The sequence below is a fragment of the Streptomyces coeruleorubidus genome, from assembly GCF_008705135.1.
Taxonomy (GTDB): Bacteria; Actinomycetota; Actinomycetes; order Streptomycetales; family Streptomycetaceae; genus Streptomyces; species Streptomyces coeruleofuscus.
Genome location: NZ_CP023694.1, coordinates 5,583,658 through 5,695,145, shown reverse-complemented (window position 1 = coordinate 5,695,145; position 111,488 = coordinate 5,583,658). Strand labels below are relative to the sequence as shown.

Sequence of the window (111,488 nt, the reverse complement as noted above, 5' to 3'; positions counted from 1 at the left end):
AAGTCGGCCCGCGGCGCCCGTGTGCTGCTCCTGGGCGTCACCTACAAGCCCGACCTCGCCGACCTGCACGGCACGCCCGCCCAGGAGGTCGCCCTGCGCCTGATGGAACTGGGCGCCTCGGTCAGCTACCACGACCCGTACGTCCCCGCCTGGAGCGTCCTGGACCGCCCCGTCCCCCGCGTGGACTCCCTCTACGAGGCGGTCGCCGACGCGGACCTGACCATCCTCCTCCAGCAGCACCGCACGTACGACCTGCAAGGCCTGTCGGTGAAGGCACAGCTGCTGCTGGACACGCGAGGAGCAGCCCCTACGGGGGCGGCGCATCGGTTGTGAAGAGGGGCGCGTGGGGGCGCTGAGCCCCCTGGGCTGGTGGCGCTGGGCACCCCGCCGCCAGTACCTTGGGAGACGGCGGAGCCCACCGCAGGGGCTAATGCGGCAGGCTCCTGGATGGATCACGGAGTGTCCGCCCCTAGGTCTCGTGGGGGCGGACACTCACCATCCGAAGCAAGGTGGAGCCCACCGCAGTGGCCACTGCGGCAGGCTCCTGGATGGATCACGGAGTGTCCGCCCCTAGCTCTCGTGGGGGCGGCCGCTCACCATCCGAAAAGTCGCAAGATCCACCTCCTCCGGCACTGCACCATCCGAAGACGGAGTCGGTCCCATTGGGTGGGCTTGCGGTGGCGTCCCATGGGCGCCCCCTTCCACGACGCCACCCATTGGCCCGGTGGGCAGCACGTCGGAATCGGGCCGGGCCCCGGCCCTCGGTCGCGCCCCCCTACGGCAACACGCGCCCCGCCACGGCCAGTTGGGCACGCAAAAGGGCCCGGCCACTCACCCGAGTGACCAGGCCCTTCCTCGTCCTGGGGACTACCGACTACCGCCGGTGCTGCGAGTCCGCCACCGTCACCTCGACCCGCTGGAACTCCTTCAGCTCGCTGTACCCGGTCGTGGCCATAGCCCGCCGCAGCGCGCCGAAGAGGTTCATCGAGCCGTCGGGGGTGTGGGACGGACCCGTGAGGATCTCCTCGATCGTGCCGACCGTGCCGAGGTCGACCTTCTGGCCGCGCGGAAGCTCCTCGTTCACGGCCTCCATGCCCCAGTGGTGGCCCTTGCCCGGCCCGTCGGTCGCGCGGGCGAGCGGGGAGCCCATCATGACCGCGTCGGCGCCGCAGGCGATCGCCTTGGGCAGGTCGCCGGACCAGCCGACACCGCCGTCCGCGATCACGTGCACGTACCGGCCGCCGGACTCGTCCATGTAGTCGCGGCGGGCCGCCGCCACGTCGGCGACCGCGGTGGCCATCGGGACCTGGATGCCCAGCACGTTGCGCGTGGTGTGCGCGGCGCCGCCGCCGAAGCCGACCAGCACGCCCGCCGCGCCCGTGCGCATCAGGTGCAGGGCCGCGGTGTACGTGGCGCAGCCGCCGACGATCACCGGGACGTCCAGCTCGTAGATGAACTGCTTCAGGTTCAGCGGCTCGTGCGAACCGGAGACGTGCTCGGCGGAGACCGTCGTACCGCGGATGACGAAGATGTCCACGCCCGCGTCGACGACGGCCTTGGAGAACTGGGCCGTGCGCTGCGGGGAGAGCGCCGCGGCCGTGACCACGCCCGAGTCGCGCACCTCCTTGATCCGCGCGCCGATCAGCTCCTCCTTGATGGGCGCGGCGTAGATCTCCTGAAGGCGCCGGGTGGCCGCCTCGGCGGGCAGCTCGGCGATCTCGTCGAGCAGCGGCTGCGGGTCCTCGTAGCGCGTCCACAGGCCCTCGAGGTTCAGCACGCCGAGGCCGCCGAGCTCGCCGATGCGGATGGCGGTGGCCGGGGAGACGACCGAGTCCATGGGAGCGGCCAGGAACGGCAGCTCGAAGCGGTAGGCGTCGATCTGCCAGGCGATCGAGACCTCCTTCGGGTCCCGCGTACGGCGGCTGGGGACGACGGCGATGTCGTCGAAGGCGTACGCCCGGCGGCCGCGCTTGCCGCGCCCGATCTCGATCTCAGTCACGTTGGTGGCCTTTCCCTGTTGCGTTTCAGCGTCTTCCAGTATCGCCGACGGGCACGACGAGGGCGGCCCCGGATGCTCCGGGGCCGCCCTCGCTGTGCCTCACGCGCGCGTGGCCGTCACTTGCTACGGCTGTAGTTCGGCGCCTCGACCGTCATCTGGATGTCGTGCGGGTGGCTCTCCTTGAGGCCCGCCGAGGTGATCCGGACGAAGCGGCCCTTGCTCTCCATCTCCTCGATGGTGGCGGCGCCCACGTAGCCCATGGTCTGGCGCAGACCGCCGACGAGCTGGTGCAGCACGTTGGCCAGCGGGCCGCGGTAGGGCACCTGGCCCTCGATGCCCTCGGGCACGAGCTTGTCGTCGGAGGCCACCTCGGCCTGGAAGTAGCGGTCCTTCGAGTACGACCGGCCCTGGCCGCGGGACTGCATCGCGCCGAGGGAGCCCATGCCGCGGTAGGACTTGAACTGCTTGCCGTTGATGAACTGAAGCTCGCCGGGCGACTCCTCGCAGCCGGCGAGCAGGCTGCCCAGCATCACCGTGTCGGCGCCGGCGGCGAGGGCCTTGCCGATGTCGCCGGAGTACTGCAGGCCGCCGTCGCCGATCAGCGGGACGCCCGCCGCACGGGCCGCGAGGGACGCCTCGTAGATGGCGGTGACCTGCGGGACCCCGATGCCGGCGACCACGCGCGTGGTGCAGATCGAGCCGGGGCCGACGCCCACCTTGATGCCGTCGACGCCGGCGTCGATCAGCGCCTGGGCGCCGTCACGGGTGGCGACGTTGCCGCCGATCACGTCGACACCGACGCTCGACTTGATCTTCGACATCCAGCTCAGGGCGTTGCTGTTGTGGCCGTGCGAGGTGTCGACGACCAGGAAGTCCACCCCGGCCTCGGCCAGCGCCTGGGCCCGCTCGAGCGCCTCGGGGCTGGCGCCCACGGCGGCACCGACGATCAGACGCCCCTCGGCGTCCTTCGCGGCGTTGGGGTACTGCTCGGCCTTGACGAAGTCCTTGACCGTGATGAGGCCCTTGAGGATTCCCGCATCGTCGACCAGGGGAAGCTTCTCGATCTTGTGGCGGCGCAGCAGCTCCATGGCGTCGGCGCCGGAGATGCCGACCTTGCCGGTGACCAGCGGCATCGGGGTCATGACCTCGCGCACCTGACGGGAGCGGTCGGTCTCGAAGGCCATGTCACGGTTGGTGACGATGCCGAGCAGCTTGCCGGCCGGGTCGGTGACCGGGACGCCGCTGATGCGGAACTTGGCGCACAGGGCGTCGGCCTCGGCCAGCGTCGCGTCCGGGTGCACCGTGATGGGGTCGGTGACCATGCCGGACTCGGAGCGCTTGACCAGGTCGACCTGGTTGACCTGGTCCTCGACGGAGAGGTTGCGGTGCAGTACGCCGACGCCGCCCTGGCGGGCCATGGCGATCGCCATGCGGGACTCGGTGACCTTGTCCATCGCCGCGGACAGCAGCGGGATGTTCACCCGGACGTTGCGGGAGATGCGGGACGAGGTGTCGACCGCGTTGGGGAGCACCTCGGATGCACCCGGCAGCAGCAGCACGTCGTCGTAGGTCAGCCCGAGTGTCGCGAATTTCTCGGGCACGCCGTCGACGTTGGCAGTCATGACACCTTCCCCAAATGGCCTTGATCGGTGCGGATGTCCATGCTAACGGGAAGCAGAGAGCCCGAATTCCAGTGTTCCGCCTGACCGGGGGCTTCGTATCTTCGTACGGAACCGGCGCACCCCCTGTTCAACGAAGGCACTACTGCTCGGCGAGCGCCCTGAGCCTGCTCAGGGCACGGTGCTGGGCCACACGGACCGCGCCGGGTGACATTCCCAACATCTGGCCCGTCTCCTCCGCCGTCAACCCCACCGCGATCCGCAGCAGCAGCAGCTCCCGCTGGTTCTCGGGCAGATTGGCCAGGAGTTTCTTGGCCCATTCCGCGTCGCTGCTCAGCAGGGCGCGCTCCTCCGGGCCCAGGGAGTCGTCGGGCCGCTCGGGCATCTCGTCCGAGGGGACGGCCGTCGAGCCCGGGTGCCGCATCGCCGCGCGCTGGAGGTCGGCGACCTTGTGCGCGGCGATGGCGAAGACGAACGCCTCGAAGGGACGCCCGGTGTCCCGGTAGCGGGGCAGCGCGAGGAGCACCGCCACGCAGACCTCCTGGGCGAGGTCCTCCACGAAGTGCCGGGCGTCGCCCGGGAGGCGGGACAGACGGGTGCGGCAGTAGCGCAGGGCCAATGGGTGGACATGGGCGAGCAGGTCGTGCGTGGCCTGCTCGTCCCCGTCGACGGCGCGGTGGACGAGCGCGCCGATCGCCCCTTGGGCATTGACCGCCTCGTCGTCGCGCATCGGTCCATGGTGCCTTGCGGCCGCCTGGTCCGTGGCACCGCGCCCGTTGTTGTGCACCGAAGCGTTATGAGCAGGTGCGCCGGAACTCATACCCTGCGCCCTCCCCTTCCGCTCGACCGACTCGTCCCCGAGGAACTCCACACCCTCAAGGATGCGGCATCCGCGGCGAAACGAGCAGCGGGCAGCGGGCGAACCCCCGGCCCGCCCCCGCCGACCTGGCCTTCCGCGCCCCCATTGCGACCGCCGCCACACCCGCGATCGTCCCCCGGGCATGCCGTTCCGACCATCCCGGGGGCGTGGGTCCTCGTAAGCACCCTCCCGAGCTGTCGGCCTCGCTGGGGCAGGGCGGGACCCCCACCGGCGTTGCCGTCGGCCGTCGGCCCGCGCAGGCACTCGTGCGGCTCGCGCCGGATGCCGCGCATGGAAGCCGGCCCGATCCGGAGGACAGGCCGTGGGCGGTCACCGCGAAGCCCCGCCCGCCCTGCGACGGCCGGCACTTCCCCAAGCTCTTCGAGCAGGGGAGAACCCCACTCGCCGCACCGGGCGTACGCCGGTGTGCAACCAGTACGCGGGCGTCCGCCCGGCACGCCGAGAGCACGCACCGAACGCCGCAGCGCCCGCCCTCCGGGCGGACGCCGGGACTGTGCGGACACCCTCTAGCGCACCAGACCCCACCGGAAGCCGAGCGCCACGGCGTGGGCCCGGTCCGAGGCGCCGAGCTTCTTGAACAGGCGCCGGGCGTGCGTCTTGACGGTGTCCTCGGAGAGGAACAGCTCGCGGCCGATCTCGGCGTTCGAGCGGCCGTGGCTCATGCCTTCGAGGACCTGGATCTCACGTGCCGTGAGCGTCGGCGCGGCGCCCATCTCGGCCGAGCGCAGCCGGCGCGGGGCGAGCCGCCAGGTCGGGTCGGCCAGGGCCTGCGTCACCGTCGCGCGGAGCTCCGCGCGGGAGGCGTCCTTGTGCAGATAGCCGCGGGCACCGGCGGCGACCGCGAGAGCCACACCGTCCAGGTCCTCGGCGACGGTGAGCATGATGATGCGCGCACCGGGGTCGGCGGACAGCAGCCGCCGGACCGTCTCGACGCCGCCCAGTCCGGGCATGCGTACGTCCATCAGAATCAGGTCCGAGCGGTCGGCCCCCCAGCGGCGGAGGACTTCCTCGCCGTTGGCCGCCGTCGTCACGCGCTCTACGCCGGGCACGGTTGCGACCGCGCGACGGAGCGCCTCTCGGGCAAGCGGGGAGTCGTCGCAGACGAGGACGGAAGTCATGGCCGCCCTCCGCAGCTGATGCGCGTCACCTTGAGCCTCCAGGCTGGTACGAAATCGTCACCTGTGCGGTCGACCGTCTCGGACGCCCGTCCGAGCGCTTGTTCCTTCAACCGCCTCGCACTCTCAACGACGGTCACTCGAAAGAGTTACGGGGGTGGCTGACATCTTCGGCACTCTACGTGAGGGGCCGGACACGGTGCTGATATGCGCAACAGACCCTCGAACTTTCATCACAAGCTATGCCCCATTCAGACCCTTTTCTTCCGCTTTGCCGGTGTCTGGAGCTAGATTCGCAATGAGTCATATTTTCATCTCCTTAGATCGTAGTTGTACGGTCGTGGACACCGGATCCGCCCAGAACGGCTACAAGGGGTCACGTAATGGCAGATTTCTCCCGCCTTCCCGGACCGAACGCGGACCTGTGGGACTGGCAGCTGCTCGCTGCCTGTCGCGGGGTGGACAGCTCGCTCTTCTTCCATCCGGAGGGCGAGCGCGGTGCGGCTCGGAGCGCTCGCGAGAACTCGGCCAAAGAGGTCTGCATGAGGTGCCCGGTGCGTGCCGAGTGCGCCGCCCACGCGCTGGCGGTGCGTGAGCCGTACGGCGTGTGGGGCGGGCTGACCGAGGACGAACGCGAAGAGCTGATGGGGCGGGCGCGCAACCGGCTGGTGTCGGCGTCGACATCCGGCGGGCACGCCGCCTCGAACACCTGAAGGAACGTTTCTGCGAGACAGGCACGCGCACGCGTGCCGTTGGTTTTTGACGCGCTTCCACGGCGCCCGGACACCCGGGCCGGGCAGCACCGTGGTGGCTAGCGGCGGCCCGCCCGTGCCAGTTGGTCGAGCGTCGCCGCCACCGCCGGGACCTGTGCGAGGTCGGGCAGGGTGAGCGCGACGATCTCCCGGCGCACCGCCGGTTCCAGCGTCACGGCCCGCACCCCCCGGGGCCTTACGGACTCGACGGCGAGCTGGGGCAGCACCGCCACGCCCAGACCGGCGCCCACCAGGCCGGCGACCGCCGGGTAGTCGTCGGTCGCGAAGTCGATGCGCGGGGTGAAGCCGGCCGCCGCGCAGACCTCGACCAGCTGGCCGCGGCAGCGCGGGCAGCCGGCGATCCACGGCTCCCGCGCGAGCTCGCCGATCGCGACGGACTCCGCGCCCGCGAGCCGGTGCCGCTCCGGCACGAGTGCGACGAGCCGGTCCGTCAGCAGCGGCCGTACGACGAGGTCCTCCCACTCCTCGGCGCCCGCCGCGCCCTCGTAGCGGAAGGCGAGCGCCACGTCGCAGTCGCCCTCGCGCAGCATGCCGACGGACGCGGGCGGTTCGGCCTCCTCAAGGAAGACCCGGGTGCCGGGGTGCGCGTCACGCAGTGCGGCGAGGGCCGTCGGCACGAGGGTGGAGCTGCCGCTGGGGAAGGAGACGAGCCGGACGCGCCCGGCCCGCAGCCCGGCGATGGCGGCGACCTCCTCCTCCGCGGCCGTGAGCCCGGCGAGGATCCCGGCGGCGTGCCGCACCAGCGCCTCGCCGGCCTGGGTCAGGCGCATCTCGCGTCCCGTGCGGATCAGCAGAGGTGTGCCGACGGAGGTTTCCAGGGCCTTCATCTGCTGGCTGACGGCGGGCTGGGTGCAGCCCAGCTCGCGCCCCGCGGCGGAGAAGGAGCCGGTGGCCGCGACGGCGCGCAGTACGCGGAGATGGCGAGCTTCGATCACCCTTCGAGGATAAGCGACCCTTTGAAGCCGCTCCCGATAATGCGTCGACGCTTTGAGGGCGGGTCCCCTACCGTGCTGGCATGAGGCTTCTGTCAGTGAATCTGGGCCGTGCCAGGGCTGTGCCGTACACGGACAACCCGGAGGGTGTGACCGGAATCGACAAGCAACCGGTGGACGGGCCGGTGCGGGTGTCGGCGCCCGGGCCCAAGGGCGTCGGCGGGAGCGGGCTGGCCGGGGACGCGGTGTGCAAGCTGGAGCACCACGGCGGCGACGACCAGGCGGTCTACGCGATGGCCCGCGAGGACATGGACGCGTGGGAGCGCGAGCTGGGCCGGCCGCTGGCGCACGGGGCGTTCGGCGAGAACCTCACGACCGAGGGCCTCGACGTCTCCGGGGCGCGGATCGGCGAGCGCTGGCGCGTCGGGACCGAGGTGCTGCTGGAGGTCACCTGCGGGCGGATACCGTGCCGGACGTTCCAGGGCCATCTGGGCGAGAAGCAGTGGGTGAAGCGGTTCACGCGGCGAGGAGCGCCCGGGGCCTATCTGCGGGTGATCGAGCCCGGTGAGATCCGGGCGGGTGACCCGGTGGAGATCGCGCACCGGCCGGAGCACGACGTGACCGTGGCCCTCCAGTTCCGTGCGGTGACCACCGAGCGGACGCTGCTGCCGCGGTTGCTGGCGGCCGGCGAGGCCCTGCACCCCGAGTCGCTGAGGCTGGCGCGGGAGTATGCGGAGAAGCACGGGGCCTGACGCCGCTCACCGCGCGGGTCTCCACGGACCCTTCACCGTCGAGGTCCCGGCACGGAAGCGGACGCACATGGTCCAGGTCACTAACCTGCTGCCATGACAACGGCTCTGATTACGGGATCGACGGCAGGCATCGGGGCCGCGTTCGCGCGGCGACTGGCGGCGGACGGACACAACCTGGTGCTGGTGGCCCGCGACACCAAGCGGCTCCGGGAGCAGGCGACCGAGCTGCACGACCGGCACGGCATCGAGGCGGAGGTGCTGACGGCCGACCTCGCCGAGGACAAGGGCATCGAGTCGGTGGCCGACCGGCTGGGCGACCGGAAGAACCCCGTCGACCTGCTGATCAACAACGCCGGCTTCGGCAACAAGGGACGCTATCTCGACGTGTCCATGGCTGACGAGCTGCGGATGCTGAAGGTGCACTGCGAGGCGGTGCTGCGGCTGACGTCCGCGGCGACGGAGGCCATGCGGGAGCGCGGCCGCGGCGGCGTGGTGAACGTCGCGTCGGTGGCCGCGTTCGTCCCGCGGGGCACCTACGGCGCCTCCAAGGCCTGGGTCGTGCAGTTCTCCCAGGGCGCCGCACGCGACCTGGCCGGCAGCGGCGTACGGCTGATGGCGCTCTGCCCCGGTTTTGTCCGCACCGAGTTCCACGAGCGGGCCGGCATGGGCACGGACAACATCCCGAGCTGGATGTGGCTCGACGCGGACAAGCTGGTGGCGGCGGCACTGCACGACCTGGCCCGCGGCAAGACGCTGTCCATCCCGGACCCGCGCTACAAGGCGCTGATGGGGGCGGCGAAGCTGGTGCCGCGGGGGGTGCTCGGGGCCGTCTCGTCCAGGACGGGCCGGAAGTACGGGCCGCAGTAGGCGCGGGCCGGAAGGCGGCCCCGACAGGCACAGCGCGCCCCCGCCCAGGACAATGGAGCTGTTCAGCCGGACCCAGGGGGGCCGGAGGCGAGAGCATGACCTTCGTACAGCTCATCGAATGCAGGACCAGCCGGCTCGACGAGATGAACCGGCTGATGGACAGGTGGGTCGAGCAGACCAAGGGGAAACGGACCGCTACGCACAGTGTCGTGGCGAAGGACCGGGCCGACGCCTCGCACATCGTCGAGATCGTGGAGTTCCCGTCGTACGAGGAGGCGATGCGGAACTCCGGTCTTCCGGAGACCGACCGGATCTTCCAGGAGATGGTGGCGCTCTGTGACGAGACGCCGACGTTCACGGACCTGGACGTGGTGCGGGACGAGCAGCTGTACTCGGCCACCGCGCGCAGGTTCTTCGAGCTGGCGCCCGGGGAGGGCGCGGCGCCCGCGTTCAACGACGTGTTCATCGAGGACTACCACGATCACGATCCCGCCAGAGTGCAGGACGTCATCGGGCTGGACGCGATGCGGCGCGAGGTGGAGGTGTGGCGGGGCGGGTTCGACTTCTCGTTCACGATCGAGGACCAGATGGCCCAGGGCGACCGGGTGTGCACCCGGTGGACCTTCCGGGGCAGGCACAAGAGTGACTTCCTCGGGATCCCGCCGACGGGGCAGGACGTCACCATGACCGGCACGACCATCCACCGCTGCACGCCGGACGGGAAGATCGCCGAGGGCTGGTGGCAGTACGACCGGCTGGGGCTGATGCAGCAGCTCGGGGCGCTGGACCCGCTGGAGTTGTGAGCCGCGCAGGACCGGCCTACGGGAGAAGCCCCCGTTCCGCACGAGGCGGGACGGGGGCTTCTCTTACGAGGTCGGTACCTCAGTGGGAGTGGCCGTGGCTGTGGCCTCCGGCCGCCGGCTCCTCCTCTTCCTTCTTCTCGACGACCAGGGTCTCGGTCGTGAGCAGGAGGGAGGCGATGGAGGCGGCGTTCTCCAGGGCGGAGCGGGTGACCTTGACCGGGTCGATGACGCCGGCCTTGATCAGGTCGCCGTACTCGCCGGTGGCGGCGTTGAAGCCCTGGCCCTTGTCGAGCTCGGCGACCTTGGAGGTGATGACGTAGCCCTCCAGGCCGGCGTTCTCGGCGATCCAGCGCAGCGGCTCGACGACCGCGCGGCGGACGACCGCGACACCGGTGGCCTCGTCGCCGGTCTTGCCGAGGCTGCCCTCGAGGACCTTGGCGGCGTGGACCAGAGCGGAGCCACCACCGGAGACGATGCCCTCCTCGACCGCGGCGCGGGTCGCGGAGATGGCGTCCTCCAGACGGTGCTTGCGCTCCTTGAGCTCGACCTCGGTGGCGGCACCCACGCGGATGACGCACACGCCGCCGGCCAGCTTCGCGAGGCGCTCCTGGAGCTTCTCGCGGTCCCAGTCGGAGTCGGTGGTCTCGATCTCGGCCTTGATCTGGGCGACGCGGCCCTGCACGTCGTCCTTGTTGCCGGCACCGTCGACGACCGTGGTGTCGTCCTTGGTGACGGTGACGCGGCGGGCGGAGCCGAGGACGTCCAGACCGACCTGGTCGAGCTTGAGGCCGACCTCCTCGGAGACGACCGTGGCGCCGGTGAGGACCGCCAGGTCCTGGAGCATCGCCTTGCGGCGGTCGCCGAAGCCGGGGGCCTTCACGGCGACGGCGTTGAACGTGCCGCGGATCTTGTTCACGACCAGGGTCGACAGGGCCTCGCCCTCGACGTCCTCGGCGATGATCAGCAGCGGCTTGGAGGAGTTGGACTGGATGACCTTCTCCAGCAGCGGCAGGAGGTCCGCGATGGCGGAGATCTTGCCCTGCGTGATGAGGATGTACGGGTCGTCCAGGACGGCTTCCATGCGCTCCTGGTCCGTCACGAAGTACGGCGACAGGTAGCCCTTGTCGAAGGCCATGCCCTCGGTGAAGTCCAGCTCCAGACCGAAGGTGTTGGACTCCTCGACGGTGATGACACCGTCCTTGCCGACCTTGTCCATCGCCTCGGCGATGAGCTCGCCGACCTGCTGGTCCTGGGCGGACAGCCCGGCGACGGCGGCGATGTCGGACTTCTCGTCGATCGGGCGGGCCGAGGCGAGCAGGTCCTCGGAGATCGCGGCGACGGCGGCGTCGATGCCCTTCTTCAGGGCGGCCGGGGAGGCACCGGCGGCGACGTTCTTCAGGCCCTCGCGCACGAGCGCCTGGGCGAGCACGGTCGCGGTGGTCGTACCGTCACCCGCGATGTCGTTGGTCTTGGTCGCCACCTCCTTGACCAGCTGGGCACCGAGGTTCTCGTACGGGTCCTCGATCTCGACCTCGCGGGCGATCGTGACACCGTCGTTGGTGATGGTGGGAGCGCCGAACTTCTTGTCGATGACGACGTTGCGGCCCTTGGGGCCGATCGTCACCTTCACCGTGTCGGCAAGCTTGTTGACGCCGCGCTCGAGGGCGCGACGGGCGTCCTCGTCGAACTTCAGGATCTTCGCCATGGGAGCGTGAGCCCTCTTCCGGAATCAGGGTTAACGGCACTGCGCCCCGGGCGCCCGGCTTCTCATCGATCGCGGGGGGCCAGGGGCGCAGCTCAAAGCAATGTGCTTGGGGTGAATTACTTCTCGACGATCGCGAGCACGTCGCGGGCCGAGAGGACGAGGTACTCCTCGCCGTTGTACTTCACCTCGGTGCCGCCGTACTTGCTGTAGAGCACGACGTCGCCGACGGAGACGTCGAGCGGAAGACGGTTGCCGTCCTCGAAGCGGCCCGGGCCCACGGCCAGGACGACGCCCTCCTGGGGCTTCTCCTTGGCGGTGTCCGGGATGACCAGGCCAGAGGCGGTGGTCTGCTCGGCGTCGAGCGGCTGGACCACAATGCGGTCCTCGAGCGGCTTGATGGCAACCTTGGAGCTGGTGGTCGTCACGATCCGACCTCCCCCTTCGGAGATCTCACGGGGTTAACTGTCTGAGGTGGCGACCAGGTGGATCCGTCGTCGCGGGTGCCGGACCTGCCCGTCGCTGTGTTGGCACTCTCCAGTGGGGAGTGCCAGAGCCGAGACTATGACTGCGATTAGCACTCGGTCAAGCGGAGTGCCAATTGCCGGCGGCGCGTCGGCCGGTTCCGATGTCGCCGTACGTTTGCGCAGGTGCCCGGCGTCGGTGTCCTGGTCTTCCGGGGGCTGCCGCCCCCGGGCCCCCGATTCGGCCTGGACGGCCTCGTCCTCAAGCGCCGGACGGGCTGAACGAAACCGCCGGCCGAGACGTCAGAGGTAGTCCTCCAGCCGCCCCACCCGCAGCCCCTTGCCCTCGATCTCCCCCAGCAGGCGCCGAGTCCGTTCCGTGAGCGTCAGGGACGCACTCTCGCCCGACGGCACCGAGATGACGTCGCCGGGGCGCAGGCGGGGCTCGCCGCGGGTGTACGTCAGGGTGCCGTCGGGCCCCAGGGACGCCCTCCAGAGGACGACCGCCCGGATGCCGCAGTCGGCGGCGGCGCGCAGGGTCGTCGTGTCGTACACGCCGTAGGGCGGGCGGAAGAGGCGGGGGCGGATGCCGAAACGGGAGCGGAGTTTGTGCTGCTGTCCGCAGATCTCGGCACGCTGGCCTGCGTAGGGCAGGCCGCGCAGGGCGGGGTGGTCGAGGGTGTGGTTCTGGATGGACGCGCCGACCGCGCGCAGGCGGGCGAAGTGGCCGTAGCCGGGCCCCACGACGCTGTCCGTGAGGAACATGCTGACCGGGAGCCGCCGTTCGCGGACGAGGCCGACGAAGCGGGGGTCGCGCTCGGCGCCGTCGTCGTAGGTCAGGAAGACCACCCGGTCGCGGGTGCGGACGTGGTCCACGACGGGCGGAAGACCGCGTCGGTCACCTCGGTCGTCCCGGTCGTCCGGGTCCGGCCCGCGGACGCCGCTCGACGCGTGCGTCGGTGACTGGCCCCGGCCGTCCGCCGCCGTCCGCTCCCCCGCGGCCCCGGCGCAGCCGGCCAGCAGGATCACCCCCGCGCACACCACGGCGGCCGGCGACCGCCGCCTCACAGGTAGTCCTCCAGCCGGCCCACCGCGTAGCCCTCGGCCGTGACCTTGCTCAGGAAACGGCGGATCATGTCCGGCATCGTGCCCTGCCACTGGCCGCGACCGCGGAAGTGGGTGAGGACGATGTCGCCCGGGTGCAGTTTCCGGTCCCACTCGCGGTACTCCCAGCGGTCGGCGAAGACCTCCTGGTTCCAGAGGGGGACGTATTCGATTCCGCAGGCCTTGGCGGCGCGCAGGGTCGCCCTGTCGTAGCTGCCGAAGGGCGGGCGGAAGAGGGCCGGGCGCTTGCCGTAGCGCTTCCCGATGAGGCGCTGCATGCCGCAGATCTCGCGCTTCTGCGCCCGGTACGACAGGCCCGGCATGTAGCGGTGGCGGAGGGTGTGGTTGTTCAGGACCACACCCGCGTCCTGCATCTTCTCGAAGTAGCGGTAGTCGTCCTTGATCAGGTAGCCGCTGAGGAAGGCGCTGTACGGGATCTTCAGCTCGCTCATCATCCGCAGGAACGCCGGGTCCTTCTCGGCGCCGTCGTCGATGGTGAGGAAGACGACCTTGTCCCGGGTGGGGACCGTGGTGAAGACGGGCGGCAGGTTCCGTCTCCGGTGACCCTCCACCTCGAAGCCCTCGCGGGTCCTGATCCTCGGCTTCTTGACGGGGGCCGGCGGGGCGGTCAGGGGGACCCTTCTCAGCCCCCAGCGCTGCGCCGCGACGATCCGTGCGGCGTGCGCGGCGCGCAGCTTGGAGGCGTAGGAGTCGAGCGCGCGGGCCGGGGGCGCGTCGAGGGGCTGCTGGCCGCCGGCCGGGGGGATCCGGCCGCTGTCGCCCTGCGCGCAGCCCGAGGCGATGGCGGCGAGGGTGAGCAGCGCGAGGCCGATCCGCACACCGCCAGATGCCCGGCTTTTGTCATTTTGTACGACTGCTCGCATGATGCGGGATCCTCGCAGCCGGCCTTCCCGGATCGGCCCCGACACCGCGACCGGCGGCGCACCATCCACCGAGTGGCCCACACGCGGTTGGTCCGGCCCCGCGCGCAGGCGGACGGACCAGGCCGGTCCACCCGGGCCGGGGGCGGCCTTCGGGCGCGCACGCGGACGACCACGGACGACGGTCTGCGGGCCGCTGGCCAGTCCCCCGCGCAGGCCGGGCCGGGCCGGCCTGCGCGGCACGGCGGACCACCGGGACGGCCACCCAGTTCCGGCGGGGCCGCAGGATGCCGGAACCGGCGCGCCGCTCCCGGCGCAGCCGGGGCAGCGGGGGCAGGGGGGCCGCCGGGGCAGCGGACGCCCGCGGAGCAGGAGCTCGGCGCCCGGCCTGCGCGGGGGACTGGGCGCGGACCGACCGGCGTCCCTGGCCCGGACCGGTCCGCGTCTCTGGCCCGGACCAACCCGCGTCCCTGGCCCGGTCCGGTCCGCATCCCCGGCCCGAACCCGAACCGCAATCCCCGGCCCCGAACCCGAACCGCATCCCGGCCCGATCCCCGTCCCAGCCCGGATCGGTCCGTGTCCCGGGCCCGGACCGACCCGCACCCCGCAGTTGGACCGACGGCCACCCCAGCCCAGACCACCCCGCCGCCCAGACCACCCCCACCACTCCCACCACCCGTGGCCGACAATGATCCGGTGAACGACCTCGCCCTCCTCCTCAGCCCCGAAGGCCGCGCTCTCCTCGACGAGGTGCGGGACACCGATCCGGCTCGGGAGCTGGCCGTCGCGACCCGGTTGCGCCGCGAGCATCCGGCCGAGCTGGTGTCGGCGGCGCTGGGCCAGGCGCGGCTGCGGCAGCGGGCGGTGGTGAAGTTCGGGGCCGAGGACGCGGGGCGGATGTTCTTCACGCCGAACGGGGTCGAGCAGTCGACCCGGGCGAGCGTGGCGGCCTACCGGGCACGGCGGCTCGCGGAGGCGGGCGTGGCCTCGGTCGCCGACCTGTGCTGCGGCATCGGCGGTGACGCGATCGCGCTGGCCCGGGCCGGGATCCGGGTCCTGGCCGTCGACCGGGATCCGATGACGGCCGCGGCGGCACGGGCGAACGCCGAGGCCCTGGGCCTGTCCGGCCTGATCGAGGTGCGGGAGGCGGATGTCACCGAGGTGGACACGGCCGGGTACGACGCCGTGTTCGTCGACCCGGCCAGGCGCGGCGGCCGGGGCCGGATCTTCGACCCCGAGGCGTACTCGCCGCCGCTGTCCTGGGCGGTCTCCGCCGCCCGCCGCGCCCCTCGTGCCGCCGCGCTGAAGATCGCCCCCGGCATCCCGCACGAGGCGGTCCCCGAGGACGCCGAGGCCGAGTGGATCTCCGACGGCGGCGACGTGAAGGAGGCGGTGCTGTGGTTCGGCACCGCGCCCGGGGCCGTACGGGCCACCCTGCTGCCGGGCCCGCGCACGCTGCTCTCCCGCGGCCTGCCCGACCCGGCGGTCCGCCCGCCCGGCCGCTACCTCTACGAGCCCGACGGGGCCGTCATCCGGGCCCATCTGGTCGCCGAGGTGGCCGACGAGGTCGGCGGCGGACTGCTCGACGCGACCATCGCGTACGTCACGGCCGACGCACTGCACCCGACCCCGTACGCCACCGCCTACGAGATCACCGACCATCTCCCTTTCAACGTCAAGAAGCTGAAGGCCCTGCTGCGGGAGCGGGAGGTCGGCAACCTCACGGTGAAGAAGCGGGGCTCGGCGGTCGAGCCGGAGGAGCTCCGCAGGAAGGTGAAGCCTCAGGGCCGGCACTCGGCCACGGTGTTCCTGACGCGGGTGGCGGGAGCACCGGCGATGCTCATCGGGCACCCCGCGTAGGCGGGAGCCGGCACCCCGCGTGGGCAGGAGCCGTCAGGTCTGCTCCGCCGCCCGCCGCGACAGCAGTTCCCTTTCCCGCTCGTTGCGCGTCAGCGACGCCGCCCGTTCGAACTCCGCCCGGGCCTCCGCCGTGCGGCCCAGGCGGGACAGGAGGTCACCTCGCACGCTGGGCAGCAGGTGGTAGTCCCGCAGGGCGGGGTCGGCCAGCAGGGAGTCGACGATGGCCAGGGCGGGGGCCGGGCCCTCGGCCATCGAGACGGCCACCGCGCGGTTCAGTTCGACTACCGGCGACGGGGAGCGGGCGGCCAGGACGCCGTACAGAGTGGCGATGCGGGACCAGTCGGTCTCCTCGTAGGTGTACGCGTGCGCGTGGCAGGCGGCGATGGCGGCCTGGAGGAGGTACGGGCCCGGGGTGCCGGAGGAGGCGGCCTCGGCCCTGCCCAGCGCGGTGATGCCGCGGCCGATGAGCATGCGGTTCCAGCGGGCGCGGTTCTGGTCCTTGAGGAGGACGGGTTCGCCGGAGGGGCCCGTGCGGGCTGCCGTGCGGGACGCCTGGAACTCCAGGAGCGCGGTCAGGCCGTGCACCTCGGGTTCCTTCGGCATGAGGGCCGAGAGCACCCGGGCCAGGCGCAGGGCGTCCTCGCACAGGGACGGGCGGAGCCAGTCGTCGCCGGCCGTGGCGGCGTATCCCTCGTTGAAGACGAGGTAGATGACGTCGAGGACCGAGCCGAGGCGGGCCTCGCGGTCGGGGCCGTAGGGCACCTCGAAGGCGATGTTCCGCGTCGCCAGGGTGCGCTTGGCGCGGACGATGCGCTGGGCGACGGTCGGCTCGGGGACCAGGAACGCGCGGGCGATCTCGGCCGTGGTGAGGCCGCCGAGGAGGCGCAGCGTGAGGGCGGTGCGGGCCTCGGTGGACAGGACCGGGTGGCAGGCGGTGAAGACCAGGCGGAGCAGGTCGTCGTCGATGTCGTCCGGGTCGGCGGGCTCTTCCGGGGGAGACACCGTCGACAGGTCCCGGCCGATCTCCGCCAGCTTGCGGGCGTAGTTCTCGCGGCGGCGGACCAGGTCGACGGCGCGGTTGCGGGCGGTGGCCATGAGCCAGGCGCCCGGGTTGTCGGGCACCCCGTCCCGGGGCCACTGCTCCAGCGCGGCGACCAGCGCGTCCTGCGCGAGTTCCTCCGCGATGCCGACGTCCCGGACGACCCGGGCGACGCCGGCGATGATGCGGGGCGACTCGATGCGGAAGACTGTTTCGATGGCTGTGTGGGTGCGGCTCGGGTCGGTAGTGGTGCGGCTCGGGTCGGCCGTAGCGCCGCTCGGACCGGCCGTTGTGCGGCTCGGATCAGCCGCGGTGCCGCTCGGGCCGGCCGTAGCGCCGCTCGGACCGGCGGTGGTGCGGCTCGGATCGGCCGTGGTGCCGCTCGGGTCGGCGGTGGGCTGCGGGGTCACAGCCCACCATCAGACACCCGTGGCGCCTTCCGGCCAAGGAGGACCGGTCAGCCCTCGGCGATCTGCCGGACCTCCGCGGTGATCGTCCAGTAGTCCTCGTGCAGGGACAGGAACCGCTTGGTCCACTCGATCGCCTCGGCCTTGTCCTTGCACTGGCTGATCGAGTAGCCGCCGATGACCTCCTTGGACTCCGTGAACGGCCCGTCGGTGACGGACAGCTTCCCGTCCTCCCAGGTCACCCGGCTGCCGTCCGCGGTCGGGGTGAGCCCGGCCGTGTCGAGCATGACCCCGGCCTTGGTGATCTCCTCCAGGAGCTTGCCCATCCGCTCCTGGAGTTCGGGGCTCGGGCCCTCGGCGGGGGCGTTCTTCTCGTCGATGCGGATCAGGGTGAGAAAGCGCGGCATGGTGACTCCTCGGGGCTCTGCGGAGCGAGGCCTTTCCCCGCTCTCACCCCTGCGTCGATCGGGAGACGTCCGGATCGACACGCTCGCCGGACTTTTCTCCAAGAATTTTTCCGAGCGCGTTTGTACAGGTCAGCGCAGTGACTCCCACAGCTCCCGCGCCTCGGGCTCCTCGGCCACCACCCGGTTGGGATCCGACGGCGCCCGCACCACCGGCATCGTCACCGTCCGTACCGCGCTCGCCGACAGGTCCTTCAGGCTCTGCCCGAGCCGGGTCAGCTCGGCGAGGGAGTCCAGGCCGGTGTCGGTGGTGAGGCCGGCGGTCACGGCGTCCGCGACCCGGTACAGCTTCGCCGGGTCGGTGAGCAGGTCCCGCGCGGCGATCTGTTCCAGCAGCGCCTTCACCAGCTTCTGCTGGAGGCCTATGCGGCCCAGGTCGCTGCCGTCTCCTATGCCGTGCCGGGTGCGGGCCAGGGCGAGGGCCCGGGTGCCGTCCAGGTGGTGGGTGCCCGCCTTGAGACGCAGATGGCTGTCGTCGTCGGCGATGTCCTCGTCCGTGGTGACGGTGACGCCGCCGAGCGCGTCGACGAGCTTCGCGAAGCCGGAGAAGTCGATCTCGATGTAGTGGTCCATGCGGACGCCGGTGACCGCCTCGACCGTTTTGACCGCACAGACCGGACCGCCCACCGCGTAGGCGTTGTTGAACATGGAGTGGTGCGCGACGGCCGTCGACCCGCCGGACGGGCGCGGGCAGGAGGGGCGGGTGACCAGGGTGTCGCGCGGGATGCTCACCACCGTCGCGCCGGTGCGCCCGGCGTCGAGGTGGACGACCATCGCCGTGTCGGAGCGCGCACCGGAGCTGTCGCCGCCGCCGAGCCTGCGGTTCTCCTCGCCGCTGCGCGAGTCCGAGCCCAGGACCAGGATGTTGAGCGCCTCGCTGGGCAGGGCCGCTGCGGAGGAGGAGGGCGTGACCTCCGGCTTCGGCGGGCGGTTGTCGCCCAGCGCGTTGTCGATGTCGACGCTGGTGATGTTGTCGCTGAGATGCCGGTAGGCCCAGCCCGCCGCCCCGATGCCCAGCACCAGCGCACCCGCGAGGGAGAAGCCGGCGATCCGCAGCGCTCTGGACCGCCGGCCCACTGCTCTGCCCGCGTCCCCGCTCCCGTCGCGTCCTGTCACGGGCAGGAACGTAAGTCCGAATTATTACGAGCAGGACCCCCAGGGCGATTTTCTTCGGAAATTCTCAGACTTCTCCGTCCGGTCTCACCCCAGAGTCACCACGGGCACCGGGTTGCTCCCGCTCCATGAGCCGTTGAAGCCGAACGTGACCGAACCACCGTCCGGCACAGACCCGTTGTAGGAGGCGTTCACGCAACTCACCGCCGCACCCGACTGCGTGCAGCTCGCGTTCCAGGCCTGCGCGATCCGCTGCCCGGCGCCGAACGTCCAGTTCGCCTTCCACGACGACAGCGAGGCCCCCGAGCAGGCGATCCGCACCTGGCCCGTATAGCCCGTGCTCCACTGGCTGGTGACGCTGTACGTCGCCGAGCAGGCGCCCGTGGGCGGGGTCGTCGTCCCGCCGAGCGCCTCGGCGATGGCGTGGTACGCCGGTTTCGGCTGGTAGTTCTCGTCGTACGGCGTGGCCGCGCCCTGGCCGGGGAAGGTGTCCGGGATCCAGGAGTCGGAGTCGGTGAAGCCCCAGACGGTGACGCCGGAACAGCGCGCGACCGCCACGCAGGCGTTCATGACCGCCTTGTAGTCGGCGGCCTGCTGGGTCAGCTTCGCCTGCGTCGCCGGAAGCTGCATCCGGATGTCCAGCTCGGTGATCGCCACGTCGACGCCCAGGTCGGCGAAGCGCTGGATGTTCTGCTGCATCGTCGAGGGCACCTGGCCGACGATGAGATGGGCCTGGAGCCCGACTCCGTCGATCGGGACGCCGCGCTCCTTCAGCGACTTGACCAGGTTGTAGAGGGCCGTGCTCTTCGCGTTGACGCCCTCGACGTTGTAGTCGTTGATGTACAGCCTGGCGCCGGGGTCGGCGGCCCGGGCCCAGGTGAGGGCCTGCGCGATGTAGTCCTGGCCGAGGGTGTCGTGGAAGAGGGTCCGGCGGTAGGTGCCGTCCTCGTTGAAGGGCTCGTTCACCACGTCCCAGGCGGCCAGCCGGCCCTTGTAGCGGCCGACCTCGGTGGCGATGTGGTCCTGGACGATGGCGCTGAGCTGGTCCCGGGTCCAGCTTCCGTTCGTCAGCCAGCCCGGGTTCTGCTGGTGCCAGAGCAGGGTGTGGCCGCGCACCTGCTGGTCGTGGGCCTCGGCGAAGTCCACGATCTGGTCGGCCTCGGCCCAGTCGTAGCTGCCCCGGCTCGGCTCGACGGACCCCCACTTCATGGCGTTGCCGGGGGTGAGCCAGTTGAACTCGCGCCCGGCGATCTCGCCGTAGGTGCCGGTGAGTTTCGAGCCGGTGACCGCCGTGCCCATGACCTTGTCCTTGGCTTCGGCGAGGTCGCGCAGCGGGACGTCGGCGGCGTGCGACACGGGGGCCGCGAGCAGCAGGGAGCCGGCCGTGACGACTCCGGCCAGCAGGGATGCGAGTAAGCCCGATCTCAGCGATCTCATTGCGGGTGCCTCCGAAAGTTTCGGTGGTGCAACCGATTGGCTTCGGTGCAGTGTGGAGACGCTCGGAACACCCGTCAATACGGCAACAGCGGTCAGCGGTCAGCCGCCCGCTGGCGCCGCCGTACTGCTGCGCACCACCAGGCTCGTCGCCAGCTCCACCCGGGTGGCAGCCGGGGTGCCCGCCTCACGGCCGAGGTCGAGGACCAGCTTGGCCGCGGCCTCGGCCATCTCCGTCAGCGGCTGCCGTACGGTCGTCAGCGGCGGCCCGACCAGGGGCGCCACCGGCAGATCGTCGAACCCGACCACGCTCAGGTCCTCGGGGATGCGCAGCCCCAGCTCGCGCGCGGCCTCGTACAGCCCGAGCGCCTGGAGGTCGTTCCCGGCGAAGACGGCGGTCGGCCGGTCCGGGCGGCGCAGCAGCTCCAGACCCAGCCGGTAGCCGGCCTCGTGGTGGAAGTCGCCGTTCGCGATCAGCCCGGGGTCGACCGGCAGCCCGGCCGTCTCCAGCGCGGCCCGGTAGCCGTCGACCCGGGCGCGGCTGCACATCATCTGCGTCGGCCCGCTGATCGCGCCGATCCTGCGGTGCCCCAGCTCGACCAGATGCCGGGTGGCCGCGAGACCGCCCTGCCAGTTGGTCGCGCCGATGGACGGCACGTCGGCGCCCGGGTCGCCGGCCGGGTCCATCACCACGAACGGGATGGCGCGGCTGGTCAGCAGCGCCCGCTGCGACTCGTCGAGCCCGGACAGGACCAGGACCACGCCGTGCGGGCGGCGCGCGGCGACCTGGTCGGCCCAGGTCCGCCCGGGGGTGAGCCGCCCCGCGCTCTCCGACAGCACCACGCTGAGCCCCGCGTCCCGGGCCACGTTCTCCACACCCCGGATGACCTCCAGCGCCCAGGCGCTCTCCAGCTCGTGGAAGACCAGGTCGATCAGGGGTGAGCGGGTCGCCTCGGCCCGGCGGCGCCGGTAGCCGTGGGCCCGCAGCAGATCCTCGACACGGGCCCGGGTCGCGGGGGCGACGTCGGCGCGGCCGTTGAGGACCTTCGAAACAGTCGGCGCCGACACACCGGCCTCACGGGCGATCTCGGCGAGCGTCGCGGTCTGCGCGCTGCGCCCCTGCGTCCGGTTTTGCGTCCGGCTTTCCACCGGCTCCGGGGATGTCATGGCGGCGATCGTATCCCTGCGGGCCCCCTTGACGAAGTCCCCGGGGCGCCATAGGTTCCCGGAACATTCGACATACTTACCGAAACATTCGTGGAAGCGGGCGTGAGAGACGCTCGTGAGCACCGTTCGTGAGAGGGCCGTCCGTCCACCCGACAGGAGCTTCATGACCACCGCGCCCTGGCGTGACCCCGCCCTGCCCGCCGCCGCCCGCGTCGACGACCTGCTCTCCCGGATGACCCTGGAGGAGAAGACCGCCCAGCTGTACGGCGTGTGGGTGGGCGCTTCGACGGACGGCGACGGAGTCGCTCCGCACCAGCACGACATGACTGTGGACTACGAGTGGGACGAGCTGATCACCCGCGGCCTGGGCCAGCTCACGCGCTCCTTCGGCACCGCCCCCGTGGACCCGGCGCTGGGCGCGCAGGCACTGGCCCGCGCCCAGCGCCGCATCATCGAGGCCGGCCGCTTCGGCATCCCGGCGATCGCGCACGAGGAGTGCCTGGCCGGCTTCACCGCCTGGCAGGCCACGGCCTACCCGGTCCCGCTGGCCTGGGGAGCGACCTGGGATCCCCCGCTGGTCGAGGAGATGGCCCGCCGCATCGGCGACGACCTGCGCTCGGCCGGCGTGCACCAGGGCCTCGCGCCCGTCCTGGACGTCGTACGCGATCCGCGCTGGGGCCGCGTGGAGGAGACGATCGGCGAGGACCCGTACCTGGTCGGCACGGTCGGCGCGGCCTATGTGCGGGGCCTGGAGTCGGCCGGGGTCGTCGCCACGCTGAAGCATTTCGCCGGGTACGCCTCCTCGGCGGGCGCCCGCAACCTGGCACCCGTACGGGCCGGCATCCGCGAGTTCGCGGACGTCACACTCCCGCCCTTCGAGATGGCGCTGCGCGAGGGCGGGGCCCGTTCGGTGATGGCCGCGTACACGGAGCGGGACGGCGTGCCGGCCTCGGCGGACCCCGAGCTGCTGACCGGACTCCTGCGCGAGGAGTGGGGCTTCACCGGCACGGTCGTCGCGGACTACTTCGGCATCGGCTTCCTCCAGACCCTCCACCGGGTGGCCGGCACCCCGGCCGAGGCGGCCCACGCGGCCCTGGAGGCCGGCATCGACGTCGAACTGCCGAGCCTCAAGTGCTACGGCGATCCGCTGGTGGACGCGGTCCGCTCGGGCGAGATCCCCGAGGAGCTGGTGGACCGCGCGGCCCGCCGCGTCCTGCTCCAGAAGTGCGAACTGGGCCTGCTGGACGAGGACTGGGCCCCCGAGCCGGCCGCCCCGGTCGAGCTCGACTCGACGCGCAACCGCATCCTGGCCCGCCGCCTGGCCGAGGAGTCGGTCGTCCTGCTCGACAACCCCGACGGCCTGCTCCCGCTCGCCCCCGACACCCGGATCGCGGTGATCGGCCCCCGCGCGGCCGACGCCCTGGCCATGCTGGGCTGCTACTCCTTCCCGTCCCACGTCCTCACCCACCACCCGGGCGTCCCGACCGGCATCGAGATCCCGACGGTCCTCGACGCCCTGCGCACCGAACTCCCCGACGCCAAGGTGACGTTCGCGCCGGGCTGCGACGTGACGGACCCGGACACCTCCGGCTTCGAGGAGGCCGTCGCCCGCACCGCCGAGGCGGACGTGTGCGTGGCGGTCCTCGGCGACCGGGCGGGGCTGTTCGGCCGCGGCACCTCGGGCGAGGGCTGCGACGCGACGGACCTCGCCCTGCCGGGCGCCCAGGGCGAGCTGCTGGACGCGCTGGTCGCCACGGGCGTCCCCGTGGTGCTGGTGCTGCTGACCGGCCGTCCCTACGCTCTCGGCCGCTGGCACGGCCGCCTGGGCGCGGTCGTCCAGGCGTTCTTCCCGGGGGAGGAGGGCGGCCCGGCGGTGGCGGGAGTGCTGTCGGGCCGCGTGAACCCGTCGGGTCGCCTCCCCGTGAGCGTCCCGCAGGTCCCCGGCGGCCAGCCCTGGACGTACCTCCAGCCGCCCCTCGGCCTCGCGGGCGAGGTCAGCAACCTCGACCCGACCCCGCTGTACGCCTTCGGGCACGGTCGCTCGTACACGACGTTCGTCTGGGAGGACGGCACGGGCGGCGAGGAGCCGGCGGAGATCGGCACCGACGGGACGTACGACGTCTCGGTGACCGTCCGCAACACCGGCGACCGCGAAGGGGCGGAGGTCGTGCAGCTGTATCTGCACGATCCGGTGGCGTCGGTGACCCGGCCCGACGTACGGCTGATCGGCTACCAGCGCGTGGCGGCGGCCCCGGGCGAGGCGGTGCGGGTGACGTTCCGCTTCCACGCGGACCTGTCGGCGTTCACCGACCGCTCGGGCAGGCGCGTGGTCGAACCCGGCGCCCTGGAGCTGCGGCTGGCGGCGTCCAGCGCGGACGTACGCCACACCGCGCGCCTCACCCTCACGGGCCCGGTCCGGGTGCTCGGCGCCGACCGGCGGCTGCGCTGCGAGACGGAGGTCTCGGAGCTGCCGTGAGGCACGTGAGGCCGGTCAGACCCAAAGGCCGGTGACGGGCGCTCGCGGCGGGTCCTCCAGCAGCTCCTCCCAGGAGAACATCGGTGCCACGCCGAGGTCGTCCCGGAGCAGGTCGACGAGTTCGTTGAACCGCTGTCGTGCCGCGGCCCGGTGACGGCTGGCCAGCAGCGCGCTCAGCAGGGTGTGCCAGGCCCCCTCCCGCAACGGGTCGCACCGCACGACCTGTTCGGCACTGATCACGGCGGCACGCGCGTTGCCCCGGATCAGCTCCGCCTCGGCCAGCCCGTGCAGCACTTCCAGCCGCAGCCGCTGCCACTCCTGCCGGCAGGCGACCACCCAGTCCTCCTCGAACTCCCCGAGCACCTCGCTCTCGAGCTGGGCGCGGAAACGAGCCGGCAGATCGGCCGTGGCGACCTCGGTGAACCCGCGACGCAGCAGGCCCAGACAGCGTTCCCGGGCCTCCTGGTAGTCGACACGGACGCCGTCGGCGAGACCGAGGTCCGTGCGCGTGCCGCGCAGGAACCTTCCGTCCGTGCTGTTGTTCACCTGCCAGACCGCCTTGCGGAGCGCGGCGCGGGGGTCTGCCGCCCGCGACAGGCCGAGAAGGTCGACGAGCCTGTCCCGGCTGACGCGCTCCCCGCGATGGACCCCCAGAAAGGCCACCAGCCGGGCCGCGTGGGACGACGCGGGCAGGATGCTGACTCCGCCACGACTCGCCAGGGCCGGCGACCCCGACAGCAGTCTGATCTCCAAGTCCTCGCACGTCTGCACGTGAATCTCCCCCTGTTGCGCCGTGGATCACCGGGGAGTGGTCAGCTCCCCCGTCACGGCGAGTGTCGGTCGGACGGCCACGGCCGTCGACCGGGTGAGATCACGCCGGTTTCGGCCGCGAGTCAGCACCGTAGCGCTTTTTGACTTCCTGACAGACATGTGTCTTCTGCGAAGTCCCGACCGGCACAAAGGTAAAGAACGAGACAAGGACGCTCCTGGAACGGTTCAAGAACGGGTGTGCGCCACAGTGACGGCTCTCCGTCAGACCCCTGGCGGTGTGTTCGATGTCACAGAGAGGAAGCCAACATGGCTGTTGCGAAGGATCCGTTCGCCCTGGACGCCCGCGTCAGCGGTTCCGGTGGGGACGCCGTCGTCCAGGGGACGCCCACCATCACGGTCAGCATCGTGACCAAGGTCTCGGCCAAGAAGTGCACGAAGATCAAGACCTGCACCTGCAAGGGCTGCACCTTCAAGTGCTGAATCCGCGTGCACTGAGCCTTCACACGGCGCGCCATGACGTGGCCGGCCGGCACACGCCGACCGGTCGAGCGATGCCGCGGTGAAGGCGGGGGCTGTCGTGAGGCCAATTCACGACAGCCCCCACCCCGTCGCACCCTACCGGCGCCTACCGCCTCCGGGCCCGCCCTCTTCCGGCCTCCCGGGATCTCACCACCGTCCGTATTGTCCGCCTGCCCAGCGAGCCAGGGACCATGCCCACGCACACCCGTACCAGCCCCTCCGACCGGACCTCCGGACCCCACTGGGGCCGCGTCGCGCTGCCCGCCCCGCTCACCGCCCGGGCCCGGCAGGCCGCCGACCGGGTCGCCGACGCGCTCGCCGGACCCCACCTGCTGCCCGAACTGGCCGCACGGGCGGCGGCCCAGTCCGACGACGCCGTGTGGGACGGCAGTTCCCTCAGCCACGGGCACGCGGGACTGGCCCTGCTCCACCTGTACGCGGCCCGCGCCGGCGGTGGCAGGGCCGCGTACGACCGGGCCTTCGCCTTCCTCAGGGCGGCGTTCGAGCACACCGAGACCGAGCCCGTGCCCGAACCCGGGATGTTCGGCGGCACCAGCGGACTCGCGCTCGCCCTCGCCGACTTCGCGGCCGACGAGCCCCGCTTCCGGCCGAGCATGGACCGGCTGCACGAGCGTCTGGCCGACCAGGTCCTGGCCGTGGACCGGCCCTCGGGCGCCGTGGCCGACCACGACTACGACGCCATCAACGGCGCGGCCGGCGTGCTGGCCCACCAGTGCACGGTCGACTCGCCGAGCCCGCGGATGCGCGAGGCCACGGATCGGACACTGGACTTCCTGCTGCGGCTGAGCACCGGGGACGGTCCGCCGTACGCCCTGGCCGTCGCGCCCCGCTGGTACCCGCTCGACGAGTACCGCGCCGACTACCCGCACGGCTATCTGAACCTCGGCCTCTCCCACGGCGTCCCCGGCGTGGCCGGCGCGCTCGCCGCCGCTCTGCGCGCCGGGCACCGCGCCCCGGAGACCCGCACGGCACTGCGCGGCCTCGTGGACTGGCTGCTGGCCGTACGGCTGACCGACGCGCAGGGGCCGCTGTGGGCGCGCGGGGTGCCGCTCGACGCGAACGGCCGTACCGTTCCGAACGACGCGCTGCCCCACGCACACGACCAGCTGGCCTGGTGCTACGGCACCGCCGGTGTCGCCGTCGCACTGCTGCGGGCCGCCGAGGCGCTCGGCGACGACGCGGCCGGTTCCGCCGCCGCGGACGCGTTCGACGCCGTGCTGCGGCGCGGCCCGGGCCGCGGCACCGTCCTGTCCCCCACGCTGTGCCACGGCATGGCGGGACTGGTGGCCGTCTGCGCCGAGTTCGCCGCCTCCGGGCGCTCCCCGAACGCCGAGGCCGCGCTCCCCTCGCTGGTCGGCGAGCTCCTCGCGTACGCCGAGGACGACCGGCCGCTGCTCTTCGCCGACCAGGACGTACCCGGCAACTTCGTGGACGACCCCGGGCTGCTCACCGGCGCCGCCGGCGTCGCGCTCACCCTGTTCGCGGTCACGGGTCGCGACCGGCCCCGCTGGTTCACCGCGTTCTTCCTGTCCTGAGCGCCCGCCGGAGGATCCGCCAGCCGGGCCACCGCCCCTTCCCGCAGCACGTTCCCTTCCCAGCCGAGGTGGTTGAAGCCATGGCCGCACCCCCGTCCCCCTACCGGCACGCCGGGTTCTTCCTCCTGCGCACCCCGGCCCTGCCCGCGTCCACCTTCCACCGGCTCACCGACGACGCCGCCCTGAGCGCGCTGTCCGGCACCCCGCGCGTGCGCCGGGCACTGGAGGTCGCGAGCCCCAGCCTGGGTGCCGCGCTGCGGGAGGGGCACGAGCCCGGCGACGGCAAGCGGGGGCGCCGCATCCGCTCCGGCCTCCTGCGCTATCTGACCCGGATGAGCACCCGGCCGACCCCCTACGGCGCCTTCGCGGCTGTGACGATGGGCGAGTTCGGGCCGCGTACCACCGCCCGGCTCGGTGCCGGGGCCGTCGGACGGCAGCGGATACGGGCGGACATGGGCTGGCTGATGCTGTTCGTCCGGGAGGCACAGCAGCGCGTCGGCGCGGCCGACGGTCTCGCCCTGGTGTGGAACGCCCTGGCGCACCCGTCGGGCGAACGGATCGTGCTCCCCCAGGCGGACGCCTACGGGCAGGGCGAGGGCAAGGCGGCCCGGATCCTCGACACGGAGGCGGTACGCCTGGTGCGCGAGCGCACGCGCGGGCCCGTCCCCTGCCCGTACGGCGAAGTCGTCGCCGAACTCTCCGCCGCGTTCCCGGACGCCCCGGCCGAGCGGCTGAACGCGCTGATCGGGGAACTGCTCGACCTCGGGTTCCTGCTCTCCGACCTGCGTCCGCCGCTCACCCTGCCGCATCCCGAGCACCACGTGGCCGAGCGACTGGCGAAGACCGCCGGGACCACGGCCGCCGATCTGGCCCGGGAGCTGGACGGCGTGGCAGGCGCCGCCCGCCACGCCGAGACCTCGGACACCGCCGACGAACTGGTCGCCCTGCGCGCGGCGCAGCGCGCCCTCGTCCCCGCCCACCGGGGCGAGACGTTCCACCTGGACGCGGCGGCCGACCTGCGCGGCGGCGGGATGACCGCCGCCGTGGGTGAGGCCGCCGCCGACGCCGTGGGCGTCCTGGCCCGGCTCGCCGACGCCCTGCCCGGCCCGGACCGTCACCTGGCGGCCTACGCGGAGGCGTTCATGGAGCGCTACGGCACGGGAGCCCTCGTCCCGCTCACCGATGTGCTCAGCCCTCTCACCGGCCTCGACGCCCCTGCCGGCTACCTCCAGCCGCCGCCCGCCGCACCCCCCGAGCCGGGGCCCGAACCGGTCACCCGTGCCTACGAACGCGTACTGGCCGAGCAGCTCGGGGGCACACCGCCGGGCGGCGCCGTGGAACTGTCCGACGCCCTGGAGGACCGGCTGGTCCGGGCCGCGCTGCGCGACCGGGCCGAGGACCGGGCCGCTCACGGGCACGGACGGCACCAGGGGGCCGGGGCCGGCACCCCCGTGGCCGCCGTGGACGTCTATCTCCAGGTGCACGCCGCCGGCGCCGACGCGATCGACCGGGGTGAGTGGCGGCTGGTGCTCAACGACGACGGGCTCGCACCGGGCGGCTGCACCTTCGGCCGGTTCTTCGACCTGTTCGACGACGCACAGCGGGAGGGCCTGCGCCGGTACGCGCGGCACCGGCAGGAGCTCGCACCGCACGCGGTGGTCGCCGAACTGAGCTACGTGCCCGCGCACGGCCGCGGTGCGAACGTGGCCGTACGGCCGCTGCACCACGACTTCGAGATACCGGTGAACGTGCCGCCGACGGTCCCCGAGGAACGGGTGATCGCCCTCGACGACCTGTACGTCGCCGCCGACCACACGGGGCTGTTCCTGTGGTCGCGCCGGCTGGGACGTGAGGTGATCGTGGCCGAGGGGCACATGCTCACCCCGGCCGCCGCGCCCAACGTCTGCCGTTTCCTCACCGACGTCTCGCGGCTGCGGCGGCGCACGGTCGGCGGCTTCACCTGGGCGGGGCTGGAGGGCGGACCGTATCTGCCGCGCGTCGTGCGCGGCCGTGTCGTCCTGCGCGCGGCCGAGTGGACCCTCACCGCCGGGCAACTGGCCGCCGCCCGGCCCACCGACAGCGGTGCGCGGGCAGCGGAACCCGCGCCCGGCGCCACGGACACCCCCGAGACGCGGGACGCGCTGGCCCGCTGGCGCGCCCAGTGGCGGGTTCCCCGGTACGTGTACCTCGTCGAGCACGACAACCGGCTGCTGCTCGACCTCGACCGGCCCGGGTGCCGGACGGAACTCCTGCGTGAGCTGCGCACGTCCTCCGCCGTCCGGCTCCAGGAGATGCTGCCCGGCTTCGACGGGCTGTGGCTGCGTGACGAGAGCGGCGACGCGTACGTGAGCGAACTGGTCGTCCCGCTGCTGCCGGCCGGCCAGGCCGCACAACCGGCCGCTCCCGACCGGACCTCGCCGCGCCACGCCCCGGCCGCCGTCGCGCGTCCCCGGCACCTGCCCGGGGACCGGTGGTCGTGCCTGAAGCTCTACTCCTGCTTCGACCGGCACGACGAGATCCTGGCCGGCCCGCTGCGCGCCCTCGCCGACGCCCTGCGCCGCGACGGACGCGCCGACCGGTGGTTCTTCATCCGGTACGCCGATCCCCGCCCCCATCTGCGGATCCGTTTCCGCGCCCCCGGGCAGGCGACGCCGGCGGAGCACGGCGCGCTGCTCACCGAACTCCTCGCCTTCGGGCGGGACATGGTGCGGCGCGGGCTCGCCGGCGACCTCGAAATCGCCTCGTACGAACCGGAGGTCGTCCGCTACGGTGGCCCGCGCGTCCACGACGCGATCGAGCGGCTCTTCGAGGCGGGCAGTGACACCGCGCTCCAGGTCGTCGACCGGATGTGGGGCGGGGAGCTCGACATGAGGGCCGAGTTCGTCGCCGTCGCCGTGCTCGACGCCCTGTACGACCGCTGGGGCCTGGACGTGCGGGCCCGCTTCGCCGTGGCGCCCGGTGCGGCCGGCGCGGAGGAGACGGCGGCGCGTTCGCTGTACCGGGAGCACCGCGACTACCTGGGGGAGTTGCTCGCCCCGTGGGATCTGCGGCCGCACCCCCGGGGCCGCGCCGACCACGCCGCGCTGGCGCCCCTGCTCGTCACGCAGGCGGCCGCCGCGGCCGGGGCGGGCCGGGCGGTGCGCGACGCGGCGGCGCGGGGCGAGCTGTGGGGGACCGAGGAGGACGTCCTCGCGAGTCTGGCGCACATGACGGTGAACCGCCTGTTGCCCGTGGACCTCTCCCGTGAGGAGCGGATCTACGGGGTCTGGAAGAACGTACTGAGAACGATCGGAGGCCGACCGGCATGACCACCGGTGACGCCAGCCACCACGACGGGGAAAGCGCCGAGGAGCTCGACGAGCAGGAGGTGAACCGCAAGCTGTCGCGCAGCCCCTCCTACTGGCTGCGGCTGATGGCCCTGTTCTGGCGCATCAGCCCCGCCCGGATATCCGTCCTCGCCCTGCTGACCTGGGCCGTGGCGGTCGTCCCCGGCCTGCAGATCCGGCTCACCGCGGCGGCGGTCGACGCCGTCACCGACGGTGTCACGGCCGCCGGCGGCGACACCGCCCGCGACGCGCTGATCACGGCGCTCGCCGGCATTCTGAGCCTGTCCCTGCTGGCCCATGTGGTCGGTGCGTACGTGCAGTACCTCGGGGCGGTCGTGGGGCTCCAGCTGACCGCGCGGATCAGCGAACAGGTCATGGCCAAGGGCACCCGCATGGACCTCGCGACCTATGAGGACCCGGAGTCCTACGACCGGCTGCAGCGGGCCTTCCAGGAGAGCACCACCGGACGGGCGTACGAGATCTTCAGCGACCTCGTCGAGACGGTGAAGAACCTCGTCACCCTGATCGCCATCAGCGCGGCGCTCTTCTCCTGGCACCCGTGGGCCGCGCTGATCACCCTGCTGTCGCCGCTGCCCGCGGCGGTCGTCCAGGCCGCCTACGGCAAGCGGGAGTTCGAGGTGGAGTACGACCGCGCCCAGGACCGGCGGCGGGCGTACTACTTCCAGTGGCTCACCACCCAGGACCACACCTTCAAGGAGATCAAGCTCTTCGGTCTCGGCCCGCACTTCATCCGCCGCTACCGCGAACTGGTCCAGGGCTTCTACGAGGTGGACCGCAGGCTGGCGATGAAGCAGGAGGGCTGGAGCGCGGCGGCCGGCCTGATCGGCGTCCTCGGCGCGACCGGCGCCATGGCACTGGCCATGCTGTCCGCGATGGACACCGGCGAGGTGGGCGAGCTGGCGGGCTTCCTCCAGGCCATCGCCTCGGTGAGCGCGGCCAGTTCGGGGATGCTCGTCGGCCTGGCCACGCTGTACCAGAACACCCTGTTCACGGGGAACCTCTTCGACTACCTCGGCCTGCCGGAGTCCGTCATCAAGGGCGGCGCGCGTCCCTTCCCGGAGAGCCTGCGGCACGGCATCGAGTTCCGGGACGTCACGTTCGTCTACCCCGGCACGGACACCAAGGCGCTCGACGGCTTCTCGTGCCTGATCCCCGCGGGCAAGTGCTGTGCCCTGGTGGGACAGAACGGCGCGGGCAAGACCACCATCGTCAAACTGCTGACCCGGCTGTACGAGCCGACGTCGGGGCGGATCCTCATCGACGGGCATCCCATCGAGGACTACGACGTGGACCAGTTGCGGTCCGGCATCGGCGTGATCTTCCAGGACTTCATCAAGTACGAGCTGCCCGCCCGCGAGAACATCGGCTTCGGCCGGGTCGAGGCCCTGGACGACGAGGCGCGGATCGCCCGCGCGGCCACCGCGAGCGGCGCCGCGGAGGTCGTCGCGAAACTGGACGAGGGCTACGACACCGTCCTCGGGCGGCACTTCGAGGACGGGGCCCAGCTCTCCGGCGGCCAGTGGCAGAAGGTGGCACTGGCCCGCGCGTTCATGCGGCAGGCGCCCGTGCTGGTGCTGGACGAGCCGACCGCGTCCATCGACGCCGAGGCCGAGGCGGAGGTGTTCGGCAAGCTGCGCGAGATCGCCTCCGGGGCCACGTCGCTGGTGATCGCCCACCGGTTCTCGACGGTGCGGATCGCGGACAAGATCGTCGTGATCGAGGACGGCCGGCTGGCGGAGGAGGGCACCCACGGCGAGCTGATGGAGCACGACGGCATCTACGCCTACCTGTTCAACCTCCAGGCGGCCGGCTACCGGGCCGAGGACGGCCCGGACGGCACCGGCGACGAGGAGGAGCAGGACCGGGAGGAGGCGCTGCGATGACGCTGTCCGTGATGTTCCCCGTCATGCCGGAGCGCATCGAGGACCTGGTCCGCTTCGCCCGCCATGTGGCCGACGGCCCCTGCCACCGGCTGTGGATGGGCCAGACGCTGACGTACGAGACCTTCCAGGCGCTCGCCTACCTGGCCGGCGCGGGAGTGCGGCTGCCGGTGGGGACCGGAGTGGCGCTCACCCCGCTGCGCCACCCGTACGAGGCGGCCCTCCAGGCCCGCACGGTGGCCCAGCTCATGGGACACCCCGTGGTCGCCGCGTTCGGCACCGGAGGGCAGGAGTTCGCCCAGGACATGCTCGGCGCGCCCTACGCCCGCCCGGCGACCGCGGTCGCCGAGTACCTGACGGTGGCCCGCCACACGCTGGCCGGCGAGTACTTCGAGTTCCACGGCGAGTACCACCGGGTGTCCTCCGGCCTCTACCCGGTGCGGCATCCGGGGGTGGAGCTGGGCGCGGGCGTGCTGCGCCCCGGCATGGCCCGCAAGGCGGGCGCGACCGCCGATGTGGCGGTGACCTGGCTGACCCCTCCGGCGTACCTGGCCGAGGTGGTCCGGCCCGCCCTGGAGGCGGGGGCGCGCTCAGCGGGCCGGCGCCCTCCGCGCATCGCCGCGGTGGTGCACGTGGCGGTCGCCCGGCCGGGCCGCGATCCGCGCCGGCTGGCCTATCTGGGCAACGCGGGCCATCTGGTCACCGACCACTACGTGGACATGCTGCGCCGGGCGGGCCTCGACGTCAGCGCCGACGACCCGGAGAAGGGCGCGCAAGCGCTGGTCGAGGCCGGTGTCCTGGCATACGGCGCCCCGGCCCGCATCGCGCGCGAACTGGAGGAGTACCGCGCGGCCGGGGTGGACGAGGTGGTGCTCAGCCCGGTCGGTGTGTGCGCTGACGAGGGATTCGACGCGGCCCTCGCCGACGTGGACGACATCGCGCGGGCAGTGTCCGGATGATCCACCGTCCGCTTTCCGGCCGGCCCGGAGTCAGGCGCCGCCGACCGACTCGAACCGCCACCGGTGCACGGCCCGTGTGACCAACTCCCCCTCCGGCTCCGGCAGTTCTGGCAGCTCGGCGTCGTAGGGGGCGTCCCACCAGGTGATGACGAGGACCCGGTCCTGGGGAGCGCGCAGGGTCTCCCGGCGCAGGGGTGCGCGGGGCAGCTCCTGCGCCCGGGCCCAGGCCAGCAGGTCCTCGCCCCGGCCGGGCACCGCCCGTGCCTCCCACATCATGGCGACCGTCACGAGTAGAGGTTCTCCTTGCTGATCTCGTGCACATGGTCGTGGTCGTGCCGGTGGCCCGGCACGTGCGGCTCCGTCACCGGCAGCGAGGAGTCCGCCGGCAGGTCCCAGCTCGACGCGGGCCGGTTCCGGGCCACCATCTCGGCGCCGAGCGCGGCGACCATCGCGCCGTTGTCCGTGCACAGCTTGGGCCGCGGCACCCGCAGCCGGATCCCGGCCGCCTCGCAGCGCTCCTGCGCCAGGGCGCGCAGCCGGGAGTTGGCGGCCACACCGCCGCCGATCATCAGGTGGTCGACGCCCTCGTCCTTGCAGGCCCGGACGGCCTTGCGGGTCAGCACGTCCACGACCGCCTCCTGGAAGGAGGCCGCCACGTCCCGCACCGGGACCTCCTCCCCCGCCGCCCGCTTGGCCTCGATCCAGCGCGCCACGGCCGTCTTCAGCCCGGAGAAGGAGAAGTCGTAGGCCGGGTCACGCGGACCGGTCAGCCCGCGCGGGAAGGCGATCGCGCCCGGGTCGCCCTCGCGTGCGTACCGGTCGATGACCGGGCCGCCCGGGAAGCCCAGGTTCAGCACGCGGGCGATCTTGTCGAAGGCCTCACCGGCCGCGTCGTCGATGGTCGCGCCCATCGGGCGGACGTCGGAGGTGATGTCCGAGGACAGCAGCAGCGAGGAGTGGCCGCCCGACACCAGCAGGGCCATGGTCGGCTCGGGCAGCGCGCCGTGCTCCAGCTGGTCGACGCAGATGTGCGAGGCGAGGTGGTTGACGCCGTACAGGGGCTTGCCGAGGGCGTACGCGTACGCCTTCGCCGCCGAGACGCCGACCAGCAGGGCACCGGCGAGGCCGGGGCCGGCGGTGACGGCGATGCCGTCGAGGTCGCGGGCGCTGACTCCCGCATCCTTCAGCGCGCGGTCGATGGTCGGGACCATCGCCTCCAGGTGCGCCCGGGAGGCGACCTCGGGCACGACACCGCCGAAGCGGGCGTGCTCGTCGACGCTGGAGGCGACGGCGTCGGCGAGCAGGGTGGTGCCGCGGACGATGCCGACGCCGGTCTCGTCGCAGGAGGTCTCGATGCCGAGAACGAGAGGCTCGTCGCGTGAGTCAGTCATTGATCTGGGTTCCTTGTACGGGAGCCGAACCCGCGGCGGAGCCGCTGTCGGGTTTCGTGGTCAGTCGCATCACCAGGGCGTCCACGTTCCCCGGCTGGTAGTAGCCGCGCCTGAAGCCGATGGCCTCGAAGCCGAAGCGCTCGTACAGCTTCTGCGCGCGGATGTTGTCCACCCGGCACTCCAGCATCACTTCGGCGCACTCGAAGGCGGTCGCGGCCCGCAGCAGTTCGGTGAGGAGCCGGCCGCCCAGCCCCGTCCCCCAGTACTCCCGGGTGACGGCGATGGTCTGGATGTCGGCCTGCTCGCCGGAGGAGGCGACACCGGCGTACCCGACGATCCGCTCCCCCTCCTCGGCCACGAGGTACTTCCGGCTCGCCTCCGGCCCGCGCGCATGGGCCAGCTCGGACCAGAACATGCCCCGCGACCAGGCGTCGTCGGGGAACAGGGCACGCTCCAGCTCCAGCACGGGGTCGATGTCCCACCAGCGCATCTCGCGCAGCACACACGTCTCGGACTCGGTCACTTGGGCGTGACCACCTTGTAGTTCTTGGGGACCTGGGCGTCGGGGCGGCGCAGGTACAGCGGCCGGGGCGCGGGGAATTCCTCACCCGCCGCCAGCCTCTCCGCGGCCAGCCTGGCTAGCGCGGCGGCGGACACGTGCTCGGGCTCGTGCGCCTGGGGGAAGGTGTCCGGGTACAGCAGCGCGCCCGCGCCGACCGCGGGCAACCCCGCGACCTGCTCGGCGATGTCGGCGGGCCGGTCGACGGCCGGGTCGGTGACGCGGGTGCGGGAGTCGGCGTAGCGCGCCCAGTACACCTCCTTGCGGCGGGCGTCGGTCGCCACGACGAACGGGCCCTCCAGGTCGGCGGCGTAGGCGAGGCCGTCCAGCGTGCACACGCCGTGCACGGGGACGCCGAGCGCGAGCCCGAAGGTCTCGGCGGTCATCAGTCCGACGCGCAGCCCGGTGTACGGGCCCGGACCGATGCCGGCGACGATCCCGGTGACGGCGTCGAGCTTCAGACCGGCCCCGGCGAGCACCCGGTCGATCGCGGGCAGCAGCAGTTCCCCGTGCCGGCGCGCGTCCACCTGACTCGACGAGGCGATGACGTCCCGGCCGTCGTGCAGCGCGACGGTGACGGCGGGTGTGGCGGTATCCAGAGCGAGCAAGAGCACGCAAACAGCCTACGGCTCCCCGGGGCCCGTGTCGGACGTACCTGGCGGGCCGTCACCTGCTGCTACCGTCACCTACCGTCACGGCGCGGCATACGCACCGTGCGCGACAGGGACGTACGACACGGAGGTGGGAGCCGGTGGCACTCAGCAGCTCGGGGATCGTGGCCGGGCTCACCGCCGCGGCCCTCGCGACGGTCGGCTACCTCGCCCACCAGGCGTCGCAGACCCTCCCGGCCGGTCTGGGCAGGTCACAGGCGGGCGCCGCACCGGCGGCGGGCGTCTCGAAGGCGCCGCCCCGGGCCAGGAAGGACCCCGCCGCACTGCCCGGCGATTCCGGCATGGGCGCACGGGTCGTGTACTCCCTGGGCGGCGACCGGGTGTGGCTGGTCGGCGAGGACGAGACGGTCACCCGTACGTTCGGGGTCCACCCGAGCGCGGTGGACCCCGCCCCGGGAAACTACTTGGTCACGTCCCGCTCGAACGCCATCACCGGCTCCGACGGCGTCCCCATCGAGCACGTCGTACGTTTCACCAGCGTGGACGGCGTGGTCATCGGCTTCAGCGCGGCCGTCACCGACCCGACCGCCGCACCGGCCCCGAACGTACGCACGGGCGGCATCCGCGAGTCACGCGAGGACGGCGAGGCGATGTGGACCTTCGCGACGATCGGCCGCAAGGTCGTGGTCGTCCGCTAGGCCACGACACCGCTCCGCAGTGCTCCGCCAGGGCGCAAGCCCGCGGTGCCACCGGGCCACCAGGCCGCCGAACTGCAAGGCGGCCGGACTGCTAGGCCCCGGTCGTGATCGTCCCCTGGGCGACTGGGATGCCGGACTGCTAGGCCGCAAGGCCGTGATCGTCCGCTCAGCCGTAGCCCGCAAGACCTCAATGCCATGGTCGGCCCCGGGCCGCCGGGCCACCGGGCCGCACGGTCATGGTCGGCCGCTAGGCCGCTCCACGGTGGCCCGCCAGGACGCAAGGGCGCCGGGCCACTGGGCCGCAAGACCGTGATCGTCCGCCAGGCCATTGGGCCGCCAGGCCACCGGGCTGCGAGGTCCCAGGTCGTGATCGTCCGCTGGGCCACTGGGCCGCCGGACTGCAAGGCCGCAAGGCCATTCGATCGCTAGGCCGCCGGGCCACCGGGCCGCAAGGTCATGGTCGGCCGCTAGGCCGCTCCACGGTGGCCCGCCAAGGCGCAAGAGCGCCAGGCCGCTGGGCCGCTGGGCCGTGATCGTCCGCTAAGCCACTGGGCCGCCAGGCCCCAGTTCGTGACCGTCCGCTAAGCCGCAGCCCGCAAGGCCGCAAGGCCGCAAGGCCGCAAGGCCGCAAGGCCGCAAGGCCGCAAGGCCGCAAGGCCGCAAGGCCGCGAGGCCCTGATCGGCCGCCGGGCCGCCGGGCCACCGGGCCATGGCCGGCCGCTAGGCCGCTTCGCGGTGGTCCGCCAGTGGCTCAGTGCGCTCCGGCTCGGGAGCCCGCGGTGGCGTGGAGATCAGTGCCGCCGCCTCGCCCGCCGCCAGCAGGTCCCGCATGGACACCCCGGCGACCGCGAACGGCAGCGGCTGCCCCTTGCTCTCTGTAGCCGACATGGACGCCTCCCGAAGGCGGGGCGGACGTAGTTAGGTACACCTAACTACGGACTGGATACCATGTGACCACGCACAAGACGCCGAACGCAACATTTTGCCGACGCCTTGTCGGAACGTTCATCAAAACACCACGCGGCGGGAGCTACGCCGCGAGCACGCTCAGGTCCGCCGAAGCCCAGCGTTCCCCCACACCGGTGATCGTCATGTGCCGGACCTCGTCGGTCGTGTCGCCCACCGCGCGGTGGATGACCACCTGGAGCCGGTCCTCGGTCAGCTCCTCCACCTTGCCCTCGCCCCACTCCACGACGACCACGGACTCGGGCAGCGAGACGTCGAGATCGAGGTCCTCCATCTCGTCAAGACCGCCGGACAGCCGGTACGCGTCGACATGGAGCAGCGGCGGCCCGTCGCCCAGCGAGGGATGCACCCGGGCGATCACGAACGTCGGCGAGGTGACGGCCCCGCGCACGCCGAGCCCCTCGCCCAGCCCACGCGTCAGTGTCGTCTTGCCCGCCCCGAGCTCTCCGCTGAGCATCACCAGGTCACCCGCGCGCAGCAGTTTCGCGAGCCGGCGGCCCAGCTCCCGCATCTGCTCGGGGGACGTGACGACGATCTGGACGGATCCGGACTCAGCCGGGTTGTGCGGTGCTGCTGGTGCTTCCATAACCCTTCACGGTAGCTCCTGCGGGCACGGCACCCGTGCGGGTGAGCAGGTCGGCGAGGCGGTCGGTGACCACTTCCGGGTGTTCCAGCATCACCAGGTGCCCGGCGTCCGGCACCAGCACCAGCTCGGCCTCCGGCAGCAGATCGGCGATCGCCTCGCTGTGCTCACTCGGCGTGACCAGATCCTGCACCCCGGCCAGGACGAGGACCGGCATGTCGGCGAAGTGGGCGAGCGCCTCGGTCTTGTCGTGGTCGTTGAACGCCGGGTAGTACTCGGCGACCACGTCGATGGGCGTGCTCTCGATCATCCGCTCGGCGAACCGGGCGATGGCCGGGTCGACGTCCCGGGAGGCGAAGGAGTACCGCTTGATGATCCCGGCGAACAGGTCCGCGGTCGCCCGGCGCCCCTTCTCCACCAGGTCGGCCCGCTGCCCCATCGCCTTCAGCACGCCGGGCAGCACCCGCCGCACCGCGTTGACGCCGGCCACCGGAAGCCCGTAGTTGACCTCGCCGAGCCGCCCCGACGACGTCCCCACGAAGGCCACCCCGACGACCCGCTCCCGGACCAGCTCGGGGTACTGGTCGGCCAGCGCCATCACCGTCATGCCGCCCATCGAGTGCCCGACCAGCACTATCGGCCCCTCGGGCGCGGCCGCGTCGATGACGGCCTTGAGGTCGCGGCCGAGCTGCTCGATGGTGATCGGCTCGTCCCGCCCCTGGGCCACGCCCCGCCCGGACCGGCCGTGGCTGCGCTGGTCCCAGTGGACGGTCCGTACGACGCCTCTGAGCGCCGCCCGCTGGAAGTGCCAGGAGTCCTGGTTGAGGCAGTAGCCGTGGCTGAAGACGACGGTGACGGGGGCGGGGGCCTTGCGGCCGAAGAGCCGGCGGCGGCGCGGGCCGAGGGCGGCGGGGGCGGCCTCCGGGTCGAGGTCGTCGACCTCGTAGTACAGCTCCGTGCCGTCGTCCGCGAACGCCTTGCCGGGCATGCCGCGCAGCGAGCCGTAGGGTCCCGCGGAGTCGAGGGCGAGCCGGGCCTTCTGGCGCATGCCCCGGCCGACCGTCATCCGCTCCAGGGCGACACCGGCGGCCGCGCCCGCGGCCACCACGCCTATCGCGACGCCGGCGATGCCGGTCGCCCGGCGCCAGCCTCCCGCCGCCCCCGCGGCGGAGGCCGCGACGGCCGCGGTGGCGGCGTTCGCGACGACCTCCGCGCTGCTCTCGCTCACGTACCGCTCCTCTTCGCCGGGGTGCTTCTGTGGATGCTCATGGTGCTGGTCAGGGTGCCTGGTACTGGTGCTTGTGTTGCCAGGGTGCCCGTTGTTCTTCGCGTGACCGGTCCTCTGTGCGAGTTACCCGTCCTGTTCCTCATTCACATAGACGCGAGGAACGCGCGTTCCGATCCGGGTCACGATCTCGTAGGCGATGGTTCCGGCCGCCTGGGCCCAGTCCTCGGCGGTGGGCTCGCCGCGATCGCCGGGCCCGAAGAGGACCGCCTCGGCGCCCGGCGCGGGCTCGTCGCCGCCCAGGTCGACCACGAACTGGTCCATGGCGACCCGCCCCGCGATCGTGCGCCACTTGCCCTCGACCAGGACGGGCCCGGCCGAGGAGGCGTGCCGCGGGATGCCGTCGGCGTAGCCCAGCGGGACGAGGCCGAGGGTGGTCTCACCGGACGTCACGTACCGGTGGCCGTAGCTGACGCCGTGCCCGCCCGGCACGTGCTTGACCAGGGCGAGTGAGGCGGACAGCGTCATCACCGGGCGCAGTCCGAAGTCGGCCGGGGTGCCGAGCTCGGGGCTGGGCGAGATGCCGTAGGTGGCGATGCCGGTGCGGACCAGGTCGAAGTGGCTCTCGGGGAGCGTGAGCGTGGCCGGCGAGTTGGCGATGTGCCGGACCTCGGGGCGGGCGCCCTGCTCCTCGGCGTACGCGACCATCTCCCGGAAGCGGCCGAGCTGGGCGGCGATGGAGGGATGGCCGGGTTCGTCGGCACAGGCGAAGTGCGACCAGAGCCCCGTGACGCGCAGGAGCCCCTCGGCCTCGGCGCGCAGCGCCTCCCGGACCAGCCCGGCCCAGTCGTCCCCGGGCTGGCAGCCGCCCCGCCCGAGCCCCGTGTCGGCCTTGAGCTGCACCCGGGCGGGCCGCCCGGCGAGCCGGGCCGCCTCGGTGACCTCGGCCAGGGCCCACATCCCGCTGACGGACACGTCGAGGTCCGCCTCGATCGCCTCGCGCCAGGGCCCGCCCGGCGTCCACAGCCAGCACATGATGCGGCCCGGCAGCCCGGCGGCCCGCAGGGCGAGGGCCTCCTCGGGCGTCGCCGTGCCCAGCCAGTCCGCCCCGGCGGCGACGGCCGCGCGGGCACACGGCACAGCCCCGTGGCCGTACGCCTCGGACTTCACGACGGCCATCAGGGCCGCGCCCGGCGCGTGGGCACGCAGCGCCCGCACATTGGCCCGCAGGGCGGCCAGGTCGATCTCCGCGCGGGCGCGCAGGGGCGCGGTCCGCGGGGCTGTTCTCTCGCTCATCGCGCCCAGTGTCTCAGAGGGGCCCGACACGCCCGAGGCGGCGGCCCCGCCGGGGGCTGCTACGTCCCGGGCCTGCGCCCCCACACGAACACGCGGTCACCCTTCTTCAGCACGCTCCACAGCCTCCGCGCGTCGGGGACGGAGAGATTGACGCAGCCCATGGAGCCGACGGTGGTGTTGAGACTGCCGTAGACACCGTGGAAGGCCTGCCCGCCGCTGAAGAACTGGGAGTACGGCATGGGCGTGTTGTACAGCGTCGACCAGTGGTTCTTGTACCGCCAGTAGACCCTGTGCCACCCGGCCCGGGTCCGGTACCCGGCCCGCCCGCTGCGGATCGGGACGGCCCCGAACACGACTTTGCGCCCCTTCTGCACCCAGGTCAGCTGCCGGCTGAGATCCACACACGCCACGGGGTGGCTCCGCACCGGGCACCGACCGGCGGCATTGGGGTTCCGGCGCGCCGACAGGTACTGCATCCGGGCCCATGTCACGGGCCCGGCGAACCCGATGGCCGGTTTGATCCCCTGACTCACCTGGAACGCCCGGACGGCCCGGCAGTCGGCCGCCGACTGTCTCCCGTCCACCCTCAGCCCCAGCCACCGCTCGACCTGCCGCTGATACGGCCCGGTCTTCCCGGTACAGCTCACCCGCGCGACCGCCTCCCCCAACGGCACGTACTCGACGAGCGCGTACGTCCCCTCCACCGCCCTGCGCGGCTCGACGGCCTCCTCCGCGGCCGACGGCGTGTACACCACCGGCGGCAGCGCCTGGTCGGGCGTGTCGACGGACCAGGGCTACGCGGGCCCCGGAGCGACGCCCGGGACCAGCTCGCCCAGGGGCCCCGGGGCGGGCGGTACGGGAGCGGCACCGGCGACACCGGCGGGCAGCGCGGTCACAGCGGCGAGCAGGAGGGCGAGGGCGCGCCCGGCGGTACGTCTGCTGGTCATGCGAGCAGAGAAACGGGCTGCCGGGGCGGCCCGGAGTTGCCGCGCGGCCGGGTCCCCCGGACAGCCCGCACCTGACAACGGCGCTCAGGCCTCTCAGCCCGTCCGGCGCTTGAGGACGAGGCCGTCCAGGCCGAAGCGGGGGCCCGGGGACGGCAGCCTCCGGATGCGGGACCCCCCCCCAGCCACCCGCACCCGCCAACGGCGCTCAGCCACTCTCAGCCCGTCCGGCGCTCGAGGACGAGGCCGTCCAGGCGGGAAGCGGGGGCCCGGGGGCGGCAGCCCCCGGATGCGGGCCCCCAGCCACCCGCACATCCGTCTCACTCACCCCAGAACATTCCGCCAGGCCTCAGGAACAGCCGCCGCCACGTCATGCGCCCCCACCGGCGCCCCGTCCGCCGCCAGCCTCCCGGCCAGCCCGTGCACATACGCCCCCACACTCCCCGCGTCCACCGCGGAAAGCCCCGCCGCCAGCAACGACCCCGCCAGCCCCGACAGCACGTCCCCGCTCCCCGCCGTGGCCAGCCAGGACGTCCCCGTCGGATTGACCCGCACCGCACCGCCCCCCGAGTCGGCGACCAACGTCGTGGACCCCTTCAGCAGCACGGTCGCCCCGTATCGCCCCGCCAGCTCCCGCGCCGCCGCCAGCCGTCCGCCTTCGACCTCCGCCCGGTCGACCCCGAGCAGCGCCGCCGCCTCCCCGGCATGCGGCGTCATCAGGGTCGGCGCCCGCCGTGCCCGTACGATCCCCGCCTCGGCCAATCGCAGCCCGTCCGCGTCGACCAGCACCGGGACGTCCGCCGCCAGCACCTCCCCGACCGTCGCCGCGTCGTCTCCGGCCCCCGGCCCGACGACCCACGCCTGCACCCGCCCCGCGTGCTTCGGCCCCTGGTCCGACACGAGCGTCTCGGGGAACCGTGTGAGGACGGCGTCACCGGCCGGCCCGACGTACCGCACGGCCCCGGCCCCGCCCCGCAGCGCCCCGGCGACGGCGAGCACGGCGGCCCCGGGATAGCGCGCGGACCCGGCGGCGATGCCCACGACACCCCGCCGGTACTTGTCGCTCTCGGCCCGCGGCAGCGGCAGCAACCGCGCCACGTCCGCGTGCTGCAACGCCTCCAGCTCCGGCTCGGCCGGCAGCTCGAGACCGATGTCCACCAGCCGCACCGACCCCGCGTACTCCCGGGCCGGATCGATCAGCAGCCCGGGCTTGTGCGTTCCGAACGTCACCGTCAGATCGGCCCGGACCGCGACGCCGCGCACCTCCCCGGTGTCGGCGTCGACCCCGCTCGGCAGATCGACGGCGACCACGGCGCCCCGCGACCGCTCGGCGGCGGCGGCCAGCGGCACCGCGTCCGGCCGCAGCCCGCCCTTCCCACCGATCCCGACGATCCCGTCGACGACGAGATCCGCCCGCTCGACCAGCTCCTCGACGCCCTGCGCGCCCCCGTCGGCACCTCCGGCCCCACCGGCGACCACGACCCGCCCCCCGGCCCGCCGCAGCGCCGCGAGTCCCCCGGCGTGAGCCCGCTCCGGCGCGAGCAGCACCGCCGTCACACCGGCCCCGCGCCGGGCCAGCCGGGCCCCGGCGTACAGCGCGTCACCCCCGTTGTCCCCGCTCCCGACCAACAGCACGACCCTGCTCCCGTACACCCGCCCCAGCAGGTCGGCGCAGGCCGCGGCGAGTCCGGCGGCGGCGCGTTGCATCAGCGCCCCCTCCGGCAGCCGCGCCATCAGCTCCCGTTCGGCGGTCCTGACCGTGTCCACGCTGTACGCACTACGCATGCGGTCGAGTTTCCCGTAGGACCGCCCGGCCACTCCCCCGTATCTCGCGCAACTGCGGACCGTGTCGCATCCATTGACGCTTTGCCTGCCCTTTGCCAGACTCACCGGCCGCGCAGAAAGCGCTTTCACACCCCCCACATTCGACGAAACCGAGGCCACCATGGGACGCAGAGCCGCATTCCTCGCCGCCGCCGGTGCCACCGCCGTCCTCACCGCCGCCGGCACCCTGACCGCCCCCGCCACCGCAGCCCCCACGCGAGCGGCTGCCTGCGGAGACGGCTCCTTCCAGGCCGAGGCCGTGCAGAACGGCGGCAACTGGACCGCCCGGCGCGGCGGCAGCACCGTCTACACCGGCACCGACATGCGCGCCGCCGTCCAGGCGGCCGTCAACAGCCTCACGTCGGGCCGCACCTCGAAGGAGCGGGTCGTGGTCCGCGGCTCGGGCTCGATCTCGGCGGGCTCACGCATCTCGCTCCCGAGCTACACCGTCCTCGACGTCTGCGGCACCATCAACGTCACCGGCAGCGGCTCCGGCGACCAGGCGCCGGTCTACTCCCGCGGCACCCGCGACGTCGAGGTCCAGAACCTCAAGCTCACCGGCACCCCGCTCTACGGCATCTTCCTGCGCAACGTCCAGAACGTCGTGCTCGGCCAGATAGACATGCGCCTCTCCCGCGGCCTGGGCATCCGCATCGACAACCGCGGCGACACCAGCCAGTGGACGCGCAACGTCCGCATCGACAACGTCTACGTCTCCGGCGCGTCCAGCCACGCCGTCGAGACCTACGGCGTCGACGGCATCACCATCGGCACGGTCACCGCCCGCAACGTCGGCGAGTCCGGCCTGCTGCTCAACCAGACCATCAACGCCAACGTCACCAAGGTGGACGCGGAGAACGCGGGCACGGGCACCGGCTACGCGGCCTTCCGCATGGCCAACCGCAACGGCCGGGTCGGCAGCGGCTACCCGACCAACATCCGGGTCGGCGAGGTCATCGCGCGCGGCGGCGGACGCGGGGTGTTCTGCGTGTCGGAGAGCGGCGGGGCGACGATCAACAAGGTGACGATCTCCAACACCGGCAACAACTCGGTTCTGATCGAGAACTGCTACAACGTCAACCTCGCGGCCCAGAGCGGCACGATCTCGGGCGGCGGCGAACTGCGCCTGGCCGCCCGCTCGGAGTTCCCGAACAACAAGGACATCACCATCCAGAACCTGACGGTCACCAACTCGGCCATCAGGGAGAGCCCCTGCGGCGAGAACACGACATTCCGCAACATCACGCGGGTGAACAGCAGCCAGACCATCTGCTGACGCCCGCCCGCGAAGCCCTCGCCCTCACCCGGCGGGGGCTTCACCGCGCAGGCGGCTCAGCGCCTCCATGGCTTCGCGTTCGATGCGCGCGATGTCGCGCAGGACGGTGCCTGCCCGTCCGAGGTACTGCTCATCGCCCGACTCACCGGCGTCCGTGATGAGCGCCGCGACGTCCGTCCACAAGCCGGCCGCTTCCGAGTACAGCCTGTGGCCGGTGCGCAGGTGACCGCTGTCGAGGAGCTGGGCGCATTCGGCGAGGAAGTCGCGGTAGAGGTTGCGGAACAGAGCACCGCCGGTGCCGGCCTTCTCCATCAGCAGGGCGGCCTGCGGCAGGTCCCGCCGGGGGGCGTCGGTGCGCCGGAGCCAGCCGGGTACGAGCTTCCCGGCCTTCTCGATGCCTCGGTGGCCGAGATTGGCGATGGGCGGGTCGAGGAAGGCGTCGGCGCATTCGGTGACGGCCGGAACGATCCGGCTCTCCAGGGAGGGCACCTTCCCGGCGGCGGTGAGCGTGAAGGACCGGTGCCTGGCGGTCATCGGTCCGCGCGCGGCCCTGGCCCGGGCGAGGCCGCTCAGGCTCGTGGTCACCGCTCCGCCCTGCTGGTCGGTGTCCACCAGGTGGGCGTCGTGCTCGTCGTAGCCGTACAGGGCGACGACGTGACCGCCGAAGTGCACCTTCGAGGTGAAGTAGTCCAGGTGGTAGCTGTCGAGCTGGAGCCCTACGGGACGGCCGGCGTCGATGGCGCTCGCAACGTTCTCCCATCCCTTACGGGCCGAGCCGGTCTCCTGGACCGCGAGCTCCAGCCCCAGCCTGGCGGCCAGGTTCCTGGTGAGCTCGAAGGGCTTGACCCGCCCGCCGAGGAAGGGAAAGTCCATGTTCTTGCTGTCCCAGTAGATGAAGGACAGCCCGGACCCGAGACCGAAGAGCATGGGCTCGGACAGATCGAGTCCCTGGTGCCGCAGCAGCACGCCCAGAGCCGACGTCTCGCAGTGCTGCGTACCGCGAGGTTCGACGCCCTCCACCGTGGTCATGCCAAGCCCTCCGACGCGCTACTGTCGAGTCCCCGCGCCACCCGTCACCCCTCAGCGATCACAACGGCCGAGGCGACACCCGCGTCATGGCTCAGGGACAGATGCCAGGACCGCACCCCCAGCTCGGCGGCCCGCGCCGCCACGGTCCCGGTCACCCGCAGCCAGGGCTGCCCACTGTCCTCGACACACACCTCGGCATCGGTCCACAACAGCCCGGGCGGAGCCCCGAGCGCCTTGGCCAGGGCCTCCTTGGCAGCGAACCGGGCAGCCAGGGAGGCGACCCCCCGGCGCTCCCCGCTGGGCAGCAACAACTCCCGCTCCACGAACAGCCGCCCGGCCAACGCGGGCGTACGCTCCAGCGACGCCGCGAACCGATCGATCTCGGCGACGTCGATCCCGACCCCGATGATGCTCATGCGCAGCACCCTACGGCGAGACTCCGCCGCCTTCGGCCTCGACGGCGGCGAGAGGGCGTGCCGGACGCCGCGAGGCAGGCGGGACTTTGCGGACACCCCCTAGCATGATCGGCATGGAATGGGACGGCGTCACCGACCGCGAGCGCTACGGGGACTGGTACCTGAAGGAGCGGGACCGGTTCTCGGACCTGGCCCGGGACGCCGACTGGGACGGCCTGTTCGGGGAGCTGGTGAAGAATCCCGAGCGGGTCAATCTCGCCCGCCCCGGGAACCGCAGCGGGTTCGCCCCGCTGCACCAGGCCGCCTGGCACGGCGCCACGGTCGCGGTCGTCTCCCGGCTGATCGCGCACGGCGCCTGGCGCACGCAGCGCACCCGGGACGGACGGCGCCCGGTGGACATCGCGCGGGAACGGGGTCACACGCATCTGCTGGAACTGCTGGAGCCGGTCGCGGTGCGGCAACTACCCGCCCCCGCCGACGCGTTGGAGCGCCACTTCCACGCGATGCTGCGGGAGCGCACCGGCAGCTGCTTCGACGAGATCGAGCACCTCCTGCCACCGCTGTCCCCCCTGACGGAGGGTCTGGACGTGCGGATCTTCTTCCGCGTGGTCGGCATGATGGGCGGCTTCCACTACCGCCTCCACGCGGACATCGTGCACGTGAACGGCAGCTCGCGGATGGACGGCGACAACGGGGACTTCTACCACGTGACCCCCGACGGCTGGACCAAGCTCCCCTACAGCCCCAAGCCGCCGCCGCCCTGGAACTTCCCCTGCTGAACCCCTGAACGTGAACTCCCCCTCCCCCTTGTACAGTTCGCGATGACCGCGATGTGCAAACTGCATCGCACACAACGGGAGGACGCACCACCATGAAGTTCAAGTCGCTGGGGACCGCGGCCACTTCGATAGCTCTCTTCGCAACGGCCCTCACCGGCACCGTCGCGACCGCCGGCACCGCCGCCGCGGCCCCGCCGAAGGACTGCAGCAAGGCGATCGTCAACGTCAAGGCCAAGGAGACCGTCAAGGTCCGCACCTCGCCGAAGACGAGCGCCACCGCCCTCGGCATCTGGGGCAAGGGCAAGCGCGGCGGGATCTGCAACGACGGCAAGGCCTACAAGGGCGGCTCGTACAAGGCCTGCGGCAAGAAGAGCAACATGTGGTACTACGGCGGCGACAAGGTGAACGGCTGGGTCCCGAAGACCTGCATCAACTGGTAGTCACCAGCCGCACAGGGGCGAACGGCGACCGGCCGTTCGCCCCTCTCCGTCGCTCCGCTACTCCACCGTCACCGACTTCGCCAGGTTCCGGGGCTGGTCCACCTCGTTCCCGCGAGCCGTCGCCAGCTCACACGCGAACACCTGGAGCGGCACTGTGGCCACGAGCGGCTGGAGCAGCGTGGGCGTGACCGGTACCCGGATCAAGTGGTCCGCGTACGGCACCACCGCCTCGTCCCCCTCCTCCGCGATGACGATCGTCCGCGCGCCCCGCGCCCGGATCTCCTGGATGTTGGACACGATCTTGTCGTGCAGCACGGACCGCCCGCGCGGCGACGGCACCACGACGACCACCGGCAGATCCTCCTCGATCAAGGCGATCGGCCCGTGCTTCAGCTCCCCCGCCGCGAACCCCTCGGCGTGCATGTAGGCCAGCTCCTTGAGCTTCAGCGCGCCCTCCAGCGCCACCGGATACCCCACGTGCCGGCCGAGGAACAGCACCGTGTTCTTCGAGGCGAGCGTGCGCGCCAGCTCCCGCACCGGCTCCATCGTGCCCAGGACCTGCTCCACCGCGCCGGAGATCGAGGACAGGTCGCGGATCACCGCCCGGATCTCGTCACCCCACTTGGTGCCCCGCACCTGGCCCAGGTACAGGGCGACCAGATAGCAGGCGACGAGCTGCGTCAGGAACGCCTTGGTGGAGGCGACGGCCACCTCGGGACCGGCGTGCGTGTACAGCACCGCGTCCGACTCGCGCGGGATCGTCGAGCCGTTGGTGTTGCAGATCGCCAGCACCTTGGAGCCCTGCTCGCGGGCGTGCCGCAGCGCCATGAGCGTGTCCATGGTCTCGCCGGACTGGGAGATGGCGATGACGAGGGTCTGCGCGTCCAGGATCGGGTCCCGGTACCGGAACTCACTGGCCAGTTCCACCTCGCACGGCAGGCGCGTCCAGTGCTCGATGGCGTACTTGGCGATCATCCCGGCGTGGAAGGCCGTACCGCACGCGACGATGACGACCTTGTCGATCTCCCGCAGCACCCCCGCGGGGATCCGCACCTCGTCCAGGGTCATCGAACCGGAGCCGTCGATACGGCCCAGCAGCGTGTCGGCGACCGCCTTGGGCTGCTCGGCGATCTCCTTGAGCATGAAGTAGTCGTAGCCCCCCTTCTCCGCGGCCGACGCGTCCCAGTCGACGTGGTACGAGCGGACGTCGGCCGGGCGGCCGTCGAAGCCCGTCACCGTCACGCCGTCCCGGCGCAGCTCCACCACCTGGTCCTGGCCCAGCTCGATCGCCGACCGGGTGTGGGCGATGAACGCGGCGACGTCCGAGGCGAGAAAGGCCTCGCCCTCTCCGACGCCCACCACCAGCGGCGAGTTGCGCCGCGCGCCCACCACCACGTCCGGCTCGTCGGCGTGCACCGCGACCAGCGTGAAGGCGCCTTCCAGCCGCCGGCACACCAGCCGCATCGCCTCGGCGAGGTCCGCGCACGACGAGAACTCCTCGGCGAGCAGGTGCGCCACGACCTCGGTGTCGGTCTCGGAGGCCAGCTCGTGCCCCCGTTCCTCCAATTCGAACCGCAGCAGGGCGAAGTTCTCGATGATGCCGTTGTGCACCACCGCGACCCGGCCCGCGTTGTCGATGTGCGGGTGGGCATTGGAGTCCGTCGGTCCGCCGTGTGTGGCCCACCGGGTGTGTCCGATGCCCGTCGTACCTGTCGGCAGTGGTTTGCCGTCCAGTTCCTTCTCCAGGTTGAGGAGCTTGCCGGCCTTCTTGGCCGCCGCCAGCCCGCCGTCGGCCAGCACGGCGACGCCCGCCGAGTCGTACCCCCGGTACTCCAGCCGCTTCAGCCCGGCCATCACGACCTCGAGCGCCGACTGCGGTCCCACGTATCCCACGATTCCACACATGGGCGGCAGCTTAGGGTCCATGACCGCGCCGAACCGGCCGTAGCGTGCCCGGAATCGGAAATTCCCACCGGGGTACGAAGGCCTGACCCCTCGATCTCACGCCTTCGCCCGATAGGCCCTCATCGCCAGCGGATAGAACACGAGCGCGATCCCCGCCGCCCACACCAACGACCACAGCACCGGCTCCGCCACCGCCCCGCCGAGCAGCAGCCCGCGGAAGGCGTCGGACAGGTGCGTGACCGGGTTGACGTCGCTCCACGCCTGGAGCCAGCCCGGCATGGTGTCGACGACGACGAAGGCGCTGCTGGTGAAGGTGATCGGGAAGATGAGGGTGAAGGCGAACGCCTGCACCTTCTCCGCGTCACCGGCCAGCATCCCGATCAGTACCGCGCACCACGACACGGCCGCGGCGAACACCACCACCAGCAGCACGCCGAGGAGGAACCCGTCGAACCCGCCGGTGACGCGGAAGCCGAGCGCCAGTCCGAGGCCGATCATCAGCAGCATCGCCCACACGTGCTTCGCGAGGTCGGCCGTGATCCGCCCGATCAGCGGGGCCGAGCGCGCGATGGGCAGGCTGCGCAGCCGGTCGAAGACACCTTTGGTGAGGTCGGTGTTGAGCGCCATCGCCGTGTACATCGTCATGAACAGGGTGTTCTGCACGATGATCCCGGGCAGCGCGTACTTCAGATACGCGTCGGGCGATCCGGCCATCTGCCCGCCCAGCACGTAGGTGAACAGGAACACGAACATGATCGGCGTGATGCTGTAGTCGACCAGTTCGAGCGGGTTGTGCTTGACGGCGACCAGGCTCCGCCAGGCCATCGTGAAGGTCTGCCGCACTCCGGCGAGGGGCGGCACGCGGCCCGACGCGGTGACGGGCGCGGTGATGGTGGTGGCGGTCATGACCGGCTCACCGCCTTCTCCAGCTCGTCGTCCTCCTGGACGGCCGCGCCGCCGTTCTGCTCGGGCTCGCCCGGTTCGGCGCGGTGGCCGGTCAGGGCGAGGAAGACCTCGTCGAGCGAGGAACGGCGCAGGGCCAGCTCGCCCACCGCGATCCCCTCCCGGTCCAGGGCACGCACGACGGCCGGCATCAGCTCGGGGTCCTTCACCGGCGCGGTGATCATCTCGCCCTCGATCCGGGCTTCCGGCCCGGCGGCCCCGGCCACCAGCGCGTGCGCCCGCGTGAGGTCCTGCCCGAGGATCGGCCGGAGCTCCAGCACCTGGCCGCCGACCTGGGCCTTCAGCCGGTCCGGCGTGCCCTCGGCGATCACCCGGCCCTTGTCGATCACCACGATGTCGTCGGCGAGCACATCGGCCTCGTTCAGATACTGCGTGGTCAGCAGGGCGGTCGCACCGTCCGCGACCAGGCCGCGCAGCATGTCCCACAGCTCACCGCGGCTGTGCGGGTCGAGGCCCGTGGTCGGCTCGTCGAGGAAGAGGATGCGGGGCCGCCCCACCAGGCTTGCCGCGAGGTCCAGGCGCCGGCGCATGCCTCCCGAGAACGTCTTCGCGGCCCGGCCGGCCGCGTGCGTCAGCTGAAAGCGCTCCAGCAGCTCCCCCGCCCGCGCCTTCGCCTCCCGCCTCGGCAGGCCCAGCAGCCGGCCGATGAGCAGCAGATTCTCCGTGCCGGTCAGGTTCTCGTCGACCGCCGCGTACTGCCCGGTCAGCCCGACCATGGCCCGCACGACCCCGGCCTCCCGGACCACGTCGTGGCCGGCCACCCGGGCCGTGCCCCCGTCCGGGCGCAGCAGCGTCGCGAAGATCCGCACCGCGGTCGTCTTGCCCGCACCGTTGGGGCCCAGCAGCCCGAGCACCGTGCCCTTGCGGGCCGCCAGATCGACACCGGCCAGCGCCTCGGTCTCCTTGAACCGTTTGACCAGACCTTCCGCCTCTATCGCATACGTCATGGGTCACCCCTCGGCGTTCCTGGACCCCGGCCTGGGCCCACCCTTCCCACAACTGTGACGCACGCCACTGACATTCCTCCCCTTGGCCGGTTTTCTCCCAAATAGGACGACCTAAGGACCCTGCGTGACGGATCCCACCTCACGGTCCGTTCGTACGCCCGTAACAATGGACTGTGATCTCTCCGGTCTCCTCGATACCCCGGAGCGCCCACCGGCAGCGGCCGGAGGCGACTCCCTACGTCGACCTCACCCGAGCCGAGTGGAGCGCGTTGCGTGACAAGACGCCGCTGCCGCTGACGGCCGAGGAGGTCGAGAAACTGCGCGGTCTCGGCGATGTCATCGACCTCGACGAGGTCCGGGACATCTACCTCCCGCTCTCCAGACTCCTCAACCTCTACGTCGGTGCCACGGACGGCCTCAGAGGAGCGCTCAACACCTTCCTCGGCGAGCAGGGCTCCCAGTCCGGCACCCCGTTCGTCATAGGAGTCGCCGGGTCGGTCGCCGTGGGCAAGTCGACGGTCGCCCGGCTCCTCCAGGCCCTGCTCTCACGCTGGCCGGAACACCCGCGCGTCGAACTGGTCACCACCGACGGCTTCCTGCTGCCCACCAAGGAGCTCCAGGCCCGCGGCCTGATGTCGCGGAAGGGATTCCCCGAGTCCTACGACCGCCGCGCGCTGACCCGCTTCGTCGCCGACATCAAGGCCGGCAAGGACGAGGTCACGGCACCCGTCTACTCCCACCTGATCTACGACATCGTCCCCGACAAGAAGCTCACGGTCCGCCGCCCCGACATCCTGATCGTCGAGGGCCTGAACGTCCTCCAGCCCGCCCTCCCCGGCAAGGACGGCCGCACCCGGGTCGGCCTCGCCGACTACTTCGACTTCAGCGTCTATGTCGACGCCCGCGTCGAGGACATCGAGCACTGGTACCTCAACCGCTTCCGCAAGCTGCGCGCGACCGCGTTCCAGAACCCGTCCTCGTACTTCCGCAAGTACACCCAGGTCTCGGAGGAGGAAGCCCTCGACTACGCGCGGACGATGTGGCGCACGATCAACCGGCCCAACCTGGTCGAGAACATCGCCCCCACCCGCGGCCGCGCCACCCTCGTCCTGCGCAAGGGCCCGGACCACAAGGTGCAGCGCCTCAGCCTGCGCAAGCTGTGACGTCCAGGGCAAAGACCGGTTAGATAGCCGTCATGCTCCACTTGCGCCTGATCACGCCGTCCGAGAAGACCGACGACGTAGTGCGGCTGATCGACAAGACGGTCGGCACCACGCACCTCGTCGTGCTGCCGGACGCCGCCCGCGACCCCGCCGGGGACGTCGTGATGTGCGACGTGGCGCGCGAGGCGGGCGACGAACTGCTCACCGGCCTGCGGAAGCTCGGCATCGACACCAGCGGCTCCATCGCCGTCGAGGCCATCGACCTGTCGCTGTCCGAGCGGGCCGACCAGGCCGAGGCCGACGCACCCGGCGAGGGCGCGGACGCGGTCCTGTGGGAGCATCTGACCGACGCGACGCACGAGGAGTCGACCCTCTCCGCCACGTACCTCGCGTTCATCACCCTCGCCACGATGATCGCGGCCTGCGGTGTCGTCCTGGACAACGCGATCCTGATCGTGGGCGCCATGGCGGTGGGCCCGGAGTTCGGCCCGCTCGCCGGCCTCTGCACCGCGATCGTCCGCAGCAAAGCACGCCTGGCCCTGCGCTCGCTGGTCGCCCTCCTGGTGGGCTTCGCTGTGGCGATGGCGGTGACGGTCGGCTTCAGCCTCTTCATGGACGCGGTCGACCTGTTCAGCGAGCGGCAACTGATGGCGGACCGCCCCAACACGGGCTTCATCTACGCCCCCGACTGGTTCTCGTTCGTCGTGGCGGTCCTGGCCGGCATCGCCGGCACGCTCTCCCTGACCTCCGCCAAGTCGGGCGCCCTGGTGGGCGTGGCCATCTCGGTGACCACGATCCCGGCAGCCGCGAACGCCGCCGTAGCCCTCAGCTACGGCGACATGAACCAGACCTGGGGTTCCACGGAACAACTCCTGCTGAACCTGCTGGGCATCATCGTCGCCGGCACGCTGACCCTGCTGGTACAGAAATGGCTCTGGTCCACACAGCGCCGGCAGGTCGGTAAGCCTTAAGGGGCGCGGGGAACTGCGCGACAAGCCACACACCACCCGCGGCCCGCCAACAACAGAACCCCCCACCCCCAGCCCGCTCCCTAACCGAGCGCGGACTTCACTACATCAGCCAACCGCCCGGCCACAGACCGAGCCTGCTCGATATCAGCCGCCTCCACCATCACCCGCACCAACGGCTCGGTCCCCGAGGACCGCAACAGCACCCGCCCGGTAGCGCCCAGCTCCCGCTCCGCGTCGGCGACCGCCGCGGACAGCTCGGCCGACGTCGTCACCCGGGACTTGTCGACATCCGGCACATTGATCAGCACCTGCGGCAGCCGCTCCATCACGGACGCCAGCTCCCGCAACGGACGCCCGCTCTGCGCGACCCGCGCCGCCAGCAGCAGCCCGGTCAGCGTGCCGTCGCCCGTCGTCGCGTGGTCGAGGATGATCACGTGCCCGGACTGCTCGCCCCCGAGGGCGAACCCGTGCTCCTTCATCTCCTCCAGCACGTAGCGGTCGCCCACGGCGGTCTGCACGAGCCGGATGCCCTCACGCTCCATGGCGAGCTTGAAGCCGAGGTTGGACATCACCGTCGCCACGACCGTCTCGGACCGCAGCGTGGCGGCCTCGCGCATCGCCAGAGCGAGCACGGCCAGGATCTGGTCGCCGTCCACCTCCTCGCCGGTGTGGTCCACGGCGAGGCACCGATCGGCGTCCCCGTCGTGCGCGATGCCCAGGTCGGCCCCGTGCTCGACGACGGCGGCCTTGATCTTGTCCAGGTGCGTGGATCCGCAGCCGTCGTTGATGTTGAGCCCGTCCGGCTCGGCGCCGATCGTGACGACCTCGGCGCCGGCCCGCTGGAACACCTCGGGCGAGACCCGGGCGGCGGCGCCGTGCGCCTCGTCGAGGACGACCTTCAGCCCGTCGAGCCGATGCGGCAGGGCACGCAGCAGATGCGCGACGTACCGGTCGGAGCCCTCCTCGTACTCGCGTACGCGGCCCACCCCGGCCCCGGTCGGCCGGTCCCACGGGGCGCCGGTGCGGTGCTCCGCGTAGACGGACTCGATCCGGTCCTCCAGCTCGTCGGCGAGCTTGTGCCCGCCGCGGGCGAAGAACTTGATGCCGTTGTCGGGCATGGCGTTGTGGCTCGCGGAGAGCATCACGCCGAGGTCGGCGCCGAGCTCTCCGGTCAGGTACGCCACCGCCGGGGTCGGCAGCACGCCGACCCGCAGGACGTCCACGCCGGCGCTGGCGAGGCCCGCGACCACGGCGGCCTCCAGGAACTCCCCGGACGCGCGCGGATCACGCCCGACCACCGCGGTCGGCCGGTGCCCCTCGAACGTGCCCGCCTCGGCCAGTACGTGCGCCGCGGCCACGGAGAGGCCGAGGGCCATCTCCGCCGTCAGGTCCGCGTTGGCGACACCGCGCACGCCGTCCGTGCCGAAGAGTCGTCCCACTGTGGTGTCCTCCGAATTGCGAGAGAGTGCGGCTCCAGTACATCCCCGGGGACGGTCCGACGTCCGCAGGGGTTGTGTACGGGAACGCCCCGGCGGCACAGAACGTGCCGCCGGGGCGATCGTTGCGAAATCAGGCGCAACGTTGCGAAGACAGTCGCAACGACAGCGACGCGATTAGCGCTTGCTGTACTGCGGGGCCTTGCGGGCCTTCTTCAGACCGGCCTTCTTGCGCTCGACCGCACGGTCGTCGCGCTTGAGGAAGCCGGCCTTCTTCAGCGGGCCGCGGTTGTTGTCGACGTCCGCCTCGTTCAGCGCGCGGGCGACACCGAGACGGAGCGCACCGGCCTGACCGGAGACACCGCCACCGGCGATGCGGGCGACGACGTCGTAGCGGCCCTCGAGCTCGAGCACCTTGAAGGGCTCGTTGACTTCCTGCTGGTGCACCTTGTTCGGGAAGTAGTCCTCGAGGGTGCGACCGTTGATCTTCCACTTGCCGGTGCCCGGGATGATCCGGACGCGGGCGATGGCGTTCTTGCGACGGCCCAGGCCGGCGGCCGGCTGGGGCTCGCCGAAGCGGGAGGCCATGGACTCCGAGGTGTACTCACCCTCGACGGGGACCTCGGACTCGGTGGTGTAGCTGTCGATGTCAAGCTCTTCGAGCGGCTGCTCGGCAGTGGTCTCGGCCACGATTCTCCTCAGATTCTCTTCAGTCTTAGGGGGTGGCCGGACTTACTGCGCGACCTGGGTGATCTCGTACGGCTGCGGCTGCTGCGCGCCGTGCGGGTGCTGGTCACCCTTGTAGACCTTCAGCTTCGAGAGCATCTGACGGCCCAGAGTGTTCTTGGGGAGCATGCCCTTGACGGCCTTCTCGATGGCCTTCTCGGGGTTCTTGTCGAGCAGCTCGTCGTAACGGACGGAGCGCAGACCACCCGGGTAGCCGGAGTGGCGGTACGCCATCTTCTGGGTGCGCTTGTTGCCGGACAGGTGCACCTTGTCCGCGTTGATGATGATGACGAAGTCACCAGCGTCGACGTGGGGCGCGTAGATCGGCTTGTGCTTGCCCCGGAGAAGGGTCGCTGCGGTGGTGGCGAGACGACCCAGGACAACGTCCTGAGCGTCAATGACGTGCCACTGGCGCGTCACATCGCCGGGCTTGGGGCTGTACGTACGCACGGTTCGTAGCCTTCGCTTCGAGTGAATGGTCCTGAACAGGTCACCGAAACGATCACGACAGCCTTGACCGCACTGCGGTGACGCAAACCGCGTGCTGGTCGCTGGTCATCGGCCCGGTGGACCGGTGTAAGGGCCCGTCCCGTGAGAATGAGCAAGCCAATACACAACGAAAGAGCAGAATACCGGGGCTCACCACAGGGGTCAAAACGCGGGATCATCGCCGACGATCCGCCACGCAGACGCACAGGCCCGCACACAGGGTAACGGCCCTCCTCAGCGTCCGGCGCCGCACCGGCCGCAGGTACGGGAACACCGACGACAGCAGCACATCGACGGCCACGGCGGCGCACCACCCCGGCAGGGAGCCGCCGCCGCGCGGACGGCGCAGCGCCCGCAGCGCCCCGACCACGACGGACGGCCACACCCCGACCGCGGCCACCGGCCAGGACCACAGGCACACCAGCAGCACCCCGGCCGGCAGCAGTCGCCCCAACCACCCGAAGATGTCGCCTTTGCCCGTCCGCATGGGAGGAACGCTAGGGGTTCGAGGGCCCGACCAGGCGGACCAGCACGCCCCATGTCCCGTCTAAGATGCGGCCCATGAGCTTTGGGCAGGGGGGACCCCAGTCCCAGTGGGATCCATGGAAACCGCAGTCGCAGCAGCCCTGGAGCAGCGGGGGCGGTCAGTCTCCGGACTGGGCCGCGCTCGCCGAGGCGTCCGAGGCCCGTAACAAACGACGCCGGCTGTTCCTGGTCGGCGGCGGCGCGCTCGCCACCGTCGCGATCGGCGCTGCCGTCGCCGTGGCCGTGGTCTCGGCGGGCGGCGACAACCAGGCGAACAGCCCGACCTCCCAGGTGCCCTCGGCCGGCATCCCGAGCGAGTCCGCCTCGGCCCCGTCGTTCGCCCCGACCAGCGCCCCGCCCCCGCTGGACCCGAAGGACTTCATCGCCAGCGCGAAGAAGGACAAGGCTCCGCTCAGCCCGGACACCCTCTTCCCCGGCACCCAGCTGACCATGGGTGAGACGACGTACAAGAAGGGCCCCACGGCCGACACCGAGAACTGCGCCTCGGCGTCGGGCGGCACGCTCCCGAAGATCCTCACCGCGAACGACTGCACGCGCCTGATACGCGTCACCTACTCCGCGGACGGCATCGCGGTGACGGTCGGCGTGGCGGTCTTCGACACGGAGGCGCAGGCCGCCAAGGCCAAGAGCCAGACCAACAAGAAGAGCTTCGTCAAGTCGCTCTCCGGCGGCGGCGTGAAGGCCTTCTGCGAGTCCGGGTTCTGCCGCACGACCAGCAACTCCTACGGCCGCTACGCCTACTTCACCAACGCCGGCTTCACCAGCGGCAAGGACGTGACGACGAAGGACACCGAGGTGTTCGCCACGGGCGACAACCTCCAGCTGCACACGTTCCGTCAGATCCACCGCCGCGGCCAGGCCCAGGCGTTGGCGGCGGCCAACGAGTGACCGGCCGCCGCCGCGCGTCCGGTCACAGCCTCTTGGCGCTGCGCAGCGTCTTGGCGTAGTAGCCGTTGCCGTCCAGCCGGGACACTCCGCCGACGTCGCCGATGGTCGGTCCGTTGACCTCCTCGCGGCTGGAGACGAAGAGCAGGTGGCCCTCGGTGTCGTAGCCGAGCACCATGCCGACGTGGTCCAGGCGCTGCTTCGTCCGGGTGTCGAGCTTGAAGAAGACGAGGTCCCCGGGCTGGAGCTGGTCGATGCCGGTGGGCCGGTCCTTGGGCGAGATGCCGGTGAGCGGCAGGATGTCGGCACCCTGCTTGGAGCGGGCCATGCCGTTGGCGGTGCGCGGCAGGCCGTCGCCCGACGCGTCCGAGGACATGAGCGGGTAGCGGGCGCGGTAGCCGAACACCATCCGCATGTATCCCGAGCAGTCGATCGACCGGGCACGCGCGGTCTCCGGCTGGCCGATCACGCCGTCCCGGAAGGGGTACTGGACGCCGAGGTAGTCGTAGAAGTCGGACTGCTCCAGGCGCAGGTCGCCGCCCTCCGCCCCGTTCGCGTTGAGGGGGCCGAAGTTGGCGTCACCGGCGTAGACGGTGCCCTGCTCGTCCTTCTTCTGCTTGGCGCCCGCGACGTACTGGAAGGAGATGGCCAGGAGGTCGTCCTCCTTGCTGGACTCGTACTCGGCGTACCAGTCCTTGAACCACTTCTCCTTGTCCGCGCCCTTCTTCCAGGGCTCGGGCATGAGACGGACCCAGTCCGTCGTGGAGACCTTGGAGCTCGTCGACGAGGGCTCGGTGAAGGTGCGGGCCGGTCCGGTCAGGGTCGCGGTGCGCGCCCCGTCGGTGAACACCGCCTTGACCTGGCCGTCGGACCCGCGCAGCACGGAGCGGGCGGGGTTCTCCAGCCGGGACCAGCTCTCCCCGGCCTTGTCGCGGGTCTTCGTCGCGCCGCCGGCCCGGTCCGAGCCGTCCAGCACGCCGACGTTCGTGATCTCCGGGACGCCTTTCTCCTCCTGCTTGCGGAGCTCCACGGTGAGGTAGCCGGAGGTCGCGACGAGCCCCAGCACCACGAGGCCGGAGAGGACCGGCCTCGATTTCTTCTTCCCTGCCATGTGTTCTCTCCTGGGTTCTCAGTCGCCGGGACGCCGGGCTCAGACGGTGGGCATGATGCCGAGCAGCAGTCCGGCGGCGACGACGATGTAGGCCATGAGCGAGACGGTGCCGGTCGCCAGCAGCGTCGGCCCCTTGGGCTGGCGGACCATCTGGTAGGCGATCAGGCCGGGCACGATGAAGCCGAGGGTCTGGTTGCCGTAGAGCAGCGGGAACTCGATCGACAGCACGATCATCACGGTGGCCTGGAGCAGCACGCCCAGCAGGACCACCGCGGCGAACAGCCGCTTGCCGTAGAGGATCACCAGCCGCTGCATGACCTTGGTGCCCGCGTAGGTGAGGGCGGTGACGCCGACCACCATGGCCGCCCGCTGGAGGTCCTCGATGAGGGTCAGGGCGAGCCAGCCCGGCGTGATCATGCCGCCGGGCGACAGGTTGGTGGTCAGGTAGCACAGCAACGAGAAGAACAGGCCGATGGCGATGCCGAGGGCGGCCATCTCGGGGGTCAGGGCGGCGGTGGTCAACGGGGTCTCCGGGCACGGGTGCGGGTCGTGGTGCGGGGCGGTCGGCTCAGGCGTGCGGGCGCTGGGTGTCGTCCCCGCCCGTGGAGGTCAGTGGCGCGGATGCTGCCCACCGCCGTCGGCCGCCGGGTACGGATGACCGCCGCCCGCGTCGTCGCCGTACGGCCAGGTCTCCTGGACCGGGGCGGCGTACTGGCCCTGCCCCTGGCCGTACTGGCCCTGGTGCTGAGCGGCGTGCTGCTGGGCCCACGACGGCTGGCGCTGCTGAGCGGGGATGCGGACCACCGGGATCTCCTGGGTCTGCGAGGCCTGGTAGCGCTCCTCATAGGCCACGGGATACGAGGCGTACGGGTCCAGGCGCGCCGGCTGATGCGGCGGCACCGGGGCGTCCGCGGGCCGGTCCGCTTCCGCGGGGGCGGACTCGTCCGCCGGGAGTTCGGCCAGGTACTCCAGCAGTTCCTCGCCCTGGCCGTGGATGTTGCCGATGGCGACCAGGGAGGAGTCGGCGGACAGGCGCTCCAGCAGGGCGGGCATGAACTCCTCGGCCGACCGGCGCTCGCCCCCGAGGTCGACCGCGCGGTCGCGCCACTCGGCGGGGATGGCGTCGATCGCGCTCTTGGCGGGGTGCCCGATGACGAAGACGTGGTCCGGCTGGAGGTCGGGGATGATCTCGCCCATCTGCCCGTTGCGCTCGACGCGGTCGGGCCGGCAGTTGATCACGACGTTCAGCGGCCGGTGGATGGCTCCGAGGTCGAGCAGCTGGTTGATGTTCATCAGCGTCGACTCGGGGTCGTTGGCCGCGAAGACGTTGGCGAAGGCGAGCCGCTTGCCCTCGGGCGTCGCGTAGCGCTCGACGGACAGCACGCCCGGGTCCGGCGGGGCGTCGTACATGCCCTGGAGGGCGACGCGCCGTTCCACGCCGAGCAGGTCGGCCACGACGAGGGCGATCGCGACGTTCTCCTTGAAGGTGAACCAGCTGAAGCCGCGCAGCTCCTCGTCGGTGACGGTCTCCGGGTCGGCGTAGATGAGCTGGCAGTTACGGGCGTCGGCCTCCTCCTGGAGGATGTGGAAGCGCTCCTTCTCGGCGGTGACGCAGATGCCGTCCTCCGGCATGGAGCGGCACAGCGACCGCGCCACGTCGTCGAGGGTGGGCCCCATCTCGGCGAGGTGGTCCTCGCGGACGTTGCACAGCACGCCGATCGTGGAGCGGATCAGCTTGCTCTGGTTCACCTCCTGGAGGGCCGGCATGACGGCCATGCACTCGATGACCAGGGCGTCGGGCCGGTAGGTGGCGGCCCGGCGCACGATGCCGATCTGCTCCACCACGTTGGCGATGCCGAACTTGCGGTAGACCGGCTCCTCGGTGGCGTCCGGGTGGATGAACCGGGCCGCCGTACCCGTGGTCTTCGCCACGGTCACCAGGTCGCCGCCGCGCAGCGCCCCGGCGCACAGCCGGGTGATGGAGGACTTGCCGCGGATGCCGTTCACGAGCACGCGCGACGGGATGCTGTGCAGGCTGGCGTAGTGCCGGCGCTGTTCCACGATGCCCGCCACCAGCAGCAGCACACTGCCGGTGAGCAGGACGAAGTACAGATAGAGCACGGCTGGGTCACCTTCCCCGAACGCCGGCTTCCGGCTCCGCGAGCCGGCGCGCCTGGGTCTGCTTACGGGCCTGGAGTTGCTGGCGGAGCAGTTCGAGGCTGCGCACGACGGCGCCGACCTCGTCCTGGTAGCGGGGGTACAGCACGGACTTGAGGTCGCCGTCGGCCAGCTTCTCCGCGCCGGCCGCCAGGGCCCGCATCGGCCGGGCCACGACCAGGTACAACCAGCCGAGGCAGACGACGATCAGGGCCAGACCGAGCAGTCCGGCCAGGACGCTGCGGTCCTCGCGCTCGTACGCGGTGATCTGGAAGTCCTTGGCGTTCTGCCAGCTGACCACGGTCCAGCCGATGTCGGCCGCCACACCGCCGCCGGAGAACGGGGCGGCCGCGGCGACCGTGGTCCCGCGCCCCTCGCGGATCAGCAGGCCGTTCTCGACGGGACCGGCGCCGACGTGGACGCTGCCGGCCCGGACGAGATCGGTGAGCGCGTCGCGCGGCAGGTCCTCGAAGGCCAGGAAGCCGTCGCTGGCGGCGATGGTCTGCGTCTTGGAGTCGACCACGCGGACCTCGCCGAGGCCGGGCCGCTTCAGCAGCGAGTTGAGGAACTCCACCCGGACCTCGCCGACCAGGGTCATGCCCTTGTGGTCCGGCAGGGGCGCCCCGGCCTGGACGACCGGCTTCTTCTCGCCCTTTCCGGCCACGCGGACCAGCGGCAGCTCGTCCCCGTCGGCGAAACCGGCGCGCGGCTCCTCGCCCGCGCGGGCGACGACCTCGCCGTCCCCGTCGAGGAGGTACAGCGCCTCGTAGCGGGTGTGCTCGCGCAGGGTCTCCTCGAGCAGTGCCCGTCCGGCGTCGGCGTCGTCCGGGTCGATCAGCCGGGAGGTGGAGACCAGGTCCGCCTGCGCCTCGTTGAGCGCCCGGCGCACCCGGTCGGCGACCAGGTCGGTGCGGTCACGCTGGTCCGCGACCATGCTGGCCGGAATGCTGACGGAGTCGTCGGTGCGGTTCAGCAGGAGGCCGACGGGCACACACCACAGCAGCAGCAGTACGGCGGTCAGCGCGAGCGGCCCGCGCACCCCGAACCGCCCCTTGACGCGCTGGCGCCCGCCGGGATCTTCGGCCGGGCCGCCCAGCTGCGCGCGCAGCCTCTCCAGTGCGGAGCCGATGCGCGCGGCCTCACCCCAGCGGGGCACGTCCACCGGGCGGGTCAGGTCGCCCCGGGCCAGTCGGCGGGACTCAAGGAACAGCCGCAGCAGGGGCCGCTGCACGGTCACCCACAGCACGGCCGCGGCGAGCAGTCCGAGCACCACCAGAGCTCCGGCCGCCAGCAGCCCGTACAGCTCCCGGTCCGCAGCGGCGCCCTCCTGCTGGACCACGGGCAGCAGGGCGACGACGGTGAGCCCGAGGCCCGCGCCGACGCTCTTCTTCTCCTCCGGGTCGGCGGACGAGAGGGAGGCGTAACCGGCCGTGGCGACACGGCCGTTGTAGCTCCCGCCGACCAGGGTCCCGCTGACACCGGGGTAGCCGCGGGAGCCCGGCTCCCTGGCGCTGACCGGGTCCTGCTCGGTCTCCCGTGCCGCCTTGGCGGACAGCCCGCTCATCTGCTTCTGGAGGAAGCCGAGCTCCTTGCGCTCCTGGTCGGAGTTGAGCGCCTCGGACTGCTCGAAGCCGGCCGTCGCGAGGATCTCCCCGCCGGTGGCGACGACCGCCATGGAGCGGAACTGGCCCAGGTTGATGGCGGGCACGGACAGGCTGTTGGAGGCGACCAGCAGTTGCTGCGGCCGGTCCTCGAAGTCCAGGACCGCCATGGTCATCAGGCGTACGTCACCGGTCTCCAGCCGCACCATGCGGGGCTTGAGGGCCGTGTCCCCGGTGAGGACGTCCTTGTCGAGCCACCCGAGGGGAATCGTTTCCCCCCTGGCGGCCAGCACCTTGCCGCTCTCCAGGTCCAGGACCGTGGTGCCCGTCCACTTCTGGTAGGTCTTCCCCAGGTCGGACAGGACGCGCTCGGGCTTCACCGGCGGCCCCGCGTTCAGCGCGGCGGCGGTGCGGTTGAGGTCGGTGACCCGCTCGTCGATCGAGGCGCGCAGGGCGATGGCGCCGTCCTCCGCGAAGTGCCGCTGCGAGGAGAGCACCGCCTGCGGTACGGCCTGCTCGCCGGCGGGGCCGAGCACCTGGGCGGTGAGGCCGGCGAGGGCCAGCACCAGCACGCACAGCAGCGCGATCGGGGGACGGACGCCGCCCAGCAGCGGCATGTCCGCGCGTCTCCGGCTGCGCCGCCGTCCCCCCTTCACGGGGCGCACGGCGCGGGTGGGTGTCACCGGTGGTCTCCTCCGGCCTCTCTGGGTGAAGAACGGCCGCACAGAACACCGCTCCCGCGGGAGAGGCAACGGACCGCCGTATACAAGACTGTTGGGGAGCGCCGAAGTTGTGCCGGTCGCCCCGTATGCGCTGTGGCGCTAGTCACGCTCCAGCGTGAGCTCCTTCAGGCCGTCGCCCCCCGGCGCCCCGCGGTTGTACAGGAAGCCACGCGTGCGGTCGGCCGCCAGCCGGTAGCGGGCGAGCCGCTCCTCGGAGAGGTCGCCCGGCGCGTCGAGCGCCCGCCGTACGTCCACCACCCGGTGGTCCTCGACCGCGCCGGCGGGCGGCTTCTCACCGGCCTCCACCTCGGGCGGGATGTCCACCAGCGTCGTGGCGTAGCGGGCGGAGACGTCCCAGCCGTCGGTCGTCTCGCGGAACTCGAACCAGCCGATCGCGCCCTCCTCGGTGAGCCCGGTGGGCGAGGAGTGACGGGCGACCTGGTTGCCCAGGCTGTAGGCGACCCAGGTGCCGTTCACCTTCTGGATCGGCTGCACCACATGGGCGTGGTGCCCGATCACCAGGTCGACCCCGGTCTCCGTGGTGAGCCGCTCCGCCAGTTGCAGCTGGGGGGCGCTCGGTTCGTTGTAGTGCTCGAGCCCCCAGTGGACCGAGAGGATGACCACCTCGGCACCCTTCTCGCGGGCCCGGGCCTCGGCGTCCTTGATCGCGTCCGTGCCGATCTGGTTGAACGCCCACTTCTCCTTCTCCGGCGTCGGGTTCAGGAACGACATCCAGGAGAACGAGAGGTGGGCGACCTTGACGCCGTTGACGTCACGGATGTTGATCCGTTCCGCTTCCTTGGGCGTGCGGGCGGAGCCCGTGTGCCCGAGGCCGGCCTTGTCCATGGCGTTCAAGGTGCGCCGCACGGCCCCGAGGCCGTGGTCGTAGGTGTGGTTGGAGGCCGTCGAGCAGGTGTCGTAGCCCACGTCCTTGAGTGACGTCAGGATCTGCGGCGGCACGAGGAACTCCGGGTACCCCTCGAAGGGCCCCCGCGGCTTTCCGACGGGCGTCTCCATGTGACAGATGGCCAGGTCGGCCTTGCTGACGACCGGCTTGATCCCGGCGAGCAGCGGCCCGAAGTCCAGCCCGGCCTCGCCCTCGCCGGTCTTCTTGGCATCCTTGGCGGCCTGGTCGACCAGCTCGGGGTGGATCAGCACGTCACCGGCGGCGGCGACGGTGAACGAGCGGCCGTCCGGCTTCACCTGAGGTGAGGAGGCCGCGGAGGTACACGCGGTCGTCACGGCGATGATGGCCGCGAAAGCGCTTGCCGCCCGGGCGATCCGGAGAGGTTTACGAAGTGTCACCGCATCATATTCACATGAAGCACACAAGCACCACGGAAGTTACCGTCACAAGACAGTCACACTTGACTCGAATTATGGTCCAAATCGGACTTGTCCTCGCCTTGTTCGGCTGTCAATCGGCACCAGACCGGTCAACGGACGACTCCACTCCGGGCGCCCGGGAGCTGGTGGACCTCCGCAGCAGGATCCTCGCGTACACGGCGGACCTGGAGCCCGACGCCGCGTACTCTCCACCGGACGACACCCAGCGCGAGCGCGTCGCCGAGAGCGTCGGCCACCTCCTGGACGGCGACGCCACGAAGGCCGAACGGCTGCTCGACCCCCTCGGCTTGAAGCTCACCCGCCTCACCGACACCGAGTCCGGCCGCAGGTACGACGAGATCGCCGCCTCCGGCCCCGGCCGGGCCGAACGCTGGGGGCGCCTCTACCTGACCGCCGACTCCGACGTCCGCTGGAACGCCCAGGTACCGCACCCGGTCTCCGACCGGGACACCGAACGCCTCGGCGTGCGGCTCCTGGAGGACAACCCCGGCGGCTCGCTGGTCCTCGCCGGCGCACACCGCGATGCGGGCCGGCGCGACGCCGCCGACGTCGCCCACCGGGCGGACAGCGTCTTCCACGCCATCGTCGTGGAGCTCCAGAAACGCGACGTCCCGGGCGTGCAACTGCACGGCTTCGCCAAGGACTCGGACCGCCCCTACGAGGCGGTCCTGTCCACCGGAGCCGCGCGGAGCACCCTCACCGAGGCCGCCGCCCTGGCCGACGCCATGCAGGCCGACGGGCTGCGGGTGTGCCGGGGCTGGTCGGCCCGCTGCCCCCTGGAAGGCGCCACGAACGTCCAGGGCAAGGCCGCGGAGCGCCACCACGCCAAGTTCCTCCACGTGGAGCTCTCCCCCAAGGCACGCGGCGACGGCAACGACGCCGACGCCGCCACCGCGGCCCTCTCGGGCCTGGTCACCACCTGGAACTCCGCCCGCCGGTGAGGGGCCCCTGGAAGCCGGTCAGCAGCACCGTGCCGACGGCAGCGACCGCTTGTTCCGCGCCTCCTTGCTGCGCGCGGCGAGCAGCTCGTCGGCCGGGTAGCCGACCTCCTCCAGCGTCAGCCCGTGCGGCCGTACGACGTGCACGGCCGAGTCCCGTACGCCGGCCGCCAGCACCTTCGCGGGCCAGTCCGGCGGCCGGTGCCCGTCGCCCACGAACAGCAGCGCCCCGATCAGCGACCGCACCATGTTGTGGCAGAAGGCGTCGGCCCGCACGGTCGCGGTGATGATCCCGTCGTCGCCCTTCACAAGACTCAGCTCCTGGAGCGTACGGATCGTCGTCGCGCCCTCCCGCTTCTTGCAGTAGGCGGCGAAGTCGTGCTCCCCGAGCAGCCGCCGCGCGGCCTCGTTCATGGCATCGACGTCCAAGGGCCAGTCGTGCCACAGCACATGGTTGCGCAGCAGCGGATCGACGCCCCCGGGATTGTCGGTGACCCGGTACGCGTACCGCCTCCAGATCGCCGAGAACCGCGCGTTGAAGCCGCTGGGCGCCTCCCTGAGGGCCCACACCCGCACGTCCCTGGGCAGCCGCCCGGCGAGCCGCTTCAGCAGCTTCGGGTGGTGCTCGGCCCAGACCTCACGCGGCAGATCGACATGCGCCACCTGCCCCCGGGCATGCACCCCGGCATCGGTACGCCCCGCCACGGTCAGCTCGTACGTCTCCCCCGACCGGGTCACGGTCCGCAGAGCGTCCTCGATCTCCCCCTGCACGGTCCGCCGCCCCCCGGCCTGCTTGGCCCACCCGGAGAACTCGCTCCCGTCGTACGACAGGTCGAGACGCACACGCACGTAACCGGCTGCTGCTTCATCACTCACGTACAGATCCTCTCAGCAACAAAAAGCGGGCCCGCCCCTCAAAGAGGAGCAGGCCCGCCAACGCCCCTTTAAGGGGCGCGGGGAACTGCGCGAACAACCACGACGAAGCCGCAGCCGCCAACAAACAATCCCCGGCAGACGCTCAGGCGTCCTTGGACTCCTCGGCGTCATCAGCCTTGGTCACATCGACCTGAGCCTCAGAAGCCTCGGCGTCCTTGGCGGCACGCTTGGTCGCGGCCTCGGCCTCACCCGTCGCCTCCTGCGCCACCGTCAGCGCCTCGACCAGCTCGATGACAGCCATGGGCGCGTTGTCGCCACGGCGGTTACCGATCTTGGTGATGCGGGTGTAGCCACCCGGACGGTTCTCGTAGCGCGGGCCGATCTCGGTGAAGAGCGTGTGGACGATGCTCTTGTCCGTGATGACCTGGAGCACCTGACGGCGGTTGTGAAGGTCGCCCTTCTTCGCCTTGGTGACCAGACGCTCGGCGTACGGACGCAGCTTGCGCGCCTTCGCCTCGGTGGTGGTGATCCGGCCGTGCTCGAACAGCGACTTCGCGAGGTTCGCGAGCATCAGCTTCTCGTGCGCGGCGCTGCCGCCCATACGGGCACCCTTGGTGGGCTTCGGCATGGTGTTTCTCCTAGGTGTCTGCCCCGGCCGTATCAGGTACCGGGGTCAGTATCCGAGCGAGCGGTTGCCCGTCGGAGATCCGGGGTCCGCTGACGCGAACCCCGGAAGCAGAGACTCAGTACTGCTCGGTCTCCACGAAGCCCGCGTCCGCGTCGTCGTCCGCGCCGAAGGCGTCCGCCGCAGCGGTCGGGTCGAATCCGGGCGGGCTGTCCTTCAGGGCCAGGCCCATGCCGGCCAGCTTCGCCTTGACCTCGTCGATCGACTTCGCACCGAAGTTGCGGATGTCGAGCAGGTCGGCCTCGGAACGCGCCACGAGCTCACCCACGGAGTGGATGCCCTCACGCTTGAGGCAGTTGTACGACCGAACGGTGAGCTCCAGCTCCTCGATCGGCAGGGCGAGATCGGCGGCGAGAGCGGCGTCCGTCGGGGACGGACCCATGTCGATGCCCTCGGCGTCGATGTTGAGCTCGCGGGCCAGACCGAACAGCTCGACCAGGGTCTTACCGGCCGACGCCATGGCGTCACGGGGACGCATGGCCTGCTTGGTCTCGACGTCGACGATCAGCTTGTCGAAGTCGGTCCGCTGCTCGACACGCGTGGCCTCGACCTTGTACGTGACCTTGAGCACCGGCGAGTAGATCGAGTCGACCGGGATCCGGCCGATCTCCTGGCCGACCTGCTTGTTCTGCACGGCGGAGACGTAACCGCGGCCACGCTCGACCGTCAGCTCCATCTCCAGCTTGCCCTTGCCGTTGAGCGTGGCGAGGACGAGGTCGGGGTTGTGCACCTCGACACCGGCCGGGGGCGCGATGTCGGCGGCGGTGACCAGACCCGGGCCCTGCTTGCGCAGGTACATCACGACCGGCTCGTCGTGCTCCGAGGAGACGACGAGCTGCTTGATGTTGAGGATCAGGTCGGTGACGTCCTCCTTGACGCCCGGCACGGTGGTGAACTCGTGCAGCACGCCGTCGATGCGGATGGACGTGACCGCCGCACCCGGGATCGAGGAGAGGAGGGTCCGGCGCAGGGAGTTGCCGAGGGTGTAACCGAAGCCCGGCTCCAGCGGCTCGATCACGAACCGGGAGCGGAATTCGTCGACGACCTCTTCGGTCAACGAGGGACGCTGAGCGATCAGCATGTGTGGATCAGATCCTTCAGTCGGGGGCGCCCGCTATTTGACGCCCGACTTGATCCGTCCCCGACGAAAAGGGACGGGTACTGCAAGGGTACGGGCGATACGGCCCTTTGCAGAGCCGTACCGCCCGAAACCGCTGCCCGTGAAACGAACGTCAGACGCGACGGCGCTTCGGCGGACGGCAACCGTTGTGCGGGGTCGGGGTGACGTCCTGGATGGAGCCGACCTCGAGGCCCGTGGCCTGGAGGGAGCGGATCGCGGTCTCACGACCGGAACCCGGGCCCTTCACGAACACGTCGACCTTGCGCATGCCGTGCTCCTGGGCGCGGCGGGCAGCCGACTCGGCGGCCATCTGCGCGGCGAACGGCGTGGACTTCCGGGAACCCTTGAAGCCGACGTGGCCGGCGGAGGCCCAGGAGATCACGTTGCCGGACGGGTCCGTGATCGAGACGATCGTGTTGTTGAACGTGCTCTTGATGTGCGCGTGGCCGTGAGCGACGTTCTTCTTTTCCTTGCGGCGCACCTTCTTGGCAGCGCCCTGACGACCCTTGGGGGGCATCTATAACTCCTACGGGAGGTGGTCGGTCCTACAGCGAAGACCGCTGGACGGCGAGTCCGCTGCGGACTACTTCTTGCCCGGCTTCTTCTTGCCGGCGATGGCGCGACGCGGGCCCTTGCGGGTACGAGCGTTCGTGCTGGTGCGCTGACCGCGGACGGGCAGACCGCGGCGGTGACGCAGACCCTGGTAGGTACCGATCTCGACCTTGCGGCGGATGTCGGCCTGGATCTCGCGACGGAGGTCACCCTCGGTCTTGATGTTGTTGTCGACGTACTCGCGGATCGCGACGAGCTGCTCCTCGGAGAGGTCGCGAACGCGGGTGTTCGGGTCGACGCCGGTGGCGGCCAGCGTCTGCTGCGAGAGGGTCCGGCCGATGCCGAACACATAGGTGAGGGCGATCTCCACGCGCTTTTCGCGCGGGATGTCAACACCGGAAACGCGTGCCATTCAATGGCTCCAGTTACTTGACGGAGGTCTTCCACAGAACCGACTCCCAGCCGCCGTACTAGGTACGAACTGGGTCCCCGGCCTCCGACCGGGGGTGTCAGACCCGGGGGTCTGGGTCCTGCGTATGAACATATTCAGCTTGCGTCGCGCGAAATTCTGCGGATGCAGAGGTGCGGTCGTGCGTCAGCCCTGGCGCTGCTTGTGGCGCGGGTTCTCGCAGATGACCATGACCCGGCCGTGACGGCGGATCACCCTGCACTTGTCGCAGATCTTCTTGACGCTCGGCTTGACCTTCATGGGTGAGGTTCTCCGGGTCAGTGCCACCACCCCGGAAGCCGGGGCGCGGGCAAGATCTACTTGTAGCGGTAGACGATCCGGCCACGCGTCAGGTCGTACGGAGACAGCTCCACCACGACCCGGTCGTCAGGGAGGATGCGGATGTAGTGCATGCGCATCTTGCCGCTGATGTGTGCCAGGACCTGGTGGCCGTTCTGGAGCTCGACCTTGAACATGGCGTTCGGAAGAGACTCGACGACAGTGCCCTCGATCTCGATGGCACCTTGCTTCTTGGCCACGCTTCGCCCTTCGAATCGACTACCTTGATCGACTCAGTGCGAGCGCATGCAGACATGCGGATGCACAAGAGCCGACGAGTCAGTCTACGTCAGGGCTCCCGGAAACACGAATCGAGAGAGCCTGCCCCAGCCGAGAGATCTTTAAGCGCCCCCGAAGGGGCGCGGGGAACTGCGCGAACAACCCCCACGCCCCCGCAGCCGCCGACGGTCCGAACCGCCCTCCCCGGCAGGCGCTCAGCCCAAGGGGTCGGGTGCCGCCGTGATGCCCAGCTCCGCCAGCTTCGCCTTGCCCCCGTCGGGAGACGTCAGCACCAGCGGCCCCTCCTCCGTCAGCGCGACGGAGTGCTCCCAGTGCGACGACCACGTACCGTCCGTGGTGACGACCGTCCAGTCGTCCTCCAGGACCTCCGTCTTCGGCGTCCCCAGCGACACCATCGGCTCGATCGCGAGGCAGAACCCGGGCACCAGCTTCGGGCCCTTGCCGCGCCGGCGGTCGACGTAGTTCAGCAGGTGCGGGTCCATGTGCATCTCGGTGCCGATGCCGTGGCCGCCGTAGTCCTCGATGATCCCGTAGCGGCCGCCGCCGGGCTTGGGCTGGCGGCGGATGTACGTCTCGATCGCCCGGGAGACGTCGACCAGCCGGCCGCCCTGCTTCATGGCCGCGATGCCGGCCCACATCGACTCCTCGGTCACCCGGGAGAGCTCGACCAGCTCCGGCGCGTGACCGGAGCCCACGAAGGCCGTGTAGGCCGCGTCGCCGTGCCAGCCGTCGATGATCGCGCCGCAGTCGATGGAGATGACGTCCCCGTCCTTGAGGACGACGTCGTCGGACGGGATGCCGTGCACGACGACCTCGTTCACGGACGTGCAGATCGTCGCCGGGAAGCCGCCGTACCCGAGGAAGTTCGGCTTGGCGTTGTGCTCGGCGAGCACCTTGCGCGCCACCTGGTCCAGATCCTTCGTCGTGGCCCCCGGCACGGCGGCTTCGCGCGTCGCCGCGTGAATGGCGGCGACGACCAGCCCCGCCTCACGCATCTTGGCGATCTGCTCGGGGCTCTTGATCTGCACCATGGGGGCTACGGCCTTTCTGGACCTTCGGAGAACATGAACGCCTTCAACGATACGGGGCCCCGTGAGGACCCCGCCCACACAGCAGCCGCGGCTCCCCGAGGGGAACCGCGGCCGTAGCTGTGCATGAACGACTACTTGTCGCCCTCGCCACGCTTGAGCGCCTCCATGGCGCGCGTCGTGACGTCCTCCACCTTGCCGAGCGCGGAGATCGTGACCACCAGGCCCTGCGCCTTGTAGTAGTCGATGATCGGCTCGGTCTGCGTGTGGTAGACCTCCAGCCGCTTGCGGACGGTCTCCTCGGAGTCGTCGTCCCGCTGGTAGAGCTCGCCGCCGCAGACGTCGCAGACGCCCTCCTTGGCCGGCGGCTTGTACGTCACGTGGAAGACGTGCGCCGACTCGTTGCGGCAGACGCGGCGGCCGGCGATCCGCTTGACCACCTCGTCCTCGGGGACCTCCAGGTCCAGCACCGCGTCGAGCTGCATGCTCTCGGTCTCGAGCAGCTCGTCGAGGGCCTCGGCCTGGGAGACGTTGCGGGGGAAGCCGTCCAGCAGGAAGCCGTTCTCGGCGTCCGGCTGCTCCATGCGGTCCTTGGCCATCGCGATCGTGACCTCGTCGGGCACGAGATTGCCCGCGTCCATGTAGGACTTCGCCAGTTTGCCGAGTTCCGTCTGCTGGCTGATGTTGGCCCGGAACAGGTCGCCCGTGGAGATGTGCGGGATCGACAGGTTCTGAGCGAGGAACGCGGCCTGCGTTCCCTTACCGGCGCCCGGCGGCCCGACGAGGACGATACGCATCAGCGGAGGAACCCTTCGTAATTGCGCTGCTGGAGCTGGCTCTCGATCTGCTTCACCGTCTCGAGACCCACACCCACGATGATCAGGATGCTGGTCCCGCCGAACGGGAAGTTCTGGTTTGCCCCGAAACCAGCCAACGCCATCGTCGGCACGAGAGCGATCAGTCCCAAGTACAGCGAACCCGGCCAGGTGATCCGGTTGAGCACGTACGACAGGTACTCAGCGGTCGGCCGGCCAGCCCGGATGCCCGGGATGAAGCCACCATACTTCTTCATGTTGTCCGCGACTTCCTCGGGGTTGAACGAGATGGCCACGTAGAAGAAGGCGAAGAAAATGATCAGGAAGAAGTAGAGGACGATGTGCATCGGGGCGTCCGGCAACGCAAGATTCTTCTCGATCCAGATCTTCCAGCCGGAGTTTCCACCGGCGAACTGCGCGACCAGTGCCGGGATGTACAGCAGCGACGAGGCAAAGATCACAGGGATGATGCCGGCCTGGTTGACCTTCAGCGGAATGTAGGTCGACGTACCGCCGTAGGACCGGCGGCCGATCATGCGCTTCGCGTACTGGACCGGAATACGGCGCTGAGCCTGCTCGACGAAGACCACCAGGCCGATCACGACGAGACCGACCGCGACGACGGTGCCGAACTCGATCCAGCCGTCGGCCAGGGAGCCCTGCTCCTTGATGGCCCACAGGGCGGACGGGAAGGTGGCGGCGATCGAGATGAACATCAGGATCGACATGCCGTTGCCGATGCCGCGGTCGGTGATGAGCTCGCCGAGCCACATCACGAACGCCGTACCGGCGGTCATGGTGATGACCATGGTGATGGTGACGAAGATCGACTGGTCAGGAACGATCTGGCTGGCCACCGGGCAGCCCGAGAACAGGGCGCCGCTGCGGGCGGTGGCGACGAGGCCGGTGCCCTGGAGGATGGCGAGGGCCACAGTCAGGTAGCGGGTGTACTGCGTGATCTTCGCCGTACCGGCCTGGCCCTCCTTCTTCAGGGCTTCCAGGCGCGGGATCACCACGGTCAGCAGCTGCAGAATGATGCTCGCCGTGATGTACGGCATGATGCCCAGCGCGAAGATCGTGATCTGGAGCAGCGCGCCGCCGCTGAACATGTTCACCAGACCGAACAAGCCCTGGTTGGCCTGGGCATTGTCGATACAGGTCTGGACGTTCCGGTAGTCGACACCCGGGATCGGGACGTGCGTACCGACCCGGTAGATCACGATGATGCCGAGCGTGAAGAGCAGCTTCTTGCGCAGGTCGGGCGTCTTGAACGCCCGGGCGAACGCGGTGAGCACGGTGCCTCCTGCGACCCCCGCGCAACTGCGTCAAGGGTGACGGTCTTGAGGTTCGACGAATAAGTAACGGTCAACTGCCGCTCAGAGTGCCCGAAGTGCAGCACCCTGTGAAAAGAGGGCAGTGCAGGCCACCTTACCGGCGAGACTGCCGCCCTAGGAACGACCAACCGGGGATACCCCATATGTTGGGGTATCCCCGGTCGGGATCGCTCAGGTCATCGAGACGCCTGTGGTGTTCAGACGAGCTCGGTGACGGAACCGCCGGCAGCGGTGATCTTCTCCTTGGCGGAACCGGAGACGGCGTCGACCGTCACCTGGAGCGCCACGGAGATCTCGCCCTGGCCGAGGACCTTGACGAGGCTGTTCTTGCGAACAGCGCCCTTGGCCACCAGCGACTCGACGGTGACCTCGCCGCCCTCGGGGTAGAGGGAGGCCAGCTTGTCGAGGTTCACGACCTGGTACTCGGTCTTGAACGGGTTCTTGAAGCCCTTCAGCTTCGGGAGACGCATGTGGAGGGGCATCTGCCCGCCCTCGAAGCGCTCCGGAACCTGGTAGCGGGCCTTGGTGCCCTTGGTACCACGACCGGCCGTCTTACCCTTCGACGCCTCACCACGACCGACACGGGTCTTGGCGGTCTTGGCGCCCGGGGCGGGACGGAGGTTGTGGATCTTGAGCGGGTTGTTCTCCGCCATGATCAGTCGACCTCCTCGACCGTCACGAGGTGGCGGACGGTGTGCACCATGCCGCGGAACTCGGGGCGGTCCTCCTTGACGACCTGCGTGTTGATGCCCTTGAGACCAAGGGAGCGCAGGGTGTCACGGTGGTTCTGCTTGCTGCCGATGTACGACTTCGTCTGCGTGATCTTGAGCTGAGCCATTACGCAGCACCAGCCCCGGCACGCGCACGCAGCAGAGCCGCGGGGGCGACGTCCTCGAGCGGCAGACCGCGGCGGGCCGCGATCTCCTCGGGACGCTGCAGGCCCTTCAGGGCCTCCACGGTCGCGTGCACGATGTTGATCGCGTTCGACGAGCCGAGCGACTTCGACAGCACGTCGTGGATACCGGCGCACTCCAGGACGGCACGCACGGGACCACCGGCGATAACACCGGTACCCGGCGAAGCCGGCTTGAGGAGAACGACGCCGGCAGCCTTCTCACCCGTGATCGGGTGCGGGATGGTGCCCTGGATCCGGGGGACCTTGAAGAAGTGCTTCTTGGCCTCCTCAACGCCCTTGGCGATGGCGGCCGGCACCTCCTTGGCCTTGCCGTAACCGACACCCACGGTGCCGTCACCGTCGCCCACCACGACCAGCGCGGTGAAGCTGAAGCGACGACCACCCTTCACAACCTTGGCGACGCGGTTGATCGCGACAACGCGCTCAACGTACGCGGTCTTCTCGGCGGCAGCTGCGCCGCCGTCACGGCCCTTCCGGTCCCGCCGCTCGCCGCCACCGGCACCGCCACCGCGGCGCTGGGGTCCAGCCATTGGAATTACCTCTCTCTGTCTCCGCTAGCTACGGAACCAGGACTCAGAACTTGAGTCCGGCCTCGCGGGCGGCGTCCGCCAGGGCGGCGATGCGCCCCGCGTACTGGTTACCACCACGGTCGAACACGACGGCCTCGACACCGGCGGCCTTGGCGCGCTCGGCGACCAGGGCGCCGACCTGCTTGGCCTGCGCGGACTTGTCGCCCTCGCCACCGCGGATCGAGGTGTCCAGGGTGGACGCCGACGCAAGGGTGTGACCCTTGATGTCGTCGATCACCTGGGCCACGATGTGGCGGTTCGAGCGGGTAACGACCAGACGCGGACGCTCCGCCGTACCGTTGATGTGCTTACGGATCCGGATGTGGCGGCGCTTGATCGCGGCGCGCTTGTAGGCGTCGCCCTTAAGGATCTTCTGTCCGTATGCCATGGCTTACTTACCCGCCTTTCCGACCTTGCGGCGGATGACTTCGCCCTCGTACTTGACGCCCTTGGCCTTGTACGGGTCGGGCCTGCGCAGCTTGCGGATGTTGGCCGCAACCTCGCCGACCTTCTGCTTGTCGATGCCCTCGACCGAGAAACGGGTCGGGGACTCCACCTTGAAGGTGATGCCCTCGGGGGCCTCGACCAGGATCGGGTGGCTGTAGCCCAGGGAGAACTCCAGGTTGGAGCCCTTGGCCTGGACGCGGTAACCGACACCGCTGATTTCGAGCTTCTTGACGTATCCCTGGGTCACACCGGTGATCATGTTCGCCACCAGCGTGCGGGACAGGCCGTGCAGGGCCTTGCTCTGCCGCTCGTCGTTGGGCCGCAGCACCTGAAGGGTGCCGTCCTCGGCCTTGGCGATGTCGATCGGCGCGATGACGGTGTGGGTCAGTTCGCCCTTGGGGCCCTTGACCGCGACCGTACGGCCGTCGATGGTGACGTCCACGCCGGCGGGAACCGGGATGGGGAGCTTGCCGATACGCGACATTTTGTCTCTCCTCCGTTCCCGAACTACCAGACGTAGGCGAGGACTTCCCCACCCACGCCCTTCTTCTGCGCCTGCTTGTCGGTCAGGAGACCGTGGGACGTGGAGATGATGGCCACGCCCAGGCCGCCGAGAACCTTCGGCAGGTTGGTGGACTTCGCGTACACCCGGAGACCGGGCTTGGAGATCCGCTTGATCCCCGCGATGGAGCGCTCACGGTTGGGGCCGAACTTCAGCTCCAGGACGAGGTTCTTGCCGACCTCGGCGTCCTCGACCTTCCAGCCCGTGATGAAGCCCTCCTGCTGGAGGATCTCCGCGATGTGCGACTTGATCTTCGAGTGCGGCATCGCCACGGAGTCGTGGTATGCCGAGTTCGCGTTCCGCAGACGCGTCAGCATGTCTGCGATCGGATCAGTCATGGTCATGAATTGGCCTTCGGCCTCTCTCGCCGGGGTTTCCTGGTGCGCCATCCCTCTCCCCGATCCGAGACGGGACGGGTGCGGCGCGGTGGACCTACGGCGTAGTAAGTCGTAAGGGCGGCGGCAGACGCCCAACCCCACAAGCCTAAGGCATGCGAGCTGGACGTCCTGCCGCCCCAGATGCTTACCGAGAGCCCTGCTAATCCCTGATTGAGGGGATTACCAGGAGCTCTTGGTCACGCCCGGCAGCTCGCCACGGTGAGCCATCTCACGAAGGCACACGCGGCACAGGCCGAACTTGCGGTACACGGAGTGCGGACGACCACAGCGCTGGCAGCGCGTGTAGCCACGTACGCCGAACTTGGGCTTACGAGCAGCCTTCGCGATCAGAGCCTTCTTCGCCATCTCGCTCACGCCTCCTTGAAGGGGAAGCCGAGGTGACGGAGGAGCGCGCGGCCCTCAGCGTCGTTGGTCGCCGTGGTGACCACGGTGATGTCCATACCCCGGACGCGGTCGATCTTGTCCTGGTCGATCTCGTGGAACATGACCTGCTCCGTGAGACCGAAGGTGTAGTTGCCACGGCCGTCGAACTGCTTGGGGGACAGGCCGCGGAAGTCGCGGATGCGCGGCAGCGCGAGCGACAGGGTGCGGTCCAGGAACTCCCACATGCGGTCGCCACGGAGCGTGACGTGGGCACCGATCGGCTGGCCCTCACGCAGCTTGAACTGCGCGATGGACTTGCGGGCCTTGGTGACGGCCGGCTTCTGACCGGTGATCGTGGTGAGGTCGCGGATGGCGCCCTCGATCAGCTTGGAGTCGCGGGCGGCGTCGCCCACACCCATGTTGACCACGATCTTGACGAGACCGGGGATCTGCATGACGTTCTCGTACTTGAACTCGTCACGCAGCTTGCCCGTGATCTCCTCACGGTACTTCTGCTTCAGACGCGGGCTGGTGGTGGTCGTCATCAGATGTCCTCACCCGTCCGCTTGGCAACGCGGATCTTGTTGCCTTCGTCGTCGAAGCGGTAACCGACGCGGGTCACGACCTTGTTGCCGTCCTTCTCCACGACCAGCTGGACGTTGGAGACGTGGATCGGCGCCTCGGTGGTGACGATGCCGCCGGCCTGCGAACCGCGAGCCGTCGGACCGGCCTTGGTGTGCTTCTTGACCCGGTTGACACCCTCGACCAGGACACGGTCCTCGCGGGGGAAGGCCGCGATGACCTTGCCCTGCTTGCCCTTGTCCTTACCGGTGATGACCTGGACCAGGTCGCCCTTCTTGATCTTCATGCTCACAGCACCTCCGGCGCGAGGGAGATGATCTTCATGAACTTCTTCTCGCGCAGCTCACGGCCGACCGGGCCGAAGATACGGGTGCCACGAGGGTCGCCGTCGTTCTTCAGAATGACGGCGGCGTTCTCGTCGAAGCGGATGTACGAGCCGTCCGGACGGCGGCGCTCCTTGACGGTGCGAACGATGACCGCCTTGACGACGTCACCCTTCTTCACGTTGCCACCGGGGATCGCGTCCTTGACGGTGGCGACGATGACGTCACCGATACCCGCGTAGCGGCGACCGGAGCCACCGAGCACACGGATGCAGAGGATCTCCTTCGCACCCGTGTTGTCGGCGACACGCAGTCGCGACTCCTGCTGGATCACGTCTATCTCCTGGTTGTCTGCCGGTTCCCTCCGGGTTGAGCCGGAGAGCCTGGCGGAACTGTCCTGCGGGGGTTGCCCCGAAGGAATTACTTAGGCCTCTGCAGGCGACAACCTCCGCCGGGGGCCGCTCGGCCGCCGCGGCCGAGGCCGGCGGCGAGCCGCCGGCCCGGGGGCCGGGGGGCTGAGCCCCCGGCGGAGGCAGCGGGGGCGGACCCCCGCTTGATTACTTCGCCTTCTCGAGGATCTCCACGACGCGCCAGCGCTTGGTCGCCGAGAGCGGGCGGGTCTCCATCAGGAGAACCCGGTCGCCAACGCCGACGGCGTTCTGCTCGTCGTGCGCCTTGACCTTGTTCGTACGGCGGATGACCTTGCCGTACAGCGCGTGCTTGACGCGGTCCTCGACGGCGACGACGACGGTCTTGTCCATCTTGTCGCTGACGACCAGACCCTCACGGGTCTTGCGGAAACCGCGGTCCGTCTTGGTCTCTTCAGTCACGTTGTTCTCGCTCATGCGTTCTCCACCGTCTCGATGCCCAGCTCGCGCTCACGCATCAGGGTGTAGATCCGCGCGATGTCCTTGCGGACGGCCTTGAGCCGACCGTGGTTCTCGAGCTGGCCCGTCGCCGCCTGGAAGCGGAGGTTGAACAGCTCTTCCTTGGCCTCGCGGAGCTTGTTGAGAAGCTCCTCGTTGCCCAGCTCGCGCAGCTCCGACGCCTTGGTACCGGCCGACATCACGCTTCACCTGCCTCGCGCTTGACGATCTTGCACTTCATCGGCAGCTTGTGAGCCGCACGGGTCAGGGCCTCGCGCGCGATCTTCTCGTTGGGGTACGACAGCTCGAACATCACGCGTCCGGGCTTGACGTTGGCCACCCACCACTCCGGCGAACCCTTACCGGAACCCATGCGGGTCTCGGCAGGCTTCTTGGTGAGGGGGCGGTCCGGGTAGATGTTGATCCAGACCTTGCCACCACGCTTGATGTGACGCGTCATGGCGATACGAGCGGCCTCGATCTGACGGTTCGTCACATACGCCGGGGTCAGCGCCTGGATGCCGTACTCGCCGAACGCAACCTGCGTGCCACCCTTGGACATGCCGCTGCGCTTGGGGTGGTGCTGCTTGCGGTGCTTGACCCTACGGGGGATCAGCATTTCGGTCAGGCCTCCGTTCCGGTGCTCTCAGCCGGAGCGGCGGACGCGGGAGCCTCGGCCTTGGGGGCCTCGGCGCCGGCAGCCTGCTGCGGCTTGCGACCGCGCCGCTCGCCACCGCGGCCACCACGGGCCGGGCGGTCTGCACCGCCGCGCGCCGGGCGGTTACCCGCACGGGCAGCGGCGTTCTCGGCGCGGACCTCGGCGATGTTCTTGACGTCGCCCTTGTAGATCCAGACCTTCACGCCGATGCGGCCGAAGGTCGTCTTGGCCTCGAAGAAGCCGTAGTCCACGTTCGCGCGGAGCGTGTGCAGGGGCACACGGCCCTCGCGGTAGAACTCCGAGCGGGACATCTCGGCGCCACCGAGGCGGCCACCGCACTGGATCTTGATGCCCTTGGCGCCGGCCTTCATCGCCGACTGCATGCTCTTGCGCATGGCACGGCGGAAGGAGACGCGGGAGGACAGCTGCTCGGCGACGGCCTGGGCCACCAGCTGAGCGTCCGTCTCCGGGTTCTTGACCTCGAGGATGTTGAGCTGGACCTGCTTGCCGGTCAGCTTCTCCAGGTCACCGCGGATGCGGTCGGCCTCGGCGCCGCGGCGGCCGATGACGATGCCCGGACGAGCGGTGTGGATGTCCACACGCACACGGTCACGGGTGCGCTCGATCTCGACCTTGGAGATGCCGGCGCGCTCCATGCCGGACGTCATCATCCGACGGATGGCGACGTCTTCCTTGACGTAGTCCTTGTACAGCTTGTCGGCGTACCAGCGCGACTTGAAGTCGGTCGTAACGCCGAGCCGGAACCCGTGCGGGTTTACCTTCTGGCCCATTACCGGGTTCCTTCCTTGCTGCTGACGACCACGGTGATGTGGCTGGTCCGCTTGCGGATCCGGTAGGCACGGCCCTGGGCGCGCGGACGGAACCGCTTCAGGGTCGGGCCCTCGTCGACGTAGGCCTCGGAGATGTAGAGGCTGTCGACATCGGTGTGGTCGTAGTTGTGCGCGGCGTTGGCAATGGCGCTGTCCAGCACCTTGCCGACCGGCACGCTCGCGGCCTGCGGGGCGAAACGCAGGACCGCCTGAGCCTCCGTGGCGTTCAGGCCACGGATGAGGTCCACCACTCGGCGGGCCTTCATGGGCGTGACGCGGATGTACCGCGCCTGGGCCCTGGCTTCCATGGTTGTCCTTCCAGTGTCTGTCATGGTCATTCCACCCCGCGCTTAGCGGCGCTTCGACTTCCGGTCGTCCTTGACGTGACCCCGGAAGGTGCGCGTCGGCGAGAACTCGCCGAGCTTGTGGCCGACCATCGACTCGGTGACAAACACCGGAATGTGGGTCTTGCCGTTGTGCACCGCGAGCGTGTGGCCGAGCATGGCCGGCACGATCATGGAGCGACGGGACCAGGTCTTGATGACGTTCTTGGTGCCGGCTTCGTTCTGGGCGTCCACCTTCTTGATCAGGTGGTCGTCGACGAAGGGCCCCTTCTTGAGACTGCGCGGCATCTAAACCCGCTCCTAGCGCTTCTTGTTCGTCTTGCGGCGGCGGACGATGTACTTGTTCGACGCCTTCTTGGGCGAACGAGTACGGCCTTCCTTCTTGCCCCACGGGGACACCGGGTGGCGACCACCGGAGGTACGGCCCTCACCACCACCGTGCGGGTGGTCAACCGGGTTCATGACCACACCACGCACGGTCGGGCGGACGCCCAGCCAGCGCTTACGGCCGGCCTTGCCCCAGTTGATGTTGCTCTGCTCGGCGTTGCCGACCTCGCCCACAGTGGCGCGGCAGCGGACGTCGACCAGGCGGATCTCACCGGACGGCATGCGCAGGTGGGCCATCGAGCCCTCCTTCGCGAGCAGCTGCACCGAGGCGCCGGCGGAGCGGGCGAACTTCGCGCCGCCGCCCGGACGCAGCTCGATGGCGTGCAGCGTGGTACCGACCGGGATGTTGCGCAGGGCCAGGTTGTTGCCCGGCTTGATGTCGGCCCCGGGACCGTTCTCGACGCGGTCGCCCTGCGACAGGCCACGCGGCGCGAGGATGTAGCGCTTCTCGCCGTCCGCGTAGTGCAGGAGCGCGATGCGCGCGGTGCGGTTGGGGTCGTACTCGATGTGCGCGACCTTCGCCGGCACGCCGTCCTTGTCGTGACGACGGAAGTCGATCACGCGGTAGGCGCGCTTGTGGCCACCACCCTGGTGGCGGACGGTCACACGACCGGAGTTGTTACGGCCACCCTTGCTGTGCAGGGGGCGGACCAACGACTTCTCCGGCGTGGACCGCGTGACCTCGACGAAGTCGGCGACGCTGGAGCCACGACGGCCCGGCGTAGTCGGCTTGTACTTGCGGATTCCCATTTCTCAGTCCTCGTCCGATATCGGACGATCCGACCCGCTTACGCGGTCGGACCGCCGAAGATGTCGATACGGTCGCCCTCGGCGAGGGTCACGATCGCGCGCTTGGAGCCGGCGCGCTGACCGAAGCCGGTCTTGGTGCGCTTGCGCTTGCCCTGGCGGTTGATCGTGTTGACCCCGGTGACCTTGACCGAGAAGACCGACTGGACGGCCTGCTTGATCTGGGTCTTGTTGGCGCTCGGGTCCACGATGAAGGTGTACTTGCCCTCGTCGAGGAGCGCGTAGCTCTTCTCCGAGACGACCGGCTTGAGCAGCACGTCACGGGGGTCCGTGAAGGACTTGCTCAGCGGGGTCTCGACGGTGTTCTTGCCCTCGGTGGCGTGGCGACGCGCCTTCTTGACGCGAGCCTCCTTGGCCTTCTTCGCGGCCTTCGAGGCGATAGCGGGGTGACGGATAGCCATCAGACCTCGCTCCCTTCGGTGTCGTTGGCCTTCGGGCCGGCGACGAAGGACTCGAAAGCGGCCTGGGTGAAGACCACGTCGTCCGAGACGAGAACGTCGTACGTGTTCAGCTGGCCCGGCTCCAGGATGTGGACCTGGGGCAGGTTGCGGGCGGACAGCCACGCGGCCTCGTCGGAGCGGTCGACGACCAGGAGCAGGTTCTTGCGCTCGCTGATCTTGCCGAACAGGCTCTTGGCGGCCTTGGTGGAGGGGGTCTCGCCCTCGATCACGCCGGAGACGACGTGGATGCGGTTGTGGCGGGCCCGGTCGGTGAGGGCGTGACGCAGCGCGGCAGCCTTCATCTTCTTGGGCGTCCGCTGCGAGTAGTCACGCGGCACGGGACCGTGCACGACGCCACCACCGGCGAACTGCGGCGCGCGGGTCGAACCCTGACGGGCGCGACCGGTGCCCTTCTGGCGGTACGGCTTCTTGCCACCGCCGCGGACCTCGCCACGCGTCTTGGTCTTGTGCGTGCCCTGGCGGGCAGCGGCCAGCTGTGCGACGACGACCTGGTGGATCAGCGGAATGCTGACCTTCTCGACGTCGAAGATCTCCGCGGGGAGCTCGACGGAACCGGCCTTGTCGCCCGCCGGCGAAAGGATGTCAACAGTGCTCATTACCTCAGGCCCCCTTGGCCGCGGTGCGGACCAGGACGAGGCCGCCGTTCGGACCGGGAACCGCGCCCTTGATGAGCAGCAGACCCTTCTCCGCGTCAACGGCGTGGACGGTCAGGTTCTGGGTGGTGACCCGCTCGTTGCCCATGCGACCCGCCATGCGGAGGCCCTTGAACACGCGGCCCGGGGTGGCGCAGCCACCGATGGAGCCGGGAGAGCGGTGCTTGCGCTGGGTGCCGTGTCCGGCGCCGAGGCCCTTGAAGTTGTGACGCTTCATGACACCGGCGAAGCCCTTGCCCTTGCTCTTGCCGGTCACGTCGACCTTCACGCCGGCCTCGAACACCTCAGCGGTGATCTCCTGGCCCAGCGTGTACTCGGAGGCGTCCGCGGTGCGGATCTCGACGAGGTGGCGACGGGGGGTGACATCGGCCTTGGAGAAGTGGCCCTTGAGGGGCTTGTTCACCTTGCGCGGGTCGATCTCGCCGAAGGCGATCTGGACGGACTCGTAGCCGTCGACATCGTTCGTACGGACCTGGGTGACGACGTTGGGCCCGGCCTTGACGACGGTGACCGGGACGACGCGGTTGTTCGCGTCCCACACCTGCGTCATACCGAGCTTCTCGCCCAGGATGCCCTTGATCTGCTTAGCCATCTCTCAGATCACCGGCCTCAGAGCTTGATCTCGATGTCGACACCGGCCGGGAGGTCGAGTCGCATCAGAGAGTCAACGGTCTTGGGGGTCGGGTCGAGGATGTCGATCAGGCGCTTGTGGGTGCGCATCTCGAAGTGCTCGCGCGAGTCCTTGTACTTGTGCGGCGACTTGATGACGCAGTACACGTTCTTCTCAGTGGGCAGCGGCACCGGGCCCGCGACCGACGCACCAGTACGCGTCACCGTCTCGACGATCTTCTTCGCCGAGCTGTCGATGACCTCGTGGTCGTAGGCCTTGAGCCGGATGCGGATCTTCTGTCCCGCCATGGCTACTCAGTAGTCCTGTCTCTCGTAACGCTCTGGAACCCGGCGTTCCAGCCCTTCTGTCCGACCCACGCGGTCGGGCGTGTCGCTCTTCCGCTGACACAGATGTCCCTTGTTCGGACATCCCTTCCAGGGAATGCACACGGCCCTTCCGGAACCGCAGACCGGGGCCAGAAGGCCACCGGGTGCCTGGCCAGTGCCGCACTGACACTTCCCGAAAGATTCCCGTACGTCCGCCCCAGCGCTGCCGTGTGGCAGTTAGGACGACGAGTACTGTGGGACTCGCTTTCGGTCCTCCCGGCGGGAGGCGCGCAGCATCAACACTCGACCGAGCAACTCGGACAGTCTGCCATACGGGGCAGGGCGGACGCCAATCGAGCCGGAGAGAATACCCCGGGGGTGACGTAGGTCAAACCGGGGGCCGCGCGCTCGTGCCGATGATGATCAACAGGAAGCCGCCGGCCGGATCCTGCTGGTGAGTCTCTGCAATGCCTCGTCTGCGGTGGGCGCCAGGAGCCAGACGTCGTCCATGCCGGCGTAGACCGACCCGTCCTCCGCCATGGCCAGGTGCTGGTTCCCGCGGTCCCGCATACCGATGGGGTACAGATCGACGCCCGCCCGCTCGGCGAGGTCTTCGATGATCTCCGCGTCCCAGATGGCGAGCAGCGGGTCGAGCGAGAACTCCAGCCACGGCATCGAGTCCCACGGCTCCCGGTAGGGAGCGCCCACGGCTCCGAACTCCGTCAGGAAGCGCCGTGCCGCATCGTGGATGTCGAACTCGCCGGTCTGCAGAAGGATGCTCTCCCAGGTCTCCGTGGGAACCGACCGGCCCGGGAACCAGCCGCCCGCCCGCAGCACCCGATCCGTCTCCTCGGACCAGCGCGGTCCGGCGTCCGGGCCCGTCTCCACGGTGTGCAGTCGCCGCCAGAATGCGTGCTCGGCCGCCGGCACCCCGGGCGTCCAGAGGGCGGACCGGGCCGCCTGCGCCTCGACCAGGCGGTCCAGCGCCCGATCGGTAGTTTCAGCCAGCAGTTCCACGCGATCCCTTACGAGGTGGAGCGCCCCGTCCTCGGTGATGCCGAGGAAGCCGGCACCTTCGTCGGCCGTCCCAACGGGGTAGAGGGACGCCCCCGCTTCCCGGCTTGCCGCCGCGAACCGCTCCTCCTGCCAACCGGCCTTGAGGGGGTCGAAACGGATTGCCGACGACGTGGTGATCGTGTCGGCAGGCCAGCCGTACGTCACCAGAGCGCCGAATTCGGAGAGGAACCGGCGCGCGGCGTCATGGGCCACGAAGGACCCACGCTCGCGCAGGATCCACTCCCAGGTGCCTGTCGGAACCGAACGGCCGGGGCGCCAGCCTGCGCGGCGCAGCACCTCTTCCGTCTGGGGGGACCAGCCCCGTGTGCCGCCGTCACTCACAACACAACACCGGCCACGAAGGCGCCTCGGTCAGTGCCTCCATGTAGCGGGCCATGACGCCGGTCTCCCCGTTCGCTCGGTCACTCGTGCGCACATCACGCCACTGTGCCGTGCGCCGCTGCCGTCCCGGGACCCTGGCAGTGGCGAACCGGTCGGGGGCTACCCCCCGCCCTCGTCCACCAGCCTTCCGGATGGCCGGTCCCCCACTCCCCCGGTCACCGTAGTGACCCACGACCACGAACCGGGGACCCATCATGCGTACCGTCACAGCCACCGTCCTCACCCTGGCCCTCGCCGCGGCCGCGGCAGCACCCGCCGTCGCCACACCCGGCAAGCCGAGTACCGACGGCCTCTGGCGCATGGACGGCTATGGCACCGTCCTCTCCCTCGACGGCGACGCCTTCCAGGAGTTCCAGACGACATCAGTCAGCTGCCTCAAGGGCGACACCGCCCGGCGTACCGGCCCGGACACGTACACGACCGCCTACGGCACCGTCCTGACCGTCCGCCCCGGCCCGGGCAAGAACCGTGCCTCCCTCGGCGCGGACAGCTCCGTCGGCCACCGCGCCCTGCGGCGGATCCACGCCCTCCCCGCCGACTGCACCCGCCCCACACCCGAGGACCCGCGCACCGCCTTCGACGTCTTCTGGCACTCCTTCGCCGAGAACTACCCCTTCTTCGCCGCGAAGGGCATCGACTGGCAGGCCACCCGGGACCGCTACCGCCCGAAGGTCGACCAGGACACCACCCGCGAGGAACTCTTCGCCGTCTTCAGTGACATGGTCCGCCCCCTCTACGACGCCCACGTCGCGGTCCGAGACGGAGACCGCGTCTTCGCCCAAGTCCGCCCCGGCTCCGAACTGCCCACGCAGGAGCTGGACACCAAGGTCAAGAAGTTCATCGGCGAACGCGACCTCAAGGGCGCCCCGTACCGCCAGGACTTCGCCAACGGCCGGATCACCTACGCCGACCTGCCCGGCGGCGCCGACCAGGGCTACCTCCGTATCTCCGGCTTCGGCGGCTACACCCCCGGGGACGCCTCGTACGCCGCCCACCTCGCCGAACTCGACAAGGCCCTCGACACGATGCTCACCAAGGACCGCGCGCAGCGCCTCAAGGGCCTGATCATCGACCTGCGTATCAACGGCGGCGGCTCCGACGCCCTCGGCATCCACATCGCCGAGCGCCTCACGGACCAGCCTTACGTCGCCTACGCCAAACGCGCCCGCAACCACCCCACTGACCCCGGCAGGCACACCCGCCCCGAAGCCATCCGGGTCGTTCCGGCCGACGAGCCCCGCTACACCGGCCCCATCGCCGTACTCACCGGAGGCTCCACCGTCAGCGCGGGCGAGACCTTCACCCAGGCCCTCATCAACCGCCCTGGCGGCACCGTCCGCATCGGTCAGCCCACGCAGGGCGTCTTCTCCGACGTCATGGAGCGCAACCTGCCCAACGGCATGACCGCCATCCTCCCGAACGAGGAGTTCCTCAACCGCTCCGGCCACACGTACGACGGCACGGGCATTCCGCCCCACCTCACCGAACCGGTCTTCACCAAGGAGGAGTTCGCCGAGAAGCGCGACTCCGCGTTCGACCGCGCGGTGAGCGTCCTTCGGAACGACGGCTAGACGGACGCCACGAAGTCCGACCAGGCCTCCGGCGCGAGTCCGAGTCGGGGGCCTGTTGCCTGCTTGGAGTCGCGGACGTGTATCACAGCCGCACTGGTCGCGATCTCGACGCAGGAGTCGCCGTCAGGGCCACTGCTGTAGCTGCTCTTGAACCACGCCAGTTCGGAGGCGTCCCCGATCGAGGACTTGCGGATCATGTTTCTCCCAGCACTTGCTCAATGAAGGCCAGCGACTCCCGTGGTGGAAGGGCCTGAGCTCGGATAGTGCCATACCGCAGTTCGAGGATCCGGATCTGCTTCGGATCAGTGGTCGGTCGCCCATTGAAGGCACCGTCGGACCGGCCCACCGCAGTACCTCCCCGAACTTCAGCACCTCGATCCTCCCGTTCAGACCGGGATGGGCCTCGCTGCTCGTCGGCATCACCTGAAGCCTGACGTTACGCAACTGCCCCACCTCCAGCAGGCGCTCAAGCTGCTGACGCCAGACCATTGTGCCCCCAACCGGGCGCCGCAGCGTCGCTTCCTCCTGGACGAAGCTGAGCGACGGCGCCGGTGACCTCTCGAACACGGACTGCCGGGCCATGCGCGCAGCCACCAGACGCTCAACTTCGTCCGGCGAGTAAGCCGACTGCCACGATTCGAACAGGGCTCGCGCATGCTCGGGGGTCTGCAGCAGGCCGTTGATGCTTATGCTTTCGTACACCCCGATCTCAACCGCCTGCCCCTCCAACTTGGCCAGCTCCCGCACCTTCTTGGGATACCGAACCCTCTTCACGTCCTCCCACGTCGCCGCGATGAGCCCACCCGCGCCCAGCACCTCATCGGCCCTGACCAGATAGTCCTGCCGAGGGATCCGCTTCCCGCCCTCGATCTTGTAGACCATGTCCTCGCCGTACCCCACCGCCGTCCCGAACTCGGCGGCCCGCATCCCCACCGCCTCCCGCCGCAGCTTCAGCTGCCGCCCCACCGTGGCGATGACCGCGACGCCCCACTCGTCGTCCGGATCCACTTCCCAACCCGGCTCGTCCGCCTCGCCCTTGAGCCGACCCGCGTCCGCCTCGACCGCCGTCACCCCGCACCCTTCCGTCGTACGACCGTGCCCAGCGCCCTACCCGTACGCCCGACCCCGACAGCCCGGACACGACCGGACAAGCTCCGGACAGTTACCGTACGCACCCGCTGAGTCACTATTCAAGGTAGGCACGGGCCGCCACGCTGAGTGACGTGACGCAGAAATTCCCCGAACTCACCACCGATATCCGGCACTTCAGCATCCAACTGTCCCCCACCCCACGCGGCGCCCGCCTGGCCCGCCTCCTGGCCGCCGAACAACTCCGCTCCTGGGGACTGCCGTTGGACCCGGCGAGGCAGGTCATCGCGGAGCTGTCGGCCAACGCGGCGCAACACGGCCGCATCCCCGGCCGTGACTTCCGCCTGCTCCTCTACGTCGTGGCCGACACTCTCCGCATCGAGGTCACGGACACCCGCGACGACGAGCTGCCGACACCACCGCGACTCCCCACCCCTGAGTCCGAGTCCGGCCGTGGTCTGCTGCTCGTCGACGCGCTCGCCGACCGCTGGGGCGTCACCCCCGGCCCGCCACCACGCAAGACCGTCTGGGCCGAACTCACCCTCTGACCCCCGAAGCACCGGGTCCCGACACCTCGCGCTCCGGTGCCCTAGGCGGTCTCTTCCAAGAACCATCACGAGGAAAGAACCCCACCAAACCCCACCCCTCCTGCCCAGGCCGCCGCCTCACTCACGCGAGTGAACATCGCCAACTCAGCTGGATTCGGGAGCCATTGCCTGCCCTACGCTCAGCGCAACACACCGCAGACATGCGACGGCCCTCGCCGGGACGGCAATCCCAGTGCGAGGGCCTGACCACCGAGGAAGGCTCCAACTTCCTGATGGATACGCAGAACCCTAACGTGCCCTCGCACGCCCACACCCCCGTAACGGGGAAGAAGCACTCGAACCGGCGGCACCCCCACACCGGCCTGATTCACGACAACACCCGCCACACCACCCGCTTCACGGTGATCGGCAACCACCTCGCCCAGCACCCGGAGCTGTCACTGCTCGCGATCGGGCTCGGCACGCACATCCAGTCCCTCCCAGCCGGCGCCCGTATCGACATCAAGGCCCTCGCCGCCCGCTTCCCCGAAGGCACGACCCGCATCGCCGCCGCCCTGCGCGAGCTGGAAACCCACGGCTACCTGCGCCGCGTCCGCGAACGCCTCCCCGACGGCCGGATCATCACCCGCACGATCTCCTGCAACCAGCCCGGACACCGGACCACAGACGACCGGACCGTACGGCGATCACACCCGGCTCCGAAGAAGCGAGCCCCACGCAAGCCCCTCCCCGCCGTACCGCAGCCCGCCTACCGCGCCCCCGCCCTCCTCCAGCAGGCCACAGACCTCCTCACGGACCTCCGCCGCCACGACCCCCGCCTGCTCCTCTCCGCCTGCGACACCGCCCACCTCGCCCCAGGCGTCGCCGCCTGGCTCGAACGCGACGTCTCCCCCACCGCCGTGCGCCAAGCCCTGACCACCGACCTCCCACCCGAGGCCCTGCACCGCCCGGCCGCCCTCCTGGCCCACCGCCTCACAGCCCAACTACCGCCACCGCCCCCGTTCCGCGCACCCGCACCCCCGCCGACCTTCCGTCACCCGCTCCAGACCTGCGACGGCTGCGACCGCGCCTTCCGCGCACCGGCCCCCGGCCACTGCCGCGATTGCCGACCCGAGCGGGCCGAGCTTCTGGAGGCCGCATGAGAAGAGCAAAGATCCCCCGCCCTCAGCAGACTCCTGACGCCCTGCGCGCGGCCCTCGCCGCCGTCGATCCGGCCCGCCTGGAAGAGATGCAGGTCGCCAAGGACGAAGCATTCGCCAAGGCGGTCGAGTGGCAGTCGCTGAGCCCGGTGCAGAGCTGGGTGCTGACCTGGACGAAGCCATGAAGGCAGTCCGCGGGTGAGTTGAAACTGGCAGGTCGTCGTCCGTAGCGAGCGGGTCTACGTCGTCCAGATCACGCACCTGGGCTTCTGACCAGCTGGACGAAACGCGTCTCACGATCGTGATGCCGGAACCGCACACGCCAGAACCTTGTCGCCAGACATGCCCTAAGTCATGATCCGCCCCATGGACAAGCGAAGACGCGTACTCGGCACCTTTCTCGGGGTCACACTGGCCACCGTGCTCCTCCCCGGCATCAGCACGATCCTCGACTCGCCCCCGTGGGAGGTGGTCCTCGCCGGCGCGGTCTTCCTCATCGTGAACCAGCTGATCTACAGCTACCCGAGCGACATCAGGACCGCTCCCCCGGTCCTCCTGCTGATCCTGGGCGTGGTCGGCATCGCTCAGGACACCCTGATCTGGTTGCTGGTGTCCTGGCTCGGCTCCGACATGGAGTACGGCCTTCACGTCGACGGCTTCCTCGCCGCCCTGCTCGGCGGCGTCATCGTGCGGGTGACGGTCCTGGTTCTCCTCGCCCTCGGACCGGCCGAAGCCGCGTCCCAGCCGTCGTAGAGCGGGCGTCGGAAACAGCAGAAGGGCCCGCACGACCGAAGTCGTACGGGCCCCTCCGAGCCACTCAGGTCAGTCGACCCTCAAGCCAGTCCGAAGACTCACTTGTTGATCTTGGTGACCTGGCCGGCGCCCACGGTCCGGCCACCCTCACGGATGGCGAACTTCAGGCCCTCCTCCATGGCGACGGGCTGGATGAGCTCCACCTTCATCTCGGTGTTGTCACCCGGCATGACCATCTCGGTGCCCTCGGGGAGGGTCACGACGCCGGTCACGTCCGTCGTACGGAAGTAGAACTGCGGGCGGTAGTTGTTGAAGAACGGCGTGTGGCGGCCACCCTCGTCCTTGGACAGGATGTAGGCCTGCGCCTCGAACTCGGTGTGCGGGGTGACCGAGCCCGGCTTGATGATGACCTGGCCGCGCTCGACGTCCTCGCGCTTGATGCCACGGAGGAGCAGACCGACGTTCTCACCGGCCTGGCCCTCGTCGAGGAGCTTCCGGAACATCTCGATACCGGTGACCGTGGTGGTGGTCTTCTCGGTCTTGATGCCGATGATGTCGACGGTCTCGTTGACCTTCAGGACACCACGCTCGATACGGCCGGTGACGACCGTACCGCGACCGGTGATCGTGAAGACGTCCTCGATCGGCATGAGGAACGGCTTGTCGACGTCGCGCTCCGGCTCCGGAATCGCGGTGTCGACGGCGTTCATGAGCTCGAGGACGGAGTTGCCCCACTCCTTGTCGCCCTCGAGGGCCTTCAGAGCGGAGACCTTGACGACGGGAACGTCGTCGCCCGGGAACTCGTACTCGGAGAGGAGCTCACGGACCTCGAGCTCGACGAGCTCCAGGATCTCCTCGTCGTCCACCATGTCGGCCTTGTTCAGCGCGACGACGATGTACGGAACGCCGACCTGGCGGGCCAGGAGCACGTGCTCCTTGGTCTGCGGCATCGGGCCGTCGGTGGCGGCGACCACGAGGATGGCGCCGTCCATCTGCGCCGCACCCGTGATCATGTTCTTGATGTAGTCCGCGTGACCGGGGCAGTCGACGTGGGCGTAGTGACGCGTCTCGGTCTGGTACTCGACGTGCGCGATGGAGATGGTGATACCGCGCTGGCGCTCCTCAGGAGCCTTGTCGATCTGGTCGAAGGCCGAGGCCTCGTTCAGGTCCGGGTACGCGTCGTGCAGCACCTTGGTAATGGCGGCCGTGAGGGTCGTCTTACCGTGGTCGATGTGACCGATGGTGCCGATGTTGACGTGCGGCTTAGTCCGCTCGAACTTCGCCTTCGCCACTGGGGTCCTCCTGTGGAGTGGTTCTGGTACGCCTTACTCATCGGCGCCAGGTGATCTTTGCTGGAAAGCCCGGGCCCCGGGGCATTCTCACCATGATTGCGGCGGAATGCCCCTCAAGGCTCCGGAGTCAAGCCTACGGCGTGTAGACGCGGTGCGTTACTCGCCCTTGGCCTTCGCGATGATCTCCTCGGCGACGTTCCTGGGAACCTCGGCGTAGGAGTCGAACTGCATGGAGTAGCTGGCACGGCCGGACGTCTTGCTGCGCAGGTCGCCGACGTAACCGAACATCTCCGAAAGGGGCACGAGGCCCTTCACGACGCGGGCACCGGCCCGCTCCTCCATGGCCTGGATCTGGCCACGGCGGGAGTTGATGTCGCCGACGACCTCACCCATGTAGTCATCGGGCGTGGTGACCTCTACGGCCATCATCGGCTCGAGCAGCACGGGGCTGGCCTTGCGCGCGGCCTCCTTGAAGGCCTGCGAACCGGCGATCTTGAACGCGAGCTCGGAGGAGTCGACCTCGTGGTAGGCACCGTCGAGCAGCGTCACGCGGACACCGGTCATCTCGTAACCGGCGAGGATGCCGAACTGCATGGCCTCCTGCGCACCGGCGTCCACCGAAGGAATGTACTCCTTCGGCACACGGCCACCGGTCACCTTGTTGACGAACTCGTACGAGGCGTCGCCGCCCTCGATCGGCTCGATCGCGATGATGACGCGGGCGAACTGGCCGGTACCACCCGTCTGCTTCTTGTGGGTGAACTCGACCTTCTCGACGGCCTTGCGAATGGTCTCGCGGTACGCGACCTGCGGCTTGCCGACGTTGGCCTCGACCTTGAACTCACGGCGCATACGGTCGACCAGCACCTCGAGGTGCAGCTCGCCCATACCACCGATGATGGTCTGGCCGGTCTCCTCGTCCGAGTGGACCTGGAAGGACGGGTCCTCCTCGGCCAGGCGCTGGATCGCGACGCCCAGCTTCTCCTGGTCGCCCTTCGACTTGGGCTCGATGGCGACCTGGATGACCGGCGCCGGGAAGTCCATGGACTCCAGGATGACCGGGTTCTTGTCGTCCGACAGCGTCTCACCGGTGGTGGTCTGCTTCAGGCCCATGACGGCGACGATGTCGCCGGCGCCCACCGACTCGATCTCCTCACGCTTGTTCGCGTGCATGCGGTAGATCTTGCCGATGCGCTCCTTCTTGCCCTTCACCGAGTTCAGCACCTGGGTGCCGGAGTGAAGACGGCCGGAGTACACGCGGACGAAGGTGAGCTTGCCGAGGTGCGGGTCGCTCATGATCTTGAACGCGAGCGCGGAGAGGGGCTCCTCGTCCGACGGCTTGCGCGCGACGACCTTCTCCGGGTCCTTGACGTCGTGGCCCTCGATGGCCTCGACGTCGAGCGGAGTGGGCAGGTAGCGCACGACCGCGTCGAGCAGGGGCTGAACGCCCTTGTTCTTGAACGCGGTACCGCAGAACACGGGGGTGACGGTGGTGCCGCCGCCCTTGCCGGACGCGATGGTGATGCGACGGATCGCGGCGTAGAGCTGCTCCACGGTGGGCTCGGTGCCCTCCAGGTACAGCTCCATCAGCTCTTCGTCGTTCTCGGCGACGGCCTCGAGCAGCTTGCCGCGGTACTCCTCGGCAGCCTCGACGTGGGTGTCCGGGATGTCGACGGTGTCGTACATCTCACCCTTGGTCGCCTCGGCCGACCAGACCAGGGCCTTCATCGTCACGAGGTCGATGACGCCCTTGAAGTCCGCCTCGGCACCGATCGGCAGCTGCATGACCAGCGGCTGCGCGCCCAGACGGTCGCTGATCATGTCGACGCAGCGGTGGAACTCGGCTCCGGTGCGGTCGAGCTTGTTGACGAAGCAGATCCGCGGAACGCCGTAGCGGTCCGCCTGACGCCACACCGTCTCGGACTGGGGCTCAACGCCGGCGACACCGTCGAACACCGTCACGGCACCGTCGAGCACGCGCAGGGAGCGCTCCACCTCGACGGTGAAGTCGACGTGACCCGGGGTGTCGATGATGTTGATGGTGTAGTCGTTGTCCTCGAGCGGCCAGTGACAGGTGGTGGCAGCAGAGGTGATCGTGATGCCACGCTCCTGCTCCTGCTCCATCCAGTCCATGGTGGCAGCGCCGTCGTGGACCTCACCGATCTTGTAGGAAACGCCGGTGTAGAACAGGATCCGCTCGGTGGTGGTCGTCTTGCCCGCGTCGATGTGGGCCATGATCCCGATGTTGCGGACCTTGGCCAGGTCAAGTGAAGTGGTAGCCATAAGGCTTCAGTCTTCTCTCGGTCTCGATGTGGGTAGCGACTACCAGCGGTAGTGCGCGAAGGCCTTGTTGGACTCGGCCATCTTGTGGGTGTCCTCGCGCTTCTTCACGGCCGCACCGAGGCCGTTGGAGGCATCGAGAAGCTCGTTGAGGAGACGCTCGGTCATGGTCTTCTCGCGACGGGCGCGGGAGTAACCGACCAGCCAGCGCAGCGCCAGCGTGTTGGCGCGGCCGGGCTTGACCTCGACCGGCACCTGGTAGGTGGCACCACCGACACGGCGGGACTTGACCTCGAGGGTCGGCTTGATGTTCTCGAGAGCGCGCTTCAGCGTGATGACCGGGTCGTTGCCGGTCTTCTCGCGCAGACCCTCCATGGCACCGTAGACGATGCGCTCGGCGGTGGAGCGCTTGCCGTTCAGCAGCACCTTGTTGATCAGGGAGGTCACCAGAGGAGAACCGTAGACCGGGTCGATGATGACCGGGCGCTTCGGGGCGGGGCCCTTACGAGGCATTCTTACTTCTCCTTCTTGGCGCCGTAGCGGCTGCGGGCCTGCTTGCGGTTCTTGACACCCTGGGTGTCGAGCGAACCGCGGATGATCTTGTAGCGAACACCCGGCAGGTCCTTCACACGGCCGCCGCGCACGAGCACGATGGAGTGCTCCTGCAGGTTGTGTCCCTCACCCGGAATGTAAGCGGTGACCTCGATCCCGCTGGTCAGACGCACACGCGCGACCTTACGCAGGGCCGAGTTCGGCTTCTTCGGGGTGGTCGTGAACACACGCGTGCAGACGCCACGACGCTGAGGGGAACCCTCGAGTGCGGGCGTCTTGTTCTTCTCGACCTTGTCCTGCCGGCCCTTGCGGACCAGCTGCTGGATCGTAGGCACTACTTCTCCGGTTTCTGTGTGCCGATAGGTGAAGCTAACCTGGAACGTCGCCGACCCACGCGGTCGGGTGTGTCGAATCCCGCGAACTCCCGCTGCCAGGCAGAATTAAGCGCGGATTACGGTGGCCGGTATCAGCTCGACGTGCGGTTCATGGCACGCACGAGAGCCAGGGCACACCCCAGGCACAAGGTCTGAGCGTACCTATCGCATTGGCTGCGGTCAAAACAAATGGATGCCGGCCGCATCGCCATACGGGGCATGTCAAGACCCCCGGCCGTTGTCGATCTTCAATTCGATGACGGCTGTCCGATTTGCGCACATTTCGCGCAGCCCTGCGCGTCACCCCGCCGCGATGGACACCACCGTCAGCAACACCATGACGAGTGCCCAGCCGACGGTGGACAACCACCCCAGTACGAGACCGGTCAGCGCGAGCCCGTCCCCCAGCTCCCCCCGGCTGCGGATCTCGGCCCGCGCCACGTGCCCCAGCACCACGGCCGGGATCCCCGTCAGCCCCATGGTCGGCACACACAGCAGCCCGCACACGCCGGCCGCCACCGCCTTCCCGTTCGTCTGCGGCCGCGGCACGGGCAGAAACGTCCGCGGCACGGGCATCACCCCGGCCGGCTGCGGCACAGGCCCCTGAGGCAGATCGGCGACGAGCACCGCCAGCTCACCCACGGTCCGCGCCGCGTACGCCCGCGCCACCCGCTTCTCGAACTCACCGTGCTCCATCCGCCCCTCGCCGTACCCTGCTCTGAGCACGTCCACGGCCCGCTCCCGATCGGCATGCGAGGCGAGCATGGACGGGGCACTGGGGCCCTGCCAGGGCTGCCAGGAGGGATAGGGCGGCTGGGACACGTCGTGCACCTCCCCGGAGCGCGGAGTCCCTCCATGATGCGCCCTGGCGGCCCTTCTGGCACCGGCGCGTCCCCGCGGACACGCCGAAGGGCGGCCACCCCGAGAGGTGACCGCCCTTCAGTGACTCTGACCTACGCCTTACTGGTTGTACGGACCGTAGTCGTAGTCCTCCAGCGGCACGGCCTGGCCGGAGCCCGTGCCGAACGGCGAGTAGTCGATGTCGTCGTAGCCGACGGCCGAGTACATCGCGGCCTTGGCCTCCTCGGTCGGCTCGACCCGGATGTTGCGGTAGCGGGACAGACCCGTACCGGCCGGGATGAGCTTACCGATGATGACGTTCTCCTTGAGGCCGATGAGGCTGTCGGACTTGGCGTTGATCGCCGCGTCCGTCAGGACTCGGGTCGTCTCCTGGAAGGAGGCGGCCGACAGCCAGGATTCCGTCGCCAGCGAGGCCTTGGTGATACCCATCAGCTGCGGACGACCGGAGGCCGGGTGACCGCCCTCCTGGACCACACGACGGTTCTCGGTCTCGAACTTCGAGCGCTCGACCAGCTCGCCGGGCAGCAGCTCGGCGTCGCCGGACTCGATGATCGTCACGCGGCGGAGCATCTGCCGGATGATGATCTCGATGTGCTTGTCGTGGATCGACACACCCTGCGAGTTGTAGACCTTCTGGACCTCGCCGACCAGGTGGACCTGGACGGCACGCTGGCCCAGGATGCGCAGCACGTCGTGCGGGTTGGTGGCACCCACGGTGAGCTTCTGGCCCACCTCGACGTGCTCGCCCTCGCTGACCAGGAGCCGGGCGCGCTTCGAGATCGGGAACGCCGTCTCGTCGCTGCCGTCGTCCGGCGTGATGACCAGCTTCTTGGTCTTCTCGGTCTCCTCGATCCGGACGCGGCCGGAGGCCTCGGAGATCGGGGCGACACCCTTCGGGGTACGGGCCTCGAAGAGCTCGACGACACGCGGCAGACCCTGGGTGATGTCGTCACCGGCCACACCACCGGTGTGGAAGGTACGCATCGTCAGCTGGGTACCGGGCTCACCGATGGACTGGGCGGCGATGATGCCGACCGCCTCACCGATGTCGACCAGCTTGCCGGTGGCCAGCGAACGGCCGTAGCACATCGCGCAGGTGCCGACGGCGGACTCGCAGGTCAGGACCGAGCGGGTCTTGACCTCCTCGACGCCGTGGCGGACCAGCTCGTCGATGAGCACGTCGCCGAGGTCGGTACCGGCCGGGGCCAGCACCTTGCCGTCGACCACGATGTCCTCGGCGAGGCAGCGCGCGTACACGGACGTCTCGACGTCCTCCGCCTTGAGCAGCGTGCCCTCGGCGTTCCGGCTCGCGATCTGCAGACGCAGACCGCGCTCGGTGCCGCAGTCCTCCTCGCGAATGATGACGTCCTGGGAGACGTCGACCAGACGACGCGTGAGGTAACCCGAGTCGGCGGTACGCAGAGCGGTGTCCGCCAGACCCTTACGGGCACCGTGCGTGGAGATGAAGTACTCCAGCACGGACAGGCCCTCACGGAAGGAGGCCTTAATCGGACGCGGGATCGTCTCGTTCTTCGCGTTCGACACCAGACCACGCATACCGGCGATCTGACGCATCTGCATCATGTTGCCTCGTGCACCCGAGTTCACCATCATGAAGATCGGGTTGGTCTTCGGGAAGTTGTCGTTCATCGCCTCGGCGACCTCGTTGGTCGCCTTGGTCCAGATCGCGATGAGCTCCTGCGTGCGCTCGTCCTTGGTGATCAGACCGCGCTCGTACTGCTTCTGGACCTTCTCGTCCTGCGCCTCGTAGCCCTTGACGATCTCCTTCTTCGCCTCGGGAACGACGACGTCGGAGATGGCCACGGTGACGCCGGAGCGGGTCGCCCAGAAGAAGCCGGACGCCTTCAGGTTGTCGAGCGTCGCCGCCACGATGACCTTCGGGTAGCGCTCGGCGAGGTCGTTGACGATCTCGGAGAGCTGCTTCTTGCCGACCTCGTAGTCGACGAACGGGTAGTCCTCGGGCAGCAGCTCGTTGAAGAGCGCGCGGCCCAGCGTGGTGTTCAGCCGGAAGCTGTCACCCTGCTGCCACTCGGGCTCGCCCTCCTCACGCGCCGGCGGGGTCCAGCCACGCGGCGGGATGGTGCCGACCGGGAAGCGGACGTCGATCCTCGACTGGAGCGAGAGCTCGCCCGCGTCGAAGGCCATGATCGCCTCGGCGACCGAGGCGAAGGAACGGCCCTCGCCCTTGAGGTCGCGCATCTCGCCGTCGGTGGTGAGGAAGAACAGACCGAGGACCATGTCCTGGGTCGGCATCGTCACCGGACGGCCGTCGGCCGGCTTGAGGATGTTGTTCGAGGACAGCATCAGGATGCGGGCCTCGGCCTGCGCCTCCGCGGACAGCGGCAGGTGCACGGCCATCTGGTCACCGTCGAAGTCCGCGTTGAACGCGGTGCAGACGAGCGGGTGGATCTGGATGGCCTTGCCCTCGACGAGCTGCGGCTCGAAGGCCTGGATGCCGAGGCGGTGCAGCGTGGGCGCACGGTTCAGCAGAACCGGGTGCTCCGCGATGACCTCTTCCAGCACGTCGTACACGACCGTGCGGCCGCGCTCGACCATGCGCTTGGCGCTCTTGATGTTCTGCGCGTGGTTCAGGTCGACCAGGCGCTTCATCACGAACGGCTTGAAGAGCTCCAGCGCCATCGCCTTCGGCAGACCGCACTGGTGCAGCTTGAGCTGCGGACCGACGACGATCACGGAACGCGCGGAGTAGTCCACACGCTTACCGAGCAGGTTCTGACGGAAGCGACCCTGCTTGCCCTTCAGCATGTCGCTGAGGGACTTCAGCGGGCGGTTACCGGGACCGGTGACCGGGCGACCACGGCGGCCGTTGTCGAACAGCGCGTCGACGGCCTCCTGGAGCATGCGCTTCTCGTTGTTCACGATGATCTCGGGCGCGCCGAGGTCGAGAAGCCGCTTCAGTCGGTTGTTCCGGTTGATCACACGGCGGTACAGGTCGTTCAGGTCGGAGGTCGCGAAGCGGCCACCGTCCAGCTGCACCATCGGGCGAAGGTCCGGCGGGATGACCGGCACGCAGTCCAGCACCATGCCCTTGGGGCTGTTGCTGGTCTGCAGGAACGCGGAGACGACCTTCAGGCGCTTGAGCGCACGGGTCTTCTTCTGGCCCTTGCCGGTGCGGATGATCTCGCGGAGGCGCTCGGCCTCCTCGTCGAGGTCGAAGGACTCCAGGCGCTTCTGCAGCGCCGCGGCACCCATCGAGCCGTCGAAGTACGTGCCGAAGCGGTCACGCAGCTCGCGGTAGAGCAGCTCGTCGCCCTCGAGGTCCTGGACCTTGAGGTTCTTGAACCGGTTCCACACCTCGTCGAGCCGGTCGATCTCGCGCTGCGCACGGTCGCGCAGCTGCTTCATCTCGCGCTCGGCACCCTCGCGCACCTTGCGGCGCACGTCGGCCTTGGCGCCCTCGGCCTCCAGCTCGGCCAGGTCGGTCTCGAGCTTCTTGGCCCGGGCCTCCAGGTCGGCGTCACGGCGCTGCTCGATCTGCTGGCGCTCGACGGAGACGTGGGCCTCCAGCGAGGGCAGGTCGCGCGTGCGGCGCTCCTCGTCGACGTACGTGATCATGTACGCCGCGAAGTAGATGACCTTCTCCAGGTCCTTCGGGGCGAGGTCGAGCAGGTAACCCAGCCGCGACGGGACGCCCTTGAAGTACCAGATGTGCGTGACGGGCGCGGCGAGCTCGATGTGGCCCATCCGCTCACGGCGCACCTTGGCGCGCGTGACCTCGACGCCACAGCGCTCACAGATGATGCCCTTGAAGCGGACGCGCTTGTACTTGCCGCAGTAGCACTCCCAGTCCCGGGTCGGACCGAAGATCTTCTCGCAGAAGAGTCCGTCCTTTTCGGGCTTGAGCGTGCGGTAGTTGATGGTCTCGGGCTTCTTGACCTCGCCGTGGCTCCACTGACGGATGTCGTCAGCGGTAGCCAGACCGATCCGGAGCTCGTCGAAGAAGTTGACGTCGAGCACTATGCGTCAATCCCTCTCAGGGTTGTAAGTCTTTGGTCTGATACGGGGGTCCTGGGGCCGGCGGCCTTCATGACGAAGGCCGCCGAACTCCCGTCAGACCTCTTCGACGCTGCTCGGCTCGCGCCGGGACAGGTCGATGCCGAGCTCCTCCGCAGCGCGGAAGACGTCCTCGTCGGTGTCACGCATCTCGATGGACATACCGTCGCTGGACAGCACCTCCACGTTCAGGCAGAGAGACTGCATCTCCTTGATGAGCACCTTGAAGGACTCGGGGATGCCGGGCTCGGGGATGTTCTCGCCCTTGACGATGGCCTCGTAGACCTTCACGCGGCCGGTGACGTCGTCGGACTTGATGGTCAACAGCTCCTGGAGCGCGTAGGCGGCGCCGTACGCCTCGAGTGCCCACACCTCCATCTCGCCGAACCGCTGGCCACCGAACTGAGCCTTACCACCCAGCGGCTGCTGGGTGATCATGGAGTACGGGCCGGTCGAACGGGCGTGCAGCTTGTCGTCGACCAGGTGGTGCAGCTTCAGGATGTACATGTAGCCGACCGAGATCGGCTCCGGGAACGGCTCACCGGAGCGGCCGTCGAACAGCCGCGCCTTGCCGGACGGGAGCACCATGCGCTCGCCGTCGCGGTTCGGGATGGTGTGCTCCAGCAGGCCGGCCAGCTCGTCCTCGCGGGCACCGTCGAAGACCGGCGTCGCGACGTTGGTCCGCGGCGGGACCTGGTCGGCGTCGATGGCCTGGAGGCGCTGCGCCCACTCCTCGGCGAGACCGGAGACGTCCCAGCCCTGGCTGGCGAGCCAGCCGAGGTGGATCTCCAGCACCTGTCCCGGGTTCATTCGGGACGGGACACCGAGCGGGTTGAGGATGATGTCGACCGGGGTGCCGTCCTCCAGGAACGGCATGTCCTCGATCGGCAGGATCTTCGAGATGACGCCCTTGTTGCCGTGGCGGCCGGCGAGCTTGTCACCGTCGGTGATCTTGCGCTTCTGCGCGACGTAGACGCGCACCAGCTGGTTCACACCGGGGGGAAGCTCGTCGCCCTCCTCGCGGTCGAAGACGCGCACACCGATGACCTTGCCGGTCTCGCCGTGCGGCACCTTCAGCGAGGTGTCACGGACCTCACGGGCCTTCTCACCGAAGATCGCGCGCAGCAGGCGCTCCTCCGGCGTCAGCTCGGTCTCACCCTTGGGCGTGACCTTGCCGACGAGGATGTCACCGGCGATGACCTCGGCACCGATACGGATGATGCCGCGCTCGTCGAGGTCGGCGAGGACCTCCTCGGAGACGTTCGGGATGTCCCGGGTGATCTCCTCGGGGCCGAGCTTGGTGTCACGGGCGTCGACCTCGTGCTCCTCGATGTGGATCGAGGAGAGGACGTCGTCCTGCACGAGGCGCTGCGACAGGATGATCGCGTCCTCGTAGTTGTGACCCTCCCACGGCATGAACGCCACGAGCAGGTTCTTGCCCAGCGCCATCTCGCCCTGCTGGGTGGCCGGACCGTCGGCGAGGACCTGGCCCTCGATGATCCGGTCGCCCTCGGCCACGATGACCTTCTGGTTGACCGAGGTGCCCTGGTTGGAGCGGGCGAACTTGGCCAGGCGGTACGTGATGTACGTGCCGTCGTCGTTGGCGGTGGTGATGTAGTCCGCGGAGACCTCCTGGACCACACCGGCCTTCTCGGCCTTGACCACGTCGCCGGCGTCGACCGCGGAGCGGTACTCCATGCCGGTGCCGACGAGCGGGGCCTCCGCCTGGATCAGCGGAACGGCCTGGCGCATCATGTTCGCGCCCATGAGGGCACGGTTGGCGTCGTCGTGCTCCAGGAAGGGGATCATGGCGGTCGCGACCGACACCATCTGGCGCGGCGAGACGTCCATGTAGTCCACGTCCTCGCCGCCGACGTAGTCGACCTCGCCGCCCTTGCGGCGGACCAGGACGCGGGCCTCGGCGAAGCGGAGGTCGTCCGTCAGCGGCGCGTTGGCCTGCGCGATGACGAAGCGGTCCTCCTCGTCGGCGGTCAGGTAGTCGACCTCGTCGGTGACCTGGCCCTCGAACACCTTGCGGTACGGGGTCTCGACAAAACCGAACGCGTTGACCCGGCCGTAGGAGGCGAGCGAGCCGATCAGGCCGATGTTCGGGCCTTCAGGGGTCTCGATCGGACACATGCGGCCGTAGTGCGAGGGGTGCACGTCACGGACCTCGAAGCCGGCCCGCTCACGGGACAGACCACCCGGGCCGAGCGCGGACAGACGCCGCTTGTGCGTCAGACCCGACAGCGGGTTGTTCTGGTCCATGAACTGGGACAGCTGGCTGGTGCCGAAGAACTCCTTGATGGAGGCGACGACCGGCCGGATGTTGATCAGGGTCTGCGGCGTGATCGCCTCGACGTCCTGGGTCGTCATCCGCTCGCGGACGACACGCTCCATACGCGCCAGACCCGTACGGACCTGGTTCTGGATGAGCTCGCCGACGCTGCGCAGGCGGCGGTTGCCGAAGTGGTCGATGTCGTCGGTCTCGACGACCACGGACGTGCCGTTGTCACCGACCGTCTCGGTCTCGCCGGCGTGCAGCTTCACCAGGTACTTGATCGTCGCGATGATGTCCTCGACGGTCAGGATCCCGGCGTCCAGCGGGGTGTCGGTACCCAGCTTCTTGTTGACCTTGTAGCGGCCGACCTTGGCCAGGTCGTAGCGCTTGGGGTTGAAGTAGAGGTTCTCGAGCAGCGTCTGCGCGGCCTCACGCGTGGGGGGCTCGCCCGGGCGCAGCTTGCGGTAGATGTCGAGCAGCGCGTCGTCCTGGCCCTGGGTGTGGTCCTTCTCCAGGGTGGCGCGCATGGACTCGTACTCGCCGAACTCCTCGAGGATCTGCTCGGTGGTCCAGCCGAGCGCCTTGAGCAGGACGGTGACGGACTGCTTGCGCTTGCGGTCGATGCGGACACCGACCATGTCGCGCTTGTCGATCTCCATCTCCAGCCAGGCACCCCGGGACGGGATGATCTTGGCGGAGAAGATGTCCTTGTCGGACGTCTTGTCGATGGAGGAGTCGAAGTAGACACCGGGCGAACGGACGAGCTGCGACACCACGACACGCTCGGTGCCGTTGATGACGAAGGTGCCCTTGTTCGTCATGAGCGGGAAGTCGCCCATGAAGACCGTCTGGGACTTGATCTCGCCGGTCTCGTTGTTGGTGAACTCGGCGGTGACGAAGAGCGGGGCCGCGTACGTGAAGTCGCGCTCCTTGCACTCGTCGATCGAGTTCTTCGGCGGCTCGAAGCGGTGGTCGCGGAAGGTCAGCGACATCGACCCGCTGAAGTCCTCGATCGGGGAGATCTCCTCGAAGATCTCCTCGAGCCCGGACTTGGTGGGGACGTCCTGACCGTTCTCGAGAGCCTCCTCGACCCGACTCTGCCAGGCGGTGTTGCCGAGCAGCCAGTCGAAGCTCTCGGTCTGCAGCGCGAGCAGGTTCGGAACCTCAAGAGGCTCCTTGATCTTTGCAAAAGAGATGCGCAGCGGGGCAGTGCTGGCGGCGTTGTTCGTATTCGCGGTCGAGGCGTTGCGCGAGGCGGCCAAGAGGGGGTCCTTCCGAGGGCTCGGACTCACTACGCGCGTACCGGCCCCTCTCCCGTACACAGAGACAAGCAATGTCGGTCCGGCCGAAAAGCCAGGTCAGACAGGTCTTGTCGTCGATGCTCGGGCGAGGGCAGACCCCTGGTGACGGGCAGGGGACAGCTAACAGGCAGCGCAAAGGGTCAGTGTAGCCACACGGCACACTGATGTCCAGTCCGGGTTCTGAAACCCGTGTTCACCCTCGTTGTTCCACTCCTGCGACACGGCGCTGCCCTCAACGCACGTTGATACTGCCCTCTTCGTCGCCGATCCATACCTCGGATTCGGATCCTTGTGACGACGCGTCCTGAGAATTGCGCGCTGCGTGCGGTTCGTCAAGGCCCCCCTGCCCGATCCGGGGCCGGCCCAGAGGCACTACGAAGATCACCATACCCCCCGCCACAGAGGGTTCAAGGCAACCGTGGCCGGACCCCGGAAACGCCGAAGAGCGACCACCCGGATGGATGATCGCTCTTCGGCGCTTACGCGTTACACGCCCAGTGGGACGTGTCGTGGATCCTGGCGGATCCGAGAGGTCTTACTTGACCTCGACGGAGGCACCGGCGCCCTCGAGGGACTCCTTCGCCTTGTCGGCGGCCTCCTTGTTGACCTTCTCCAGAACCGGCTTCGGCGCACCGTCGACCAGGTCCTTGGCCTCCTTCAGGCCCAGGGAGGTCAGCTCACGCACGACCTTGATGACCTGGATCTTCTTGTCGCCGGCGCCGGTGAGGACGACGTCGAACTCGTCCTTCTCCTCCTCGGCCGGGGCAGCCGGGCCACCCTGGGCCGGACCCGCGACGGCGACCGCGGCGGCGGCGGCGGTGACGTCGAACTTCTCCTCGAACGCCTTCACGAACTCGGAGAGCTCGATGAGGGTCATCTCCTCGAACTGCGCGAGCAGGTCTTCCTGGCTGAGCTTCGCCATGATTGGCGGTCCTTCCACTAAATCGGCAGGTGCCGGATGTACATGTGAGGCGGGCGTACTACTGGCCCGCGACGGCCTCCGCGTTCAGGCAGCGGGGGCCGGGATGCGAGCCGAATTACTCGGCACCGCCCTGCTCGTCCTGCTTGGCACGGAGCGCGTCCACGGTGCGGACGAGCTTCGACGGCAGCGCCTGGAAGACAGAGGCAGCCTGGGACTGCTTGCCCTTCATGGCACCGGCCAGCTTGGAGAGCAGAACCTCGCGGGACTCGAGGTCCGCAAGCTTCTTGATCTCATCGGCGGACAACACCTTGCCGTCAAGGACGCCGCCCTTGATGACCAGGCTGGGGTTGTCCTTGGCGAAGTCACGAAGACCCTTCGCCGCCTCGACCGGGTCACCGGTCACGAAGGCGACGGCCGACGAACCCGTGAAGAGGTCGTCGATCTCGTTGATCCCGGCCTCGTTGGCCGCAATCTTGGTCAGCGTGTTCTTTGCCACACGGTAGTTAGCGTTCTCACCGAGTGAACGACGCAGCTGCTGGAGCTGCGCCACGGTGAGACCGGTGTACGCGGTGATGACGGCGCCGTTGGAGTTGCGGAACTTGTCCCGCATCTCCTCGACGGCATCGACCTTGTCAGGCCTCGCCATGAGCCTCGGCCTCCTTCCGGGTGATTCGGACCGCGCGGACCCGAAGGAGGACTGGGGAAAACGAAACGCCCCGGCGCAGGCGCACGGGGCGTAGCTCGACCGGTTGCACGCACGCACGGGGCGGCGGACTCCGGGAGCTTCTCCAAGTGTCACCTGCGCGGGTCGTCCGCCGTTCAGCGGATCCTTCGGCCACCGCGCCCTCATCCGAGCGCGCGGTAACGACCAGCGGTCTTTGGCTTCTGTAGGAGAGTACGGGAACGGATCGCCGTCAAGCAAATCCGCCCGTACGACGGGTCAGCTCGCGTCGAGTTCCTTGAACAGGTCGGCGAGGTCGGCGACGTCCTTGGCCGGCGGGGCCGTGACGTTCACCGGCTTGTTGTAGTCGAGGAAGGTGATGGTCATGTCGAGCGGACCCTTGTCGGCCGCGCCCTTCATCCGGAACTGCTTGGTGTGGTCGTCACCGTCGACCCACATGTCCATCGTGAGCTTGTCGACGCCCAGCTTCTCGTACTGCTTGATGCTCTTCTCGCGCTGCGCGCGCGTGTCCGCCTTCCCGTCCTTGAGGGACGCGCGGAGCTCCTTGAGCGTGACGGTGCCCGTGTAGTGGGTCGTCTCGACGCCCTCGACCTTCTCGGAACCGACCTTCTTCACGTCCTTGGCGCCCGTGAGGAAGGTGGACTGCGCCGCCGGGTTCTGCTCCGCCTGGTTGGCGGACCCCAGCTGGTCCAGCTCCTTGCCCGCGTCGGACCCGGACAGGTCGAACTTCATCCAGGTCTTGCCGTCCATCTCCTTGGCCATCTCGGCTCCCCCACCGATGTACATGGCCTTGTCGACGAGGCGGATCTCCACGGCTTCGGCTCCCTGGTCGGGCGCCGTCATCTTCATGCTCATGGCGATCGTGGGCTTCAGGCGCATCGACGCCTCGCCCTTGACCTGGCCCGACTCCGGCACCGTGCCGCTCATGCGGTACCGGAGGGACGTGATGTCCTCCGTGTTCTTCGCCGCCTTGGCGACGGCGGCCGCGGGCGTCATTTCCGGCGACTGCTCGGAACCGCAGCCGACCGCACCGGCGGCGAGAAGCAGAGCGCCCAGCCCGGCGACAGGTATGGATGTCCTCATTGATTCCCCCCAAGGAATACATGCTTGCTCCACAGCAAGGCCGTGAGCCTATCCCAGAGGGGCACAAGTGATCTATGAGAAATGAGGGGACCTCAGGACGTAGCGCCCTTCGTCTGCATCAGGTCGTCGAAGTCCCCGGTGTCGGACAGCGGGGGCCGCTGGGCCCGGACCCGCACGCCGTAGTCGCCGTAGTGCGCGGTCTGGGTCATCCGGCCCGTGGTCATCCGCGCCTTCTCCACCTTCTTGACCAGCAGGTTGCGCTCGTCGATCCAGACGTCGACGGTCTCGGTGGTGACGCCGGCCTCGGTGAGCTGCTTCTTCAGGGCGGCGTAGGTGACGTCCTCGGCGGCCACGGTGCCGGAGTAGTGCGTGGCGGGCCGGCCGCGCACGGACTCCTCGCCGACCTTCCGGACGTCCCCGGAGGCCAGCAGGAGCTTCACGGACTGGTTCGGCGTGGTGGTGCGCATCTGGTCGCCGAGGTGGGCGCCGGAGCCCCCGGCGAGGGCTTCCAGGTCCTCGTAGGCGTACCGGATCCAGTGTCTGCCGCCGGTCTGCTCGGCGAACTTCTCACCCATGCGCGCGTAGTAGGCGTCGGGCAGGTAGCGGGCCTCCATGGAGGTGCTGCCGAGCCGGCGCATCGTGTCGGCCAGGGTGCCGCCGGTGTACGTGATGGTCAGGGTGCCGGTGATGCCGTCGCCCCAGCCGATAGTGCCGTCGGCGGTCATGGACATCAGCGAGCCCATGGTCGTCGTGGACTCGACCCGGGCGGACGCGGCCCGCCGGGTAGCGCGCTCGGCGGAGCGCAGGGCTTCGACGGTCCTGCCGTGGGCGGCGCGGTCGTCCTTGCCCGGGCCGTCGGAGGAGTCCTGGGACGTGCAGGCGGCCACCCCCGTCAGCGCGGTCGCCGCCGCGAGCACCAGGCTCACGCGGCGCACGGTCCTGCCCTGCATATGTCCCCCGTTCCCATCCGGTTCCCGCACGTTAACCCAGGCCACCGGCGTACGTACCGGAAAAGGGAACGGGCCCCGCACCCGTGAGGGTGCGGGGCCCGTGACCGGACAGGTGAGCCGTCAGGCTCAGACCGCGGCCGGGTCCTCCTCGACGAGGAGGTTGCGGGTGCGGTTCGGGTCGACCGGAATGCCGGGGCCCATCGTGGTGGTGATGGCGGCCTTCTTGATGTAGCGACCCTTGGCGGCGGACGGCTTCAGACGGAGGATCTCCTCCAGCGCGGCGCCGTAGTTCTCCACCAGCTTGGTGTCGTCGAAGGACGACTTGCCGATGATGAAGTGCAGGTTCGCGTGCTTGTCGACACGGAACTCGATCTTGCCGCCCTTGATCTCGGTGACGGCCTTGGCGACGTCGGGGGTGACGGTGCCGGTCTTCGGGTTCGGCATCAGACCACGCGGACCGAGCACGCGGCCGAGGCGGCCGACCTTGCCCATGAGGTCCGGGGTGGCGACGACGGCGTCGAAGTCCAGACGGCCCTTCGACACCTCGTCGATCAGCTCGTCGGCGCCGACGATGTCGGCGCCCGCGGCACGCGCGGCCTCGGCACGGTCGCCGGTCGCGAAGACCAGGACCCGGGCGGTCTTACCGGTGCCGTGCGGGAGGTTCACGGTGCCACGGACCATCTGGTCGGCCTTGCGCGGGTCGACACCCAGACGGAAGGCGACCTCGACGGTGCCGTCGAACTTGGTCGTGGAGGTCTCCTTGGCGAGACGGACGGCCTCGAGCGGGGCGTACAGCTTCTCCCGGTCGATCTTGGCGTCCGCAGCGCGAAGGGACTTGCTGCGCTTGCTCACTACTGCTCCTGTGGATTCTTAGGAGTCGTGGTCCGGGCCGAGCAGGCCCTGCCACTTCTGCTGATGGGGGTTGGGGCTCAGCCTTCGACCGTGACGCCCATGGAACGCGCGGTGCCGGCGATGATCTTCTCGGCGGCGTCCAGGTTGTTGGCGTTGAGGTCGGGCATCTTGGTGGTGGCGATCTCGCGGACCTGGTCACGCGTGATCTTCGCGACCTTGGTCTTGTGCGGCTCGCCGGAGCCCTTGTCCACGCCCGCGGCCTTGAGGATCATCTTCGCGGCCGGCGGGGTCTTGGTGATGAAGGTGAAGGAACGGTCCTCGTAGACCGTGATCTCCACCGGGATCACCCAGCCACGCTGCGACTCGGTCGCGGCGTTGTAGGCCTTGCAGAACTCCATGATGTTCACGCCGTGCTGACCCAGCGCGGGGCCGACCGGCGGGGCCGGGTTGGCGGCACCGGCCTGGATCTGGAGCTTGATGAGCCCCGTGACCTTCTTCTTCTTGGGAGGCATTGCTCTCTCCGGGTCCTAGTGAGAGTTTTCCAGCCTCCGATCCGGATCATCCGGATGGAGGCATACCGCACAACGATAACGGGTATCCATGTGCGGCCAAAAACCGAGCAGGTCAGACGGGCCGCGAGGCCCGCCTGACCTGTTCGGAAGCCGGGGTACTGCTAGTTCTTCTGGATCTGGTCGAAGGAGAGCTCGACCGGCGTCTCGCGGCCGAAGATCTCCACGAGGCCCTTGACCTTCTTCGAGTCCGGGTTGATCTCGTTGATGGTCGCCTGGAGCGTGGCGAACGGGCCGTCGGTGACGGTGACCGAGTCGCCGACCTCGAAGTCCAGCACCTGGACCTCGACCTTGCGCTGCGGAGCCGGCTTGCCCTCGGCCTCGGCGGCCTCGCGGGCGGCCTTCTCCTCGGCCTCGGGGGCGAGCATCTTGACGATCTCGTCCAGCGTCAGCGGGTACGGGTCGTAGGCGTTGCCCACGAAGCCGGTGACACCCGGGGTGTTGCGGACGACGCCCCAGGACTCGTTCGTCAGGTCCATGCGGACGAGGACGTAGCCCGGGAGCTTGTTCTGCTTGATCGTCTTGCGGTCGCCGTTCTTGATCTGGACGACCTCTTCCTGCGGCACCTCGGCCTGGAAGATGTAGTCCTCGACGTTCAGCGAGACGGCGCGCTGCTCCAGGTTGGTCTTCACGCGGTTCTCGTAGCCGGCGTAGGTGTGGATGACGTACCACTCGCCGGGCAGGACCCGCAGTTCCTCGCGGAGCTTCTCGATCGGGTCGCGGTCGTCCTCGGGCTCTTCCTCGAGTTCTTCCGCTTCGGCCGCGGCCTCTTCTTCGTCCGCGGCCTCTGCGTCGGCCTCGGTCTCCGCCTCGGCGGCGTCGTCCGCGACGGCGTCGGCAGCCTCGACCTCGGCGGAGGCCTCGGTGTCCTCGCTGTCCGCGCCCTCGACGGTGTCGAGCTCGTCCTCGACGGACTCGACAGGCTCGATGGCGTCGTTCACGTTCGGGTCAGACACGGTGGCTGCTTCTTCCTGGATACATAGGGGTGGAACATGCGAAAGGAGCGCCGGGTACCTCGGCGCTCTTCGCTGGTGGATCAGCCGAACACGTACTTGGCGGCGTTGCTGAGTCCATAGTCAATCACGGTGACCAGGCCGATCATGATGACCACGAAGATGATCACCACGGTCGTGTACGTCGTCAGCTGGTTGCGGGTCGGCCAGACGACCTTCCGCAGCTCCGCGACGATCTGGCGGTAGAAGAGGGCAAGCCGCTTCAGCGGGCCCTTCTTGCCGCGCTTGCCGCCCTTGCGGGCCTTCCTGGACTCCGGCGCCTCGTCCTGGGCATCAGGCATGTCGATGGAGCCCACGGCGTCCGTCACTCGTCCTCACCTGATTCCGGGTCGTGGCCGTGCCGCGCCCGGTCTGAGCCGCACGGCGGTGCATTGCTGTACGTACATGCGCACACATCCTGGCGAAGGTGTGTGTAGCAGGGCCGGAGGGACTTGAACCCCCAACCGCTGGTTTTGGAGACCAGTGCTCTACCAATTGAGCTACGACCCTTTGTGTGTCCCCCAACGTACCGCATTCGTCCGGATGCTTGGTGTGCACCGAACGGGCGCGGCCTGCTGAAGGCCAACGAGGTGAGAGTGTACGTGGTCCGCGGCCGGTCGTCGAACAGAAAGGGCTCCGGGGAGGCCTCGTTGGCGGAAGATCGCCTGCGGAACGGGGTGCGGACGGCCGGGCTCCGGCTGAAGATCGCCCAGGCCGGACGGTCGATCCGGACTGTTGTTCTGGGGTTTGCCCGGCGTTGTTCAGTCTGTGAAACCCCGGTGCCGCCCACGTTTCCTGTCTGAAACGATGGGGCCCATGAGCCCTGCAACCCCTCCCACCGAGCGCCGGGTCTCCGCCCGAGTCGGCGCGATCTCCGAGTCCGCCACCCTCGCCGTGGACGCCAAGGCCAAGGCCCTCAAGGCCGCCGGGCGGCCGGTGATCGGCTTCGGCGCCGGTGAGCCCGACTTCCCCACCCCGGACTACATCGTCGAGGCCGCGATCGAGGCCTGCAAGAACCCGAAGTTCCACCGCTACACGCCGGCCGGCGGTCTGCCCGAGCTGAAGGCCGCGATCGCCGCGAAGACGCTGCGCGACTCGGGCCTCGAGGTCGACGCGTCGCAGATCCTCGTCACCAATGGCGGCAAGCAGGCCATCTACGAGGCCTTCGCCGCGATCCTCGACCCGGGCGACGAGGTCATCGTGCCCGCGCCGTACTGGACGACGTACCCGGAGTCGATCCGGCTGGCCGGGGGTGTCCCGGTGGAGGTCGTGGCCGACGAGACGACCGGCTACCGGGTGTCCGTCGAGCAGCTGGAGGCGGCCCGCACGGAGAAGACGAAGGTCGTCCTGTTCGTCTCGCCGTCGAACCCGACCGGCGCGGTCTACAGCGAGCAGGAGACCGAGGCGATCGGCCGCTGGGCCGTCGAGCACGGTCTGTGGGTGATGACCGACGAGATCTACGAGCACCTGGTCTACGGCGACGCCTCCGCCGTGTCGCTGCCGGCGGTGCTGCCCGAGCTGCGCGACAAGTGCGTCGTGGTGAACGGTGTCGCGAAGACGTACGCGATGACCGGCTGGCGGGTCGGGTGGATCATCGGCCCGAAGGACGTGATCAAGGCCGCGACGAACCTCCAGTCGCACGCCACGTCGAACGTGTCCAACGTCGCCCAGGCCGCCGCGCTGGCCGCCGTCTCCGGTGACCTGGTCGCCGTGGAGAAGATGCGCGAGGCGTTCGACCGGCGCCGCAAGACCATGGTGCGGATGCTGAACGAGATCGACGGCGTGGTGTGCCCGGAGCCGGAGGGCGCGTTCTACGCGTACCCGTCGGTGAAGGCGCTGGTCGGCAAGGAGATCCGGGGCCGGCGGCCCAAGGACACGGTCGAGCTGGCCGCGCTGATCCTCGAGGAGGCCGAGGTCGCGGTGGTGCCGGGTGAGGCGTTCGGTACGCCCGGGTATCTGCGGCTGTCGTACGCGCTCGGTGACGAGGATCTCGCCGAGGGTGTGAGCCGGATGCAGAAGCTGCTGGCGGAGGCCAAGGACTGACGTCCGCCGCGTCGGCCTCCCGGCCTGGGGCACATACCGGATTCGGTATGTGCCCCATTTGTTTGTGCGAGCAAGACCACGAAAGGGGAAACAGCTTCCGGGACGGCTGGGGCGTACGGCAGGATCCTGGAATGGAGCGTGTACGTGATGTCTCTGAACTGCCGAAAGCCCACCTGCACCTGCACTTCACCGGGTCGATGCGGCCCACGACCGTGCTGGAACTGGCCGACAAGCACGGGGTGCGTCTTCCTGACGCGCTGACCGAGGCGCTGAGCGGCGGGGAGCCGCCGAGACTGCGGGCGACGGACGAGCGGGGCTGGTTCCGCTTTCAGCGGCTGTACGACGCGGCGCGCTCGTGTCTGCGGGAGCCGGAGGACATCCAGCGGCTGGTGCGGGAAGCCGCGGAGGAGGATCTGCGGGACGGGTCGGGCTGGCTGGAGATCCAGGTCGATCCGACGTCGTACGCGCCGATGCTGGGCGGGTTGATCCCGGCGCTGGAGGTCATCCTCGACGCGGTCGAGACGACGTCGCGGGAGACCGGGCTCGGTATGCGGGTTCTGGTCGCGGCGAACCGGATGAAGCACCCGCTGGACGCGCGCACCCTGGCGCGGCTGGCGGTGCGGTACGCGGACCGGGGGGTCGTCGGGTTCGGGCTGTCGAACGACGAGCGGCGGGGCATGGCGCGGGACTTCGACCGGGCGTTCGGGATCGCGCGGGAGGCCGGGCTGTTGTCGACGCCGCACGGGGGCGAGCTGGCGGGGCCGGCGTCGGTGCGGGACTGTCTGGACGACCTGGGCGCGAACCGGGTGGGGCACGGAGTGCGGGCCGCGGAGGATCCCCGGCTCATGAAGCGGCTGGCGGACCGGCAGGTGACCTGTGAGGTGTGCCCGGCGTCGAACGTGGCGCTGGGGGTGTACGAGAAGCCGGAGGACGTGCCGCTGCGGACGCTGTTCGAGGCGGGGGTGCCGCTGGCGCTGGGCGCGGACGACCCGTTGCTGTTCGGGTCGCGTCTTGCCGCCCAGTACGAGATCGCGCGGCGGCATCACGGGTTCACGGATGCGGAGCTGGCGGAGGTGGCGCGGCAGTCGGTACGGGGGTCGGCGGCGCCGGAGGACGTGAAGAGCAAGCTGCTGGCCGGGGTGGACGACTGGTTGGCGTCGTAGCGCCTCCGGGGTGGTGGGTCGGGGCCGCGCCGGGGGGGCGCGTCGTGGCCGCCCTGGCTGCGGGCAATCGTGCCGCTAAGGGCGGCACGGGTGGGCGCAGCGGCACCCCGCTCCGCCGGGCTGCGGACCCACCCCGCCCAGCACCAACGCCGAGTGCCTAGAGGCTGACCCCGACCGTCACCGGCTCGTTGACCAGCGTGATTCCGAACGCGTCGTGAACCCCGGCCACAACCTCACGGGCCAGGGCGAGGAGATCCTCCGTCGTCGCGCTGCCGCGGTTCGTCAGGGCCAGCGTGTGCTTCGTGGAGATTCGGGCCGGGCCGTCGCCGTAC

General features: G+C 69.9%; 115 protein-coding genes, 1 tRNA gene and 2 pseudogenes (2 of these 118 only partly in view). 27 read left to right on the top strand and 91 right to left on the bottom strand.

Annotation, left to right across the window (positions count from 1 at the left end; genetic code table 11):
- A protein-coding gene (locus CP976_RS26455) for a nucleotide sugar dehydrogenase (RefSeq protein ID WP_150482568.1) crosses the window boundary here: on the top strand, positions 1–333 show its 3' portion. The gene continues 876 nt to the left of window position 1, outside the view; the window shows 333 of its 1,209 coding nt (coding positions 877–1,209); its start codon lies off the left edge, out of view; it ends in the stop codon at positions 331–333.
- 541 nt (positions 334–874) lie between these two features.
- Here the strand turns inward: CP976_RS26455 and CP976_RS26450 are convergent.
- The 4 genes from CP976_RS26450 to CP976_RS26435 all read right to left on the bottom strand — a co-directional run bounded on the left by CP976_RS26450 (position 875) and on the right by CP976_RS26435 (position 5,616).
- On the bottom strand, positions 875–1,999 hold the full coding sequence (locus tag CP976_RS26450) for a GuaB3 family IMP dehydrogenase-related protein (protein ID WP_020276389.1): 1,125 nt from the start codon (positions 1,997–1,999) through the stop codon (positions 875–877).
- Positions 2,000–2,115: 116 nt separating this feature from the next.
- A complete protein-coding gene (guaB, locus tag CP976_RS26445; RefSeq protein WP_150482567.1) occupies positions 2,116–3,621 on the bottom strand; it encodes an IMP dehydrogenase in 1,506 nt (501 codons plus the stop codon).
- 139 nt (positions 3,622–3,760) lie between these two features.
- On the bottom strand, positions 3,761–4,348 hold the full coding sequence (locus CP976_RS26440; RefSeq protein WP_010036508.1) for a sigma-70 family RNA polymerase sigma factor: 588 nt from the start codon (positions 4,346–4,348) through the stop codon (positions 3,761–3,763).
- A gap of 656 nt (positions 4,349–5,004) precedes the next feature.
- Entirely contained in the window at positions 5,005–5,616 is a 612-nt protein-coding gene (locus CP976_RS26435; protein ID WP_003948568.1) for a response regulator transcription factor, read from the bottom strand.
- A 380-nt stretch (positions 5,617–5,996) separates the two neighbouring features.
- On the opposite strand from CP976_RS26435, the gene CP976_RS26430 reads away from it, so the two are divergent.
- Positions 5,997–6,326 (top strand): WhiB family transcriptional regulator, encoded by a 330-nt coding sequence (locus tag CP976_RS26430; RefSeq protein ID WP_086561542.1) that lies wholly within the window; start codon positions 5,997–5,999, stop codon positions 6,324–6,326.
- 98 nt (positions 6,327–6,424) lie between these two features.
- Here CP976_RS26430 and CP976_RS26425 read toward each other — a convergent pair whose 3' ends face one another.
- Positions 6,425–7,321, bottom strand: a complete 897-nt coding sequence (locus CP976_RS26425; RefSeq protein ID WP_150482566.1) for a LysR family transcriptional regulator — start codon at positions 7,319–7,321, stop codon at positions 6,425–6,427.
- Between the two features lie 80 nt (positions 7,322–7,401).
- Here CP976_RS26425 and CP976_RS26420 point away from each other — a divergent pair, with 80 nt between their 5' ends.
- From CP976_RS26420 to CP976_RS26410, 3 genes are all read left to right on the top strand, one after another.
- Positions 7,402–8,070, top strand: coding sequence for an MOSC domain-containing protein (locus CP976_RS26420; protein ID WP_086844459.1), 669 nt, complete (start codon positions 7,402–7,404; stop codon positions 8,068–8,070).
- Between the two features lie 93 nt (positions 8,071–8,163).
- The gene (locus tag CP976_RS26415; RefSeq protein WP_150482565.1) at positions 8,164–8,937 is read left to right on the top strand and encodes an SDR family NAD(P)-dependent oxidoreductase; all 774 of its coding nucleotides are present in this window, start codon (positions 8,164–8,166) and stop codon (positions 8,935–8,937) included.
- A 95-nt stretch (positions 8,938–9,032) separates the two neighbouring features.
- Complete coding sequence (locus CP976_RS26410; RefSeq protein WP_150482564.1) at positions 9,033–9,740, top strand: ester cyclase; 708 nt, start codon at positions 9,033–9,035, stop codon at positions 9,738–9,740.
- Between the two features lie 79 nt (positions 9,741–9,819).
- Here CP976_RS26410 and groL read toward each other — a convergent pair whose 3' ends face one another.
- The 4 genes from groL to CP976_RS26385 all read right to left on the bottom strand — a co-directional run bounded on the left by groL (position 9,820) and on the right by CP976_RS26385 (position 13,894).
- Positions 9,820–11,445 carry a chaperonin GroEL gene (groL, locus tag CP976_RS26405; protein WP_150482563.1) on the bottom strand — a complete coding sequence of 542 codons (1,626 nt, stop codon included), beginning with the start codon at positions 11,443–11,445 and terminating at the stop codon, positions 9,820–9,822.
- A gap of 116 nt (positions 11,446–11,561) precedes the next feature.
- Positions 11,562–11,870 (bottom strand): co-chaperone GroES, encoded by a 309-nt coding sequence (gene groES / locus CP976_RS26400; RefSeq protein WP_003974211.1) that lies wholly within the window; start codon positions 11,868–11,870, stop codon positions 11,562–11,564.
- A gap of 339 nt (positions 11,871–12,209) precedes the next feature.
- Positions 12,210–12,974, bottom strand: a complete 765-nt coding sequence (locus CP976_RS26390) for a polysaccharide deacetylase family protein (RefSeq protein WP_150482561.1) — start codon at positions 12,972–12,974, stop codon at positions 12,210–12,212.
- Positions 12,971–13,894, bottom strand: coding sequence for a polysaccharide deacetylase family protein (locus CP976_RS26385; protein ID WP_150482560.1), 924 nt, complete (start codon positions 13,892–13,894; stop codon positions 12,971–12,973). Before CP976_RS26385 ends, CP976_RS26390 begins: the two co-directional genes overlap by 4 nt.
- 693 nt (positions 13,895–14,587) lie before the next feature.
- Between CP976_RS26385 and CP976_RS26380 the strand changes: the two genes are divergently transcribed.
- On the top strand, positions 14,588–15,751 hold the full coding sequence (locus CP976_RS26380) for a THUMP-like domain-containing protein (protein ID WP_167537423.1): 1,164 nt from the start codon (positions 14,588–14,590) through the stop codon (positions 15,749–15,751).
- A gap of 33 nt (positions 15,752–15,784) precedes the next feature.
- Here the strand turns inward: CP976_RS26380 and CP976_RS26375 are convergent, their stop codons facing one another.
- The 5 genes from CP976_RS26375 to CP976_RS26355 form a co-directional block, all read right to left on the bottom strand.
- Positions 15,785–17,008 carry an RNA polymerase sigma factor gene (locus CP976_RS26375; RefSeq protein ID WP_190146896.1) on the bottom strand — a complete coding sequence of 408 codons (1,224 nt, stop codon included), beginning with the start codon at positions 17,006–17,008 and terminating at the stop codon, positions 15,785–15,787.
- A 239-nt stretch (positions 17,009–17,247) separates the two neighbouring features.
- A complete protein-coding gene (locus CP976_RS26370; protein WP_086600897.1) occupies positions 17,248–17,604 on the bottom strand; it encodes a YciI family protein in 357 nt (118 codons plus the stop codon).
- A 129-nt stretch (positions 17,605–17,733) separates the two neighbouring features.
- Entirely contained in the window at positions 17,734–18,738 is a 1,005-nt protein-coding gene (locus tag CP976_RS26365; RefSeq protein WP_150485516.1) for an LCP family protein, read from the bottom strand.
- Positions 18,739–18,861: 123 nt separating this feature from the next.
- Positions 18,862–20,211: a glycoside hydrolase family 10 protein gene (locus tag CP976_RS26360; protein ID WP_190146878.1), complete on the bottom strand. Its 1,350-nt coding sequence runs from the start codon at positions 20,209–20,211 to the stop codon at positions 18,862–18,864.
- Positions 20,212–20,310: 99 nt separating this feature from the next.
- On the bottom strand, positions 20,311–21,375 hold the full coding sequence (locus CP976_RS26355; protein WP_150482557.1) for a LacI family DNA-binding transcriptional regulator: 1,065 nt from the start codon (positions 21,373–21,375) through the stop codon (positions 20,311–20,313).
- 163 nt (positions 21,376–21,538) lie between these two features.
- Here CP976_RS26355 and CP976_RS26350 point away from each other — a divergent pair, with 163 nt between their 5' ends.
- Positions 21,539–23,851: a beta-xylosidase/alpha-l-arabinosidase gene (locus CP976_RS26350; protein ID WP_150482556.1), complete on the top strand. Its 2,313-nt coding sequence runs from the start codon at positions 21,539–21,541 to the stop codon at positions 23,849–23,851.
- Between the two features lie 15 nt (positions 23,852–23,866).
- On the opposite strand, the gene CP976_RS26345 is transcribed toward CP976_RS26350, so the two are convergent.
- The gene (locus CP976_RS26345; protein ID WP_167537422.1) at positions 23,867–24,622 is read right to left on the bottom strand and encodes an AfsR/SARP family transcriptional regulator; all 756 of its coding nucleotides are present in this window, start codon (positions 24,620–24,622) and stop codon (positions 23,867–23,869) included.
- 306 nt (positions 24,623–24,928) lie between these two features.
- Here CP976_RS26345 and CP976_RS43015 point away from each other — a divergent pair, with 306 nt between their 5' ends.
- The 5 genes from CP976_RS43015 (at position 24,929) to CP976_RS26325 (ending at position 32,883) form a co-directional block, all read left to right on the top strand.
- Complete coding sequence (locus CP976_RS43015; protein WP_167537421.1) at positions 24,929–25,102, top strand: hypothetical protein; 174 nt, start codon at positions 24,929–24,931, stop codon at positions 25,100–25,102.
- Positions 25,103–25,332: 230 nt separating this feature from the next.
- The gene (locus tag CP976_RS26340) at positions 25,333–26,697 is read left to right on the top strand and encodes a lanthionine synthetase C family protein (RefSeq protein WP_150482554.1); all 1,365 of its coding nucleotides are present in this window, start codon (positions 25,333–25,335) and stop codon (positions 26,695–26,697) included.
- An 80-nt stretch (positions 26,698–26,777) separates the two neighbouring features.
- Complete coding sequence (locus tag CP976_RS26335; protein ID WP_150482553.1) at positions 26,778–30,005, top strand: lantibiotic dehydratase; 3,228 nt, start codon at positions 26,778–26,780, stop codon at positions 30,003–30,005.
- Positions 30,002–31,927, top strand: coding sequence for an ABC transporter ATP-binding protein (locus tag CP976_RS26330; RefSeq protein WP_150482552.1), 1,926 nt, complete (start codon positions 30,002–30,004; stop codon positions 31,925–31,927). The genes CP976_RS26335 and CP976_RS26330 overlap by 4 nt, the downstream gene beginning before the upstream one ends.
- On the top strand, positions 31,924–32,883 hold the full coding sequence (locus CP976_RS26325; protein ID WP_150482551.1) for an LLM class flavin-dependent oxidoreductase: 960 nt from the start codon (positions 31,924–31,926) through the stop codon (positions 32,881–32,883). Before CP976_RS26330 ends, CP976_RS26325 begins: the two co-directional genes overlap by 4 nt.
- Positions 32,884–32,913: 30 nt before the next feature.
- Here the strand turns inward: CP976_RS26325 and CP976_RS26320 are convergent, their stop codons facing one another.
- The 4 genes from CP976_RS26320 to tsaB are packed head-to-tail and all read right to left on the bottom strand — an operon-like array spanning position 32,914 to position 35,447.
- Positions 32,914–33,171 carry a hypothetical protein gene (locus CP976_RS26320; RefSeq protein ID WP_150482550.1) on the bottom strand — a complete coding sequence of 86 codons (258 nt, stop codon included), beginning with the start codon at positions 33,169–33,171 and terminating at the stop codon, positions 32,914–32,916.
- Complete coding sequence (gene tsaD / locus CP976_RS26315; protein ID WP_150482549.1) at positions 33,168–34,274, bottom strand: tRNA (adenosine(37)-N6)-threonylcarbamoyltransferase complex transferase subunit TsaD; 1,107 nt, start codon at positions 34,272–34,274, stop codon at positions 33,168–33,170. Before tsaD ends, CP976_RS26320 begins: the two co-directional genes overlap by 4 nt.
- Entirely contained in the window at positions 34,267–34,797 is a 531-nt protein-coding gene (gene rimI, locus CP976_RS26310) for a ribosomal protein S18-alanine N-acetyltransferase (protein WP_373304867.1), read from the bottom strand. The genes tsaD and rimI overlap by 8 nt, the downstream gene beginning before the upstream one ends.
- Complete coding sequence (gene tsaB / locus CP976_RS26305; protein ID WP_150482548.1) at positions 34,794–35,447, bottom strand: tRNA (adenosine(37)-N6)-threonylcarbamoyltransferase complex dimerization subunit type 1 TsaB; 654 nt, start codon at positions 35,445–35,447, stop codon at positions 34,794–34,796. The genes rimI and tsaB overlap by 4 nt, the downstream gene beginning before the upstream one ends.
- Positions 35,448–35,584: 137 nt before the next feature.
- Between tsaB and CP976_RS26300 the strand changes: the two genes are divergently transcribed.
- On the top strand, positions 35,585–36,142 hold the full coding sequence (locus CP976_RS26300) for a hypothetical protein (RefSeq protein WP_150482547.1): 558 nt from the start codon (positions 35,585–35,587) through the stop codon (positions 36,140–36,142).
- A 720-nt stretch (positions 36,143–36,862) separates the two neighbouring features.
- On the opposite strand, the gene CP976_RS43010 is transcribed toward CP976_RS26300, so the two are convergent.
- The 7 genes from CP976_RS43010 to CP976_RS26275 form a co-directional block, all read right to left on the bottom strand.
- Entirely contained in the window at positions 36,863–37,030 is a 168-nt protein-coding gene (locus CP976_RS43010) for a hypothetical protein (RefSeq protein WP_167537420.1), read from the bottom strand.
- Positions 37,031–37,172: 142 nt separating this feature from the next.
- Complete coding sequence (gene tsaE, locus CP976_RS26295; protein WP_150482546.1) at positions 37,173–37,694, bottom strand: tRNA (adenosine(37)-N6)-threonylcarbamoyltransferase complex ATPase subunit type 1 TsaE; 522 nt, start codon at positions 37,692–37,694, stop codon at positions 37,173–37,175.
- A complete protein-coding gene (locus CP976_RS26290) occupies positions 37,660–38,919 on the bottom strand; it encodes an alpha/beta fold hydrolase (protein ID WP_150482545.1) in 1,260 nt (419 codons plus the stop codon). The genes tsaE and CP976_RS26290 overlap by 35 nt, the downstream gene beginning before the upstream one ends.
- A 123-nt stretch (positions 38,920–39,042) precedes the next feature.
- Positions 39,043–40,212 carry an alanine racemase gene (gene alr / locus CP976_RS26285; RefSeq protein WP_150482544.1) on the bottom strand — a complete coding sequence of 390 codons (1,170 nt, stop codon included), beginning with the start codon at positions 40,210–40,212 and terminating at the stop codon, positions 39,043–39,045.
- A gap of 59 nt (positions 40,213–40,271) precedes the next feature.
- A complete protein-coding gene (locus CP976_RS26280; protein ID WP_308430012.1) occupies positions 40,272–40,967 on the bottom strand; it encodes a L,D-transpeptidase family protein in 696 nt (231 codons plus the stop codon).
- Positions 40,968–41,006: 39 nt separating this feature from the next.
- Positions 41,007–41,159, bottom strand: coding sequence for a hypothetical protein (locus CP976_RS44515; RefSeq protein WP_308430011.1), 153 nt, complete (start codon positions 41,157–41,159; stop codon positions 41,007–41,009).
- A 321-nt stretch (positions 41,160–41,480) separates the two neighbouring features.
- Complete coding sequence (locus tag CP976_RS26275) at positions 41,481–42,941, bottom strand: NAD(P)H-hydrate dehydratase (RefSeq protein WP_150482543.1); 1,461 nt, start codon at positions 42,939–42,941, stop codon at positions 41,481–41,483.
- A 160-nt stretch (positions 42,942–43,101) separates the two neighbouring features.
- Here CP976_RS26275 and CP976_RS26270 point away from each other — a divergent pair, with 160 nt between their 5' ends.
- Positions 43,102–44,256, top strand: coding sequence for a hypothetical protein (locus CP976_RS26270; protein ID WP_150482542.1), 1,155 nt, complete (start codon positions 43,102–43,104; stop codon positions 44,254–44,256).
- Positions 44,257–44,280: 24 nt separating this feature from the next.
- On the opposite strand, the gene CP976_RS26265 is transcribed toward CP976_RS26270, so the two are convergent.
- Both CP976_RS26265 and CP976_RS26260 read right to left on the bottom strand, forming a co-directional pair.
- Positions 44,281–45,285: a BtrH N-terminal domain-containing protein gene (locus tag CP976_RS26265; protein ID WP_150482541.1), complete on the bottom strand. Its 1,005-nt coding sequence runs from the start codon at positions 45,283–45,285 to the stop codon at positions 44,281–44,283.
- Positions 45,286–45,329: 44 nt separating this feature from the next.
- Entirely contained in the window at positions 45,330–45,701 is a 372-nt protein-coding gene (locus tag CP976_RS26260) for a holo-ACP synthase (protein WP_150482540.1), read from the bottom strand.
- Positions 45,702–45,805: 104 nt separating this feature from the next.
- Here CP976_RS26260 and CP976_RS26255 point away from each other — a divergent pair, with 104 nt between their 5' ends.
- On the top strand, positions 45,806–46,480 hold the full coding sequence (locus tag CP976_RS26255) for an ankyrin repeat domain-containing protein (protein ID WP_150482539.1): 675 nt from the start codon (positions 45,806–45,808) through the stop codon (positions 46,478–46,480).
- Positions 46,481–46,572: 92 nt separating this feature from the next.
- Positions 46,573–46,920 carry a hypothetical protein gene (locus CP976_RS26250; RefSeq protein ID WP_150482538.1) on the top strand — a complete coding sequence of 116 codons (348 nt, stop codon included), beginning with the start codon at positions 46,573–46,575 and terminating at the stop codon, positions 46,918–46,920.
- Positions 46,921–46,977: 57 nt separating this feature from the next.
- Here the strand turns inward: CP976_RS26250 and glmS are convergent, their stop codons facing one another.
- The 3 genes from glmS to CP976_RS26235 form a co-directional block, all read right to left on the bottom strand.
- Positions 46,978–48,825: a glutamine--fructose-6-phosphate transaminase (isomerizing) gene (gene glmS / locus CP976_RS26245; protein WP_150482537.1), complete on the bottom strand. Its 1,848-nt coding sequence runs from the start codon at positions 48,823–48,825 to the stop codon at positions 46,978–46,980.
- 96 nt (positions 48,826–48,921) lie between these two features.
- A complete protein-coding gene (locus tag CP976_RS26240; protein WP_150482536.1) occupies positions 48,922–49,731 on the bottom strand; it encodes an ABC transporter permease in 810 nt (269 codons plus the stop codon).
- On the bottom strand, positions 49,728–50,735 hold the full coding sequence (locus CP976_RS26235) for an ATP-binding cassette domain-containing protein (protein WP_150482535.1): 1,008 nt from the start codon (positions 50,733–50,735) through the stop codon (positions 49,728–49,730). Before CP976_RS26235 ends, CP976_RS26240 begins: the two co-directional genes overlap by 4 nt.
- A gap of 173 nt (positions 50,736–50,908) precedes the next feature.
- On the opposite strand from CP976_RS26235, the gene coaA reads away from it, so the two are divergent.
- Both coaA and CP976_RS26225 read left to right on the top strand, forming a co-directional pair.
- Positions 50,909–51,898: a type I pantothenate kinase gene (gene coaA / locus CP976_RS26230; protein WP_150482534.1), complete on the top strand. Its 990-nt coding sequence runs from the start codon at positions 50,909–50,911 to the stop codon at positions 51,896–51,898.
- A gap of 32 nt (positions 51,899–51,930) precedes the next feature.
- On the top strand, positions 51,931–52,869 hold the full coding sequence (locus tag CP976_RS26225; RefSeq protein ID WP_150482533.1) for a DUF389 domain-containing protein: 939 nt from the start codon (positions 51,931–51,933) through the stop codon (positions 52,867–52,869).
- Between the two features lie 80 nt (positions 52,870–52,949).
- Here the strand turns inward: CP976_RS26225 and glmM are convergent, their stop codons facing one another.
- The 4 genes from glmM to CP976_RS26205 all read right to left on the bottom strand — a co-directional run bounded on the left by glmM (position 52,950) and on the right by CP976_RS26205 (position 56,007).
- On the bottom strand, positions 52,950–54,308 hold the full coding sequence (glmM, locus tag CP976_RS26220) for a phosphoglucosamine mutase (protein WP_150482532.1): 1,359 nt from the start codon (positions 54,306–54,308) through the stop codon (positions 52,950–52,952).
- A 174-nt stretch (positions 54,309–54,482) separates the two neighbouring features.
- The gene (gene rpsI / locus CP976_RS26215; RefSeq protein WP_059424859.1) at positions 54,483–54,995 is read right to left on the bottom strand and encodes a 30S ribosomal protein S9; all 513 of its coding nucleotides are present in this window, start codon (positions 54,993–54,995) and stop codon (positions 54,483–54,485) included.
- Positions 54,996–55,037: 42 nt separating this feature from the next.
- Positions 55,038–55,481: a 50S ribosomal protein L13 gene (gene rplM / locus CP976_RS26210; protein WP_010036634.1), complete on the bottom strand. Its 444-nt coding sequence runs from the start codon at positions 55,479–55,481 to the stop codon at positions 55,038–55,040.
- Between the two features lie 214 nt (positions 55,482–55,695).
- The gene (locus tag CP976_RS26205; RefSeq protein WP_150482531.1) at positions 55,696–56,007 is read right to left on the bottom strand and encodes a hypothetical protein; all 312 of its coding nucleotides are present in this window, start codon (positions 56,005–56,007) and stop codon (positions 55,696–55,698) included.
- A 74-nt stretch (positions 56,008–56,081) separates the two neighbouring features.
- Here CP976_RS26205 and CP976_RS26200 point away from each other — a divergent pair, with 74 nt between their 5' ends.
- Positions 56,082–56,954 (top strand): hypothetical protein, encoded by an 873-nt coding sequence (locus tag CP976_RS26200; protein ID WP_150482530.1) that lies wholly within the window; start codon positions 56,082–56,084, stop codon positions 56,952–56,954.
- Between the two features lie 22 nt (positions 56,955–56,976).
- On the opposite strand, the gene CP976_RS26195 is transcribed toward CP976_RS26200, so the two are convergent.
- From CP976_RS26195 to CP976_RS26175, 5 genes are all read right to left on the bottom strand, one after another.
- Entirely contained in the window at positions 56,977–58,062 is a 1,086-nt protein-coding gene (locus CP976_RS26195; RefSeq protein WP_150482529.1) for an NlpC/P60 family protein, read from the bottom strand.
- Between the two features lie 39 nt (positions 58,063–58,101).
- Positions 58,102–58,584 carry a poly-gamma-glutamate biosynthesis protein PgsC/CapC gene (locus CP976_RS26190; protein ID WP_150482528.1) on the bottom strand — a complete coding sequence of 161 codons (483 nt, stop codon included), beginning with the start codon at positions 58,582–58,584 and terminating at the stop codon, positions 58,102–58,104.
- 87 nt (positions 58,585–58,671) lie between these two features.
- On the bottom strand, positions 58,672–60,183 hold the full coding sequence (pgsB, locus tag CP976_RS26185) for a poly-gamma-glutamate synthase PgsB (protein WP_229875510.1): 1,512 nt from the start codon (positions 60,181–60,183) through the stop codon (positions 58,672–58,674).
- A gap of 7 nt (positions 60,184–60,190) precedes the next feature.
- The gene (locus CP976_RS26180) at positions 60,191–62,437 is read right to left on the bottom strand and encodes a HAMP domain-containing protein (RefSeq protein WP_150485513.1); all 2,247 of its coding nucleotides are present in this window, start codon (positions 62,435–62,437) and stop codon (positions 60,191–60,193) included.
- Positions 62,438–62,641: 204 nt separating this feature from the next.
- Entirely contained in the window at positions 62,642–63,790 is a 1,149-nt protein-coding gene (locus CP976_RS26175; RefSeq protein WP_229875613.1) for a CapA family protein, read from the bottom strand.
- 224 nt (positions 63,791–64,014) lie between these two features.
- Between CP976_RS26175 and CP976_RS26170 the strand changes: the two genes are divergently transcribed.
- Complete coding sequence (locus tag CP976_RS26170) at positions 64,015–64,830, top strand: hypothetical protein (RefSeq protein WP_373304866.1); 816 nt, start codon at positions 64,015–64,017, stop codon at positions 64,828–64,830.
- 18 nt (positions 64,831–64,848) lie between these two features.
- Here the strand turns inward: CP976_RS26170 and truA are convergent, their stop codons facing one another.
- From truA to CP976_RS26005, 32 genes are all read right to left on the bottom strand, one after another.
- Positions 64,849–65,703 carry a tRNA pseudouridine(38-40) synthase TruA gene (gene truA, locus CP976_RS26165; RefSeq protein WP_086842622.1) on the bottom strand — a complete coding sequence of 285 codons (855 nt, stop codon included), beginning with the start codon at positions 65,701–65,703 and terminating at the stop codon, positions 64,849–64,851.
- 142 nt (positions 65,704–65,845) lie between these two features.
- A complete protein-coding gene (gene rplQ, locus CP976_RS26160; protein ID WP_086842624.1) occupies positions 65,846–66,331 on the bottom strand; it encodes a 50S ribosomal protein L17 in 486 nt (161 codons plus the stop codon).
- A gap of 115 nt (positions 66,332–66,446) precedes the next feature.
- Entirely contained in the window at positions 66,447–67,469 is a 1,023-nt protein-coding gene (locus CP976_RS26155; RefSeq protein ID WP_003966937.1) for a DNA-directed RNA polymerase subunit alpha, read from the bottom strand.
- 151 nt (positions 67,470–67,620) lie between these two features.
- A complete protein-coding gene (gene rpsK / locus CP976_RS26150) occupies positions 67,621–68,025 on the bottom strand; it encodes a 30S ribosomal protein S11 (protein WP_003956432.1) in 405 nt (134 codons plus the stop codon).
- A 66-nt stretch (positions 68,026–68,091) separates the two neighbouring features.
- On the bottom strand, positions 68,092–68,472 hold the full coding sequence (gene rpsM, locus CP976_RS26145; protein WP_004984507.1) for a 30S ribosomal protein S13: 381 nt from the start codon (positions 68,470–68,472) through the stop codon (positions 68,092–68,094).
- Positions 68,473–68,655: 183 nt separating this feature from the next.
- Positions 68,656–68,769, bottom strand: a complete 114-nt coding sequence (rpmJ, locus tag CP976_RS26140) for a 50S ribosomal protein L36 (RefSeq protein WP_003998809.1) — start codon at positions 68,767–68,769, stop codon at positions 68,656–68,658.
- Positions 68,770–68,825: 56 nt separating this feature from the next.
- The gene (gene infA / locus CP976_RS26135) at positions 68,826–69,047 is read right to left on the bottom strand and encodes a translation initiation factor IF-1 (protein WP_003948620.1); all 222 of its coding nucleotides are present in this window, start codon (positions 69,045–69,047) and stop codon (positions 68,826–68,828) included.
- A gap of 234 nt (positions 69,048–69,281) precedes the next feature.
- Positions 69,282–70,118 (bottom strand): type I methionyl aminopeptidase, encoded by an 837-nt coding sequence (gene map, locus CP976_RS26130; protein WP_150482527.1) that lies wholly within the window; start codon positions 70,116–70,118, stop codon positions 69,282–69,284.
- A gap of 131 nt (positions 70,119–70,249) precedes the next feature.
- Entirely contained in the window at positions 70,250–70,912 is a 663-nt protein-coding gene (locus CP976_RS26125) for an adenylate kinase (RefSeq protein WP_150482526.1), read from the bottom strand.
- Positions 70,912–72,225 (bottom strand): preprotein translocase subunit SecY, encoded by a 1,314-nt coding sequence (gene secY / locus CP976_RS26120; RefSeq protein ID WP_150482525.1) that lies wholly within the window; start codon positions 72,223–72,225, stop codon positions 70,912–70,914. The genes CP976_RS26125 and secY overlap by 1 nt, the downstream gene beginning before the upstream one ends.
- A gap of 236 nt (positions 72,226–72,461) precedes the next feature.
- Positions 72,462–72,917: a 50S ribosomal protein L15 gene (gene rplO / locus CP976_RS26115; protein ID WP_086560685.1), complete on the bottom strand. Its 456-nt coding sequence runs from the start codon at positions 72,915–72,917 to the stop codon at positions 72,462–72,464.
- 2 nt (positions 72,918–72,919) lie between these two features.
- Positions 72,920–73,102: a 50S ribosomal protein L30 gene (gene rpmD, locus CP976_RS26110; protein ID WP_005481207.1), complete on the bottom strand. Its 183-nt coding sequence runs from the start codon at positions 73,100–73,102 to the stop codon at positions 72,920–72,922.
- Positions 73,102–73,710 (bottom strand): 30S ribosomal protein S5, encoded by a 609-nt coding sequence (gene rpsE / locus CP976_RS26105; RefSeq protein ID WP_030671799.1) that lies wholly within the window; start codon positions 73,708–73,710, stop codon positions 73,102–73,104. The genes rpmD and rpsE overlap by 1 nt, the downstream gene beginning before the upstream one ends.
- 43 nt (positions 73,711–73,753) lie before the next feature.
- Positions 73,754–74,137, bottom strand: coding sequence for a 50S ribosomal protein L18 (gene rplR / locus CP976_RS26100; RefSeq protein ID WP_007494754.1), 384 nt, complete (start codon positions 74,135–74,137; stop codon positions 73,754–73,756).
- A gap of 3 nt (positions 74,138–74,140) precedes the next feature.
- Positions 74,141–74,680 (bottom strand): 50S ribosomal protein L6, encoded by a 540-nt coding sequence (rplF, locus tag CP976_RS26095; RefSeq protein ID WP_059424839.1) that lies wholly within the window; start codon positions 74,678–74,680, stop codon positions 74,141–74,143.
- A 23-nt stretch (positions 74,681–74,703) separates the two neighbouring features.
- Complete coding sequence (rpsH, locus tag CP976_RS26090; protein WP_003992367.1) at positions 74,704–75,102, bottom strand: 30S ribosomal protein S8; 399 nt, start codon at positions 75,100–75,102, stop codon at positions 74,704–74,706.
- 213 nt (positions 75,103–75,315) lie between these two features.
- Entirely contained in the window at positions 75,316–75,501 is a 186-nt protein-coding gene (locus CP976_RS26080) for a type Z 30S ribosomal protein S14 (RefSeq protein WP_003948630.1), read from the bottom strand.
- A 5-nt stretch (positions 75,502–75,506) separates the two neighbouring features.
- Positions 75,507–76,064: a 50S ribosomal protein L5 gene (gene rplE / locus CP976_RS26075; protein WP_086842632.1), complete on the bottom strand. Its 558-nt coding sequence runs from the start codon at positions 76,062–76,064 to the stop codon at positions 75,507–75,509.
- Entirely contained in the window at positions 76,064–76,387 is a 324-nt protein-coding gene (gene rplX, locus CP976_RS26070) for a 50S ribosomal protein L24 (protein WP_003992365.1), read from the bottom strand. The genes rplE and rplX overlap by 1 nt, the downstream gene beginning before the upstream one ends.
- A 2-nt stretch (positions 76,388–76,389) precedes the next feature.
- Entirely contained in the window at positions 76,390–76,758 is a 369-nt protein-coding gene (rplN, locus tag CP976_RS26065) for a 50S ribosomal protein L14 (protein ID WP_003998823.1), read from the bottom strand.
- A 223-nt stretch (positions 76,759–76,981) separates the two neighbouring features.
- Positions 76,982–77,269, bottom strand: a complete 288-nt coding sequence (gene rpsQ, locus CP976_RS26060) for a 30S ribosomal protein S17 (RefSeq protein WP_059424838.1) — start codon at positions 77,267–77,269, stop codon at positions 76,982–76,984.
- Entirely contained in the window at positions 77,266–77,490 is a 225-nt protein-coding gene (gene rpmC, locus CP976_RS26055; RefSeq protein ID WP_059079052.1) for a 50S ribosomal protein L29, read from the bottom strand. Before rpmC ends, rpsQ begins: the two co-directional genes overlap by 4 nt.
- Positions 77,490–77,909, bottom strand: coding sequence for a 50S ribosomal protein L16 (gene rplP / locus CP976_RS26050; protein WP_059424836.1), 420 nt, complete (start codon positions 77,907–77,909; stop codon positions 77,490–77,492). The genes rpmC and rplP overlap by 1 nt, the downstream gene beginning before the upstream one ends.
- Before the next feature lie 5 nt (positions 77,910–77,914).
- A complete protein-coding gene (gene rpsC, locus CP976_RS26045; protein WP_086560684.1) occupies positions 77,915–78,739 on the bottom strand; it encodes a 30S ribosomal protein S3 in 825 nt (274 codons plus the stop codon).
- A complete protein-coding gene (gene rplV / locus CP976_RS26040; protein ID WP_010036727.1) occupies positions 78,739–79,086 on the bottom strand; it encodes a 50S ribosomal protein L22 in 348 nt (115 codons plus the stop codon). Before rplV ends, rpsC begins: the two co-directional genes overlap by 1 nt.
- Before the next feature lie 42 nt (positions 79,087–79,128).
- On the bottom strand, positions 79,129–79,410 hold the full coding sequence (rpsS, locus tag CP976_RS26035; protein ID WP_003992359.1) for a 30S ribosomal protein S19: 282 nt from the start codon (positions 79,408–79,410) through the stop codon (positions 79,129–79,131).
- 12 nt (positions 79,411–79,422) lie between these two features.
- A complete protein-coding gene (rplB, locus tag CP976_RS26030; RefSeq protein WP_010036731.1) occupies positions 79,423–80,259 on the bottom strand; it encodes a 50S ribosomal protein L2 in 837 nt (278 codons plus the stop codon).
- Between the two features lie 38 nt (positions 80,260–80,297).
- On the bottom strand, positions 80,298–80,717 hold the full coding sequence (rplW, locus tag CP976_RS26025) for a 50S ribosomal protein L23 (protein ID WP_086601016.1): 420 nt from the start codon (positions 80,715–80,717) through the stop codon (positions 80,298–80,300).
- Entirely contained in the window at positions 80,717–81,373 is a 657-nt protein-coding gene (rplD, locus tag CP976_RS26020) for a 50S ribosomal protein L4 (protein ID WP_086842634.1), read from the bottom strand. Before rplD ends, rplW begins: the two co-directional genes overlap by 1 nt.
- Positions 81,374–81,377: 4 nt before the next feature.
- Positions 81,378–82,022, bottom strand: a complete 645-nt coding sequence (rplC, locus tag CP976_RS26015) for a 50S ribosomal protein L3 (RefSeq protein ID WP_059424828.1) — start codon at positions 82,020–82,022, stop codon at positions 81,378–81,380.
- Positions 82,023–82,039: 17 nt separating this feature from the next.
- Positions 82,040–82,348, bottom strand: coding sequence for a 30S ribosomal protein S10 (gene rpsJ / locus CP976_RS26010; RefSeq protein WP_003948644.1), 309 nt, complete (start codon positions 82,346–82,348; stop codon positions 82,040–82,042).
- A 441-nt stretch (positions 82,349–82,789) separates the two neighbouring features.
- Positions 82,790–83,764, bottom strand: a complete 975-nt coding sequence (locus CP976_RS26005; RefSeq protein WP_150482524.1) for an SUKH-3 domain-containing protein — start codon at positions 83,762–83,764, stop codon at positions 82,790–82,792.
- A 254-nt stretch (positions 83,765–84,018) separates the two neighbouring features.
- On the opposite strand from CP976_RS26005, the gene CP976_RS26000 reads away from it, so the two are divergent.
- Positions 84,019–85,395, top strand: a complete 1,377-nt coding sequence (locus tag CP976_RS26000) for a S41 family peptidase (RefSeq protein ID WP_150482523.1) — start codon at positions 84,019–84,021, stop codon at positions 85,393–85,395.
- Here CP976_RS26000 and CP976_RS25995 read toward each other — a convergent pair.
- Positions 85,392–85,592 (bottom strand): DUF397 domain-containing protein, encoded by a 201-nt coding sequence (locus tag CP976_RS25995; protein WP_150482522.1) that lies wholly within the window; start codon positions 85,590–85,592, stop codon positions 85,392–85,394. The genes CP976_RS26000 and CP976_RS25995 overlap by 4 nt on opposite strands.
- Positions 85,589–86,466: pseudogene (locus CP976_RS25990) on the bottom strand (helix-turn-helix domain-containing protein). Before CP976_RS25990 ends, CP976_RS25995 begins: the two are co-directional and overlap by 4 nt.
- A gap of 152 nt (positions 86,467–86,618) precedes the next feature.
- Here CP976_RS25990 and CP976_RS25985 point away from each other — a divergent pair.
- From CP976_RS25985 to CP976_RS25970, 4 genes and pseudogenes are all read left to right on the top strand, one after another.
- The gene (locus tag CP976_RS25985) at positions 86,619–87,032 is read left to right on the top strand and encodes an ATP-binding protein (protein WP_150482521.1); all 414 of its coding nucleotides are present in this window, start codon (positions 86,619–86,621) and stop codon (positions 87,030–87,032) included.
- Between the two features lie 272 nt (positions 87,033–87,304).
- On the top strand, positions 87,305–88,174 hold the full coding sequence (locus tag CP976_RS25980) for a helix-turn-helix domain-containing protein (RefSeq protein ID WP_150485510.1): 870 nt from the start codon (positions 87,305–87,307) through the stop codon (positions 88,172–88,174).
- Positions 88,171–88,350: pseudogene (locus CP976_RS25975) on the top strand (hypothetical protein); the annotation flags it as partial. The gene CP976_RS25980 and the pseudogene CP976_RS25975, both read left to right, overlap by 4 nt.
- A 187-nt stretch (positions 88,351–88,537) precedes the next feature.
- Positions 88,538–88,924, top strand: a complete 387-nt coding sequence (locus tag CP976_RS25970) for a phage holin family protein (RefSeq protein ID WP_167537419.1) — start codon at positions 88,538–88,540, stop codon at positions 88,922–88,924.
- Positions 88,925–89,022: 98 nt separating this feature from the next.
- On the opposite strand, the gene tuf is transcribed toward CP976_RS25970, so the two are convergent.
- From tuf to CP976_RS25885, 16 genes are all read right to left on the bottom strand, one after another.
- On the bottom strand, positions 89,023–90,216 hold the full coding sequence (tuf, locus tag CP976_RS25965) for an elongation factor Tu (RefSeq protein ID WP_033308978.1): 1,194 nt from the start codon (positions 90,214–90,216) through the stop codon (positions 89,023–89,025).
- A 156-nt stretch (positions 90,217–90,372) separates the two neighbouring features.
- Positions 90,373–92,499: an elongation factor G gene (gene fusA / locus CP976_RS25960; RefSeq protein ID WP_086842652.1), complete on the bottom strand. Its 2,127-nt coding sequence runs from the start codon at positions 92,497–92,499 to the stop codon at positions 90,373–90,375.
- Between the two features lie 39 nt (positions 92,500–92,538).
- Entirely contained in the window at positions 92,539–93,009 is a 471-nt protein-coding gene (gene rpsG / locus CP976_RS25955) for a 30S ribosomal protein S7 (protein ID WP_003998848.1), read from the bottom strand.
- A 2-nt stretch (positions 93,010–93,011) separates the two neighbouring features.
- On the bottom strand, positions 93,012–93,383 hold the full coding sequence (gene rpsL, locus CP976_RS25950; RefSeq protein WP_003948652.1) for a 30S ribosomal protein S12: 372 nt from the start codon (positions 93,381–93,383) through the stop codon (positions 93,012–93,014).
- Between the two features lie 339 nt (positions 93,384–93,722).
- On the bottom strand, positions 93,723–94,244 hold the full coding sequence (locus tag CP976_RS25945; RefSeq protein ID WP_150482518.1) for a DUF1707 and DUF4190 domain-containing protein: 522 nt from the start codon (positions 94,242–94,244) through the stop codon (positions 93,723–93,725).
- Positions 94,245–94,382: 138 nt separating this feature from the next.
- On the bottom strand, positions 94,383–98,282 hold the full coding sequence (locus CP976_RS25940; RefSeq protein WP_150482517.1) for a DNA-directed RNA polymerase subunit beta': 3,900 nt from the start codon (positions 98,280–98,282) through the stop codon (positions 94,383–94,385).
- Between the two features lie 93 nt (positions 98,283–98,375).
- Positions 98,376–101,861, bottom strand: a complete 3,486-nt coding sequence (gene rpoB / locus CP976_RS25935; RefSeq protein ID WP_150482516.1) for a DNA-directed RNA polymerase subunit beta — start codon at positions 101,859–101,861, stop codon at positions 98,376–98,378.
- 574 nt (positions 101,862–102,435) lie between these two features.
- Positions 102,436–102,822 (bottom strand): 50S ribosomal protein L7/L12, encoded by a 387-nt coding sequence (rplL, locus tag CP976_RS25925; RefSeq protein ID WP_059424784.1) that lies wholly within the window; start codon positions 102,820–102,822, stop codon positions 102,436–102,438.
- 115 nt (positions 102,823–102,937) lie between these two features.
- Positions 102,938–103,468 carry a 50S ribosomal protein L10 gene (gene rplJ, locus CP976_RS25920; protein WP_150482515.1) on the bottom strand — a complete coding sequence of 177 codons (531 nt, stop codon included), beginning with the start codon at positions 103,466–103,468 and terminating at the stop codon, positions 102,938–102,940.
- Positions 103,469–103,762: 294 nt separating this feature from the next.
- Positions 103,763–104,587: an SCO4651 family lipoprotein gene (locus CP976_RS25915; protein ID WP_150482514.1), complete on the bottom strand. Its 825-nt coding sequence runs from the start codon at positions 104,585–104,587 to the stop codon at positions 103,763–103,765.
- A gap of 92 nt (positions 104,588–104,679) precedes the next feature.
- Positions 104,680–105,537 (bottom strand): SCO4651 family lipoprotein, encoded by an 858-nt coding sequence (locus tag CP976_RS25910; protein WP_150482513.1) that lies wholly within the window; start codon positions 105,535–105,537, stop codon positions 104,680–104,682.
- 126 nt (positions 105,538–105,663) lie between these two features.
- Complete coding sequence (gene rplA, locus CP976_RS25905) at positions 105,664–106,389, bottom strand: 50S ribosomal protein L1 (protein ID WP_010036794.1); 726 nt, start codon at positions 106,387–106,389, stop codon at positions 105,664–105,666.
- A gap of 77 nt (positions 106,390–106,466) precedes the next feature.
- On the bottom strand, positions 106,467–106,901 hold the full coding sequence (rplK, locus tag CP976_RS25900; RefSeq protein ID WP_086842667.1) for a 50S ribosomal protein L11: 435 nt from the start codon (positions 106,899–106,901) through the stop codon (positions 106,467–106,469).
- 161 nt (positions 106,902–107,062) lie between these two features.
- Positions 107,063–107,914: a transcription termination/antitermination protein NusG gene (nusG, locus tag CP976_RS25895; RefSeq protein WP_150482512.1), complete on the bottom strand. Its 852-nt coding sequence runs from the start codon at positions 107,912–107,914 to the stop codon at positions 107,063–107,065.
- Positions 107,915–107,994: 80 nt separating this feature from the next.
- Positions 107,995–108,279, bottom strand: coding sequence for a preprotein translocase subunit SecE (gene secE / locus CP976_RS25890; protein ID WP_150482511.1), 285 nt, complete (start codon positions 108,277–108,279; stop codon positions 107,995–107,997).
- Positions 108,280–108,387: 108 nt separating this feature from the next.
- Positions 108,388–108,460: transfer RNA gene (locus CP976_RS25885), tRNA-Trp, on the bottom strand.
- A 306-nt stretch (positions 108,461–108,766) separates the two neighbouring features.
- Here CP976_RS25885 and CP976_RS25880 point away from each other — a divergent pair.
- Together CP976_RS25880 and CP976_RS25875 are read left to right on the top strand one after the other, a co-directional pair.
- Positions 108,767–109,993, top strand: a complete 1,227-nt coding sequence (locus CP976_RS25880; protein ID WP_150482510.1) for a pyridoxal phosphate-dependent aminotransferase — start codon at positions 108,767–108,769, stop codon at positions 109,991–109,993.
- A 131-nt stretch (positions 109,994–110,124) separates the two neighbouring features.
- A complete protein-coding gene (locus CP976_RS25875) occupies positions 110,125–111,156 on the top strand; it encodes an adenosine deaminase (RefSeq protein WP_150482509.1) in 1,032 nt (343 codons plus the stop codon).
- Positions 111,157–111,313: 157 nt separating this feature from the next.
- On the opposite strand, the gene CP976_RS25870 is transcribed toward CP976_RS25875, so the two are convergent.
- On the bottom strand, positions 111,314–111,488 hold the end of the coding sequence (locus CP976_RS25870) for a UDP-N-acetylmuramate dehydrogenase (RefSeq protein ID WP_150482508.1). Its footprint extends 881 nt past the window's final position; 175 of the gene's 1,056 nt are visible here — the last part of the coding sequence; the start codon falls outside the window, past its right edge — the gene reads right to left on this strand; its stop codon occupies positions 111,314–111,316.

What these genes read in the sequence shown, in the direction of transcription:
- guaB (WP_150482567.1), bottom strand. Translation starts at nt 3,621, where the DNA reads ATGACTGCCAACGTCGACGGCGTGCCCGAGAAATTCGCGACACTCGGG.
- CP976_RS26440 (WP_010036508.1), bottom strand. Translation starts at nt 4,348, where the DNA reads ATGCGCGACGACGAGGCGGTCAATGCCCAAGGGGCGATCGGCGCGCTC.
- CP976_RS26435 (WP_003948568.1), bottom strand. Translation starts at nt 5,616, where the DNA reads ATGACTTCCGTCCTCGTCTGCGACGACTCCCCGCTTGCCCGAGAGGCG.
- CP976_RS26430 (WP_086561542.1), top strand. Translation starts at nt 5,997, where the DNA reads ATGGCAGATTTCTCCCGCCTTCCCGGACCGAACGCGGACCTGTGGGAC.
- CP976_RS26420 (WP_086844459.1), top strand. Translation starts at nt 7,402, where the DNA reads ATGAGGCTTCTGTCAGTGAATCTGGGCCGTGCCAGGGCTGTGCCGTAC.
- CP976_RS26415 (WP_150482565.1), top strand. Translation starts at nt 8,164, where the DNA reads ATGACAACGGCTCTGATTACGGGATCGACGGCAGGCATCGGGGCCGCG.
- CP976_RS26410 (WP_150482564.1), top strand. Translation starts at nt 9,033, where the DNA reads ATGACCTTCGTACAGCTCATCGAATGCAGGACCAGCCGGCTCGACGAG.
- groL (WP_150482563.1), bottom strand. Translation starts at nt 11,445, where the DNA reads ATGGCGAAGATCCTGAAGTTCGACGAGGACGCCCGTCGCGCCCTCGAG.
- CP976_RS26385 (WP_150482560.1), bottom strand. Translation starts at nt 13,894, where the DNA reads ATGCGAGCAGTCGTACAAAATGACAAAAGCCGGGCATCTGGCGGTGTG.
- CP976_RS26370 (WP_086600897.1), bottom strand. Translation starts at nt 17,604, where the DNA reads ATGCCGCGCTTTCTCACCCTGATCCGCATCGACGAGAAGAACGCCCCC.
- CP976_RS26360 (WP_190146878.1), bottom strand. Translation starts at nt 20,211, where the DNA reads ATGAGATCGCTGAGATCGGGCTTACTCGCATCCCTGCTGGCCGGAGTC.
- CP976_RS26355 (WP_150482557.1), bottom strand. Translation starts at nt 21,375, where the DNA reads ATGACATCCCCGGAGCCGGTGGAAAGCCGGACGCAAAACCGGACGCAG.
- CP976_RS26350 (WP_150482556.1), top strand. Translation starts at nt 21,539, where the DNA reads ATGACCACCGCGCCCTGGCGTGACCCCGCCCTGCCCGCCGCCGCCCGC.
- CP976_RS43015 (WP_167537421.1), top strand. Translation starts at nt 24,929, where the DNA reads ATGGCTGTTGCGAAGGATCCGTTCGCCCTGGACGCCCGCGTCAGCGGT.
- CP976_RS26340 (WP_150482554.1), top strand. Translation starts at nt 25,333, where the DNA reads ATGCCCACGCACACCCGTACCAGCCCCTCCGACCGGACCTCCGGACCC.
- CP976_RS26335 (WP_150482553.1), top strand. Translation starts at nt 26,778, where the DNA reads ATGGCCGCACCCCCGTCCCCCTACCGGCACGCCGGGTTCTTCCTCCTG.
- CP976_RS26330 (WP_150482552.1), top strand. Translation starts at nt 30,002, where the DNA reads ATGACCACCGGTGACGCCAGCCACCACGACGGGGAAAGCGCCGAGGAG.
- CP976_RS26325 (WP_150482551.1), top strand. Translation starts at nt 31,924, where the DNA reads ATGACGCTGTCCGTGATGTTCCCCGTCATGCCGGAGCGCATCGAGGAC.
- tsaD (WP_150482549.1), bottom strand. Translation starts at nt 34,274, where the DNA reads ATGACTGACTCACGCGACGAGCCTCTCGTTCTCGGCATCGAGACCTCC.
- CP976_RS43010 (WP_167537420.1), bottom strand. Translation starts at nt 37,030, where the DNA reads ATGTCGGCTACAGAGAGCAAGGGGCAGCCGCTGCCGTTCGCGGTCGCC.
- tsaE (WP_150482546.1), bottom strand. Translation starts at nt 37,694, where the DNA reads ATGGAAGCACCAGCAGCACCGCACAACCCGGCTGAGTCCGGATCCGTC.
- alr (WP_150482544.1), bottom strand. Translation starts at nt 40,212, where the DNA reads ATGAGCGAGAGAACAGCCCCGCGGACCGCGCCCCTGCGCGCCCGCGCG.
- CP976_RS44515 (WP_308430011.1), bottom strand. Translation starts at nt 41,159, where the DNA reads ATGACCAGCAGACGTACCGCCGGGCGCGCCCTCGCCCTCCTGCTCGCC.
- CP976_RS26275 (WP_150482543.1), bottom strand. Translation starts at nt 42,941, where the DNA reads ATGCGTAGTGCGTACAGCGTGGACACGGTCAGGACCGCCGAACGGGAG.
- CP976_RS26270 (WP_150482542.1), top strand. Translation starts at nt 43,102, where the DNA reads ATGGGACGCAGAGCCGCATTCCTCGCCGCCGCCGGTGCCACCGCCGTC.
- CP976_RS26265 (WP_150482541.1), bottom strand. Translation starts at nt 45,285, where the DNA reads ATGACCACGGTGGAGGGCGTCGAACCTCGCGGTACGCAGCACTGCGAG.
- CP976_RS26260 (WP_150482540.1), bottom strand. Translation starts at nt 45,701, where the DNA reads ATGAGCATCATCGGGGTCGGGATCGACGTCGCCGAGATCGATCGGTTC.
- CP976_RS26255 (WP_150482539.1), top strand. Translation starts at nt 45,806, where the DNA reads ATGATCGGCATGGAATGGGACGGCGTCACCGACCGCGAGCGCTACGGG.
- CP976_RS26250 (WP_150482538.1), top strand. Translation starts at nt 46,573, where the DNA reads ATGAAGTTCAAGTCGCTGGGGACCGCGGCCACTTCGATAGCTCTCTTC.
- glmS (WP_150482537.1), bottom strand. Translation starts at nt 48,825, where the DNA reads ATGTGTGGAATCGTGGGATACGTGGGACCGCAGTCGGCGCTCGAGGTC.
- CP976_RS26240 (WP_150482536.1), bottom strand. Translation starts at nt 49,731, where the DNA reads ATGACCGCCACCACCATCACCGCGCCCGTCACCGCGTCGGGCCGCGTG.
- CP976_RS26235 (WP_150482535.1), bottom strand. Translation starts at nt 50,735, where the DNA reads ATGACGTATGCGATAGAGGCGGAAGGTCTGGTCAAACGGTTCAAGGAG.
- CP976_RS26225 (WP_150482533.1), top strand. Translation starts at nt 51,931, where the DNA reads ATGCTCCACTTGCGCCTGATCACGCCGTCCGAGAAGACCGACGACGTA.
- CP976_RS26205 (WP_150482531.1), bottom strand. Translation starts at nt 56,007, where the DNA reads ATGCGGACGGGCAAAGGCGACATCTTCGGGTGGTTGGGGCGACTGCTG.
- CP976_RS26200 (WP_150482530.1), top strand. Translation starts at nt 56,082, where the DNA reads ATGAGCTTTGGGCAGGGGGGACCCCAGTCCCAGTGGGATCCATGGAAA.
- CP976_RS26195 (WP_150482529.1), bottom strand. Translation starts at nt 58,062, where the DNA reads ATGGCAGGGAAGAAGAAATCGAGGCCGGTCCTCTCCGGCCTCGTGGTG.
- CP976_RS26180 (WP_150485513.1), bottom strand. Translation starts at nt 62,437, where the DNA reads ATGCCGCTGCTGGGCGGCGTCCGTCCCCCGATCGCGCTGCTGTGCGTG.
- rplQ (WP_086842624.1), bottom strand. Translation starts at nt 66,331, where the DNA reads ATGCCGAAGCCCACCAAGGGTGCCCGTATGGGCGGCAGCGCCGCGCAC.
- CP976_RS26155 (WP_003966937.1), bottom strand. Translation starts at nt 67,469, where the DNA reads ATGCTGATCGCTCAGCGTCCCTCGTTGACCGAAGAGGTCGTCGACGAA.
- rpsK (WP_003956432.1), bottom strand. Translation starts at nt 68,025, where the DNA reads ATGCCCCCCAAGGGTCGTCAGGGCGCTGCCAAGAAGGTGCGCCGCAAG.
- rpsM (WP_004984507.1), bottom strand. Translation starts at nt 68,472, where the DNA reads ATGGCACGCGTTTCCGGTGTTGACATCCCGCGCGAAAAGCGCGTGGAG.
- rpmJ (WP_003998809.1), bottom strand. Translation starts at nt 68,769, where the DNA reads ATGAAGGTCAAGCCGAGCGTCAAGAAGATCTGCGACAAGTGCAGGGTG.
- map (WP_150482527.1), bottom strand. Translation starts at nt 70,118, where the DNA reads ATGGTGCAGATCAAGAGCCCCGAGCAGATCGCCAAGATGCGTGAGGCG.
- CP976_RS26125 (WP_150482526.1), bottom strand. Translation starts at nt 70,912, where the DNA reads ATGCGTATCGTCCTCGTCGGGCCGCCGGGCGCCGGTAAGGGAACGCAG.
- rplO (WP_086560685.1), bottom strand. Translation starts at nt 72,917, where the DNA reads ATGGCGGAGAACAACCCGCTCAAGATCCACAACCTCCGTCCCGCCCCG.
- rpmD (WP_005481207.1), bottom strand. Translation starts at nt 73,102, where the DNA reads ATGGCTCAGCTCAAGATCACGCAGACGAAGTCGTACATCGGCAGCAAG.
- rpsE (WP_030671799.1), bottom strand. Translation starts at nt 73,710, where the DNA reads ATGGCTGGACCCCAGCGCCGCGGTGGCGGTGCCGGTGGCGGCGAGCGG.
- rplR (WP_007494754.1), bottom strand. Translation starts at nt 74,137, where the DNA reads ATGGCATACGGACAGAAGATCCTTAAGGGCGACGCCTACAAGCGCGCC.
- rplF (WP_059424839.1), bottom strand. Translation starts at nt 74,680, where the DNA reads ATGTCGCGTATCGGCAAGCTCCCCATCCCGGTTCCCGCCGGCGTGGAC.
- rpsH (WP_003992367.1), bottom strand. Translation starts at nt 75,102, where the DNA reads ATGACCATGACTGATCCGATCGCAGACATGCTGACGCGTCTGCGGAAC.
- CP976_RS26080 (WP_003948630.1), bottom strand. Translation starts at nt 75,501, where the DNA reads ATGGCGAAGAAGGCTCTGATCGCGAAGGCTGCTCGTAAGCCCAAGTTC.
- rplE (WP_086842632.1), bottom strand. Translation starts at nt 76,064, where the DNA reads ATGACGACCACCACCAGCCCGCGTCTGAAGCAGAAGTACCGTGAGGAG.
- rplX (WP_003992365.1), bottom strand. Translation starts at nt 76,387, where the DNA reads ATGAAGATCAAGAAGGGCGACCTGGTCCAGGTCATCACCGGTAAGGAC.
- rpsQ (WP_059424838.1), bottom strand. Translation starts at nt 77,269, where the DNA reads ATGAGCGAGAACAACGTGACTGAAGAGACCAAGACGGACCGCGGTTTC.
- rpmC (WP_059079052.1), bottom strand. Translation starts at nt 77,490, where the DNA reads ATGTCGGCCGGTACCAAGGCGTCGGAGCTGCGCGAGCTGGGCAACGAG.
- rplP (WP_059424836.1), bottom strand. Translation starts at nt 77,909, where the DNA reads ATGCTGATCCCCCGTAGGGTCAAGCACCGCAAGCAGCACCACCCCAAG.
- rpsC (WP_086560684.1), bottom strand. Translation starts at nt 78,739, where the DNA reads ATGGGCCAGAAGGTAAACCCGCACGGGTTCCGGCTCGGCGTTACGACC.
- rplV (WP_010036727.1), bottom strand. Translation starts at nt 79,086, where the DNA reads ATGGAAGCCAGGGCCCAGGCGCGGTACATCCGCGTCACGCCCATGAAG.
- rpsS (WP_003992359.1), bottom strand. Translation starts at nt 79,410, where the DNA reads ATGCCGCGCAGTCTCAAGAAGGGGCCCTTCGTCGACGACCACCTGATC.
- rplB (WP_010036731.1), bottom strand. Translation starts at nt 80,259, where the DNA reads ATGGGAATCCGCAAGTACAAGCCGACTACGCCGGGCCGTCGTGGCTCC.
- rplW (WP_086601016.1), bottom strand. Translation starts at nt 80,717, where the DNA reads ATGGCTATCCGTCACCCCGCTATCGCCTCGAAGGCCGCGAAGAAGGCC.
- rplD (WP_086842634.1), bottom strand. Translation starts at nt 81,373, where the DNA reads ATGAGCACTGTTGACATCCTTTCGCCGGCGGGCGACAAGGCCGGTTCC.
- rplC (WP_059424828.1), bottom strand. Translation starts at nt 82,022, where the DNA reads ATGGCTAAGCAGATCAAGGGCATCCTGGGCGAGAAGCTCGGTATGACG.
- rpsJ (WP_003948644.1), bottom strand. Translation starts at nt 82,348, where the DNA reads ATGGCGGGACAGAAGATCCGCATCCGGCTCAAGGCCTACGACCACGAG.
- CP976_RS26000 (WP_150482523.1), top strand. Translation starts at nt 84,019, where the DNA reads ATGCGTACCGTCACAGCCACCGTCCTCACCCTGGCCCTCGCCGCGGCC.
- CP976_RS25995 (WP_150482522.1), bottom strand. Translation starts at nt 85,592, where the DNA reads ATGATCCGCAAGTCCTCGATCGGGGACGCCTCCGAACTGGCGTGGTTC.
- CP976_RS25980 (WP_150485510.1), top strand. Translation starts at nt 87,305, where the DNA reads ATGGATACGCAGAACCCTAACGTGCCCTCGCACGCCCACACCCCCGTA.
- CP976_RS25970 (WP_167537419.1), top strand. Translation starts at nt 88,538, where the DNA reads ATGGACAAGCGAAGACGCGTACTCGGCACCTTTCTCGGGGTCACACTG.
- fusA (WP_086842652.1), bottom strand. Translation starts at nt 92,499, where the DNA reads ATGGCTACCACTTCACTTGACCTGGCCAAGGTCCGCAACATCGGGATC.
- rpsG (WP_003998848.1), bottom strand. Translation starts at nt 93,009, where the DNA reads ATGCCTCGTAAGGGCCCCGCCCCGAAGCGCCCGGTCATCATCGACCCG.
- rplL (WP_059424784.1), bottom strand. Translation starts at nt 102,822, where the DNA reads ATGGCGAAGCTCAGCCAGGAAGACCTGCTCGCGCAGTTCGAGGAGATG.
- rplJ (WP_150482515.1), bottom strand. Translation starts at nt 103,468, where the DNA reads ATGGCGAGGCCTGACAAGGTCGATGCCGTCGAGGAGATGCGGGACAAG.
- CP976_RS25915 (WP_150482514.1), bottom strand. Translation starts at nt 104,587, where the DNA reads ATGAGGACATCCATACCTGTCGCCGGGCTGGGCGCTCTGCTTCTCGCC.
- CP976_RS25910 (WP_150482513.1), bottom strand. Translation starts at nt 105,537, where the DNA reads ATGCAGGGCAGGACCGTGCGCCGCGTGAGCCTGGTGCTCGCGGCGGCG.
- rplK (WP_086842667.1), bottom strand. Translation starts at nt 106,901, where the DNA reads ATGCCTCCCAAGAAGAAGAAGGTCACGGGGCTCATCAAGCTCCAGATC.
- CP976_RS25880 (WP_150482510.1), top strand. Translation starts at nt 108,767, where the DNA reads ATGAGCCCTGCAACCCCTCCCACCGAGCGCCGGGTCTCCGCCCGAGTC.
- CP976_RS25875 (WP_150482509.1), top strand. Translation starts at nt 110,125, where the DNA reads ATGGAGCGTGTACGTGATGTCTCTGAACTGCCGAAAGCCCACCTGCAC.